This window comes from Natronomonas gomsonensis, assembly GCF_013391635.1.
Taxonomy (GTDB): domain Archaea; phylum Halobacteriota; class Halobacteria; order Halobacteriales; family Haloarculaceae; genus Natronomonas; species Natronomonas gomsonensis_A.
Genome location: NZ_JACAWU010000002.1, coordinates 597534 through 707008 on the forward strand (window position 1 = coordinate 597534; position 109475 = coordinate 707008).

The following is a 109475-nucleotide window of genomic DNA, read 5'->3' on the forward strand; positions in this document are numbered from 1 at the left end:
CGATTTGGGGCGCGAACATCGTTCGGTCCATGAGCGTCCCGTGACACAACACGAGCGGTGGTCCGTCGCCGCGGTCCGTGGCGACTGTTTCCGGGCGTCTCCGATAGCGTTCGACCGAGAGGTCGTCAGACGGTGCCATGACACATGGGGGAGTGCCGCGGCCTTATAATTGTGTGCGAACCGACTGACTCCGAACCTATCGGCGGGGTGAGGTTCGTCAGTCACGTGTCGTACTGCCCGCAATCTTTTTTCCTGTCTGATTCGATAGGCAACTGATGAGTGAACTCGGGGACCTGTTGGACGATATCGTAGCCGACGTGGATAGTGTGTTCCTGTTCTCCCCGAGCGCATCGCTTTTCGAGCGATTCGCCGACTCCGAGACGCCGGTGGTCGTCGTCAGTCCGGAAAACGACGTCGACGCCGACAACTACGTCGAACTCCCGCTGGAGTTTCGGGACCTCAGCGAGCGGATTCGGTTCGGGATCGAGGGCGGCCTCGATAACGAGTTCCTCGAAGAGGGCGACCAGGTCGCGTGTGCGGCGAAGCTGTTCTCCGACGACATCGACACGGTTTCTCGCGTCCGCGCTGGTGACTTCGAGCACTCCGGGGTGTACGACCTCTTCGTCAACAGCCGTGCCGACCCCAACGTCATCCGGAACGTCCTCGAAGTCGCAATCGAGTTGGGGAAGAAAGGACAGAAAGGCAAACGCGTCGGCGCGCTGTTCGTCGTCGGCGACGCCGGCAAGGTGATGAACAAGTCCCGCCCGCTGAGCTACAACCCCTTCGAGAAGAGCCACGTCCACGTCGGTGACCCCATCGTCGACGTGATGCTCAAGGAGTTCTCTCGACTCGACGGTGCCTTCGTCATCAGCGACGCCGGGAAGATCGTCTCGGCGTACCGGTACCTCGAACCCTCCGCCGAGGGGGTCGACATCCCGAAAGGACTCGGTGCCCGACACATGGCCGCCGGCGCCATCACCCGCGACACCAACGCCGTTGCAGTCGTCCTCTCGGAGTCAGACGGACTGGTTCGCGCCTTCTCCGGCGGTGAAATCGTCCTCGAACTCGACCCGGAGGAGTACTGATGGCACTGGTCACCGCACGCGGGTGGTACAATGACCTCACGGCGGCCGAACAGAACCTCACCGTCGCCGTCGGGGTCGTCCTCGGCGGCCTGATTCTCGGTGCGGTGACCGCGTGGGTCGTCCATCGCGTCCTCGTCGCGCTCAGCGTCGACGACGCCGTCGAGGGAACGCCGTTCGAGCGAACCGCCCAGCAACTCGGCAGTTCCAGCGTCCGCCTGCTCGCACAACTGTGTGGCCTGTTCGTCTTCACCGTCGCGGCGCTGTACGCCCTCCGGACGCTCGGGGTGCTTCCCTCGGAACTGTTCATACAGGAGTTGGTCGATTTCCTCCCGCGAGTATTCATCGCCGTCCTCGTCGTGATGGTCGGCCTCATCGCCGCCGACAAGGCCGAACTCGTCGTCGGTGAACAACTCCGGAGCATCAAACTGCCGGAAGTGACGCTGATTCCGACGCTGGTGAAGGTGTCGGTGCTGTACGTCGCGGTGCTCATCGCGCTGTCGCAACTCGGTGTTGCGACCGGCGCGCTGTTGGTCCTGCTCGCGGCCTACGCCTTCGGCGTCTTCTTTCTCGGCGGGCTGGCGTTCAAAGACCTCCTGTCGTCGGCCGCGGCCGGTATCTACCTGCTTTTGACCGAACCGTACACCATCGGCGACGAGGTCGAAGTCGCGGGCAACCGCGGCATCGTCCAGGAGATGGACGTGTTCGTCACCTACGTCGAAGACGACGGCGAGGAGTATATGATACCGAATCGGATGGTTCTCCGCGAGGGCGCGATGCGGGTTCGGGAGACCTGATTGCGCTCGCGGCTTCGGTGACCCACAGAATTTTGCCTCGAACCGACGAAGGGGTCGTATGCTCTCGGAAGGGACGACCGCGCCCGACTTTACCCTCTCTGGACTCGGACTGCCGAACGACGCCGACGAACGGAGGATGACCGAATACCACCTCGAGGAGTTCGCTCGCGGCTCCCCGACACTTCTCGCGTTCTACCCCGGCGATTTCAGCCCCGTCTGTACCGACGAACTCTGTTCGCTGCGCGATATCGCCCTTTCGGCCATCGACACGTCCCGAGATGTCTACGGTATCTCCCGGGACAGCCTCTTCACCCACGAGGCGTTCGCCTACGACCACGACATCGATTCCCCGCTTTTGAGCGATGTCGAAGGGGACGTCTGTGCAGCCTACGACGCCATCCACGAGGAGGACGCGGGGGACGGCGTCGAAGCGGGACTGGCCAAGCGGACCCTGTACGTTCTCGCGCCGGACCTGACAATCGAATACGCCTGGCAATCGGACGACCCCTGGGTCGATCCCGACATCGAAGCGGTCGTCGACGAATTAGTCGCCGCAGGGTCCTGAACGGCCGGGGCCCGACCTACTCCGCGTCGCCGTCGATTGGTTCAGCGGGGACCCCGGCCCACGTCTCACCGGCCGGAACGTCCTCGGCGACCAGTGAGTTCGCGGCGACCTGTGCCTCCTCGCCGATTTCGACGCCCGGCAGAACGACTGCGCCGGCGCCTATCATCGCTCGCTCGCCGACGTTGACCTCCCCGGTTCGGTACTCTTCCTGAAGGAACTCGTGACACAGCAGCGTCGCGTCGTAGCCGATGATGGCGTCGTCGCCGACGGTGATGAGTTCGGGCCAGAACACGTCCGGGGTCGACTCGAGTCCCCACGAAACGCCGGTCCCGACGTCGACGCCGACGCGGCGCAGCAGCCAGTTCTTCAGCCGGAGACTCGGAGAGTGTCGCGCCGCGACGATGAACGCGTAGTTGAACGCGACGCGGAGGGGGTGTTTCGCGTCGGTCCACGACTGGAGGGAGTTGCGTGGTCCCGGCGTCGGATGGCGAGCGAGTCGCTCGTGGCGGGGCTGGCCGTCCGTCTCGGAGCCGTCTGTCACGAATCGACTATCGGGGGGTACCGATTTGAACCTACTCCTCGCCGGCGGGGACTGCGTCGTCGCCGGCAACCCGTCCACCGCCGAAGGCGACGGGGTCGGCCTCCCGGACGCGGACGCCCCTCGAAGCGAGGTGTTGGGTGCGCTTGCGGGCGAAGTCTTCCTCGCGTGTTCCTCGCGTCGCGAGGACGTACATCCGCGCTTTCCCGACGGGGCGCATCGTCCGGCCGGCCCGTTGGGCACCCTGGCGGCGCGACCCGCCGAGTCCCGAGGCGGCGATGGCGACCTCCGTGTCGGGTAAGTCGATGCCCTCGTCGCCGACCCGGGAGACGACGATGGTATCGATCGGACCGGTTCGAAACCGGTCGAACAGCCGACTTCGGCGGGCGTGTGGCGTCTCGCCGCTGATGAAGGGCACGCCGAGGGCCTCCGCTATCGCGTCGCCTTGCTCGATGAACTCCACGAATACGATGGCTTTCGAACCGCGGTGGTCGCGGAGAATCGCCTCGATTTCCTGTACCTTGGCGGGGTTGGTCGCCGCGAGTTGCCGCTTTTCGTGGCCAGCGCTGGAGCCGTACTCGTTGCGGTGGGTCTCGGAGGCCCACGGGAGGTACCGAATCTCGACTTCGGGTTCGGCGACGTAGCCGGCGTCGAACAGCGCGTCCCAGTCAGTGCCGATGGGCCGGCCGACGAGGGTGTAGATGTCGCGTTCCTTGTCGTCTTCCCGAATGGGCGTCGCCGACAGTCCGAGCCGATGTTTCGTCTGCAAGTCAGCGCTGCGGCGGCTTATCGGCGCCGGGATGTGGTGGACCTCGTCGTAGACGATGAGTCCCCACTTCCGGGAGTCGAACAGCATCCGGTGGCGGTCCATCCCCGCCGTCTGGTAGGTGGCGATGGTGACGGGGCGAATCTCTTTTTCGCCGCCGTGGTACTCCCCGACCTGCTCGGCAGTGAGGGAGGTGTCTTCGAGGATTCGCTCGCGCCACTGGGCCGCCAACTCCCGAGAGGGGACCAAGATTAGCGTCTCACCCTCGATGTCCGCCATGATGCCGAGGGCGGCGACGGTCTTGCCGGACCCCGGCGGCCCGACGAGGACGCCCGACTTCGCGTCGGCGAAGCGAGCGACCCAGTCGGCCTGATACGGGCGCAAGTCGAGTTCGAGTTCGAGGGGGAGGTCGTCGCCCAAATCAAGCTGGCGATCGTCCTGTACCGGGTAGCCGGCCTCGTACAGCGTTCGCTTGAGTTCGGCAGTTTTCTCCTCGGCGACCCACGCCGTCTCGTCGCCGATGCGGGCCCGGAGGATCCCGTCGTCGAGGTGCTGTTCGGCGACGTTGCCGAGTAGGTCCGCGCTCTGTGCTTCGAGGACGACGTAGCCGTCCTCGTGAGTCGCCAGTCGGAATCGGTGGGCGCGAGTCCACTGTCCCTCGACCCACTCCTCTAGGGCGTCGTAGCGACCACCGAGCGCAGAGCGGATGGTCGTCCGGAGGTCCTCGTAGTCGTCGTGCGGGACGTTCCAGATGTCCTGTTCGCGGAGTTCGTAAATGTACCCCTGCTCGCGGTTCGTATCCCGGAGGTGTGCGAACTGGGAGAGTCGCGCGCGGGTGAACTGTGTGGGGTTGTCGGCGACGATTTCGCGGCGCTTCGGGAACACCGTGATGCGTTCGCGAGCGGCGGTTTCACGATAGTCGCTCGGGAACCAGACGACCGGGTCGGACTCGACGTCGAGTCGCTGGAGGTCGCCGGTCTCGACGAGGGATTCGAGGGCGTCGACGGCGGCCGACTGTGAACAGTCGACGAGGCGGGCGACCTCGCTGGCGGTGACGACCGGTCGCTCGTGGCGTTCGAGAGCGTCGAAGAACGTCCCAACGTCGACCGCCGGGTCGTCGGGTTCGTCGGGCGTGGCGGACTCGTCGGTCACTGACGGCCGTAGGAGTCGAGTGGACAAAAGCGGCCCGTGTCACCGACGCGTCGTGTAAGTTAGACGGCCAATCGAGTACGGACGGCGGCGACGGCCTCCATCGGGTCGACGCGGCCGTCGGGGTCGACCGACCACACCGGTTCGTCGTCGACGTGGACACAGAACACCTCCTCGCCGCTGGGGTCCAGCGTGACACCGTCGATTTCGTCGTAGTCACGGAGATAATCCGAGAGAATTCGCTGTGTCGCGACCGCCTCGGCCCCGAGCCGACACGGGGCGCAGTACTCGATGGCGATTCGTACCATACCAACCGACAACACGCAGATAATTTAATGACAGGTGTTGGTGGCAGGCGTTGCCAGAAGACACACCTTCGAATTCCGGAACGGACAACGGTTATCCCGCCTCGACACCCACCGGGGATATGCTCAACCTCAACCTCGATTCGTTCATGGTCGAGTTCAAGGACGGAAGCATCAAGAACGTCGGCCCGACCGACAAGTCGGCGACCGCCAAACTGTTCGACGTGACCGCCGTCGAGGGGCGTGCATTCGGTGACCGACGGGTCAAAATCGTCGCCACCGACGCTGAGGGCAACGAGGTACAGCTGGCCCTCGACCCCGAGCAAGCCGTCGCGGTCGCAGACGACATCGACGCGCTGCGCGAGGAAAGCGCGGTGTTCGAGTAAGCTTTCGGTCACCAAGTGAGGCCGGCAGGCTTTTTCTTCAGCGCTCGATGCATCGGGTATGAGTGACTTCGACCTCGACTTGCAGACGGCGGAGGGAGAACTCGACGAACCCGAATCGGGCGGGCAGGTCGTCCTCGGTGTACTCGACGGAACGACCGACCCCGAGGAGTGGGTCGGCCACATCGAAAGCGGCGACGTACTCGTGTTGAACGTCGAGGGCGACCTCAACGAACTCGCAGCGGGGTTCGCCCGCGAGATTCGGGACATGGGCGGGGAGTTGATGCACTTCCGGGACTTCCTCGTCGTCTCCCCACCCGGCCGGGACATCGACACCGACCGTCTCAACTGAGAAACGTCAGGTAGTGGCCGTCGGGGTCACGGATTCGGACCCCGCCGTCGAGGGACTCCCGTTTCGTCACGCGAGCGGCGACGGAGTCGGCCACGCGTTCGGGATCCTGTGAGTCCACTCCCACGTCCACGTGGACGCCGCCGCGGGCGTCGGCCAGTCCCAGATGCGGTTCCCACAACTCGATGTCGAACGGGCCCGTCGTCAGCCGCGTCCGTCGCCTGCTGTCGCCCTGGTCGACGATTTCGAAGCCGAGGTCGGTGTAGAACGCCTCCGCACTCGGGAGGTCTTCGACCTCGAAGACGACTTCGAAAATCCCCGAAAGCGTCGGACTGTCGCGGTCGGTGCTCTCGCCCGCACTCCCGATTTCGACGCAGTTACCCTCGGGGTCGTAGAAGTACAGCGACCGCATCCCGCCGAAGTCGACCTCCTGTAGTTCGAAGTCGTCTTCGAGGCGGTCCCACCACGCCTCGTAGTCGTCTTCCGAGCAGGCGAAAGCGTAGTGAGTGTGGAGTCCGCCCCGAGGAACACCGTCGGGTCGGCGAAGGCGGAGTTCGGCGTTACCGCCGACGTCGAGGACGGCTTCCCGGTCGGATTCGGAGATGACCGGAACGTCGAGGTGCGTGCGGTAGAACTCGACGACTGGGTCGAGATACTTGACCTCCAGCGTCAGCCAGCGGCACGCACCGAGCATACAGGAGATGTGGCCGCCACGTCGATAAACCCCGGGGGAGGTCGGAGGGGGGTGGTGACGACTGCCGGCACTCCGAGATTTATACCCTGTCGGGCCGTTCCTGTCGGTATGCCGATTAAAAGCTCCGGGGCCGCGGAGATGGAAGTCGTAGACCGCTTCGACGAGGGAGTCGGCTGGATTGCCCACCCCGAGGAGACGATGCAGCGTGCCTCCCATGCCGTCGTCAGCGACGGCGAGGTGTGGGTCCTCGACCCCGTCGACGCCGACGGAGTCGACGAACTGCTGGCGGAGTTCGGCGAGGTCGCCGGTGTCGTCACGCTCTTGGACCGGCACAAGCGTGACTCTGCAGCCGTTGCCAACCGCCACGACGTACCCGTCTTCGTCCCCGAGTGGATGAACGGGGTCGCCAACGCTCTCGATGCCCCCACCGAACGGTTCGGCGACCGGTTGGCCGATTTCGAGGTCGAAGCACTCGTCGACAATCCGCTCTGGCAGGAGGCGGTCCTGTACGACGGCGAGACGCTCGTCGTTCCCGAGGCACTGGGAACCGTCGACTACTTCCGAGCGTCCAGCGAGGACCTCGGTGTTCATCCGATGCTGCGGATGATTCCCCCGCGATCGCTGCGGGAGTACGACGCCGAGCGGCTACTCGTCGGCCACGGCCCCGGCGTCTTCGAAGACGCGAACGAACTCATCAGAACCGCCATCAAGGGCTCCCGCTCGAAGGCCCCCAATATGTACATCAAGAGCTTCAAGCAGTTTTTGGGATTCTGACACCGTCGATAGGCTTTTGCTCGTGACAGGAGAACCGCCGACAGGAATGGGTTCCGGCACGAGCGGTGGGGAGGGAGAACACATCAACCGTGTGTCGGTACGCTCCCTCGATGGCGAGTGCGGGATTCGCATCGACGACCGTATCGAACGGCGCCACTGCGAGATTCGAACGGACCGTCCGTCAGACCCGACGCCCGCCGACGAGACGCAGTTCAGATACCCCGTCGACACGGCGGTCCAACTCACGGCCGGGCGACTCACGTTCGAAGGGTTCTCCCGGACCTTCGTCCACGACGGTCCGGACGTTACCGAAGTGGAGTACTTCGAGTCGGTGTCGTTCGACGACGGCCACTACACCCTCGAGCTGTCGGGGCCGGTGAAACTCTACGTCGAACTCGAAGGCGCGATAGACGTCCAGACGACCGTCACCGAGATGGACGTGTCACTCTCGGAGGCCGCGTCGGTCCGAATCGGTGCCCGCTCGTATCACGAACAGCCGGCGGCGACGGTCACCACGACCGACGACCCTGTGGACGTGATGGCCGCCGTGTCGACGTTCGGCAGCGCGATGAAGACGACCGGGAGCGAGCGGTCGTATCCGACACTCCGCGGGCACCCGCCCACGCTCCAAAGAGGGTCGTCGCTGTCCGTCCCCAACGGGCTACAGCCTCCCGAGACGGACGTTCACATCGAAGTCCCGGAGTCGCTGTTCGAAACGCTCGCCGTCGCACCGCTGGCGTACTATCTCGGCGCCGAAGTCGTCCCGGGGCCCGACCCACAACTCGTCGTCGACGGGGAACCGTTCTCCCTGGAGGGAGACGGCGGCTTCGAGCGGACCGTCGAGCGGACGCTCAAGCGGACCTTCTTCCTCGACTGCGTGGTGCGGACGGCAGGCCCCCGGTCGATTCCGCTATACGAGCGACGCGCCGTCGAATCGTCGCTCGATATCGACCTGAGCGATCTGTACGGACGGTCCGGCGCCGAGCGGCTCGCGGCGTACAACACCGTCGATTACGACGCGATTTCGTCGTTCGTCCCCACGTGGAAACTCACGGCCCACGTCGACCCCGTCGGGTCGAGTCTGGAGGTGCTACCGTTCCTCGTCGACGACCTCGCGGTCGTCCGCTCGCCGTCACAGCTCTCCGTGGCGGGGGACGACCCGTTCGCCCAGAACGCCGACCCCTTCGAGGCATCGACGCCCGACGACGGCGAGTTCGTCCGCTCGACGACGCGTTCTCCATCGGATTCTTCGGCAACCCCGAACCAGCACGTCCAACCCGACCAGACGGACTCCCTCGAACAGACGTGGGTCGGGGAGGGAACGCCGCTGGGCGCCAGCAAAGCCATCCCGGAGGCGTTCCGGAACCGACTGGACCGCGAGCCCCGCGACGGCGACATCGAAATCGTCGTCGTCTGCAACGACGAGGAGATGCTGGAGGAGCGCGACGTCGCCGCGGAGGTGTACGGCTCCCGCGAGGAGTTCCCCATCGACGTGACGTTCTACGAGGATTTGACCACCGACCGCCTGGCGCTCGTCCTCGAATCCGACGTGGATTTCTTCCACTACATCGGCCACGTCGACGAGGGGGGCTTCGAGTGCTCCGACGGCCTGCTCGATGCCGATTCCGTCGGCAACATCGACCTCGACATCTTCTTTTTGAACGCCTGTCGCTCCTACCGGCAGGGTCGGCGACTCATCGAAAAAGGCGCGATTTCGGGCGTCGTAACGCTCGACGACGTGATAAACAGCGGTGCGGTCCGAATCGGAAAGACGCTGGCAAAACTGCTCAACTACGGGTTCCCGCTGCGGTCGGCGCTGAACATCGCACGCGAGCGGAGCATCGTCGGGACGCAGTATCTAGTTATCGGAGATGGGAACGCGGACATAGCACAGACACAAAGTGGTGTACCCGTTCTTGGAACGGTTTCTTCCGCCAACGGAGAGTACGAAGTTACTCTCGATACGTTTACCACTAGCGGTTTCGGTATCGGTTCTCAGTTCCGTCCTGCAATCGAAGGTAACGAGATGGTGTACTTATGTCCTGGAACCCTGCCGACGTTCGAAGTACGTGAATCAGCGTTAGAACGTTACTTCTCTACGGGTGTATTTCCAGTATTGCTAGATGGGGAGTTCACTTGGACGGATCGCCTTCGGTCCGATAACTGAAGTCTAATTATGGGCCTGCGTACGCGCCGCCAGCACCTGCTCCCATACCTGCCTGGCTCAGCAGCAGCAGGGCGGTGAAAACGACGCCCGCCATTCGAGGGTGCTCTGCGAGGAACGTCTTGATTGAACTCGACTCCGACTCGGGGGTAGTGCTTGCGGACATTACACTTCGTTCAAAGGAGGGTAGACATATAAAGTTTTTGTCAAATTAAAGATAAAATTAACGTATGCCGCCCGTCTGCCGTCTCGACGCTCGCCCGCACGGGTTATTTATAATCACGTGTTAACTTCCCTCACGATACGGCTAATGAACTGTTAGTTCTACCGACGGGCCGCCTCACAGCGTGAAAATTCGGCCGTCCGACGGACATTTACCGCTGTTCGTCGTACTATCCCCGTGGTCTACATCACGCAGGGACTGCTGACTGCGCTGTTGGAGCTGGCCGCGGACCGCGACCCCGCCTCCGTGACCGTCGCACTAGCGGTGACGCCAGCGACGGAACTCGACGCCGAACTTCCGTCCCAGGCGTCGGTGTTCACCGACATGTACCTTCCCGACACCGGCGGGTCGGTCACTGCGGTCTTCGGAATGGACCTCTCGACGCCCGGCGCAGCCGGCCGGTTCATTTCACATCCGGACGGCGTGTTGGCGGTGACGAAAGCCGACGACCTACACGAAGTCGTCTTCGTCGCAGTGCCACCGTACGAGGAGGAATGCGTCGCCGCCTTCGACCGCTCCGGCGAAGAATACGGTATCGAAGTCGTCGATGCCGCCCCGCCGCCGGGAGAACTCGAGGACTACTCCAGGTAACCGAGGTCTTGTAGCTGGTCGGTTATCTCTTCGAACTCCGCCTCGGTGAGTTCACCGCGCTGTTGGTGCTGGATGACGATACTCCGGAGCAGAAACCGAACGAGGTCGCTCGTCGAGGAAAAACTGGTTCCTTCGATGGTCTCCTCGACGCGCTCGGCGAGGTCCTTCGGTATCGAAACCGTCGTGTAGTCCGTCATGTGACCCGAGACGGCGTCGGCCCGGATAGGCGTTGTCCATCCGTACGATGACGAGAGGTGAGGGTTTACGGTGATGAGGCTCGAACCTCGGTGTAATGGGAGTCCGGCCACCACAACAGGGGGGCGACGAAGTCCCCGACACAGTCGCCTTCGGTATCGCTGCGCTCGACGAGCACCTCGACCGGGCGGAGATTCAGTTTCCGGCGACCCAGCGGGAACTGCTCGACGCGCTCGACGACCCGAAAATCCCCTACGACGCGGCAGGCAACACGTTGTCCCTGTCGGAGGCTCTCGACAACACCCACGTCAGCAACTTCGAGACAAAACAGAACCTGATGAACGCACTCCATCCCGTCTTCGAGGCCCGGCGACAAGCAGCCAACGGGAGCCTCGTCGGACAACTGCGGTCCCTGTTGCCCTTCTAATCTTCCAGTTCCCGGAGCCGGTCGGATATCTCCTCGAGTCGTCGCGTCTGCTCTCGGTTCACCGAGACGATGATGTCCGACAGCACGCCGAACATCAGCAACTGCATCGACAGGAGAATGAAGAACGCCGACAACAGGGCGATAATCTCGTGTGAGATGCCACGGACGAAGTAGTCGTAGCCGACGTAGCCGGCCAGAACAGTCCCGAGTGTGGTTCCGGCGACGGCGACGCTCCCGAAGTAGAAGATGGGGTTGTTCGTTTTCGTCAGCGTGTACAGCGTGAGGACGATTCGGCCACCGTCCTTCAGCGGATGGAGGTTCGTCTCGGAACCACCAGGGCGGGCCTCGTACCGAATCGGAACGACTTCGGTCGAGACGCCCTGTCTGATGCATTCGACGGCGAGTTCCGTCTCGATGCCGAACCCGTCGGCGTCGAGTTTGAACCGCTCGAAGGAACCGCGGGTGAACGCTCGATACCCAGAGAGGATATCACGGAGATTTCGTCCGTGGACGACGGCGAACAGTCGGTTGATGAGTCGGTTGCCGACGGTGTTGAGGCGACTCATTGCGCCGGCTTCCATGTCGGCGAATCGGTCTCCGATGACGTGTTCGGCGCGTTCCTCGAACAGCGGTTCGAGCATCGCTTCCGCGTCCTCCGGCCGATAGGTCCCGTCGCCGTCGGCCATCAACACGTACGGTTCGTCGACGTGTTCGACGCCCTCGCGGACGGCCTGTCCCTTTCCTGAACCGGATTGGGTGAGGACACGTGCCCCGTGCTCGCGAGCGATGTCGCGCGTTCCGTCCGTGGAGTCGCCGTCGACGACGAGAACGTGTTCGAACCCTTCGGAGTGGAACCCATCGATAACATCACCGATGGTCTCAGCCTCGTTCAGTGTCGGCAAGAGGACACACACGTCCGCGAGGTCGGGCATTACCGCCGTCTGGAACACCGAAGGATAAAAAGACCAAGCTTTCTGCGGCCGAATCCAGGGGACCACCCTTTCGAAGACCAATGGAAAAGGCTTATGCGCGTTTTGACAGTGGGTCAGGGCAATGAGTCAGCGGTTCGACCAACTAGAGGAGCGACTCGACGAGTACGAGTCGCAACTCGACATCATCTACCGGCTGTACCACATCCCCGTCATCGTGGCCCTCATGGCGTTCATGTTGTGGGTCCGGGTCCGCAACTGGGAGCGCTTCCTTACCGACGATGGCGCGCTGTTCGCCGGTAACGACGCGTGGTATCACTACCGGTCGACGAACTACGTCCTCGAAAACTACCCGTTCACCATGCCCTACGACGTGTGGACGGGGTTCGACACCGGAACTACAGCAGGGCAGTTCGGGACCCTCTACGACCAGCTCATCGCGACGGCTATCCTCGTCATCGGCCTAGGAGACCCTTCACAGGGAACCATCGATACCGTGTTCATCCTTGCTCCAGCCGTCTTCGGCGTTCTGTGTGCGATTCCGCTGTACTTCCTCGGGAAGCGATTCGGCGGCCGCTTCGGCGGTATCGTCGCGGTCACCCTCCTCGCACTGACCCCGGGAGCCTTCCTCTCGCGGAGCGTCGCCGGCTTCACCGACCACCACGTCGCCGAAACCCTGTTCCTGTTGCTCTCGCTGTTGGCGATTCTCGGGATGCTCACGGCAGCCCAGCGTGACCAACCCATCTACGAGTTCATTCCTGCCCGCGAGTTCGAGGAACTCAAACGACCGCTCGGGTGGGCCGTCGTCGCCGGCCTCGCGATGACCGCCTACATTCTGGTTTGGTCGCCCGGCATCTTCCTCGTCGGCATCCTCGGGTTCGTCTTCCTCGTTCATCTCACGCTGGAGTACTTGAAGGGTTACAGCCCCGACCACGTCGCCATTCCAGCGGCCGTTTCGATGGTGGTCGTCGCAGTGCTCATGCTGCTGTTCCTCGAGACGACGGAACCCTCTGCCACGGATTACTCCCCGGTCCAGCCCCTCATCGCACTCACTGTCGGCGTCGGCGTCCTGTTTATGGCGGGCCTCGCTCGGCAGTGGGACCGACGTGACCTCTCGGCTCGGCTGTACCCTGTCACTATCGTCGGTATCGGCGTCGTCGGACTCGGCATCATTGCCGTGGCACTTCCGGATGTCTTCGACTTCTTGATTACACAGTTTACCCGCGTCGCCGGACTCACGGCCTCTGATACGGCCGCGACAATCGGCGAGGCACAGGCAGTGACGAACCCGGGACAGTTCTTTTACCGTTCCTATGGCTTCGCCATCTTCACTGCGCTGTTCGGGTTCGGTCTCCTCGCGTACCGACTCGCGGTCTCCGACCGACCGAAGGGCGATGACTCGCTCATCGTGGTGTTCACCGTGTTCATGCTGCTGGCGACGCTGACCCAGCGACGGTTCGACTACTACTTCGTCATCTCAGTCGCCGTTCTCAACGCCTACGTCGTCCACTGGGTGTTCGGTTTCGTCGACCTCGAGTCTGTTCGAAAGGACGTCACCAACATTCAGCCGTACCAAGTGCTCGTCGTGGTTGCACTGCTTGCCATCGTCGCCGGGCCGCTGCTCGTCATACAGGCGCCCGTCGCCGCGACGCAGAACACCGGTCCCGGCGAGGTGCAGAACTGGGAGGGGAGCCTCGATTGGCTCTCCGATGAGACGCCTCAGATGGGGTCGTACTCGACGGGTGACGAGCCCCGACTGGAACCGTACGGCACCTACGACAGGACCGACGACTTCGAGTACGAAAGCGGGGAGTACGGCGTGATGGCGTGGTGGGACTACGGCCACTGGATAACCGTTGCCGGCGAGCGGACGCCGGTGGCGAACCCCTTCCAGCAGCACGCCACCGAGTCCGCCGACTTCCTGTTGGCGGACAACGAGACCGAGTCGCTGAACATCCTCGAAGAGGACAGCGGTGAGGCCGAAGGCGTCCGCTACGTCATGGTCGACTACCAACTCGGCTACGCGGGCACGACGAAGTACAACGCCCCCACGGCCTTCGAGTCCCGCCACGACGTTTCGTCGAGCGACGTCGGCGTGACGGTAATCAACCAGAACAGACAGCCAATCTATGGCGTCCACACCCAGCGCGCCTACGAGAGCATGCGCGTTCGGCTGTACCAACACCACGGGTCGGCAATCGAGCCGGCGCGGTTCGTCTCCCGGTTCGGACAGTACGACCCCGAAAACGGCGTCGCGACCCCGCCCGAGGAAGGGTCGCTCATCCGGTCGTACAACAGCAGCGAGGAGGCTCGCGAAGCCGCCCAGCAGAACCCCAACGCGATTCACGGCGGTGTGATGGGCCAACCGAGCGAACGCGTCGAGGCGCTGGAACACTTCCGATTGGTCCACGGCAGTCAGGCCGCCGCACGCTCGCCGTTCGAGCGCGCTACCGGCCAACAGTCACAGCCCGAACCGTGGGTCAAAACCTTCGAGCGCGTCGACGGCGCCACCATCGAGGGCACCGGCCCGGCGAACAGCGAGGTGGAAGCCAGCGTCGAGATGGTGATTCCGAGCACCGGCGAGACGTTCTACTACAACCAGTTCGCCCAGACGGACGAGAACGGCAACTTCGAGATGACGGTCCCCTACTCGACGACCGGCTACGACGAGTACGGGACTGAAGCCGGATACACGAACACCTCTGTGCGTGCGAACAGTTCGTATCAGTTCATCGCCTTCGGCGAGGACGACATCGTCGGCTGGACCGGCACGGCGGACGTGACCGAAGGGCAGGTCCTCGGCGAGGACGAGACGGCCGTGCAGGTCGAACTCGAAGAGGGTCAACAGCCCGAAGGTGCTCAACAGGACGGTACCAGCGGCGGCGACACGAACGAAACGACGAACCGACAGGCGACGTACGCCCCGCCAGCATAGATGTCGGATTCCGCCGGCTTCCGTGGATGGCTGGCGGTGTACCTCAAGGGCGCCTGCATGGGCGCCGCAGACACTGTTCCCGGCGTCTCCGGGGGGACCATCGCCGTCATCGTCGGTATCTACGAACGACTCATCACGGCGCTGACCTCCTTCGACCCGTCGTCACTTCGGCTTCTCGCCCGCGTCCACACGACGGAGGGCCGCGCCGCAATCGCGGCGGAACTCGTCCGGATGGACGTTCCGTTCCTGCTCGTCCTCGGGGCCGGTCTGCTGTCGGCAGCGGCGACCATCGCGACGGCGATGAACGCCGCACTTCAACTGTACCGGGCACCTACCTACGCCTTCTTTTTCGGCCTCATCGCGGCGTCGGCGGTCGTCCTCTACCGGTACGTCGACGTGGGGACGCCACGCCGCATCGCGGTCGCCGCAATCGGCTTCGTCCTCGCGTTTCTCGTCACCGACCCTTCGCTGAGCGGGTCGACACCGTCGACGCTTCCCGTGCTGTTCGTCGCCGGCGCCATCGCCATCTCCGCGATGGTCCTGCCGGGGGTCTCCGGGGCGTTCCTGCTGTTGGTGCTCGGCCAATACGAGTTCGTCAGCGGCATCCCGCGGGCGATTCTCTCGGGTGTTCTGGAGGCCATCGGGGGCAACACCGCGCCGCTTCTCGACGCGCTCGCACCGTTCGTGGCGTTCATGTCCGGCGCTCTCGTCGGCGTGTTTTCGGTCGCCTACGCCGTACGAGCGGCACTACGACGGTATCGCGAGGCGACGCTGACGTTCCTGGTCAGCCTCATGGTCGGTGCCCTCCGACTGCCGGCGACGGAAGTCATCGTGAACGTGGGCGAGGTGACGGCCGTGTCGGCCGTTTCGATAATCGCTCCGGCCGCCGTCGGCATCGGCGCGGTACTCTTCCTCGACCGCCATACCGACGACCTCGAATACTGATTACCACGGCGTTCGAAGGCTGTCTATGGCCGACCGCCCGACGCTGACGACGCTGTCTCTGTTCGGAGTCGTCTTCGTTGCCCAAACGGTCGGCGGCGCGGTCGGCGTGGAGTCGTGGGCGTTCGCCCTCGCGTTGCCGCTCGAACGTCATCCGTGGACGCTCTTCGTGAGCGTGTACGCCCACGGTGACCTCACGCATCTCGCCGCGAACGCTCTTGCACTCGCGGTCGTTGGACCGTTGGTCGCACGCGTGACGACACCGGCACGCTTTCACGTGTTCTTCCTCGCGACGGGGGCGTTGGCGGGCGTCACGCAGGTCGTCGCCACGGCGGTATTCGGTCCGTCGGCAGTACTCGGCGCCAGCGGTGCGATTTTCGCGCTGTTCGGCTACCTTCTCGTCGGGAATCGGGCGTCCGAGCGAGTGTTATCGTGGCTGCCGGTCGGTCGCCGCGGCCGACTCGCGGTGTTTCTGCTCTTGGCGGTCGGCGTCACGCTGGCGACGGCCAGCCCCGGAGTCGCCGTGGTCGCACACTTCGTCGGCTTCCTTCTCGGGGGCCTCTGTGGTCGGCGCCGTGTGCTCCACGTGGGGCACAGTCGGCCCGAAATTGGGTAAACCCTGATATGGGCGTAGCGGAACCGCGTCGTATGGTCAGATGGGGTGGGAATCGCGAAGGCGATTCACTGGGCGGTTTCACTCGGATTCGGAAACCCATCGAGGCGGCGGCGTTCTGGGCGGCCGTTCTCCTCCCGGTCGCCTACGTCCCGGTGCTCGCCGACGGCATCGGGGGAATCCAAGGGGCCGGCCTGTTCACGTCGCTCGTCGCCTTGCACCTTCTCGTCCTCGCCGTCGGCCACCGATACGGTCGGCCGTGACAGTCAGCCGACGATGTCGGTGTCCGCCGGCCCAGCAGCATCGAACTCCTCGACCAGCGCGTCGAGTTTCTCGGCGTCTCCGGCCGGCAGTTCCGCGTCGGCGGTCCGACACGGTTCGGTGACGCCCAATCGCTCACAGACGGCGTCGGAGACGGCTTCGGCCATCAACCGATACGTCGTCAGTTTGCCGCCGGTGACCGTCGTCAGCCTCGCTACGTCGTGGTCGTGCACCTGAAAGCCCCGAGAGGCGTCTCGACCCCGCCCGCCGTCGTCGCCCGCGTATAGGGGGCGGACGCCCCAGTACACGTCGACCACGTCGGCGTCGGCGACGGCGGGAACCATCGCGGCCCCCTCCGACAGCATCGCCTCGACGGCGGCCTCGTCGGTCGAGAACTCCTCGGGGTCTTCGACCGGCGTGCTGGTCGTCCCGAGGACGACGCGGTCCACGTGTGGAACGACGATGTCCCCGTCGTCCGGCGGCCGACAGCGGTTGACGACCGAATCGACGCCGCCAACGTCGACGGCGACCATGACGCCCATCGTCGGTGCCATAGGTACTTCGACGCCGGCGAGTTCGGCGATACGGCCGGCCCACGCGCCGCCCGCGTTGACTACGTGGTCGGCCTCGATTCGCTCGGCGTCGGTTTCGACGGCCGTGACCGTCCCCTCCGTGACGACGATGTCGGTCACAGGCGCGTTCGGACGTACATCGGCGCCGTGTTGTCGTGCGCTTTCGGCGGTCGCAGCGACGAGCCGGGAGGGGTAGATGACACCGTCGGGAACGCGGAAGGCACGCCTCACGTCCGAAGCGAGTTCCGGTTCGGTTTCGCGGGCGGCGTCGGCGGATAGCGTTTCCGTGGGCACGCCAACGTCTCGGCAAGCCTCGATGCGAGCGTCGAACGCGGCAGGGTCGTCGTCCGGCAGTTGGACGAACAGTCCCCCCGTTCGTTCGACTGCTTCGCCGGCGATATCCCGAAGCACGCGGCTCTCACGGATGCACTCGGCAGCGCCCTCCGGGTCGGCCGTCGCGTACCGGGCGCCGCTGTGCAACAGGCCGTGGGACCGGCCAGTCGTTCCGGCCCCGAGGCCGCCGCGCTCACACAGCACCACGTCGACGCCGCGCATCGCGAGGTCACGGGCGACACCGACCCCCGTCGCGCCACCGCCGATGACGACGACATCCGTCTCGGTCATGTCGTCGCCTTCGGACGCTGTGGTCTTGATAGCGTCGGGCGAGTGACCGACACTCCCTCGATGCATCCGAATCGGGAGACGCAACATCAAAGGCCGCGGCCCACTGTAGTTCGGCCATGTACGAGGGCGTCCACGCACACCCGGACGGTGAGGCGACCGTTGCGCGACTCGCGCGGACGGCCGCGGAGTACGGGTACGACGGCGTGGTCGTTCGGAACCACGGCGACGCCCAGGCCACCTACGACGCCGACCGAATCGAGTCGGTCTACGACATCGACGTGGCCTCCGGTATCGAAATCCGAACTGACGACGCCGGACAGGCCAGCGGCCTCATCGGGAACTACCGCTCGAAGCGGGACGTCGTCTGTGTTCACGGTGGCGACCTCAACCGCTTCGCCGTCGAGCAGGCGAAAGTCGACGTCCTCGCCCATCCGATGCGGGACGGCGACGTGAACCACGTCCTCGCGAAGGCGGCCGCCGAAAACGGCGTCCACCTCGAATTCAACTTCGGGCGGGTGCTTCGTGACGACGGCGGTCCCCGGGTACAGGCGATTCAGGGGCTTCGAAAGCTCCGGGAACTCGTTGAGCAGTACGACGTGCCGTACGTCGTATCCGCGGACGCGTCCTCGCATCTTGATTTGCGCGGTCCGCGGGAGTTACTTGCGGTCGGGGCGACCGTCGGCTTCGACAGGGAGGCCATCGAAACCGGGCTGTCCGCGTGGGGCGACATCGTCACGACGAACCGACAGCGGCGCTCCGAGACGTTCATAGAGCCGGGCGTCCGTATCGAAGAGCATGAAGAAGACGCTTGAGGAACACGCCGCGCGGTTCGACGAAGTGGCGCCGGAGTACGACGAGGAAAAGACCGAGGAGTACCGCGCCTGTGTCTCGCTCGTCGTCGAGTACGCCGACCCAACCGCCGAGGACACCGTTCTCGATTTGGGCTGTGGTACCGGCGCCATCGGGTTGGCCCTCGCCGAGGATGCCGGTCGCGTTCTCGGTCGGGACATCAGCGAGGGGATGATGGCAGAAGCCCGGGAGAAAGCCGAATCACGGGGTCTCGACAACGTCTCAATCGACGCGGGGACGTTCCGAGAGCCGAACGTCGAGGAGTCGGTCGACATCGTCGTCTCGAACTTCGCGATGCATCACCTCTCCGACGAGGAGAAACGGGCGGCAATCGAGGTCATCGCCGAACTCGGTCCCCGACGGTTCGTCCTCGGCGACGTGATGTTCTTCGGCGAACCGGACCCGGCGGATCCCTTCTACAGCCCCGAGGTCGACGACCCGGCCACGGTCGGCGTCCTCGCCAATGCACTCACCGACAGCGGGTTTTCGCTGACGGCCGTCGAGATGGTCCACGAGCAAGTCGGCGTGCTGGTGGCCGAACGAGTCGGCTAAGGCGGTTCAACAGAAGTCCGTCATCTCGTCGACGAACCGCTCGGCCCGGACGATTTTCGCATCGAGGTCCAGTTCGACGGCCTCGTGTTCGTAGTCGGCCTTCTTGCGGTAGGCCCGCATGCTGTTGAGGAACTGGGCTTCCTCCATCGGAATCTCTTCGACCATGACCACGTCCTCGGCGAAGTGTGAGGGAACGTGGTCCTCGTCTTCGGGGAGGTTCCCGCGTTCGGAGAGGACCGCCTGTGCGGCGTGAAACGCCGCGTAGTAGACACGGTTGACGACGCCGGCAGTCGAGGCGTCGTTGTCGTTGAGTATTCGGGCGTCCGCGAGTGCTTCACGGGCTTTCTCCAGTTCGGCGTCGGCGTACTCAGACATGGCTACCCCCGTCCGTCGCGGTCTCGGTGTCGTGTTCGGCACGTCCCGACTCGTTCGTGTCTCGTGACACATGTGTCTTCGATGAACAGTTTCCGTAATCAATCCCGCGGTTGTTGTCGGCAACGACCGCCGACTCTTTGTCGCTGCGTGACGTACGTGGGTCCGTGAAACACCTCCCGAAGCACCTGCGTCCGCGGTGGCGGTATCTGGCGGTCGGGTTGGAGTCGTGGCCCGAGGCCGACCTCGACCGGCGGTCGTTCCAGCGGGAGCTGTGGTTCGCCGCACAGAACCTCATCGGCGACGCTGGAAGCGCCGACCTCGACGGGTCGGTGCTGCACTTCCACTTCGAGGATGGCGACGGCGAAGCGGTCATCCGGGCCCGACGGGACGAAGTCGAACAGCTCCGGGCGGTGCTGGCGACCGTCGACGAAATCGACGGCCAGCCGCTGGGGGTGTTCGTCCGGGGCGTCAGCGGGACGGTCCGTGCGTGTGAGGAAAAGTATATAGGACGCCCGGGGGAAGAAATCGAAGAGAGAACCGTCGCGTTCGCCGACGCCGACCGACCCGCAGTCGTCCGGAACGACCGAGTCGACGTGGAACTCTCCGGCGGTAACGTGGGCGCGACAGCACTCGATATCCGCGACAACTAACAATGCAGGGACAATCGCAGCAGCAGGCGTACGACCGGGGGATTACCATCTTCTCCCCGGACGGCCGTCTGTACCAGGTCGAGTACGCGCGAGAGGCGGTCAAACGAGGCACGGCGTCCATCGGGATTCGGACGGCCGACGGGGTCGTGCTGGCGGTCGACAAGCGCATCCGCAGTCCGCTGATGGAGCGGACGAGCGTCGAGAAGATTCACAAAGCCGACGACCACATCGGCATCGCGAGCGCCGGCCACGTCGCCGACGCGCGCCAACTCATCGACTTCGCCCGCCGACAGGCGCAGGTGAACACCCTCCGCTACGGCGAACCCATCGGCGTCGAGACGCTGACGAAGGCCGTCACCGACCACATCCAGCAGTACACGCAGGTCGGTGGCGCCCGCCCCTTCGGCGTCGCACTCATCATCGGCGGCATCGAGGACGGCGAACCCCGCCTCTACGAGACCGACCCCTCGGGAACCCCCTACGAGTGGCAGGCCTTGGCCGTCGGTGCCGACCGCGGCGAAATCGAGGACTACCTCGAAGAGCACTACGACGAGGAGATGGACCTCGATTCGGGCGTCGCCCTCGCATTGGAAGCGCTGGCGTCAGTCAACGACGGCGAGTTGGCGCCGGAAGGCATCGGCGTCGCGACCATCTCCGTCGGCGACGAGCAGTTCCACGAACTCTCCGACGAGGAGACCGAGGCGCACCTCTCCGAACACGACCTGCTAGCGTCCGAGACGGACGAAGAGTAACCACTCGGAGCGCCGACCGCACTCGTTTTCGACGACGGCCGTAGCAAACACCTTTTAGCCCGGGCCGCGCGTACCGGGACACATGATATCCCTTGACGAGGCAGTAACCGCACGGCTCGAATCCCACGGCCAGCGGTTCGAAGTGCTCGTCGACCCCGACGCGGCGCTCACCATCAAACGCGACGAGTTCGACGGCGAACTAGAGGACGTAATCGCCGCTGAGGACGTCTTCGAGGACGCCTCCTCCGGCGACCGCCCGCCGGAGAGTTCCCTCGAGGAGGTGTTCGGAACCACGGACCCCCTCGAGATAATCCCGGAGGTCATCAAACGCGGGGAGATTCAGATTACGGCCGAACAGCGACGGGAGATGCAGGAACAGAAGCACAAACAGCTCGTCAACCAGATCGCCCGCAACGCGGTCAATCCCCAGATGGACGACGCTCCGCATCCACCGGAGCGAATCGAGCGCGCCTTAGAGGAGGCTGGCTTCCAGGTCGATCCGATGGAACCGGTCGAAAATCAGGTCGACGACGCTCTCGACGAACTTCGGCCGGTCATCCCGATTCGATTCGACGAAGTCGTTGTCGCCGTACAGGTTCCCGCCGACTACGCCGGCAGCGCCCAGGCCCAGATTCGACAGTTCGGCGAACTGCAACGCGAGGAGTGGCAGTCAGACGGGTCGTGGGTCGGCGTCCTGAAGTTCCCTGCGGGCCTCCAGAACGACTTCTACGAACTCGTCAACGAACACACCAGCGGGGAAGCCGAAACGCGAATCGTCAAAGACGAAGACGAAATCGGAACCCGCTGAACCGCGTTCGTCTGTCAGTCAGTAACACGATTACCCGGCGCTTAAATATCGCCGTCGCGTATCCCTCGGTGAGTGACAGGGACTAACGGAACGGCCGTCGTCGCGAAGCGAGTCGACGACGGCACACCCGACACCGAAGAAATCCGAGACCTCGCGCGTGCGGCCGGTTACACGGTCGTCGGTGAGGTGACCCAGACGAGAACCGAAGACCCCGCGCTCTGTCTCGGGGAGGGGAAAGTCGAGGAGTTGGCGGCACTCGTCGCCGAAACGGACGCGACGACGGTCGTCTTCGACAACCGCCTCGGACCGTATCAGACGTACAACCTCGGCAACAAACTGCCCGAGGGTGTCGAGGTGGTCGACCGGTTCAAGCTCATCCTCGATATCTTCGGCCAGCGGGCCCAGACCAAGAAGGCCCAACTCCAGGTCGAACTCGCGGAGTTGCGCTACGAGCTCCCGCGAGCGGAGGCGAAGGCCTCGCTCGCGAAACGCGACGAGCGGCCCGGGTTCATGGGGCTCGGCGAGTACGACGAGTCGCGCGAACGCGACATCAAGGCCCAGATTAGTCGCATCAGCGACGAACTGGAGCGCATCGAGCAGACCGAACAGCACCGCCGCGAACAGCGCCGGGAGTCGGGGTTCGACCTCGTGGCGCTGGCGGGCTACACCAACGCCGGGAAATCGACGCTGTTGCGCCGACTCGCGGCCGACCTCGACATCGACGAGAACGAGGGCCTTCATCCGGACCTCGATTCGACTGCCGAGTCGGAGAACCGACTGTTCACGACGCTGGGGACGACGACGCGGCGGGCGGAGTTCGACCGACGCGACGTGCTCGTCACCGACACGGTCGGCTTCATCTCCGATTTGCCACACTGGCTCGTCGAGTCGTTCAAATCGACGCTCTCGGAGGTGTACCGGGCCGACCTCGTGTTGCTCGTCGTCGACGTGTCCGACCCCATCGAAGAGATACGGGAGAAACTGGTGACGTGTCACGACACCCTCTACGAGCGCAACGAGGCGCCCATCGTCACCGTGTTGAACAAAATCGATGCGGTCGACGAGGAGGAACTCGAGCGCAAGAAGGAGGCGCTGTCAGCGCTGGCGCCGACGCCGGTCGCCATCAGCGCCAAGGAGGGCGAGAACATCGACGAACTCCGGGAGCGTATCGACCGCGAACTGCCGGACTGGCGCCGTGAGCGGCTCGTCGTCCCGATGACCGACGACACGATGAGCCTCGTTTCGTGGGTCCACGACCACGCCCACGTCGAGGACGTCGATTACGGCGACGAGGTAATCGTCGACTTCGAGGCGCGGCCGTCGATAATCGAGCAGGCCCGAGCGAAGGCCAGCGACCTCACGGCCGCACCGGTGGAGTAGTCCCAGTCGTTACGGTTTTCGGTGTTCGTTAGGTGTCTCCGAGCGTCCGTTTCTCCTTCGAAACCACCTCAACGTCCGAGATTCGCGTCCCGGGATACTGCCCGTCGGCGTCCTTTTCGGCAGCCTTCACCATGTCCCAGACGACGTTGAGGCCCGTCGTGACGCCCTCCAGTGCCTCCATCTCACAGCCCGTTTTTCCGGTGGTCTCGACGGCCACCTCAAGCGTTACCCGGTCGTCGGCCACGTCGAATGACGTGTCGACGTTCGTAATCGGAATCTGGTGACACATCGGAATCGTCTCCCAGGTGTGTTTGACCGCCTGAATGGCGCCGACGCGAGCGACGGCCAGTACGTCGCCCTTCGCGATGGCGTTCTCACGTATGGCGTCGACGGTCGATTCCTGAAGTCGAATGTGTCCGCGTGCGACCGCTCGACGCGCGGTGTCGGGCTTTTCGCCCACGTCGACCATCTGTGCGTCGCCGTCGTCGGTGACGTGCGTGAGGTCCGAATCGTCGCTCATATCTGCTCTTCCAATCGGCAGGGCGAAGAACCCACCGACAAGTTAGGCGTCGGGCCACAGTGCTCGCGGGAGCGCGTTGAGCAGGTCCGTCGCCACGAGCCCGTACCCCTGTTCGTCGACGACGATATCGCCGGAGCGACCGTTGGCGTAGGCGCCGACTGCACCGGCCGACAGTGGGTCGAGAACACAGGCGAGTGCGCCCGTGACACCCGCGAGTACGTCGCCGGTCCCACCGACGGTCATGCCGGGGTTACCGGTACGGTTGACGCGCGTCGTCTCGCCGTCGGAGATGATGTCGTAGGCACCCTTTACGAGCAGCGTGTGGCCGAGGTCAGCCCCGAAGGATTCGACGAGGTCGGCCCGTTCGCCCCAGTCGTCGGCCGTCTCTCCGCCCATCTTCCGAAGTTCGCCCTGATGTGGCGTACAGACGAGCGTAGCGTCGGTGTCGACTGACGGTACGACCTGCAGTGCATCGGCGTCGACGACTGCGGTTCCGGAGAAGGATTCGAGGAACGATTCGACGGCCGAAAGCGTCTCGTCGTGACTCCCGAGGCCGGGACCGAAGACGACCGTGTCGTGTCCGTCCGCCTCCGCCAGCAGCGAGTCAACGTGCTTGGGCGCGAGATACTCGCCGTCGAAGGGGCGAACGATGAGGTTCTCGCTGTACCCCTGTATCTCGCGGGCGACGGCCGACGGACAGGCGACGAAGGCGAGGTCGGCGCCGGCACGCAGCGCGGATTGGCCGGAGAGGGCCGGCGCGCCGGTGTAGGGTCCGCCACCGACGACGAGGACGCTCCCGAAGTCGCCCTTGTGGGCGGTTGGGTCCCGCGACAGGCGGAGGAGGTCACCGCGTTCGACGAACCGCTCGGCCGAATCGGGGATGCCGATGTCGGCAACGGTTACATCCGCGTCGACGTTCGACAGACCGGGTTTGTCGTCGTGGAAGGTGACGACGTGGTCGGCGTCGACTGCTGTGCCGACGGACTCGCCGGTGTCGGCGTCGACGCCCGAGGGCACGTCGACGGCGACGACGGGGGCGTCAGCCTCGTTGATGTCCTCGGCGGCGGTCGCTTCGGGTTCGCGAAGCGCGCCGGTCACGCCCGTCCCGAGCATCGCGTCGACGATGACGTCCGGGGAGCCGAAGTCGAGGTCTGCGGAGTCACGAACCTCTTCTGTGTCGAGTTCGGCCCGCTGGAGAGCCGCCCAGTTCTCCGCGGCGATGTCGGTCGTAATCGTCTCCGCGCGGCCGAGCAAATGGACCGACACGTCGTAGTCGTCGAGGAACCGCGCGGCGACGAACGCGTCGCCTCCGTTGTTGCCTCGGCCGCAGACGAGAGCCACTTCGTCGCCGAGGGCGGCCACATTGCGGACGACGCGGGCGACAGCGTTGCCGGACGACTCCATCAGCTGCTTTCGCGGGACGCCAAGCGCCTCGGCGTTCGCGTCGACGACGGCCATCTCCTCGCTCGTAATCATGGTACCCGCTTCGACCGCTCCGGCGGTAACTGTTGTGGGGCTACCAGCGAACCTCGAAGTCCGTGAGCCCCTCGGGGTCCTCGTACTCGACCTCGAGGTCGTCGACACGGGCGCGCGGACTGCCCGTGTGACACCACTCGACCATCTCCTCGACGGCCGCCGTCTCGCCTTCGAAGACCGCTTCGACGCGGCCGTCCTCGAGATTGCGGACCCAGCCATCGACGCCGACCTCCTTTGCGGTGTCGCGGGTGGTCGCCCGGTAGTAGACGCCCTGTACCTTTCCGGTGGCGAAGACGTGTGCTCGGGTACGGTCGCTCATGGAGGACCGTTCGTGACCGACCGCCAAAAACGCTCATCACGGTCGCCCCACGAGGAGGTCGTTCCGCCGGCCGATTCGGGATGGCTCGGTCGCGTCGAGACGGTCGGTTCTGTCGTCCCCCGAATCGGTGGCGGAGCCGGTGTCCGTCTGCCCCGTCGGATTCACGTACCGACAGACGAGATAGTTCGGCCCGCGGCCGAGCGCCTTCGTCGCACACAGCGGGGCGAGAGTCAGGTCGGTCGCTCCGAAGGAATCGGGGAGGTCACCGTCGAGGCAGACGACGACCGCGTCGTCGGCCGCAGGTGCGCGGTGAGTTCCGTCGAGGTCGCGTTCGACGGTCAGCGAAACCGGCCAACTGTCGTCGGGTTGAGCGTCCATCGAGTACGGTTGTCCGCGTTTCAGTTCATAAACCTTCGGCGACTACTCTCCGCCAGCACGGAGGTAGTGGAACACGTAGGTTTGGGCGTATCCGGCGTACCGTTCGCCGAACTGTTCGCGGATGGCTCGGGAGGTGTCGGTGTAGTTGCCGCGCTCGCAGTCCGGGTAGTGGTCCTCGATGGCGGTTCGAATCCACGTGTCCAGCGGCACGGCTTCCAGATAGCCCAGCGAGAAGAGCAACACGCAGTCGGCGACCTTCTCTCCGACGCCGACGAACCGAGTGAGCGACTCGCGGGCGGACTCGTAGTCGAGTTCACGCGCCTCCTCTGGGTGAGCCTCGCCGTCGGCGACCATCTCGGCGGTACGCTGGACGTAGGGGGCGCGATACCCCAACGAGAGGTCCCGGAGTTCCGCTTCGGTCGCCGCCGCCAACTCCTCGGCGGTCGGGAAGGCGGCGTACGTCTCCCCATCGAAAGCTACCGTCTCGCCGTAGGTTTCGGCCAACGCCGTCTGCATGCCGTGAATACGGGCGACTCGCATCTGGGCCGAACAGATGAACGAGACGAGACACGCGAAGGAGGGGTCCCGGACGAGACGCATTCCGCGGTAGGCGTCGTAGGCGCGGTCGACGAGGTCGTCTTCCGGCGTCGCCCCGATGATGGCGTCGAGGTCGTCGTCCAGTCGGAGGAGTTCTTCGAGGTGTCGGTAGGCGTTCGGCGTCGAAGCTTCCCACTCGAGTCGACCGTCGGTCTGTCGCGCGCGGAGGACTTCCGGCTCGTTCGTCTCGGTCTCCGTCGACGGAAGCACGGTGTAGTACCACGCCTCGCCACCGTGGGCGTCCATTCGGTCGTACATCCGACCGTCCTCGCGTCGCCACAGGTACGACTGTCCGCTCTCGACGGTCGCCTGTAAATCGAAACCTCCGTCGAGTTCGTCGACGAAAATGTCCCCCGTGTCCATGTGTATTTCACGCGACGGGAGGGCTTCGGCCTTTCGAGTCGCGGCCGGTTCTCTCACCCGAATTCCGGTGTGGGCGAAGGTTCTTTGCGATGGGGGTGTAATACCATACCATGGACTGTCGAGTCGTCGTCGAAGCCGCAGTGCCGGTGTACGACGTAGCCACGGCGGACGAGGCGGTGCGAATCGCCATCTCGAAGACGGGGGCGATGTTGAATCCCGACCTCAACTACGTCGAAATCAACATGGGGAGTCGCTCCTGTCCGCACTGTGAGGAGTCACTCGAACCGGCGTTCATCGCGGCTGACGAGGGGCTAGTCGCCCTCGAATTGGAGATGACAGTCTTCAACGTCGAACGCAACCAACACGCCGCCCGCATCGCTCGCAAGGAAATCGGTCAACGGCTCGACAATATCCCACTGGAGGTACTCGAAGTCGAGGTCATCGAATCCGAGGACGAAGAGTCGAGTGGGGAAGACGAAAACGACGGCAGCGAGACGAGCGAGGCCGACGAGTCGCCAGAAACTGGCGATGTCGAAAGCAAAGCGGAGACGGACGAAGACGACGACGTACTGCCGGAGTTCGAGGAGCTAATCGACGAGTAGCGCGGCCGCTTACCGGTCGCTGGATGTGAGAATCCGGGTTGTGTCGGCCGAATTAATCCGCGGTCGCAGAAACGGGCTGTTCGGTTTCGCTCTCCATTTCTTCGGTGATGCCGTCCGCGAGCGCGAAGACGGCTGCTTTGTGGTCGGTTTTCGATTTGTGAATCGATGTCGGTCGGACACCGAGTTCGCTGTACTTGACGTGGTCGACTTCACACTCTACCATCTGCTCGTAGTGGTTACAAACCTCCGCAAGCAGGCCGTGGAGATGAATGAGCTCCTGCTTCTTCATGGTCAATTGCGCGTAGCGACTCGGGACATATAGAACTATCCTGACACAGGTTAACACACAACGCCGTTTCAGGCCCCGTGCGTAACGTTACCAATAGTTTCGGAATTTAGTGGAACTTGATTCCACCTGTAAGATTTTTCGGGCCGGGCGTCGTACCGTCCGGTATGGATTACGAGAAGCAACTCGACCGAGCAATCGAGGAGACCCCCGACATCGAGGGAACGTCGAGTCGGTTCTCGCTGCCGGACCCGGAGATTCGACAGGAGGGTTCGGCAACCGTCTACGAGAACTTCCAGTCGACGCTGAACACGCTCGACCGCGAGGCCGACCACGTGATGAAGTACCTCCAAAACGAACTCGGGACGAGTGCGAACATCGACGACCGCGGCCGGCTACGCCTCAAAGGGGAGTTCCGCCAGGAGCGCGTCCGGGAGGCGATGGAGGAGTACGCCGACGGCTACGTCCTCTGTTCGGAGTGCGGTCTCCCCGACACGCGCATCGAGAAGGAAAACGGCGCGGAGATCCTGCGGTGTGAAGCCTGCGGTGCCCGTTCGGCGACCGGGGAGTGACGCGGACGCTCCGGGCGGCGCTGCTATCGGGCCGTCCCGTCCACGCCACCTAAGAGCCCCGAGGCCGTACTGCCGTCCATGAGCGAATGGCGCGATATGGTCGTCGGCGACCGAATGAACGTCGACAGTGAGTTCGCACCCCGAATCGATAACTCCCCGTTCTCCCGACAGGAGTGGGGGCTCATCATGACGGCGACGTCCTTCGAAATCGAGAACGCCGACGACGAGGCGGCCGCCCGAATCGTCGCCGACACCTCCGACCTCCCGACGGTGATGCCGGAACTGGAGAACGTCGCGAACATGGGGCCGATGGGCCAGCCGCCGAGCGACGACAGCGGTGGCGGACTCCTCGATTCGGTGTTCGACGCCATCGGTCTCGGTGGCGGAGGCGACGGCGGCGACGAAATCGATGCCGAGAAACTGCAGGCTGCAGAGGAACTCGTCACAGCCTACGCCGAGGAACTGCAGGCTCACCTCGAAGCCGAAGGTCGGTGGGGAGAAGTCCGTGCCACCGCGGCCACGGAACGGGCGGAGTAGTTACAGTTCGTCGACGATAGCTGCGGTCACGTCCTCGGTGGAGGCCGACCCGCCGAGGTCCGGCGTCCGCGGTCCCGACTCCAGAACGCTCTCGACGGCTGTACGAACCGACGTTGCTTCCTCACCGTAGCCGAGGTGTTCGAGCAGCATCGCGGCCGACAGAATCGTCGCTGCGGGGTTGGCGATACCCTCGCCGGCGATGTCCGGCGCCGAGCCGTGAACCGGCTCGAACAGCGCGTTGTCGTCGCCGACGTTGGCACTCGGCAGCAAGCCGAGGCCGCCGACGAGTCCAGCCGCGAGGTCCGACAGCATGTCGCCCGCGAGGTTCGGACAGATGACGACGCCGTACTCCTCGGGACGGAGCAGGAGGTGCATCGCGAGAGCGTCCATCAGCGCGTCGTCGTAGTCGACCCCGCGGTCGTCGCCGACCGCGCGCGCCGCGTCGAGGAACTGCCCGTCGGTGACCCGCATCACGTTCGCCTTGTGGGCGAGAGTCACGTCGTCGTAGCCGTTGGCTTCGGCGTACTCGAAGCCGTACTCGGCGATGCGGCGGGAGGCGTCTTCGGTGATGACGCGGGTCAGCGTCGTCACACCGTCGGCGATTTCCGACTCGATGCCGGAGTAGACGCCCTCGGTGTTCTCCCGGACGAACACGAGGTCCGTCTCGGGCCGAAGCGCGTCGACGCCAGGATACGCACGGGCAGGGCGGATGTTGGCGAACGAGCCGACGGCCTCCCGTAGCGGGAGAATCACGTCGGCGGCTGACTCGCCTGCGGCGCCGAACAGTGTCGCGTCCGCGCCGGCTGCGAGGTCGTAGGTCTCCTCGGGGAGCGCCTCGCCGGTCGATTCGAGGACGTGGTCGCCGGCCTCGGCTTTGACGAACTCGAAGTCTGCGACTGCATCCAGCACATCGACGGCGGCGGGAACGACCTCCTGACCGATTCCGTCGCCAGGGATGACGACGATTTCCTCAGTCATCGGCCTGGCCCGTCCGGGGTTCGGGGTCCTCGACGTACGGCAGGGAGGCCGCGGTGTCCGCGATGGCCTGTGTGTTGGACTTCATCAGCGCCGTCGTGTCCCAGATGCCCTCGACGAGGGCTTTCCGCTGGGCATCGTCGACGGTCACCTCGACGACCCGGTCGTCGTAGGAGACTGTCTCCGCCTCGACGTCGATTTCGATGTCGGCGTCGGGGTACTTCTCGACGTAGTCCTGCAGTTCCTCGATGGTCTCGGTGTCGGCAGTGACGGTCGGGACGCCCAACGCGAGGCAGTTCCCTGCGAAAATCTCGGCGAAGGACTCGCCGATGATGGCGTCGATTCCCCACCGCTGTAGGGCCTGCGGGGCGTGCTCGCGAGAGGAGCCACAGCCGAAGTTGGAGTTGACGACCAAGACGTTGGCGTCCTGGTACTGCTCCTCGTTGAACGGGTGGTCCTTCTCGTTGTCCTCGTCGTCGAAGCGCTGGTCGAAGAAGGCGAACTCGCCGAGGCCGTCGAAGGTGACGACCTTCATGAACCGCGCCGGGATGATTTGGTCAGTGTCGATGTCATTGCCGCGGACGGGGATGCCGGTCCCCTCGACGTAGTCGACGCTCGGAATCTCTTCGCTCATGCTTCCACCTCCGCTTTGGGCAGTTCACGCACGTCGGTCACTTCACCGGTGACCGCCGCCGCAGCGACCATCTCGGGACTCATCAGGACGGTCCGTCCGTCCTTCGAACCCTGTCGGCCGACGAAGTTCCGGTTCGAGGAGGAGGCACACGCCTCGTCACCCTCCAGTTGGTCATCGTTCATGCCGAGACACATCGAACAGCCGGCTTCACGCCAGTCGAAGCCGGCCTCTTTGAAGACCTCATCGAGGCCCTCGGCCTCGGCGGCGGCCTTCACGCGCTGGCTGCCGGGAACGACCATCCCACGGACGGAGTCGTCGACTTCTCGACCTTTGACGATTTCCGCCGCCGCACGCAGGTCGGGGAGTCGGGCGTTCGTACACGAGCCGAGGAAGGCCACGTCGATGTCGTAGCCTTCCATCGTCTGGCCGGGTTCGACGCGCATGTGCTCTTGGGCGCGTCGGGCGGTGTCCTGTTTGTCGGCGGGCAGGTCCTCGGGCGCGGGAATCTCCTCGGAGATGCCGATGCCCTGTCCGGGCGTGGTCCCCCACGTGACGACGGGCTCGATCTCCGAGCCGTCGATAGTAACCACGTCGTCGTACTCGGCGTCGTCGTCGGATTTGATGGACTCCCAGTAGGGCTTCAGTTCCTCGAAGCGCTCGGGGTCGTCCTTGAACTCGTCCGTCTCCGCCAGCCACTCGTAGGTGGTCTCGTCGGGGTTGACGTAGCCCGCCCGAGCGCCGCCCTCGATGGACATGTTACAGATGCTCATTCGACCCTCCATGCCGAGGCTCTCGATTGCCTCGCCGGCGTACTCGTAGACGTAGCCGACGCCGCCGTCGGTGCCGAGCCGTCGGATGATGGTCAGGATGATGTCCTTGGCGGTGACGCCCTCACCGAGTTCGCCGGTGACCTCGATTTTGCGGACCTTCTTCTTCTCCATGGCGACGGTCTGGGTCGCCAGCACGTCCCGAATCTGGGAGGTGCCGATGCCGAACGCCAGAGCGCCGAATGCGCCGTGTGTGGAGGTGTGGCTGTCCCCACAGACGATGGTCTTGCCAGGTTGGGTGATACCCTGCTCCGGCCCGATGACGTGGACGATACCCTGATTGCCCGTCGTCGGGTCGTCGAGTTGGATGCCCGCCTCGCGGACGTTCTCTTCGAGTTCGGCCATCATCTCTTCTGCGGCCTCGTTGTCCAGCGGCCGCGATTGGTCGCCGGTCGGGACGATGTGGTCGACGGTGGCGTGGGTCAGGTCCGGACGGGCGACTTCGATGTCGCGCTCTCGGAGCATCCCGAACGCCTGCGGACTGGTCACCTCGTGGATGAGGTGCAGGCCGACGAACAGCTGGTCCTGTCCGTTCGGCAGGGTCGTCACCTTGTGTCGGTCCCAGACCTTGTCGTACAGCGTCCCGTCACTCATCGTTTACACCACGGTCGTAGGCGCGTTGTGCGCCGTCGCTGTCGCCCGGCGGCGTGTGGCTCACGTCGCCCAGCGTTTCGGTTTTCTCGGGGACTGCCTCCGCGGCGCCGCCGTCGGCGGCAATGGTCTGCCCACGGCTGTACGTCTGTGTGCTGCCGAACACCTCGCCTGTGATGGGGTTGGTGTGGCTCATCTCGCCCAGTGTGTCGTTGTCGTCTGTCATATCTCCGTCCGTCATTTACTCCTCACCCCACGCGAACAGCGCGCGCAGGTCCTCGCCCACGTCTTCGATGTCGTGGTTCTTCTCGGCGGCCCGCAACTGCTTGTAACTCGGGCGGCCGGCCTGATTCTCGGTAATCCATTCTTTCGCGAAGGTGCCGTCCTGAACCTCCTCGAGGACTTCCTCCATCCGCTCGCGGGCGTGTTCGTCGACGACACGGTCGCCGCGGGTCAATCCGCCGTACTCGGCGGTGTCGGAGACGGAATCCCACATCTCGCTGTTGCCGCCCTCGTACATGAGGTCGACAATCAGTTTCAGTTCGTTGAGACACTCGAAGTACGCCATCTCCCGGGAGTAGCCGGCTTCGACCAGCGTCTCGTAGCCCTGCTTGACCAGCGAGGTGACGCCGCCACAGAGGACGGCCTGCTCGCCGAAGAGGTCCGTTTCGGTCTCCTCGCGGAAGGATGTCTCGACGACGCCCGCCCGCGTACAGCCGATGGCCTTCGCGTAGGCCAGTCCGATGTCGTGGGCTTCGTCGGTGGGGTCCTGATAGACCGCCAGCAGGCCGGGCGTCCCCTCGTCGTTCTCGTAGTTCCGCCGGACGAGGTGGCCGGGGGACTTCGGCGCGACCATGGTGACGTTGACCGACTCCTTCGGCTCGATTTGGCCGTAGTGGATGTTGAATCCGTGGGCGAACTGCAGCGTATCGCCGGGCGTCAGCACGTCCTGTATCTCCTCGTAGACGGCCGGCTGGACCGTGTCGGGGACGAGGACCGAAACGAGGTCGGCTCGTTCGGCGGCCTGCCGTGGCGTCGCCACGTCGAGGCCGTCGGATTCGGCGGCGCTGCGGGAGGAAGAATCCTCACGGAGGCCGACCACCACGTCCACGCCGGACTCGTCGAGGTTCTGTGCGTGGGCGTGACCCTGGCTGCCGTAGCCGAGGACGGCTACGGTCTTGTCGTCGAGTACTGTGCTGTCTGCGTCGTCGTCGTAGTAGATAGTTGCGTCAGTCATGTGTGGGTCTCGTCAACTCGTGCGGTTTCCTCTTCGCCTCGTGCCAGCGCCGCCTGTCCGGTCCGAGCGATTTCTCGGATGCCGAACTGCTCGTAGGCGTCGATAGCGTCGTCTATCTTTCCCTCGTCGCCGGTAATCTGGACCGTAATCGTCCGTGGGCCGGCGTCGAGCGTCTCGCCGCCGTACATCTCCGTGATAGCCTGAACCTTGTCCGGCTCGTCACCGTTGACCTTCAGGATGACCAACTCGCGGGCGACGGGTTCGGCGTCCAACTCCCGGACGTGGACGACCGGAAGCAGTTTGTTCAACTGCTTTTTCGCCTGGTCGATGCCGGGGTCGGGTTCCTCGATGACCAGCGTGATGCGGGAGTAGCCCTCGTTTTGGGTCGGTCCGACGGTTAGCGACTCGATGTTGAACTGTCGGCGGTGGAACAGTCCCGAGACGCGCGCGAGCACGCCGGGTTCGTCCTTGACGTACGCCGAGATGATGGTCCGGCGCGGTTCGTGTTCGGCCTCCACGTCGGGGTCGACGCGGATGCCCTGTTTGTTTCGTCGACCGACCGGTCGGGTGCGCTCTTCGGGGGCCGGGCCTTCCAACCCGTTCCGGTGGACGTTCTGGTTGCGGCTCATAGCTGGTCCTCCGAGAGTGCGAACTGCCCGTTGTCGCCGCCGCTGGGCACCATCGGGTAGACGTTCTCGCCGGGGTCGATGTGGGCGTCGACGACGCTCGGCCCGTCGTAGGCCAGCGCCTCCTCGACGACCTCCTCGACCTCCTCGTAGGTGTCGATGCGGAAGCCGCGTGCGCCGAAGGCCTCAGCGAGCGTGTCGAAGTCCGGAATCCAGGGGTACTCCGAGGCCATGTGGCGTTCGCCGAAGAATGCGTCCTGCCACTGTCGGACCATCCCGATGGCCGCGTTGTTCAACACGACGATGGTGATGTCGAGGTTCTCACGCACCGCGACGGACAGTTCCTGACACGTCATCAGGAACGACCCGTCGCCGTCGAAACAGACCACGTCCTTGTCGGGCGCAGCCAGTTTCGCGCCGATGGTGGCGGGAACGCCGTAGCCCATCGCACCGAGGCCGTGAGACGACACCCACGTGCGGGGCTCCTTGTAGGTCCAGTACTGACAGGCCCACATCTGGTGTTGGCCGACGCCGGTGGTGACGATGGCATCGTCGTCGGTGGCGTTGTCGAAGGCCTCGACGACGTACTGCGGTTTGACCGGGTCGTCTTCGGGCGCAGCGTAGTCCATCGGGTACTCGTCTTTCCACTGTTGGACCTGCTCGCGCCACTCGTCGCAGGCCGGCGAGCGCGGCATCGCCGTCGCCAGTTGTTTGGTGACGGCTTTGGCGTCGCCGATGAGCGGATAGTCGGCCTCGACGTTCTTCGAGACCTCCGCGGGGTCGATTTCGACGTGGATGACCTCCGCGTCGGGCGCGAACGTCTCCAGCCCACCGGTCAGGCGGTCGTCGAAGCGCGTCCCGACTGCGAGCATGCAGTCGGTCATCGTGATGGCCATGTTGGCGTAGCCGGTACCGTGCATTCCGGCCATCTCCAGGGAGAGTTCGTGGTCTTCGGGGAACGCGCCGATGCCGGGCATCGTCGTGACGACCGGAATCTCGTGTTCCTTCGCGAATTCCCGAATCTCCTCGGAGGCTTCGGCCTTGATGACGCCGCCGCCAGCGAGGATGACCGGTCGGTCCGCCTCGGCGAGCACGTCGGCGGCCTCGGCGACCGCTTCGGGTTCGGCCGTCTCCGGCGGGTTGTACGTGTCCGGCGTCTCTGGGGTGCCGGGGTCTTCGCTGGCGTCGCCTTTCGTCACGTCCTTCGGCAGGTCGACCAGGGTCGGTCCCTGCCGGCCGCGTTTGGCCAGCGCGAAGGCGGTGCCGACGTCGGTGCCGACCGTCTCCGAATCGTTGGCGAAGACGTTAGCCTTCGTGATGGGGCTGGTGACGCCGATGGTGTCGGTCTCCTGGAAGGCGTCGTTGCCGACGAACTCCGTGGGGACCTGTCCGGTCAGCGCGATGAGGGGGTCCGAGTCCATGTTGGCGTCGGCGATGCCGGTGACGAGGTTCGTCGCCCCCGGCCCCGACGTGGCCATGCAGACGCCCGGCTCGCCGGAGACGATGCCGTATGCGTCGGCGGCGTGGGCGGCGCCCTGTTCGTGGGCCATCGTGATGTGGTCCATCTCGGAGTGATACAGGGCGTCGTAGACGGGCATGATGGCCCCTCCCTGCACGCCGAATAGGTGTTCGACGCCGGCGTTCTCGAGTGCGCGGACGACCGCATCCGCGCCCGTCTCGATGTCACCGGTGGTCGTTTCGGACGTTTCGGCGTCCTGTGGTGCCTGTGCCTGTTCGCCGCTCATGAGGCGTCACCTCGCGTGCGATACCGTCGATTGCTGTGTCGTGTGTCCATTGTCCTGTCTGTAATCGGCTGAAAGCGATGCGAACCGCGTCGGAAAGAAGGGTGTGTAGGGGCTAGGCCGCCCCTACAATAATCGTCGCGACGCTGGGGGCAAGCGCGAGCGTGCCGAGTCCAGCGGTCGCATTCATTACAGTCGATGTTGTGCCGTGAACCGACATAAGGATTCCGTGTCGCGCGAGCGTTGCCCAACGGTTCGCCGGCGCGGCCGCTCACCGGTCGCTGCCACGGGGCGAAACCGTCCGCGGGGGGCATCCCTATGCGCGAACCTCCTCGCGTCGGACGCCTACCTCCCGGGCCAACTCCTTGAGCGTCTCGAAGGTGACCTTCTCGTCGGCCGCGCCGCGGTCCTTGACCATCCGGGTCACTTCGCGGACCTCGGCGTCGCTCGGGTCGAACCCGGCTTCTTCCAGCCGTTGGCGGACGGAGTGAGTGCCGGTGTGTTTGCCGAGCACCAACTCGCGTGTCGCACCGACCATCTGCGGCGTCATCACGCCCGGCTCGAACGTGTCGGCGTTCTCGATGATGCCGGCGGCGTGGATGCCGGATTCGTGGGAGAAGGCGTTGTCGCCCACGATGGGCTTGTTCGCCGGGATGGCGATGTCGCTTTTGCCCTCCACGAGACGCGCCAGTTCCGTGATGCGCTCGGTTTTGATGCCGGTGTCGACGTCGTACAGCGACTCCAGCGCCATCACGACCTCTTCGTAGGCCGCGTTGCCGGCGCGTTCGCCGATGCCGTTGACCGACACCTGCGCCTGAGCGGCGCCGGCCTCGTAGCCGGACAGCGCGTTGGCGGCCGCCAATCCGAAGTCGTCGTGGGTGTGGACGTCGATGTCGGCGTCCGTGTGCGCACAGACGGTCTCGACCATGTCGTAGAACCGCCGTGGCGTCGCAACCCCACAGGTGTCGGGAATGTTTATCCAGTCCGTCCCCGCGTCGGAGACGCCCTCGATGACATCAATCAGGAACGATTCGTCGGTACGCGTGGCGTCCATCGGCGAGTACATGCAGGTGACACCGGCGTCCTTGACGCGCTCGACGGCCTCGATAGACCGTTCCAGCGCCTCCTCTCGGCTGGTGTGCATCGAATCCTGCAGTTGTACGTCACTCGTCGAACAGAACACGTGTACCATGCCGACGCCGGATTCCAGTGCGGCGTCGATGTCTTTGTCCACGACGCGGGCCAACCCGCAGACTGTGGACGACGTGGCTTCGGCGATGTCCCGTACCGCTTCGAACTCCGCATCGGAGTTCACGGGGAAGCCGGCCTCGATGACGTGGGTGCCCATGTCGTCGAGGACGGCAGCGATTTCGCGTTTGTCCTCGTAACTGAACGAGGTTCGCGGGGACTGTTCGCCGTCGCGCAGCGTCGTGTCGAAAATTCGGGCCTCGCTTATCTCCGAGGTACTATCTAGCGTGCCCTGGAAGAACTCGATCCGCCGCCGAAGGCGACGTATCCTCGTGCTGTGTCATAGCAACTGATGGAGTGTCTTGCAGGTATTTAAATCTACCCTTGCGGCTGGCGATAGCCGGTGCGGGTCACCCATCCTCGCGAATCGCTCGAACCCCGAAACCACCGGACGTAAACGCCTAATACGGGTTCATCCTGCCTTGCATCACTCGTCACCCAACCGTCCGAAACCGCCGTTTAAATAATCGTGAGAATGATATTTGCAGAGAATATTTTAGGAAACAACTAATTCGTCGGCTCGCGCGCGCCGTACAATCGGACAAACATCCACATCGACTCGGCGCCGACTCGCGTGGAGTCGGCCGACCGTAGAGAACGCTTCCTCGCCAATCGACTGTGGGTAGAGGCTGGTACAGCTATTTATCATATCACTAAATATGTGGGTTTAATCATGTTCTGTGTCTTGAGTAAATCCCTTCTTAATTCGCCATACGGAGTTTTACTTCCTGTTTTAAGATACTTGCTCTCCTACACTTACCACATAGGTTATATATTAACAATTGCTTAACCGGACAGGATGGCCGAAGAACCACCCAGCGATAGGCAGTCGGGGTCCGACCTGTCGAGGCGGGCGTACGTGAAGCTCACCGGGCTCGCAGCGACGGCCGTCGGGACGGCGGGTTGTGTCACCGACGACCTGTCGCTGCCCGGCAGGTCCACCGACACGATTCGATACGGGTACGGCGGCGTTCCAATGGTCGTCACCGTCGTCGAGGACGATTCCTCGCTGCCGCCGGCCGTGAGTCGGTGGACGTTCGACGAGGTTGACGGCACGACCGCACACGACGCCGTCGGCGGACTCGACGGCGAGATTCGCGGCGACCCAGTTCTCGGCGCATCAGGCATCAGAGGCGCGGGCGCGTTCGACTTTCGCGACAGCACCGGCAACTACGTCGTCGTCGCCGACGACGCTGCACTTCGACCCCGACAGCAGATGAGCTTCGGCGGGTGGTACAGAACCGAAAGCGGCGCGACGAGTCAGACTGTCCTCCAGAAGGCGGATTCGCTAACCGGCGATGTCGGCTACACCGTCGACGTGCAAACCGAAAACAGCCTGCGAACTCACCTCGGCGTCGACAGCGGGACCGCCCGACTCAACCCCTGGGGCGTCGCGACCCACGACGGCGAGTGGCACCACATCATGCTGACGTGGGATGGTGACGCCTTCATCTGCTATCTCGATGGCGAAGAAATCGCCCGCGACGAATCACAGTCGGGGGAGATTCAGCACTCGACGAACCCGCTGTACGTCGCCCGCGGCGACAACGGCTGGAGTTCCACCTACGAGATGGCCGGAGGTATCGACGACGTTCGCGTGTACGCGACGGCACTGACCGCCGAGGAGGTCGCGGCCCTCTACGACGGCACTGCCGACGCCGACGAGGCAACGCCAACCCCGACGACGGAGCCGACCGCAACGCCAACGCCCACACCCGAACCGACCGCGACGCCAACTCCGACGCCGGAGCCGACCGCGACACCGACTGCAACCGCCACACCCGAACCGACGCCGACAGCGACGCAAACACCCACCGAAACTGCGACACCCGAACCAACGCCGACCCCGACACCAACCCCAGCCGACGACAGCGAGTACGGCCGACTGGGCTACGGCGAAGGCGGCTACGGCGGTACGAACAACTAACACTCTCATGACCGAAAACCACGACTACGACACACCGCAGGAAGGTACCCTAGACTGGCACGTTCCCCTCAACGAGAACTTCGAGCGCATCGACACCGACGTCGAGGTTCGAGACGTACAGGCGAACAGGGACGACTACACGCCGAAGCAGGGAGCGAAGTTCCTCGCGACCGATACCGGCCGCGTCTATCTCGGCGACGGAACCGACTGGAACGAACTCGGTGCCTTCGGCAGTGCCGTCGACAGCAGCATCACCGAAGCGCTCATCAGCGGCTTCGTCGTCGCCCTCGCCAGCGACGCCTCGACGCCACAGTTCGTCGACCCCGACGACACGTCGACGCCCGTCGGTGACGCGATGGAGATACTCGGTGATGGCGGAGGTGGCGAGATTCGGCTTCCGCCGAACCCGGTCTCGGAGAGTGAAACCATCTACCCGTATCCGGATACGGCGATTACGGGATTCGGCCCGACCGTCTCCGAAATCTCGATAACCGAACCCGGAATCGACGGCATCAGGTTCGAGTCTTCTAGCGGCGTCAGCCGCGTGAAACTCGACGGGTTCGGGCTGAACGGTCCCGGATTGAACACCGAATCCGGCGCCGCCATCCGACACAGCGGCGGCGACACACAGGACCTCTTCGTCGGTCGGATGGTGTTTTGGGGCTGGAACAACGCCGTCTACCGCGTCGACGAAGGCGTCGGTCCCTTCCAGTGTCGCCACGACCTGTTGACCATCTACGAGTGCGACGCGGGCAACGAGGCCGGCCTCTTCGAGTTCAACTCCTGGTACGGCCCGGCCAACTGGTTCGGCACCATCGCCGCCTACCCGACCTCGCAGTTCTCCGGGGCGAACTCGACGGTGTTTTTCACCCGGGGTGGCACCCAGACGGTCGATTACCTCACGATGGGCGGCACCTCCGGGACGGCAATCCACCAGACGTGGGACGCCCAGGTCCGGTTCGGGAACGTCCACTGGGAGCCCATCGGGCTGGAGTCGACGCCCCAACGGGTCGTGCTGCTGGAGGGCCACGGCCCCGCCGAAATCGGGAGCGTCAAACACGTCACCGGCGTCGCGGAGTACGTCTACGAACTGGCCTACGACTCGTTCAACGCCAACGCTCCGGCCCGAAAGTGGCTCGGCCCCTACTACGAGCGCGGTGCGGAGGCCGACATCTCCGAAAACGTCGTCAACCTCTCGTCTGCGAACGACCCCGGGATGCAGTCGTTCTACCTCGGCGACCCCGACGACGTGACCGTCACCCACTCCGACACCGACACCGGCGGCCTCCGTGCGCTCGGGACCGCCGGAACCGCGATGGGATAGCGGACTGGACGGGTCTTCTGCGACCCACCCGTACGCGACGACTATCTATATCCGCTCTGCAGTTCTTTCATAATTATGACTCACCCCTCCACGGACGGTGGTACGCCGACGTTCTCTCGCCGTTCGTATCTCACCACCGGCGCCGCAGCGCTGTCGGCCACAGCCGGCTGTCTCGATTCACTTTGGGTGACCAACAGTGACGACACCAGTCAGAACGGCGACGGAAACGGTGGTGGCGCTGCCGTCGAGCGCGTCGACAACGTCGATTCAGCACTGCTCGATGGGAAGATAGTCGTCCTCGCCAGGGAATCGGCGACACCCGGTGGGATCGACCCCGAGTCGACGAACACGCCAATTCAAAACGGCCTCGATTTTCTCGGAGCCAACCGCGGTGGGGAGCTTCGGCTCCCACCCTCCTCCGTCTTCGAACGTGGGGCGATTCGGCCGTACTCCGACACCGCAATCGTCGGCTTCGGCTCCGGCGTCTCGGAGGTTGGCGTCCCACCGAACACCGACGGGGTGCTCTTCGACCGCGAGGCTGGTGTCAACCGGGTTCGACTCGACGGCTTCGCACTGAACGGCCCCGGCCAGGGCGAGCCGTCGGGCGTGGCGATACGCCACAGCGGCGGCGATACACAGGACCTTTCAGTCGGTCGACTGCTGCTGTGGGGCTGGAACGACAGCGTCTATCGCGTCGAGGCCGGGACGGGTCCGTTCCAGTGTCGCCACGACCACCTGACGATTTACGACTGTGACGCCGGGGACGCAGATGGCCTCTTCGAGTTTCGGTCGTCGTTCGGTCCGGCCAACTGGTTCGGCACCATCGCCGCCTACCCGACGGCGACCGAGAGCGGCCGGGACACGACTGCGGTTTTCACCCGTGGCGGCACCCAGCACATCGACCAACTGACGCTCGGTGGTACAGTCGGCCCAGCGGTCCGCCAGACCGGCGGCAGTCAGTTCCACGCGGAGGGTATACATTGGGAACCCGTCGACCAGCAGGCCGTTCCGGCAGCCATCGTTGAACTCCTCGGTCGAGGCCCGGCGACCATCGGGAACGTCAAGCAAGCCACCGGGACGACACGCTACGTCTACGAAGTGGGTACCGACCCCGAACGCGGGACTCCCCCCGCGAGGAAACGTCTCGGGTCGTACTACCGGGTCGGCACCGAGGCACGGCTTTCGGAGAACGTGGTAAACCTCGCTGCGCCGAACGACCTCGACATGCCGTCGTTTTACGACGGGCCGGCCGCGGACGTGACCGTCACCCACGAGCGCCCGGGAACTGGTGGGTTCCGAGCGCTCGGCGACGCCGGCACCGGCGTCGATACGCCCTGAACGTCGCGCACAGCCGCCTGCCCGGAAGACATAAACAGCCAGTAGGAGTTGTCGAAAGAAGAGCAGTGTCGAATCTCACGTTCACCAAACAGACAGCGCCCGTGTTCGATGGCTACTGAACCGCCGTCGCTGGCGTTCGTCTTCGGCACCCGTCCAGAGATTATCAAGTGTGCACCGCTGATTCGGGAGGCAGAGCGCCGCGGGATGCCGTTCACACTCGTCCACACCGGCCAGCACTACTCCCGGGAACTCGACGGCGTGTTCTTCGAGGGACTCGGGCTTCCGGTTCCGGACTACGAACTCCGCGTCGGGTCCGACACCCCCGGACGGCAGACCGGCGCGATGGTGTCCGAACTCGACCCCGTCGTGGCCGAGGTCGCACCCGACGTCGTCGTCGTCCACGGTGACACGAACTCGACGCTCGCGGGAGCGATTACGACCTGCAAACTCGACCCGGAACTGGCCCACGTCGAGGCGGGCCTTCGGAGCTTCGACCGGTCGATGCCCGAAGAGCACAATCGCGTGCTGACCGACCACGCCGCCGATTACCTGTTCGCACCGACCGAGCGGGCACGGCGACAGCTCGCCGAGGAGGGCATCGAAGCCGGCGTCTGGGTCACTGGCAACACCGTCGTCGACGCGGTTCGACAGCACGTCGACATCGCCGCCCGGGACAGCGATGTCCTCGACCGACTCGGCCTCGCCGACCGCGGGTTCCTCCTCTTGACGACCCACCGCGCCGAGAACGTCGACGACGAAACCCGGTTCCGGAACGTCCTCGAAGGCGTCGCGACGGCCGCCGCGGACAACGACCTCGACTGCGTGTTTCCGGCCCACCCCCGGAGCGTCGGCCGAATACGCGAGTTCCACATCGACGTTCCGGCGCCGATTCGAGTGGTCGAACCCGAGGACTTCCTGAGTTTTCTGTTGCTCGAAGACCGGGCGGCGGCCGTCGTCACCGACTCCGGCGGCGTCCAGGAGGAGGCGGCCGTCCTCGGGACGCCGTGTGTGACCGTCCGGGACAACACCGAACGCCAGGAGACGGTCGAAATCGGCGCAAATCGGCTGGCTGGAACCGACCCCGACGCCATCGTACAATCGGTCGCCGAGGCTCTCTCGGCGCCGACCGACTGGGAAGCACCCTACGGCGACGGCCACGCCGCCGAGCGAATCCTCGACGTACTACAGGAGGTGGACGATGGCGACGACTGACGACAGCCGTGGCCACATCGCTGTCGTCAGCCAACAGTACCCCCCGGAACTCGGCGGCAACGCCACCCGCGTCGGTGACAGCGCCCGAGAACTGGCTCGGGTGGGGTGGGACGTGTCCGTTCTCGCGCCGCCGCGGTCGTACCCACCGGAGAACTACCCGCGGACCTGGCAGCGACACGAACACGCCGTCGAGGACGGCGTCGACGTGCACCGACTGTGGAGTTGGCAGCCGACCCGGTCCGACCCGAACGCCCTCGAACGATTGGCCTACTACCTCGTCTTCGCCATCCACGCGACGCTGTGGCTGTTGTACCACCGAAACCGGTTCGACGCCTACCTCTGTACGACGCCGCCGCCGTTCACGTCGCTTCCGGGACTACTTGCCAGCGAACTCACCCGAAAGCCGTTCGTCGTCGACGTGGGCGACCTCTGGATAGACGCGGCGACGAGTCTCGGGTTCATCCGCGAGGCTAGTCTGTCGACGCGACTCACTCGACGGTACGAACACCTCGTCCTGTTGCGCGCCGACCGCGTGCTGACGACGACCGACGAGATGAGCCGACTGCTCGAACGCGGCCACGGCCCGGCAATCGCCCGCCGATTGGTCGTGATTCCGAACGCCGTCGACGTTCGCCGGTTCACGCCCGACGCAGGCGACGGCGACGACGGCCGGAGCATCGTCTACACGGGCAACTTCGGCCACGCCCAGGACCTCGAAGCCTGCGTGCGTGCGATGCAGTACGTCGAGAGCGACGCCCGCCTCCGACTCGTCGGCGACGGCGACCTCCGGGACAGACTCGAATCGCTCATCGAGGAACTCGAAGTGGACGACCGCGTCTCCATCGAGAAGCCGGTTCCACGCTCGGAGATACCGCCGCTTTTGGCGGCGGCGGCCGTCGGCATCGCGACGCTCAAAGACAGCGAGGGACTTCGGTACGCCGTCCCCTCGAAGACCTACGAGTACATGGCCTGCGGCCTCCCCGTCGTCGGGACCGACATCGGCGCGCTGGCGGAACTGCTGGAGGAGTCCGGCGGCGGCCTCGCAGTCGACTCCGACCCCGAAGCGCTGGCGGCTGCCTTCGACCGACTCCTCTCGGATTCGGACCTCCGGGAGCGGATGGGCGAACGGGGGAGAGAACACGTCGAGGCTCGCTACGACCGGCGCGCAGTCGGCGAGAAACTCGATTCGACGCTCACCGAACTCATCGATTCACAGCTATGACGGATTCGAACCACCCGACAGACGAGCGGAGGACCGACCGCGAGGGCGACCCCTACCGGGTGCTCGCCTGTGCGACCCACCACCAGAGCCACGTCTTCCAAGTTCGGGCGCCGTTCAACCACCGTTCGTTGGACGCCATCAACCGAACCGACGCGGACCTCGACGTGGTGGTGCCGACGCCCTTTGCACCGCCGGTCGGCCCACACTCGGAGTACAGCGACGTGCCACAGACCGAACGCTGGGGCACCTACACCGCCCACTACCCCCGATTCCTCTACATGCTGCCGAAAAAGCAGTTCTACCACGTCTCCGGGGACTCGATGCAGAAGCGCGTCTCGAACTACGTCGAGCGGGCCTTCGAGACGCCACACGACATCGTCCACGCCTGCGACATCTACATGGACGGGTACGGGATGTTGCCGTACTGCCGGAAACACGACGTCCCGCTCGTAGTCACCAGCCACGCCGGCGACTTGAAGAACTACGACCGGTTCAACGAGAAGGCACAGGCGCGCCTCCGAGAGACCGTCGAGTACGCCTCCCGCGTGATTACGGTCAGCGAGGAACTCGCCGAGGTCGCCCGCGAGTTGGCCGACCCCGCGAAAGTCGAGACGGTGCCCATCGGCGAGGACCCCAAGAAGTTCCCCACCGACCAACGCGAGGCGATTCGCTACGAACTTGGCGTCGACCCCGATACGAAACTCCTGCTGTTCGTCGGCGCCTACGTCGAACAGAAAGGCATCGAGGACCTCGTCGAAGCCATGGGGCTGCTGGACCGCGACGACGTGTATCTCGCCACGGTCGGCCACGAGGGCGACCTCCGGTGGTGGCTACTCAACAGTCTCGGCGAACTCCCGCATCCCGCCCACTCGTTTTGGCGCCTCGACCCCGTCGCGCTCCGACGGTGGCAGATCGCCGCCGACCTGCTGGTCCACCCCAGTTGGGTCGAAGCCCGGCCGACGGTCATCTACGAGGCGATGGCCGCGAAGACGCCAGTGTTGGCCTCGAACGTCGGCGGCATCCCGGAGATGGTCGCGGACGGCGAGACGGGCGAACTCCTCGAACCGAAAGACCCCGATGCGCTGGCGGCAGCCATCGACCGGCTGCTGGACGACCCCGAACGCCTCCGAGAGATGGGGTCGGCCGGCCACGAGCGCCTGCTCGAACAGGGCTGGACGTGGCAACAGCACGCCGAGCAGGTGACGGACATCCACCGCGACGTGATGGAGTGACGCTGACGTGACCGACACCGAAACCACCGACGACGCTCCGCTCGTTTCTGTGATAATTCCGGTCTACAACCGCGCTGGTGTACTCCGCCGAGCCATCGACAGCGCCCTGGCACAGACCGTCGAGGACATCGAGGTGCTCGTCGTCGACGACGGGTCGACCGACGACACTGCCGCTGTCGTCGGCGACTACGACGACCGGGTCCGGTACCTCCCCCACGACCGCAACCGTGGACGAAGTGCCGCCAGAAACACCGGCATCGACGCCGCGACCGGCGAGTACGTCGCCTTCCTCGATTCGGACGACCGCTGGCTTCCCCACAAACTCGAACGGCAACTCGACCGTCTGCCCCGGTGTTCGACGGAGTGGGTCGGCGTCTACTGTGAGTTCCTCACGCCTGCTCCCTCGCGGTTCGGTGAGGCACTCGATTGGCTCTCACGGCACGTCTTCGCGGACCCGGTGGTCCGAGAGGGCGGTCGCGAACTGGCGCGGGAAATCCTGACGATGAACGTCCTGATGGGGCCGGGGTCGACGCTGCTCGTCCGCCGGGAGGCGCTGGAAGGACTCCGGTTCGACGAGGGACTCGTCGACCACGAGGACTGGGACTTCGTGCTTCGGTTGCTCGACCGCGGAAAGATAGCCCACGTCGACGAACCGCTCGTGGTGGTGCCCGAATCGGGCGGGGACCCACCTGCCGAGACGCTCGCCGACGCAAAGCGCAGGTTCCTCGACCGCCACGCCGACCGCATCGACGGCTTCGAGGCCGAAGGAACCGACGTTCGGTCGATACATCGCGTCTCCGTCGCCGGGGTGTTCCTCCGGGAGGGGCGACTCCTCGATGCGAGGCGGTATCTCGGCTGGGAGACGCTCCGTGACCCCCGCAACTGGCTCCGAGTGCCGTGGTGGACGCTTACGGGGTTGCGGGGTCGATTCGGAAACGGAGGCGTGACTCGATGACCTCGCATCCGACCGTCTCGGTCGTGATACCGTACAGCCCGAAGTACACGCCGGAATCGATGCTCGAAGAGGCCAAAGAGACCGTGGCCGCCCAGACCGTTCCGACCGAGTTGGTCGTCGTCGACGACGACGGCGGTGCGGGGCCGGCGGTGGCTCGAAACCTCGGCCTCGATCGGGCCGACACCCGGTACGTCGCCTTCCTCGACGCCGACGACCTCTGGGAACCCGACAAGCTCGAACGCCAACTCGACCGGCTGGCTGAGACGGGTGCAGGCATCTGCGTGCAGGGCGACCCAATGGCGACCGACGAGTTCGTCTATCGCGCCTTCGTCGGCGATTTGACGGCGGTGATGTCGTCGGTACTGGTCGACACCGACTCCGTGGACGCCCGCTTCGAGGCCGGACTGGAGCGCGGCGAGGACCTGTTGTACGTCCTCGAGGCGGCATCGGAGTCGGGCGTCTGTCTCTGTCCGGAGTTGTTCACCCGTCGACTCCACGAGGGAAGCGTCATGGCCAGCGGAATCTCCGCCGAAGCGTTCCTGGAACACGACAAGCGGTTCGCGTATCTCGTCAGCCAGCGCGTTCCGGAGGCCCAGCCGTATCTGTACACCTACTACGTCCAGACGTTCACGCAGGCCGGTACCCTCGCCCACGAGGAGGGCGATTACGACCGCGCCGTCGACTACTACCTCCGGGCGCTCCGCATCTCGCCGCACCCGATGACGGTGTGGCATCTCCTCCGGAGTGCCGTTCGTCGCACCGTCGCCTGACTACGTTCGACGCCTGGGGAGGCGTCCGAGCGCCGCCCGAGCGGCGAGTTGCAATCGACGACGGGCGTGGTAGGTATCCAGGACGCTCCAGTTACCGTCGATGACCGTCACGTCCTCGTACCCCGAGAGCGTGTGGAGGCCGTCCGGGTACGGCCCTTCGGGGTCTGGTGCGAGTTCGCCGACGCGGCGCTCGGCGAACGCCGTCGACGTCAGCGTCTGAATGCGGTTGACGACGACCTTCTTGCCGTATCCGTCAGCGCAGTACTGCGAGGGCCGGTACAGCGTTCCGTCGTCGACCCACGGCGTTCCGGCGGGCCGGGCCGACCGAACGTCGGTTTTCACCGGGTTGTTCGCGTGGGGGACCCACTCGCCGGTCGGGTGGGGCGCGTGATACACGTAGAGGTTCGTCTGGGGCAAGTCGTCGAGGCGCGTACAGAACAGCCACCAGCGGTCGCCATACTTGACTATCGTCGGGTCGATACCGCGGTTACCAGCCACCAGCGTCGTGACTCGCTCCCACTCGTCTGGGGCGTGCAGTTCGTACATCGTGACGTCGCTGCTTTCTGCCATCTCCGGAACGACGTAGGTCCGGCCCTCGTGGACGACCGGATAGGGGTACGAGAGGTGATACGGCGTCTCGAAGGCGGGTCGGATGCGGTCGGCCCGGCGGTCACCGTCCAGCGGGAGATACGAGATGGTTCCCTTGCCGTCATCGTACCTGAGGTCCTCGAAGAAGAGATACGGGTTCCCGTCGACGGGGGCGACGAAGGGGTCTGCGACGATTCGGTTCCGTTCCGACAACTGGAGCCACTCGACCTCTATGCCGTCGGGATCGGCGGCGACCTCCGCTATCGGGGCGTCGACGACGCCGACCGTCCAGTTGGCGGCCCCTTGGAGTGCGATGTCGGCGAGTGCCTTCGTCTGTTTGCCGAACGCGAGGGCGACGCGTCCGGCCGTCGGCGTTCGGTCACCGCCCCACTCGACGGGAATCGGGTCGGCGTCGACGTACTCGCCGTGGCCGTTCTGGACGTCCGTCACGACCTGTGCCGGCCACCGCGCCGTCCCGAATCGGACCTGGTCGGCCGTCACTCGAAGCGAGTGTTCGACCGTCGCGAAGTGCCCGCGTCTGAGCGGAACCGCTTCGCCATCGGGAGCGAGCCGCCACAGTTCGGCTGTCGTGACGGGGTCGCCGGCCAGGAGTTCGTCAAATCCGGGCGGTGGACTCCCTGCTCCGTCGTGACAGAACGTCCAGACGCCGAGCGGGGGCGCGGCCAACACGCTATCGGACGCACGGTCGACCGCGAAGGCGAGCAGGGCGTCGATGTCGGCCTCCGATACGACCGCGTCATCGATGTCGTCGAGGCGTCGACGGCCGTCGCCGGTCCGTATCGAACAACCGAACTGCTCGATGTCGCGCAGTCCTTCGGCGGTGTCGACGGGGCTCATCGACTGACAGGGGGCGTCCAGCAGCCGACGCCAGAGGCTTCCCGAGCGCCGGGTGCCTGAACCATTCGAGTCCGCGGGGCTATCGTCGACGACGAGACACGCCAGCCGCGTGTCCGCCGTCGCCTCGAGACGACGGAGACACTCCGCCTGCCAGGCCGGCATCGTGGGTCCCGAGCAGACGACGCCCAATCGGAGCGTGTCGGCGCTCACGACTGGCCCCCTCTATCGTCGAAGACGCCCTCGTAGCCGTCGTCGTCGTACAGCACGTACGTCTCGTCGGTCGCGTGGACGACGTTCCTGTCGGCGAGTTCGGAATCGAGCCGGTTCTGAGAGACCGAGAACCACGTCTCTCGCGTTTCGAGCAGTCCGTCGCCGGTGATTACCGGGACAGTGTGGTCGGCCCACGACGACCGGACGACCAGATAGCCGGGTGGTGCGCTCAGGCCGTCGGCTTCGGTCCGGAGGCCGTCGTTCATCGGCGAGGGGAACGTCGCCGACTCGACGCTCCGGCGGGTGACGTAATCCGAGGTGGCGGGTGCCCGTCCGTGCCTCTCGAGGAACGCTGCGGTGTCGACGACGGCACCGTACTCCCCGTCGGTCATCTCCGATTGGGTGTCACGTTCCTCGAGGTACACCGCCCCGATGTCGTCGGCCGTCAGTTGGGTGAACGCACCGGTCGTCCCCAGCGTGGCGACGAGGACGAGGCCGACGACCGCATACCGGCGGTGGCTCTGTGAGGTCCGGAGCGTGCGCGCGATGCCGATACCCAGCGGGAACAACACGAACGCCGTCAGCGTGAACACGAGCCGTTCGAGTTGCGGCACCTCGACGGGCAGCGGGAAGAAAAGCGGGACGGCGACGAAGGAGACGACGAGGACTCCGGCGTAGCGGGCGTAGCGGTCAAGCGACGACAGACACTCGTACAGGCCGGCCAGCAGGACGCCGCCGAGGACGGAGTAGTAGATGCCGGTCGGCGTGACGAGCCACGTCAGCCCGCGGGCGACGCTGTCTGCGATGGGTACCGCGCCGTAGAAGAACGCCGACACGCCGTCCCCGACGGCGACCAAGCCGGTCGTCAGCGCGTAGGCGAAGCCGGCGATGCCGAAGAGGATGAGACTCGGCGAGTAGACGAGGTACGCCACGAGGACGGCGGCGCCGAACACCGCCGGGAACGCCCACCGAAGGCGGACGCGAACGTCGGCGAGGTCGGCCAGTTGGGGTACGTCGAGTCGACCGGCGACCGAGGCACCGGCTCGCGAGACGACCGCCACGCCGGCCAGCGGGACGAGCAACAGGACGTACGTGAGGTGGTGTATCGAGACGAGAACGAACACCATGCCGACCGAATACGTCACGTACCGTCGGAAGCGTCGCGTCGTCGTCGCGCCGGGTAGCGACACCATCGCGTACCCGACGACGACGACGAGGACGAACGCCAGCGCCTGCGGGAAGAAGTACAGCGCGTGGTAGGCGACGTACTCGAAGACGGTGACGCCGACCGCGGCCGCGAGTCCGAGTCGGCTGTCACCGAAGACGCGAGTGACGAGCAGATATGCGACCGGAACCAACACCGCGAGAACGGCGATGCCGGTCAGGACGATTGCGTCGTAGGGAGCGAGGTCGCCGAACAGCGACACCGCCCCGACGAAGAAGTGAAAACCGGGGAAGTAGTCGTAGCCGTGCGGGAGCGCGGAGCCGTAACCAACCGAGAGCAGTCGATTGAGTCCGTCGACGTGGGCGAAGGTGTCGGTGCCGCCGAAGTAAAAGCCCGTAGTCAGATACTTCGTGTAGACGGGGACGACGAACAGCGTCGCCGCCGAAACGAGCGTCGGGCCAACGCCCCCGTCGCGACGAATCTGTTCGGCGACGAGCAGGTATCCGAGGGGGAGAAATGCGAGAAGCGGAAGGAGGCGCTCGCCCGTCCAGGCGGTCGCGGCGATGGCGAGTGCCCCGCCGGCGACGACGAGTTTCGCCGTCCGATGTGAAGAAACAGCGGGTGTGCCGACTGGGTCTTCGGGGTCGACGCCGCGAGTGCCGAGGTAGACGCCGAGTCCGATGGCGGCGGCGGCGACGGCGAATCCAGTCCGAATCGCCGTCGGTAGGGCGATGACACCGAGGTAGCTCACGGCAGCGATGGCGGCCACGACCGCGACGAACAGGCCGACCGCAGCGAGGAGTACTCGGTCTCTGCCCGTCATCGACCAGCCGCAGTCGTGTCCGGTGGATGCCATCCGGCGTCGAGTGTGTTCGTCCTCACGGTTGACCGAAGCATGAACTGTCCGTCACAGGGCACCGCCAAAACACTACTGGAGGGCCGCGCCGACGGCGATTTTATACGCTTGCCACGACATCGGAACGTATGAACCGTTCACGCCGACGGCTGCTCCGTCGTCTCGGCGGGCTGTGTACCGTCGGCGCAGCAGCCGGAATCGCGGGATGTTCGAGTGACGATGGCGACGGCGCGACGCCCGACGGCGACGACCTCCCGACTGCGGTAACCGTCGACATGACCGACGACCTCAAGTTCGTCCCCGAAACCGTCGAAATCGCCGTCGATGGGACCGTCACGTGGGAGAACGTCGGCGTCGTCGCCCACAGCGTGACGGCCTACGCCGACCGCATCCCCGCCGAGGCCGACTACTTCGCCAGCGGCGGCTTCGACGACGAGGCAGAGGCGAACCGGGCCTACCCCGAAGAGGGCAGTATCGGGCGCGAGGAATCCTACGCGTACACCTTCGAGACCTCGGGAACCTACGAGTACTACTGCATCCCCCACGAATCGGGGAACATGGTCGGGACCGTCGTCGTCGAGTAACTCACCACTCCGCCCGGAAGACGAAGTGATACGCACAGAGGAGTCCGAACCCAGCGGCGACGGCTACCTCCGCGAGGAACATCGGCGAGAATTCCGGATTGCCGAACACGGCGAGGGCATCGAGGATGCCGGTCGGTTCGTCGTACTCCGGTGCCGGGAGCAACGGCCACAGCAGGTAACTCAACTCGCCGTAGGAGCCCTCGTATATCGGGACCAACCCGTCGCCGACGAGATGCGTAACGTAGCCGATTGGGAAGGCGATACCTGCCTCTCGTCGGTCGTACTCGACGGCGACAACCCAGACGACCGCCGAGACGATGACGAGTGCGAACACCGAGTGTGCGAGCGACCGCCCGGAGGGGAGGACGGCCAGGCCCCACGCGAGCGGTTTGTCGACCAAATCCGGAAACTGGGAGCCGAAAAGCGCCGCAAGAATCGCCACCCGGTCAGCACGCCGTATCGCCCACGGCCGGACGAGCAAGTATCCGACGTACCCTAACGCGAGATGTCCCCACGGCCACATTACCGTCCGTACACCGGGTGTCGATAAAACCTCGTCGTCGCCGGCATCTCGACCGCGGGAGGATTTATCGGGGCCGGCGACGAACGCCGGTTCGTGGCAACCTACGCACAGCGCCGGACGCTCCGATTGCTCGTCGGGTGGCTGTTGGTGTCGGTCGCCGGACTCGCGGCCGTAGACGCCTTCACGGTGTCACACTGGGTCGTCGTCTCGGTGCTCGGGGCACTCGTCGTCGTCCAGTGGACGGCACCGCTCTCGGTGCTTCCGGCGTGGCGTCGCCGACTCCGGTTGCCGCTCGTTTTCGCGTTCCTCGCGTTCCTCGCGGCAGTCGGCTACGACCTCTCCACCCAGGTCGGAACGCTGTAGAGCGGCTTTACCACCGCAACTCGACGGCACCCGAGCTGTCGGTGTTAGAGCGGACGGAATCGACGACGACCGGGCGACCGAATTCGCGAGCGAAACCGACGGCCAGAAACGACGGAACTGGGTGGTCGATACGGTCGGCGTCCGGGAGGACACACGCCTCGAAGGACACTGCCGCCTCGCCATCCTCGGCAGTGACCGCCACGCCGTCGACGAGTTCGAACCCGTTGTCGAGGGCGTCACCGAGACGTGACAGCGTCCGCTCGGGGTCGGTGGCGTCGGCAGGGGTCCGCGTTCGCCGGAAGCTACGGTAGAGGGGTTCGCCGGTCGGGGTGAACACGGCGTCGTCGGGGCCGACCGCGTCGTTGGCTTCCCAGTCCCGCTGTAACGGGTCGGCGCTGGTGGCTGGCACGACGAGACGGGCCGACGAGCGCCCGCTCGCAGGAATATACACCCGGTGTTCCGAGAGTCCGCGTTCGGCGACGACGTTCTCTGCGGCCGATGCGAAGGCCGTGTAGACGCTCTCGGTCACGGCCGGCGGGAGTTCCCGGCCGGAGACGAGCAGGTGATTCAACAGGCCGGCGACGAGGACAGTTCCGGCCAGTGTCGCGAGGGTCGCCGTGAACCCGGCCGCGGCGACTGGGGCAGTGAACGACGCGGCGACGCCGGCGGCTCCGAGGCCAACGAGCAGCGCCGTCGGCACAGAAGGGCGGCGGACGACGCCGGGCGTGCCGAGCGCGTGACTCGACGCCTCGGCCCGACGGCGCCGGGGGGACGAGTCACCGCCGCTCATAGGTTGACCCGCTCCGACGACGCTACTCGGCCCATGGCGGGACACCGGGCACGAATGCGGTCTGTGAGGCGCATCTGTCAGGGAAACCGACACCGGCCGGCGTCTTAACCTTGGCCGTCGGGTCGCAGTCCCGTCGGTCCCACCAGCGTGTTTTTGTACTGCGGCGGAGAACCCGACACCGTGTCACGTCCAGAGGGGACTCACAGGGACGGAACGGGCGGGAACGCAGACCTCGCCGCGGTCGTCGTCGCAGTCGCCGTCCTAGACCTGCTCGTCGCGCTTCAGGCCACTCCCGGGATAGTTCGAGCGGCTGTCGCGATTCCGATCCTCCTATTCGTACCCGGCTACGCCGTCGTCGCGGCACTGTTCCCCGAAGACGACGGCCACGCCGACGACCGCCGTCACCTCGGGCTTCTCGGGCGACTCGTTCTCGCCGTCGGCGCGAGCGTCGGCGTCGTCGTAACAGTCGGTGTCGCCCTCGAATTTACTGTGTACGGCTTTCGGGCAGTTCCTGCTCTCGTCGGCATCAACGCGGTGACGGTACTCGCCCTCGGCGCCGCGTGGCGCCGACGACGGGCCACCGACGGTCGACAGTTCGGCGTTGCCGCCCCGGCAGCGTTCAGCCGAGTTCGCTCGATTCTCGTCGGCGACGGTCGAGTCGACGCTGCACTGTCGGTCGTCGTGGTGCTGTGTGTCCTCACGGCCGCCGGGGCGGTGTACGCCGCCCCCGGTTCGGTTGACGGGGGAAGCGAGGCGTATCTGTTGACCGAATCCGACGGCGACCTCGTCGCCGACGACTACCCCCGCGAGTTGATAGTCGACGAACCGACGACGCTCCACCTCGCCGTCTCCGGGCCGGACGGGGCGTCGGAAGCCACCGTCGTCGTCGCGTTACACGATGTCGACACGACCGGCGACGGAGCGACCGTAACGTCGTCGACGGAACTCGACCGATTCACAGTTTCGCTCGACGGCGACACGACGGTTACCGAACACGAAGTCGTCCCGACCGTCGCCGGGGAGTTGCGGCTCACCTATCTGGTGTATTTCGGCTCGGCAGCCGCTGACCCACGGCCGGAGAACGCGGACAGGCAGGTACACCTGCAGGTGCGGGTCAGCGACGCCTGACCTATTCGCGTCGGTCCTGCCATCGTTCGTCGTCGAAGAAGGGGTGTGTGTTCAACACGTGCAGCAGCACCGACAGCGTCAACATGACGGCACCGACCGCAATCGAGATGCTCGCCACGACGACGAGGGGGATCGAGAGCTCCCCGGAGAGTTGGAGCTGCAACGACCACGCCGCCAGCAACGCACCGAGGAGGACCACCATCACCCCGGGGGCGCCGACCAACAGGATGGGATGGGACCGCTGGACGAAGTCGACGATGTTGTGGACCAGCCCGACACCGTGGGTCGCCGCACCCTCGGTGCTGCCGTGTTCGACGTCGTAGCGAATCGTCGTCCCGATTTCGTGGAAATCGAATCCCGCCTCGTTGACCGAATACAGGATGTCTGTACTCGCCCACATCCCGTTGCCGATGTCGGTCGAATCGACGACCGTTTCGACGGCGTCGGCGGTGTAGGAACGGAACCCGCTCTGTGTGTCTTGGACCTGTCGTGAGCGGCGCCATCGTCCCATCGTCACGTTCGTCAGCAGGTTGACGACGGCGAGGCCGACAGACCGCACGAACGGAATGTCGGTGTCGCTGTCGGTCCCGTAGCGACTCGCAATGACGACGCCCGCACCGCTGTCGTCCTGGGTGGCGACCAGCCGTGGAATGTCGCCGGGGTCGTGTTGACCGTCGGCGTCGATGGTGACGAGGTGGGCCGCACCCCTGCGGTGGGCTTCCCGGAATATCGTCTTGAGGGCCCCGCCGTAGCCGCGGTTCCGGGGGTGGACGACGACGGCCGCACCGGCCTCGCGGGCGCGGTCGGCCGTCCCGTCGGTACTGCCGTCGTCGACGACGACCACCTCGTCGGCGAACCGTCTCGCCTCACTCACCACCGATCCGATACTTCCAGCCGCGTTGTACGCCGGTATGGCGACGAGGACGTGGGGTCTCCCCGGTGTGATGTCTGGGCGTTCCGGCACCGCATGAATCTCGAAGCCGTCCTCGGCGAACGCAGCAAGCGTCCGGTCGTAATCGATACGCGGACAGCCCTCGGGTTGGAAGACGATTCCGGGATGGCCTGCCTCCCGGGCCGCCGCCGACAGCGCCGACTGGAGTGTCCGCCAACCGCTGTCCTCCTCGGGCGGGTCGACGACTCGAACGCCGAGCGTGTCGGCGATTTCCACCAGTTCCTCGGTCCCATAGCCGAACGGGGCGAGAAAGACGCCGAATCCACGCTTCCGTGCCTCCAGTATCGTCCGGTAGACGCCGTCGTCGTCCTCGGCGCGGGCGATGATACCGATGGCCGGACGGTCGGTATCGGCGACAGCATCGAGACGGTCTGACTCCCCCGACGAGGAGATGTCGATTACTCGGATACCGTCCACGGAAGCCTGCGATGGGAGGGAGTGGCCATCCGACACCGTGACCGAAAGCGGCATGCGCTCTCCCGAGGGTGCTCGCCACTCTGCACGCGTCTCGACTGTGGTCGACGACTGCGGTTCGACCGGTGTGACTTCGACGATTCGCGGCAACGACGGCTCGTCGTCACTGAGAAACGACACCGTCTCCTCCGGTACCGAAACGAGGTAGGTCACTGCTACCTCACCGTCGTCGGTGAGAGCGAGTGTTCCGTCGATGTGGCCGCCGCGGAACGCCGAACCGTCGGTGTTTCGTCCGTCTCCCTCACCGGCGCCAGCGGGGCGTCCGTCGGTCGGGAGTTCGTCCTCGAATCTGACGACGACCGGTTCCTCACGCTCCGAGCGGAACTCGAGTGTCACCGCTAGCTCGTTCTCACGCTTCGAATGGGTCTTCTCGACTCGGACGCCGTCGGTGGTAACCGTCCCGTACTTCGAGACACGGCTCACTGGCACTCACCGTGTCCGAAGGTCGAATATCCGACGGACGAACGTGTCTCGCTCATTTATTAACATCTCCATAACCACACTATCCCGAAGACGGCCTCGCCTCGGAGTTCCCCGCGCGTATCCCGTATTACTGGATAATGGGTATATACTGATAAAAGCATGTCGGAAATGTGTCCTTAATATGCCATGATTTGGACGAGCGGTCACTCCGTATCGACCACCCCGTGTCGGTCGCTGTCGTGGACTTCGAAGAACGTCGGATGGACCAGATACAGCGCACCGAAGGCGAACAGGGCCATGCCGAGCGGTTCGTAGTGCATCGGAATCAGTTGCCGTGGCCGAAGGAACGACAGAACCGTCGGAACGGCGGGCAGAGCGGTGGTCCCGACGAGGAGCGCGAGTCCGTTCGTCGAGCGCTCGGTTCGGGCGAACAGTTCGTACAGCCAGTAGAATCCGACCCCGGCGAGGGCGTACGCCAACGCGAGGAAACCCCAGTACAACACGCCCGGTTCGACGATGAGGTATCGGAGCGGCTCCGTCGCCAGCCGCGTGTCGACGTACGCCCCGTGAATCGGTTGGGTGAGCTTTATGGTCGTGACGACGGCGTACGTCGACAGTCCGGCCAGCCAGTAGCGTGATTGTCGATGGAGGCTCCGACCCGTGTACGCCGAACAGAAGTACAGCCACGCGCCGACACTCGCGAATCCGACCGCTTGCCCGACGAGATACAGCGGGAGCATCAACGACTCCGACGGGGCGAGGAGAACGAGGGTCTGGACGACGGACCAGAGCCCCGTGGTCACCAGAAGCGCGCGAAGACCGATGGACGCTTCGTCGGTCGCGAGCCATCCGGCACGGTACACCGCGGCGAAACAGGCTGTCGCCGCGGCGCCGAAGGCGACCACGTATGTAGGGTGTGTAATCACGTTCGTTACTAATATTAAAGCAGTTGTATTTAATAATATGGGCCATCACGCCCTCGGCATAATCGCGCGCCGGGACAGACCGCCGTCAGCGGAGGCCGCCGCCTCGCAGGGGTTTATACGGTCTACCGACGACCACCCCCCAATGAGCGGTTACAGCGTCGGCGTCGTCGGGGCGGGGTGGATGGCGACCGACTACCACATCCCGGCGTATCGCGACCACGGGTCGACCCGCGTGGTTGCCGTCGCCGAACTGAACGAGTCCCGACGCAACGAGACGGCATCGCGGTTCGGGCTGCAAGGCTACGACTCGGTCGAATCGATGCTCGACGCCGAGTCCCTCGACGTGGTGAGTATCTGTACGCCGCCGTCGACACACCGAGCGGTCTTCCTCGCGGCCGTCGAGGCCGACTGTCACGTCTTCTGTGAGAAACCCCTGACTATCGACGCCGACAGCGCCCGCGAGATGCAACGGGCGGCCGAATCCGCCGGTGTCATCACACAGGTCGGCTACCTCACCCGCTACTACGAGAACGCCAAGAAGGCGATGTCGATGCTCCGAAACGATCTGCTCGGCGAACTCGTCGAGGTGCGGACGACCCATCACTCGACGCCGCCGACACAGGGGTGGTACTACGACCGCTCGGTTTCCGGCGGCGGAGTGATGCGGGATTTGCTGCCGCACAGCCTCGATATGTACCTCGACCTCTTCGGTGCGGCCACCGTCGATGACTGCCGGCTTCGCGACACCCGAAACCGCGGCGTCGAGGACGTGGCCGAAATCGCCATCGCGTTCCCGGCCCGTGACCTCACCGTCGATTTCACGGTGGGATGGACGCAACCGGACGTGTTCATGCGTCACGTCGCTGTCGGCACCGAGGGGTGGCTGGAGTTCGACGGCGACACGCTGTCAGGGGCGATTCACGGCCGGCCCTTCGAGTTCCGCCACGGGGAGACGCCCATCGTCGACATCGGATTGACGCAGTTGTACGGCGCGACGACCGACGACGCCAACACCGAACGCCTGACGGATTTCGTCGACCACGTCGTTTTGGGCGACCGAAACACGTCGGCACCGGTCGAACGCGGCGTCGCCGTCGCCGAGGTAATCGACAGGGCCTACGAACTCGCGGAGGGTGAGCGATGAGAGTCCTCGTCACCGGTGCGACCGGATTCGTCGGCCTCAACGTCGTCCACTCGCTCGTCGACGGCGAGTACGACCCCGTCGCGCTGCTCCGGCCGGGCACCTCGGAGCGCCGACTGCCCGAGGGCGTCGAGACGGTCGCCGGCGACATCCGAGACCCCGACAGCCTGCCGTCCGCCATGGTGGGCGTCGATTCCGTCGTCCATCTCGCAGCCGCGGTGTATCCGGGACAGGACATGACCGGTATCAACGTCGAGGGGACGGCGAACCTCCTCGAGGCCGCCGACGAATCCGGCGTCGAGAACGTCGTCTTCGCCAGCACTATCGGTGCCCACCCAGAGGTTCCCATCAACCCCGACTCGACGTACCAGACATCCAAGGCCCGCGCCGAGGAACTGTTCGTCGACGGCGAGTTCGGTTTCGAGTACAGTATCGTCTATCCGACCTACATCCTCGGCCAGCGGGACTATCGACTCGCACGGTACGATATGTTCCGGCCCGTCGCCGCCAACCGCGTGCTCGTCCCGCCGCTGTACACCTACGACGACTACAACATCGTCCACGTCGACGACGTGGCCGGGACCGTCGAACACGCCCTGACCGTCGGCGGCCAGCGCCGCTATCTCGTTTCGGGGCCGAACGTCGACAGCGTCGAAGTCATGCGAACCGTCGCCGATTCGGTCGGCGGGGACTGCCGAGTCGTGAACGTCCCGTACCCGCTGACGAAGTACGGTATCGTCCCCGCAATCGATTTCCTCCACCGACTCGGCGTCTCGCCGGTCGGCGGGTCGAGCTTCGCCGACCGCGGCGACTTCGGCACCCTTCGGAACGGACTCACCGAACGCGCCCCGGTCGAACAGCGCGGCTGGCGGGCAGCAATCGAGGACACCGCCGCGTGGTACCGGGAGGTAGGCCTCCTGTAGCCGCCCGATGGACGAGAAAACTCGCGGCGTCGACCCGGTTCGACCCGTCGCTCGACCGACGGTCCCCCGACAGCTGAACTTCGCCCGCGCCGGCGGACTGCTGTTGGGCATCGAAGTGCTTGGAGCGGTCATCGGCTTCGCCGCGACGGTGTACTTCGCGGCGGCGCTGGGTGCCACCCGACTCGGCGTGTTCTTCCTCTTCGAGGCGGCGCTCGCGACGCTAGCGACGTTCTCGGATTTCGGGCTCAGAGGGGCGGTGGAGAAACGAATCAGCGAGGGCAGCGAGGTCGGCGAGATGCTGGCGGCCACGCTGCTCTTGAAACTGGCGCTGCTCGGTGTGTTGGCTGTCGTCGTCATCGTCTTTCGCGAGCCGATAAACGACTACGTCGGCGCCGAGGTAGCCGCGCTGCTCGTCGTGGCCGCCCTGCTGTACGAGCTGTCGGTACTTTCGATTCACGTCCTCCGGGGAGAGCTACGAACTGAGCAGACGGCGCTTTTGTACTTCGTTCGGCTCGTGGCGTACGTCGCCGTCTCGGTCGTCCTGATTCAGTTCGGCTACGGCGCGGAGGCGCTCATCTACGGACTCATCGCGAGCTATCTCCTCATGCTGGCCGGCGGCGCGGCCCGCATCTCGACGCGCCTCGCCCGACCGTCACGTCGACACTTCCGGTCGCTCGTCGACTACGCGAAGTACAACGGCATCTGGGCGCTCGGCGGTCACGTCTACAACACGATGGACCTGCTCGTCATCGGCTACTTCTTGACGCAGGCCCACGTCGCCGGCTACGAAATCGCGTGGCGACTCACGCTGATGGCGGGCCTCGTCGGCGGCATCGTCGGCAACACCGTCTTCGCCCAACTGAGTGCGTGGCGCACGAGGGGCGAGTTCGGGCGAATCGAGGGAACCGTTCGAGAGTCGCTGACCGCCTCGCTGTTCCTCGTCGTGCCGGCGTTCTTCGGCGTGCTGTTGCTCTCGGAGAACCTCCTCGGCGTCGTCTTCGGACCGGAGTACGTCCTCGCGGCCGGCGCGTTGGTCGTACTGATGGGCGAGAAAATCGTCGCCGCGGTGAACGTCGTCTTCGACGCGACGATACGCGCCTTCGACCGCCCGGACATCGGCGCCTACGCGACGGGCGTCTCGCTGACGGTGAACATCGTTCTCAACGTCGTGTTAGTCCCCCAGTACGGACTGCTCGGCGCGGCGGCGGCGACCGGCCTCGCGATGGCGCTCAACACGGCCGTTCTGGGTGTCTCCCTCGGCAGACTGCATCCGGTCTCCTTCGCGCTTCGGGACATCGGCTGGTGTGTCGGTGCCGGCGCTGTCATGGCCCTCGCCCTCGCCGGACTCACCACGATTGTTCCGCCGACGACCGCGCCGGCGCTGGTCGGTCACGTCTTACTCGGCGGAGTGGTGTACTTCCTCGTCGTCCTGAGTTCGTCGTCTCTCAGAGGGAAACTGCGCGCGAACGTCGCGAACTTCGCCGGGTAGTGGCCCCGTCGGACGACTACTCGGCGTCGACGATGCGGTAGACGGTGCCGCCCTGTTGGCTCTCTATCCCCTCGCTGACGGCGGCGGCCGTCCCGAGGACGTACACCTCGCCGTCGTTGTCCTGGCCGATAGAGAGGACGTTGAGGTTTATTTCGCCGTTGTCGCTGTCGGCGAAGTTGAGTTCCCGCGTCGGCCAAGAGTCGCCCTCAGGCGTCGCGGCGATGATTCGTCCCGAGGGGGCGGTGAACGAACGGGTGTAGATGCCGAAGAGGTACTCGCCGTCGAGTTGCGGGACGGCCTCGCCGCGGTAGACGTGACCACCGATGACGGCGAAGCCGACCGCCCGGTCGCCGTCGAAGTGGGGGAATTCGACGACCGGGTCGACGAGGGGTTCGCCGCGCTCGGAGGTGTCCGGACAGTCGGCTGGAGGGACCCCCGGCTGTGTGGGGTCGTGACAACTGCTCCCCTCCTTAATCGGCCAGCCGTAGTTGCCGCCGCGCTCTGCGACGTTGATTTCCTCGAACAACTCCTGTCCGACGTCGCCGACGATGAGCGTCTCACCGTCGAAGGCCATCTTCCAGGGGTTGCGAAAGCCCCACGCGAAGTACTCGTCCCGTCCCTCGCGACCGACGAGTGGGTTCTCCGGCGGAATTCCGTAGGGTTTCTCGCCGTCTCGCTCGTCGACGTCCAACCGGAGGATACTCCCTCTGAAGTTGTCCAGCAGGTTTTGCCCGTGGGAGGGGTTGAGTCCGTCACCGAAGGCCGCATACAGGTAGCCGTCGGGTCCGAACGCCAGTGTTCCGGCCTGATGGATGGGTCGCTGCCAAGGTAAATCGAGGATGATTCGTTCGGAGTCGGGGTCGGCGGCGCCGTCGGTGGCGCTGAACTCCGAGAGGATTTCGCGGTGGTCGATTCCGTCCTCGTCGGTCGGGGCGCTGTAGCGGACGTAGAACAGGCCGTTATCCGCGAAGTCCGGGTGAAACGCCAACCCGAGGAAGCCGCGCTCGTCGGCAGCGACCCAACTCGGCAGGTCACTCCCGAGTTCGATTACGCGGTCGCGCAAATCGAGGAACGGCTCCTCGCGGAGCGAGCCGTTCTCGTGGACGTACACCACGCCGGTCTGGTCGGCGATGAACAGCCTGTCGTCGTCGGGGGCGACCGCGAGGACGTTCGGCAACACCAATCCTTCAGCGACCGTCTCGACGCCGACGGTCGGGCCCGGTTCGAAGTACGGCTCCGGCTCTGGGGTGTCGGAGGTCGGGGTTTGGTTCGAGGCCGGGGTCGATGTCGGTGTGCCCCCCGGCTCACCACCGCCGCGTTCGAACGAACAGCCGGCCAGTCCGGCCATCGTGGCGCTCGCTGCCGTCGCTGCGAGCAGTCGACGGCGGGTGAGTCCGCCGAGTCGGTCGTGTTCGGATGGTGTTTCGCTCTCCTCGTCGTGCGGGCCTGAATTGTACATCGATAGTTAGTCCTCGGCGGGTATGATTTCCCTAACCGATACCACAGAGAGGACCGGAGACGACTAAAGCCTGTCCCGCCGGAAGCGTACGTTTAACTCGCCGCCCGCGGACCATCGGGTATGCTACGCAGTTTCGACGGGATGGAACCCGACATCCACGACAGCGCCTACGTTGACCCCGCCGCGGTCGTCATCGGTGACGTGACTATCGAGGCCGAAGCGAGCGTCTGGCCGAACGTGACGTTGCGCGGCGACCACGGAAATATCACCCTCCGGGAAGGCGCAAACGTCCAGGACAACGCGGTCCTCCACGAGGGCGCGGAAATCGGGCCGTACGCGACGGTCGGCCACACCGCCATCGTCCACAACTCGACGGTCGGCGAACGCGCACTCGTCGGGATGGCTGCGACGGTTCTCGACCGCTCGACGGTCGGCGAACGGGCGATGGTCGGCGCGAACAGCCTCGTCACCGAGGACACCGACATCGAGCCGAACACGCTGTACGCCGGCACGCCAGCCGAGAAAATCAAAGAGGTCGAAGACTCGCCGTGGGCCTACGCCGGCGACCGCTACGTCGAACTCTCCCGCGAGCACATGGAAAGCGAGATTCTGGATTAATCCCGGAAGTAGCGTCGCGTTCGCCACTTCCCCTGTACGATGAACTTCAGCCGGTCCCACAGCGTCTCGTTGCGCATCGAAAACGAACTCGCCGGGTCGAACACCACGCGGTCACCCTCGGTTCGACACTGCCCACGGTACAGCCGCTGGCTGAGCTTGTCCAACCCCGAGGAATGCCAGTGACACAGCAGACACGCCGGACTGCCGTCGTCGACGGACAGCGGCACGTCGACGAGCGCCACGTCGTCTCGAATCTCGACGCCCTCGACCGTCCGGGTCGTCGGCCAGCCGTCCTCGTCGACGACGGTGAACGCCAGTCGGTCGTAGGACTCCGCCTCGCCCCTGTCGAGGTCGGTTGCGGGCCACGGCGGAAACTCGCCGACTTCGATTCCGACCGGTTCGATGCGGACCGGCTCGATTTCGACGACGATGCGGAGGGCGTACCACCCGAGCAGGAACCGGCCGATTCGTGACTCCAACACGTCAGTCGTCTTCGAGAACCCCTCCCGCTTCGGTGACGGCGGTTCGTCCTCGATGAGTTTGCGGACGTACTCGGCGTTGGCTTCGAGGTCGTCGTCGCGGACCGTCCCGCGACCGTAGAGGATGAACGGCTCCTCGGCGTCGTAGAACAGCAGCGAGAGCTTCGGGTTCTCTTGGACTGCATCGACCTTTCCAGAGAATGCTGGCGGAGAGGTGACGACGACCGACTCGGTCGTCTCGTCGTAGAACGGACTCAGCGGAAACGTCTGAGGGCGGTCGCCGTTGGCAGTCGCGACTTCCGCGGCTGCCGAATCGTGGACGGCCTGCCGGATACGCTCCTTCTCCGACGAGGTGACGGGCGTGGTAGTCGTCGATGTATCGGCCATACTGCAGGAACTGCCGTGAAGCAATTAAATCATCGCCCGAGCGTCAGTAGTCGTCGGGGTCCTTCGGGGTGTAATCGTCGCAGTCTTGGCCGTTTATCGTCGAATTCGTGCAGTCGAAGTCGCTGTCGTCAACGTAGACGTGACCGTCGACGGTGGCGTCCTCGAGTTTGACCTGCCCGGATTCGCTGACAGCATCACCCTGCAGAGTGCTCCCGTCTTGGACCTTCACGTCCTTCGTTTCGCTGACAGCGTCGCCTTCGACGGTGGTATCTGACTGCAACTCGACGACCTTCTCGGCGGTCACGTCTCCATCAACAAAGGCATCGCCGAGTTTCACGTCGGCCGTCTCCGACTCGACCGAGCCTGTCACGTTTCCGTCCTGGAGATTGAAGACCTTCTCGGCGTCGACATCGCCGTAGAATTCGGCGTTGTCGGCGTCTACGTCCTTGCCCCCGCTAACCGTCGCTCCGATGACGACGCCCCCATCCTGTACCTGGATAGTTTCTACTGTTTCGACATCGCAGTTCACCACGGTCTCGACTTTCACTGACTCCGTCCCACAGTCCGATTCGTCGTCGACCCACTCACAGCCCTTCTCGGGCCCGGGAACCGTGTCGTCGGGATTGACCTCGAACTCCTTGAGGACGTAACTGGCACCGTTGTCGCCGAACCAGACGACTTCGATGGACTCTTCGACCGGATACACCGATTCCGTCTCGCCAGCGGTGAGTTCCCGTCCCTTGAGGGTAGTCGGGTCGGCCGCACCCCGGAGTTCGACCTTCTCGCCGTCTAAAGCGTCACCTGTGCCGTGTCTGAGGGCGTACTGGGCTGGGCCGTCGTCGGTTTCCAGCGAGAGCGACACCTCGGGGGCGGGGTCCCGTTCCTCGGTGAGTCCCAAGAACAGAACCGCGGAGACGGCTACCAGCGCGACAACGATACCGACCAGTAACACGACGCCGATGACCGGCGAGAGTCCCCGCTCGTCAGTTTGCCCCCGGTTCACAGTAGCGTCGAATACGCAGTCCCGACGCTTATCGTAGTGGAGCGTTTCGGCGCTCGAAACGCGGAGCGGTCAGTCGTCGTCCGCGGCCGTCCCCTCGGGAGCGGGCACGTCAACAAGGGCGTCCGCATCGTGGGTGCCAGTCGGCGGCAGGTTCACCTCGGCGGCCGGTGAGGATTCGAGGTCGGTCTCGCCATCGATTTTCCCCATTTCGCCGTCGGCGTCGCGTGCGTCCTGGTCGATGCGCATCGAACAGAACTCGACGCCACACATCGAGCAGAACCGTGCTTCCTTGTAGTTGTCTCCGGGAAGCGTCTTGTCGTGATACGACTGTGCGCGTTCGGGGTCCAAGGCGAGGTCGAACTGCCGGCGCCAATCGAAGTCGTACCGGGCCTCCGAGAGCGCGTCGTCCCAGTCGCGGGCGCCCGGCAATCCGTTGGCCACGTCCGCTGAGTGAGCGGCGATGCGATACGCCGCGAGTCCATCGCGGACGTCTTCGGCCTCCGGAAGGCCGAGGTGTTCCTTGGGCGTAACGTAACACAACATCGCGGCGCCGTGGCGGGCGGCCTCCGTCGCACCGATGGCGCTCGTGATGTGGTCGTACCCCGGTGCGATGTCGGTGACGAGCGGCCCCAACACGTAGAACGGCGCGCCGTCGCAGACCTCCTGTTGGCGCTCGACATTGGCCTCGATTTCGTCCAACGGGACGTGTCCGGGCCCTTCGACCATCACTTGGACGCCGTGGTCCCACGCCAGCCGTGTCAGTTCGCCGAGCGTGTCGAGTTCGGCGAACTGCGCATCGTCGGAGGCGTCCGCCAGCGACCCCGGCCGGAGGCCGTCGCCGAGGCTGAACGTCACGTCGTGTTGGGCGAATATCTCACAGATGTCCTCGAAGTGCGTGAAAAGCGGGTTCTGTTCGCCGTTCTCCTCCATCCACTGGGCGAGAATCGACCCGCCGCGGGAGACGATGCCCGTCGTCCGGCCGTCGGTCAGCGGCAGGTGGTCGGCGAGGACGCCGGCGTGAATCGTCATGTAGTCGACGCCCTGTTCGGCCTGTTTCTCGATGACCGAGAGCAGCAGTTCCGGCGTCAACTCGGCCACGTCGTCTACCTTCGTGACAGCCTCGTAGATGGGAACGGTTCCGATGGGAACCGGGGAGTAGCCGACGTTCGCCGCCCGTATCTCGTCGAGGTTCGCGCCCGTCGAGAGGTCCATCACGGTGTCGGCGCCGTAGTGGACCGCAGTGTGGAGCTTCTCCAACTCCTCGTCGAGACCGCTCGTCGTCTCGCTGTTGCCGATGTTGGCGTTGACCTTCGTGGCGAATTCCCGGCCGATTACCATCGGGTCGAGACTCTCGTGGGCGCGATTGTTCGGGATGACGGCCTGTCCCTCGGCGACCTGGTGACGGACGAACTCGGCGTCTCGGTTCTCCCGCTCTGCGACCCGCTCCATCGCCGGCGTTATCTCTCCGCTCCGCGCACGCTGTAGCTGTGTCGGCATGTATAATCTAGTAATACAATCCAGTAATAAACATTCCGCCGCCGGTCAGTATTTGTCCCCAGCGGTCGGGGGGTCCGCATGGAGTACGTCGCGGCCATCGACCAGGGGACGACGGGCACCCGGAGCATGGTGTTCGACCGCGAGGGCCGGGTCCACGGCGCGGCCTACGGGACCCACGAACAGTACTACCCCGAACCCGGGTGGGTCGAACACGACCCCGAGGAGCTATGGCGAAACGCGAGACGGACGCTTCGGGAGGCGCTCTCCGGCGCCGATATCGAGGCGAGCGACCTCGTCGCCGTCGGTGTGACGAACCAACGGGAGACGACGGTGCTGTGGGACGCAGAAACCGGCGAACCGGTCCACAATGCCATCGTCTGGCAGGACCGCCGAACCACGGACCGAGTCGAACGGCTGGAAGCCGAGGGGAAAGCCGCCGAAATCCGCCGGAAGACGGGTCTGCAACCCGACGCGTACTTTTCGGCGACGAAATTGGAGTGGCTGCTCGACAACGCCGACCCCATCGCACCGGACCGCGGGGGTGGCGGCGACGTACGGGAACGCGCGGAAGCGGGCGAGTTACGGTTCGGAACCGTCGACTCGTGGCTCGTCTGGAACCTCACCGAATCCCACGTCACCGACGTGACCAACGCCTCCCGGACGCTCTTGTTCGACATCCACGACCTCGCGTGGGACGACGAGCTACTCGCGGAGTTCTCGATTCCGCGGGCCATCCTCCCGGAGGTTCGCCCCTCCAGCGACGCCGACGTGTACGGCTACACCGACGCCGAAACCCTGGGTGCCGAAGTCCCGGTCGCGGGCGCGCTGGGCGACCAGCAGGCCGCGCTGTTCGGACAGACCTGCTTCGATGCGGGCGACGCGAAGAACACCTACGGCACCGGGTCGTTTCTGCTTCTCAACACCGGTCCGGAGGCGGTCGACTCCGACCACGGCCTGTTGACCACGGTGGGGTTCCAGCGCTCCGGGGAACCACCGCAGTACGCACTCGAGGGCTCGATTTTCGCCACCGGCGCCGCCATCGAGTGGCTCTCGGCCGTCGACCTCATCGACGACGCCGCCGACACCGAGCGCCTCGCCCGCGGCGTCGACTCGACCGACGGCGTCTACTTCGTCCCCGCCTTCACCGGGTTGGGCGCACCCCACTGGGACCAGCGCGCCCGCGGGACCCTTCTCGGAGTGACCCGCGGCACCCGCAAGGAACACGTCGTCCGGGCGACGCTGGAGGCCATCGCCTTCCAGACGCGGGACGTCGTCGAGGCGATGGTCGAGGACAGCGGCCTCGAGTTACAGAGCCTCCGCGTCGACGGCGGCGCGGTCAAGAACAACTTCCTCTGTGGCCTGCAGGCGGACATCCTCGGCACCGAAATCGTCCGCCCGGAGGTCGACGAGACGACCGCCCTCGGCGCCGCCTACGCCGCCGGACTCGCCGTCGGCTACTGGGACTCGCTTTCGGAACTCCGGGAAAACTGGCGTATCGACCGCGAGTTCGAACCGGACGCCGACGCGGACGTCGCGACGCGATACGACCGGTGGGGCGAGGCCGTCGAACGGTCGCTGGACTGGGCCACGGAGTAGTCATACGACCGTTGGAGTCCGTCTCAGTCGCCCGACGCCGCCGGAACGCCGTCGGCTATCGCCGACCGCGTCGACTCCGTCAGCGTCGTCACGACCGCTTCGCCGGTCCGCTCGCGGTCGACGAAGCCGCGGTCTTCGAGCGCCGAAAGGTGATACGACACCGTCGACGGCGCACGGTCGGTCGCCTCGGCGACGGCCGTCACCGATGCCGGTTCGTTCGCGGCGACGGCGGTGAGTACCGCCCCCGTTCCGTCGGCACCGAGGACGCCAGCGAGTTCGGCGTCCACCTCCGCAGGGGCGAACCGCAACGACCCTGCGACGTCGGCGGCGTCGACTAGGCCCGCCTCCCGAAGGACGCCGACGTGATACCGAACGGTCGACTTCGTGACGCCGACGCTCGCGGCGATGCTTCCGAGGTCGGTCCCCGGCGCGGCTTCGATGGCACCGTAGACAGCCGACCGCGTCGGTTGCTCGAGGACGCCGTCGGTATCGGCGCGGCTGAGGCCGCTCGAACTCGCAGCCGGGCGCAGGCGGTCGAGTACCGGCGCGTCGACACCGTCACCCACGGAGAGCGTCGTACCGTCGGCCGCCGGTGGCGCCGTTCCCACCGCTCCCGGCGCTACCAATCCGACGAACAGCGTGGCGACCAGAACCGTCGCGAGAACCCGACGAACCATACCGGGAGTCGGCCTGCCCGATGTGTATATCTTCTGGCGAGCGCGTCGAAGGGGTTAATCGTCGAAGAAGCCCTCGACGCCGTCGAGGTCGAGGACGAACTCGGGGGTGAACGCCGCCGCTGGCGTTTCGAAGCCCGAGAGGTCGTCCTCCATCGCGCGTTCGGCGGCCGTCGTCGCGGCATCGACGGTCAGCGCGTACGTCTCGGGCGTCTTCAGCCGCGAGGTCACCGTCGTCTCGCCGTCGGTCGCCTCACCCCACACGTAACAGGCCCCCTCCTCGCGTTGACGCTCGCTCGGCCCGGTCATCGTCGCGCGAACGAGCGTCTGCAGCGACCGCTTGACAGGGGGGAACCCGAGAACCGGCGTGGCGAAGCGGCCGACCTTCATCGCAGTTCCTGCCATCGGCGGCACCGCGGTGTACACCTCGATGTTCTCGATGCCGGTCGTGTAGTAGGCGGTCGAGACGTCGCCCCACGGGATGGTGACGGCGTTGCGCGACCCTCGTCCGAAGTCGATACGTCTGCTGGCGTGGGCCGGCGGCACGTCGACAACGTCGCCGTCCCGTCGCACCTTCCCGCCCTCGTCGAGGTGTTCGATGACGGAGGCGAGCGTCCCGCGGGAGATGGTTCCCGAGGGGTCGAACCCGAGTCGGAGTTCGTTCGCTTCGGGAAGGCGGTCGTGGAGGTGGCCGGCCAGACAGTCCGTCGGCACCACGTCGAAGCCCACGCCGGGAAGCAGACAGATACCCGCCTTCTCGGCTTCCCGGTCGCGTTCGGCGATGGCCTCGAAGACGGACAACTCGCCGGTGATGTCGAGGTAGTCCGTTTCGGTCTCTAGACACGCCTCCACGAGCGGTTCGAAGGTGTCGACGAACGGGCCGGCGCAGTTGAGCAGCACGTCGACATCATCGAGATACGCCTCGGCGGTGTCGGCGCCAAAGGACCGTCCTTCACAGCCCAACCGGACCGCGAGGTGGTCGGTCTTGACCCCGTTACGACCGGCGACGACGGTGTCGATGCCGCGGTCGACGGCTTCCTCGGCGATGAGTTCCCCCGTGTAGCCGTACGCACCGTAGATGAGCAGCGTCATATCAACCGAGACGACGGGCGAACCCAAAAATCCCGACCACGCCGGAGCAGACGCCGCAGGCTACAAGCCCTCCGCCGACGCAGCGACCAACATGACACGCGACATCGTGCTGCCGGGCGGACTGGACTCGATAGACGACACCGTTGAGGTAGCGACCCACGCCGAACAGCGCGGCTACGACCGCATCTCCCTGCCGGAGGTGACCGGACGCGACGGCGTGACGCTCTTGGCGACACTGGCCGAACGCACCGACGACATCGGGCTCTCGAACGACGTGTTCTCGCCGTACGGTCGCTCACCCGCGCTGCTCGGTCAGACCGGCGTCACGCTACAGGAAGCCAGCGACGGCCGCTACCGGATGGGTCTCAGCACCTCCTCACCGGACCTCACCGAGAAGTGGCACCTCGAACCCTACGAGCGCCCCCTCCGACGGCTGCGAGAGACCATCGATATCGTCAAACAGGTCTCCCGCGGCGACCGGGTCGATTACGACGGCGAGTTCTTCGAGGGCGGCGGGCTGAAGTTGCGCGGCGTCGAACCCGCCGAAGTTCCCATCGACGTGGCGGCACTCGGCCCGAAAGCCGTCGAGTTGGCGGGCCGGTTCGGCGACGGCTGGGTGCCGCAGCTGTTCACGACCGACGCCCTCGAAGCGCGGATGGATGACCTCCGACGCGGTGCCGACCTCGGCGACCGCGACCCCGGCGACATCCGCGTGTCGGTGACCGTCCGGTCGTGTGCCCTCGACGACGGCGACCGAGCACGCGACATCGCCGCTCGACAACTCGCGTTCATGATCGGTGCCTACGGACCCTACTACCGGAAGTCGATTGCCCGGCAGGGCTTCGACGCCGAAACCGACGCGGTACACGAAAAGTGGACGGACGGCGACCGCGAGGCGGCGGTCGGCGCGGTCACCGACGAGATGGTCGAGGAGTTGGTCGCCGCCGGCACGCCCGAGGAGGTCCGAGAGATGGTCACGCGCTTCGAGGCCGTCGACGGCGTCGACGCGGTTCGAGTCGGCTTCTTCGGTGAGATGACGCCCGAACAGCGCCGGCGAACCGTCGACGTGTTGGCACCGTCGACATGATCGGCCGTTTCAGCGACCGTCGCTGTCGTCGGCCAAATCGGAAGCGAGGGTCCGTGCGCACTCCAGGTGTTCGTCCGCTTCCGAGTGGCCCGTCTCCTCGATCTTTTCGAGTAGTTCGACGACTACCGCCGCACGTTGGCGTTGTACTGCCGGTTCGCAGTCCCGTAGGTCGTCGGCGACGGCCTCTGCTTCGCCGAGAAGTCGGCTGGCGCTTCGGTCGACGGGGAGTTCCGCCGTGGCGGCGAGGTGTTCGTACAGCGCCGTGGGGTCGGTAGTGTCGCTCACAGGGACGCCTCCGCTCGTTCGATGTTCTCGGCCGTATTGACGTTGACGCGCCAGCCGTCGAGACGGACGGTTTCGACGCGACTGCCGTAGTCCAGTAGCCACTCGATGGCGTCGGCGAGTTCGAACTCGCCTCGCTCCGACGGCTCGATTGCGCGACAGGCGTCGAAAACGCGCTCGGAAAACGCGAAACACCCGGTCGTCGCGAGCCACGACGGCGGGTCGTCCGGTTTTTCGACGATACCGACCAGTTCGTCGTCTTCGAGTTCGAGTACGCCGCCGCGACGCGCTCTGTCAGGAGAAACGCGGTCGACGAGCAACGTTGCGTCCGCTTTCGTCTCACGATGCCGTCGGGCGACATCGCCGACGTTGCCGCGAAGCACGTTGTCGCCGTTCAACTGGAGAAACGGGCCATCGACCGCCGGTTCGGCCCGCAGAACCGCGTCGGCGAGGCCGTCCCGTTCCGGTTGGTCGACGTACGTTATCGGCGTTCCGCGATACCCCGAACCGTAGTGCTCCCGAATCCGGTCGCCGAGGTAGCCGACGACGACCACGAACTCATCGACGTGCGGGGCCAACGTCTCGAAACCGTGTGCGAGTAGGGGTTTTCCACCCACATCGACGAGCGCCTTGGGTCGGTCGTCGGTGTGCGGACGGAGCCGCGTGCCGCGGCCGGCGGCGGGGACGACGCCTTGCATACTGGCCGTTGGGTCCCCGCCGAAAAAAGCCCGTCTACCGTTCGGCGACGAGGAACGTCCGACCGCCCTTCCGTTCGAAGTACACGTCGTCGGCCTCGCGGGCGTACCGCTGGACCCGCGTCGCCGACAGGTCGCTGACCTCCAAGACGCCGTTGTGAGTCGCTTCGGTCGTCGTCTGGGTGTTCGTGGACATACCGATTCCTACCGGCGATAGCAATAAAGGGGCCAGCCTAGTCCGGAGTGAAAGTGAAAGTGTGGGACGGCGTCGCGATGCCGTCGTCGACACCACCGGTCGTATTAACACCTCGGACGCCGTTCATTTCGGACGATGGAAGACAAATCGGTTCTCGTCACTGGCGGGTCGGGGTTCATCGGCGGCCACATCGTCGATGCGCTGTCGGCAGACAACGACGTGGCGGTTCTCGACACCGTCGCAGGCGACCACCCCAACGGGGTGACAGCTATCCAGGGGGACATCCGCGACGAAGCGACCGTCGAGGACGCCGTCGAAGGCGTCGATGTGGTGTTCCACGAGGCCGCACTCGTCAGCGTCGCCGAATCGGTCGAACGGCCGACGGAGAGCCACGCCATCAACGCGACGGGGACGCTCAACGTCTTGGAGGCCGCCCGAAAGCACGACGCGCGGGTCGTCATCGCCTCCAGCGCCGCGGTGTACGGCGACCCCGAGGAGACCCCGGTCGACGAAGGGCAGCGGCTCGAACCGACCTCTCCGTACGGCCTCGACAAAGTCGCTTCCGACCAGTACGCCCGACTGTACGAGGACCTCTACGGCCTCGATACCGTTGCACTCCGGTACTTCAACGTCTACGGCCCGGGACAGACCGGCGGCGACTACGCCGGCGTGATTACCGTGTTCCTCCGGCAGGCCCGCAACGGCGAGCCGATTACGGTCAACGGCGACGGCACTCAAACCCGGGATTTCGTTCACGTCGACGACGTTGTTCGTGCGAACCTGCTGGCCGCCGAAACCGACGCAGTCGGCCGGGCTTACAACGTCGGCACCGGGGAGTCGGTCACGATTCGTGAACTCGCCGAACTGGTTCGCGACGCCGTCGGCAGCGACTCCGAAATCGTCCACACCGACCCGCGTCCCGGCGACATCCAACACAGCTGTGCCGACATCGAGCGTGCGCGTTCGGCACTCGACTACGAACCGACCGTGGACCTCGAAGCGGGCCTCCGTACGCTCGTCGACGAGAGCTAATCGCCAGTTCGACTCCCAATACGGACCCAATCGGTTTAGGCCAGCGCTTTTTCAGCGGGTGAAAACGCTAATCCCCAATTATACTACTAGCCGGATTACCGGAAGTATGGTCATCCTACCCAAGGTGAGACGATGAGTGCGAACGGCCAGCAAGGCGTCTCCGTCGAACAACTGTACCGTGAATTGACGGATGCCGACCCAGCCGCCGAGACCTCGGGGAGTCAATCGGGAGAGGTCGTCGATGCGGTGACCGACCAACTGTTCCCGGGGCAGTCGTTCAGGTTCGAGGAGCAGCTCATCAAGAACTCCCTCGACGAACTCCTCCTCGTGTTGGTGGCGCTGCGCGACGGGGACACCCACGGCAAAGGGCTGATGGAGGACCTCTCGCAGGTCTTCGACGCACGACTGAGTCCGGGGACCGTCTACCCGCGGCTCCACGACCTCGAAGACGACGACCTCCTCGAGATGCACGAACTGGTTCGAACCAAGGAGTACCGCCTCTCGGACGACGGCGACGCGCGCTCGCGCATCGAAACCGCGATGCGACAGCACCTCGCGCTCGGGTTCGTGTTCTACTCGGCGCTCGACGAACTGTAACTCGACTCTTTCTGTCCGTGGGTGGGCGCTTAGTCGAGCGACAGCGACGACTCTCTCACCAGAACCGACAGCGCTTCATCCGGGTCGGCGTTCGGGGCCATCCCCTCGACGTACCACACCAACAGTTCATCGAACAGCTCCCGAATGTCGTTCGTCGACACCTGCGTCGCCCGAGTACCTTCCGGTGTCCGCATCGTCACCGCCGCGGCGTAGGCGCCACTCGGTAGTGACGCTTCGTCCGTATCGTCGCTCTCGGTCGCGGCGGCCGTGTCTTCATCAGCCACGTGCGGCGAGGACTCGCCGTCGGGAGCGACTACGAACCGGTTTTCCGCCAACTCCGTTACCTCGTCGGGCGGCCCCAACTCGGTAGGGCTGAGAACGCCTTCCGGAGTCTCGTCGGGGCGGGCACTCATCGGGCTGTCGTCCGGTTCTCGCTCCGGGTCGTCGGTGTCGTTCAAGTCCTGTGACATTTATCTAGTAATTCCAGGTGTTCTGTCTGAGTTTGTACGAGTGATGATGTCGTTCGATAAAAAATCGGACCGCAATTCGTTTAAAAAGAAATCGGGTCGTGACCGTTAGACCGAGACGTAGTCTCGATCGCCGAGTGAGTCGGGGACGTTGACGCCGTAAATCGTCGTCGCACCGGACTGGTCGACGATTCGGAGCGTCGCCTCGTCACCCGCAACGATACCATCATTGCCTTCGATAGCGGCAGCATCAACCGTAATCTTGATTCTCCCGCCAGTGTTCGTCATCACGGTTTTGGATGACGCAGAGATGTTCGTCGTGCTGAAGTTCCCAGCATCGGCACTCCCGTTGTAGGTCAACGTCTCTGCAGCACCTGCACTGGTGTATTCGATTGTCGCATCTTCGAGGTCAATCGGGTCCGACCCTGCCGACTTCTTCACCGTCAGGTTAACTGTACTGACACTATCACTCGTCACTGCCCCCGTCGCACTCACGACGGAAATCTGGTTGCCGACTTCGGACTGTGCGTCCTCCCCCGTGCTCTCGGCCTGGGACTGCAAGAGCCCGGAGGTCTGTACGAGCACGCCCGCCGCGACTGCCGCCACGAGGACGAGCGCGATGAAGATTATCAGTGTCCCGATACCGACTTGACCACGGTCGTCGTCCGTTGATAGTTCCTCGAACATGGATTAGACGCTCACGTAATCTCGCTCACCGAGTGAGTCGGGGACGTTGACGCCGTAAATCGTCGTCGCACCGGACTGGTCGACGATTCGAAGCGTCGCCTCGTCACCCGCAACGATGCCGCCGGAAGAAGCGGAGCCATCTTCAAGCGATGAAGTGTTAATCGTAATCTGAACGCGTCCACCGGAGTTAGTCATCACCGTACTCGAACTAGCGGAAATGTTTGTCGTAGCGAAGTTCGTTGCGTTGGAAGTATCTCCGTATATCAGCGTCTCGGAGGCGCCAGCGCTCGTGTATTCGATTGTCGCGTCTTCGAGGTCAATCGGGTCCGACCCTGCCGACTTCTTCACCGTCAGGTTGACTTCCTCAACCGCTTCGTTAGCACTGTCGACCGAGCCCGTCGCACTCACAATCGAAATCTGGTTGCCGACTTCGGATTGCGCGTCTTCCCCAGTGCTCTCAGCCTGTGACTGCAAGAGCCCGGAGGTCTGTACGAGCACGCCCGCCGCGACTGCCGCCACGAGGACGAGCGCGATGAATATAATCAATGTCCCGATACCGACCTGACCGCGGTCGTCGTCCGTTGGTTTTGGTATCATTTGTTGTCTCCTGTGTCCCGACCCGTTGCCGGCCGTCCCGACACGGGTCGAACGGGGCACAACCCCTACTGCCTCGGAAGACCCAATATAAAAAAGAGGTCGGCAACGATTCACAGGGCGTTTCGACCCGCGTTTCGAGACTCGATACACCCGTCGTAACGCCGTCCGATAGCGAACGGCGGGTAAAGGGGGTCGATGAAGTAGTCCTTCGCGTGCCACGAACATGCGCGGGTCACCCGCGGGTGACGGGAGACGAATCATGGACATCTTCGAACAGCTGTTCGGCGGAGGGGAACAGAGTATGAGCGACGCCGAACCCGAGGAGTCGGCTATCGACACCGACCCACCCGAGCCGGACGCCGAGACCGATGACGACGACGAGCGAGCACTTCGTGACCTCGACGTCCGGGTCGGCGATTTGGAGTCGAGCCTCGAACAGACGGAGTCGTCGCTGAAGGCGATTCGGAGCCAACAGTCCGAACTCTCTGAAGATATCGAGGAGGTCAACGACACCGTCCGGCAGTTGCTCGGGGTGTACGACCAGTTGACCGCCGAATCGAACCCCTTCGAGGACGGAACCGCCGGAAGCGGGTTCGGGGTCGTCGAGTCGCCCGAGAACGATGTCGAAGATACCGAACCCATCGAGCCCACCGAGGACTCACACACCGACGACGAAGAGGTCGTGACCTTCGAGGACCTGACAGACGGCGAAACCGACGCCAACGTCGACCCCGTCGACGACGAGGAGTTCCTGTGGGACGAGGAGCAGTCGGCCGTCGACGACCTCGACCCCAAGGAACACACCGAGGGACGAATTTCCGAGGAACGGACGTCGGTCCCAGCGGAGGCCGCCGCGGAACTCACCGAAATCGAGGGCGGGTATGCCGCAGACCTGCTGGTCTTCGAGTGGCTCTCGGAACTCGTGTGTGCGTCCGGCCCCGCGAGCACGCTGAAAGCGCTTGATTACTACGAGTCCGTCGGCTGGATTTCCCCGTCGGTCCGACGTGAGCTCGAAGCGGTTCTCAGTGGGCCGTATCTTGACGCCCACGTCGACCCCGGAGAGCCCTCCGAACTCTCGGCAGGTAATCACGCCGACAGTCACGGCTACGTCAGACGACTCGGGGCGTTAGCGTCAATGGACATCTAATGGGATTCAGTGCGAGCGGCGCGACGGCGGTGATATTCATCGGGCTGTTGGTGAGCGCCGCGACGCTCGTACCGGCGGTACAGGACGCAGGCGAGGCACAGCACGAGGGACTGACGGAACGAGACGACAGGATGCTCGAACAACGCAACACCGAAATCGAGGTCGTGGACGCCGTGTACAACGACACCGAAGACAGACTCGTCGTCCGCCTCGACAATACGGGGACGACGACGCTCGACGCCGAAGAAACTGACCTCTTGGTCGACGGCGAGTACGTCGACCCGGCGTTCACCGTTGACAGCGACGACACGCGGTCGCTGTGGTCTCCCGGCACGCGACTCGTCTTCACCCACGATACGACCACGGCGCCGGACCGCGTCCACGTTGCGACTCGGCCGGGCGTCCAGGTCGCAACGAACGTGACCGTGACGGGGGTGAACTGAATGGCGAGTCTCTCCGCATCTAGTCTCATCCTGTTCATCGCGGCAATCGGCATCGCCGCTGGCGTCTCCGGCGTCATGGTCGACAGCGTCGGGGGCATCTCCGAGTCGATAACCACCCACGGCGACTCCGTCGAGGAGCAACTCGACACGGACATTACGATTATCAGCGACACCGGGAGCGACGCGATTTACGACGACACCGACGGCACGGTCACCGTCCTCGTGAAAAACACCGGCGACCGGTCGTTACCGACGGACCCCGACCTCGTGGACGTGGTGTTCGACGGCGAGTACGTCGTGCCGTCGTCGACGGCCATCACCGTCGTGAGCGACGGTGGGAAGACGTGGAAGGAGGGCGAGGTAATCGAACTCGTCATCGACCTCGACGGGAGCCTCTACGCCGGCGAACACCGGGCGACGGTCATCGTCGACGGCGACGAGGAGGTGTTGCGCTTCTACGTATGAGTCACTACTCCATCGGACTGACCGACCGCGACCGGGTGAACCACGCCATCGGCGGCGGGCTTCCCTCGGGGTCGGTGTGTCTCCTCGAAGGCCGCGACGGCGCCGGCAAGAGCGTCCTCACGCAACGAATCGCCTACGGACTCATCGAGGAGGGCACTTCGACCGCCGTCGTCTCGACGGAACTCACGGCGCGTGAGTACATCGACCAGATGAACTCGCTGTCCTACGACGTGGTCGACCATCTGCTCGCCGACCGCCTGCTGTTTTTCCACGCGAACGTCGACACCCACGTCGAGGCCGGCGGCCGCGAACGTGGCACGCGCAGACTCATCTCGCGACTGTTCTCGCCGAGTCCCATCTGGCGCGGCGACGTTCTCGTCGTCGACGGCTTCGATGCGATGTTGCGAAACGACCCGCGCTTCGACGCCGTCACCGAACGCGGCGAGGAGGACCACGCGATGCAGCGCATCGTCAGCGCGCTCCGCCAGCGGACCGCCGACGACCGGACGGTCGTGTTGACGGTCAATCCCGCGACGGTCACGGACCGTGCTCTCCAACCACTCCGGGATGTCTCGGACGTGTACCTCCAACTCGAAACGTCGACAGTCGGACAGGAAATCAGACAGAAAGCCGTCGTTCGACGGTTCGCCGGCATGAAAAACCCCGTCGACGACACCATCGGCTTCGCGGTTCAGCAGGGCCGCGGCGTCGTCATCGAATCGAGGACCATCGCATGAGCGACCACGGAACACTCCGGATGGGCGACGAACTGCAAGCGTACGCAGCGGAGTACCCACACCTCGCCGACCATCTGGAAGCGTTCAACGACCGCACCGGCGAGTATCCGCTGCTCGTCGAGGAACCGGACGACGAACACGACACCCAGCGCCCGAACATCATCTACGCCACCGAGCCACCGGTGTTCGCCCACGTCTACGGCGACACCGGCGTCGAGACGATGTATTACTGCATCGAACCGGCGCTGGACGGCGAGGCCGACGAGCGCCGCTACGAGCGGCTTCGAAGCCGAGTGTTGGACCTCTCGGTGACCCGACAGGCACCGTCGACGGACGCCGAGTTTACCGAGTTCCTCGATTCGCTCATCGAGGAGACGCTGGTCGTCGACGGCGACGCGACGGCGCTGACGGGACTCCGCGAGCAGTTCGTCGGCGACCGCATGACCGTCGACGAGGGGACGTACGACCGACTCCGCTATCGCCTCCAGCGGGACATCGCGGGACTTGGACCCCTCGATCCCGTGATGACCGACCCCGAAAACGAGGACATCCACGTCATCGGTCCCTCGAACTGCTACGTCGACCACGGCACCTTCGGCATGCTGGAGACCACCGTCGACTTCGGGACGCCGCGGGAGTTCGAGTCGTGGATTCGCAACATGGGCGAGCGGATGAACCACCCCGTCTCCGACTCCCAGCCGATCATCGACTCGACGCTGCCCAACGGCTCGCGCATCAACATCATCTACTCCGACGACGTCTCCATCAAGGGCCCCTCCCTGACCATCCGACAGGGCGAGGAGGTGCCGCTGTCCATCCTCCAGATTACGAAGTGGGGGACGCTCTCGCCGGAACTCGCGGCGTATCTGTGGCTCTGCATGGAGAACGAACAAACCGTCTTCGTCGTCGGCGAGACGGCCTCCGGGAAGACGACGACGCTGAACTCGATGTTCTCGTTCATCCCGCGTGACCACAAAATCTACACCGCCGAGGACACCGCCGAAGTAAAACCGCCACACGAGAACTGGCAGCAACTGTTGACCCGGGAAGGACAGGGCGACGGCTCCGCGGACGTGGACATGTTCGATTTGGTGGCGGCCGCACTGCGGTCCCGACCCGACTACATCTGTGTCGGGGAGGTCCGTGGTGCGGAGGCGCAGATGGCGTTTCAGGCCGCTCAGACCGGCCACCCCGTCCTCATCACGTTCCACGCCTCCGACATCGTCTCGATGATTCAGCGCTTCACCTCGAACCCCATCAACGTCCCCGAGACGTTCATGGACAACTGCGACGTGGCGCTGTTCCAGAACCGAGTCAAGCAGGGCGACGACATCCTCCGGCGGGTCACTTCGGTCCAAGAAATAGAGGGGTACTCCGACCACGAAGGCGGCGTCGTCACACGGGAAGCATTCGGTTGGGACCCACGGGACGACGAGGTGGTGTTCAAGGGCCAGAACAACTCCTACGTCCTCGAAGAGCAGATTGCGACGCTGCTGGGCTACCGCGACACGAGGAAGATTTACGACGAACTGGAGCGCCGTGCGGAGGTCCTCCGCCGACTCATCGACGCCGATATCCTCGGCTACCACGAGGTCAACGACGCCATCGAGACGTTCCAGCGCGACGGCGTCGAGGCACTGCCCATCGACATCGCTGGGCTATCCGAGGAGGCGAGACCCTGATGTGGGAGGTGAACGGCGATGGCAACCGCTGACGACGAGGCCTCCTTCGAGGTCGATTTGCGCGATGCCGTCCTCTCGGTAGCGGACTCCTACCGGTACATGGAGATGTCGCTGGAGCGGTATGCGCTGTTGGTGTTGCTTCCGGCGACGGTGCTGGCAGTTGGCCTCCCAATCGGGGCGACTGTCGCCGGCGCGCCACTCGCTATTTCGTTTCCGCTGTCGCTGCTCGGTGCGCTGTCGTTTCTCGGCGCCGTCGCCTACCCGAAGGTCGTCCAAGACCGCAAGCGCAAGCAGATTCGCGAGCGATTCCACCTGTTTCTGACACACATCACGGTGCTTTCGATGACGAACATCGACCGCGTGGAGGTGTTCCGCCGACTCTCACACGTCGAGGAGTACGGCGCCCTCGCCGAGGAGATGGGCCGTGTCGTCGCGTTGGTCGATACGTGGAATCAGAGCCTCGACGACGCCTGCCGCCGGCGTTCGAAGCAGGTCCCCTCGGAACTGCTGGAGGACTTCTTCGAACGGTTGGCCTACACCGTCGGCGCCGGACAGAACATGAGCGAGTTCCTCGTCGACGAACAGGACAGCATCATCCAGCAGTTCGTCATCCGATACGAATCGGATCTCCAGAAACTCGACGTGCTGAAGGAGTTGTACCTCTCGATGATGCTGTCGACGACGTTCGTCCTCGTCTTCGCGACGGTGCTACCGTTGCTTATCGCCGTGCCACCGACGCTTCTGGTCGGCGGCGTCATCGTCATGTTCGTCTTCGTCCAAGGGGCGTTCCTCTTCATCATCCACACCGTCGCCCCACAGGATCCGATTTGGTTCCACGCCGCCGAAGGGCGCTCGCCGATACGTCGAACGTGGCCGTATCTCGGCGTTGGCTTCCTGTTAACTGGAATCGCACTCGCCGTGGCGTTGCTCTCCTCGATTGGATACGGCCCGCTTGCTGGCGATACCGTACCGCTGGCGATTTGGATGGGTGTCTGTGTTACCCCGCTTGCGGTTCCGGGCCTTGCGATGCGTCGGGAAGAACAGCGCGTGAAGGACCGCGACCAGGGGTTTCCCTCCTTCATCCGTGCGCTCGGCAGCGTCGAGAGCGTCAAGCAGTCCTCGACTGCGTCGGTGCTCCGGACGCTCCGGAACAAGGACTTCGGCGCGCTCACGCCGAACGTCGACGCCCTCTACAAGCGGCTGAACACCCGCATCGACACCGCCCGGTCGTGGCGCCTGTTCGCCGTCGAGTCAGGGTCGTATCTCATCCAGAAGTTCGGCGACATGTACGTCGTCGGCCGACGGATGGGCGGCGACCCGAAACAGCTCGGCCAGGTCATCTCGAAGAACTTCAACGAGGTGTTGCGGGTTCGCGAACAGCGCGAACAAGCGACGACGACGTTCATCGGCGTCGTCTACGGCATCACCGCAGCAGCCATCTTCTCGGCATTCATCGGACTGGAAATCGCCGGACAGATGCTCACCATCGCGGAGGGACTGGCCGAAAGCGACAGTCAAATCGCGACGATGCTGTTCAACCCCGATCTCTACGACATCGACCTCATCGAGTTCCTGCTGTTGTTCGTCATCCTCCTGAACGCCTTGCTGTCGTCGCTGATGGTTCGGCTGATGGACCGCGGCCACCCCGTCTCCGGGTTCCTCCACTTCGTGTTGCTGACGTGGGTCGGGGCACTGGTCAGCGTTCTCACCGAGTACGTCGTCGGCGGTCTCATCGCGTAAGCCGAGAACTCACTCTTCGAAACCGTATCCTCTTTAAAGCTAATCCGACGCGTACGCCGGGTCATGAGCCCACAGAAACCGTACCTCGAAACCGTCGACCCCGACTCCGGCCGGGTGAAAGCGGTCATCGAGTGGATGGAGTACCTCGGGACCACCTTCGGCACCTCGGGTGCGCTCAACGCCTTAGAGTACTACGAACGACTCGGATGGATAACGCCGCATGCTCGCGAGGGCCTGCTGGAGTACCTCCGAGGCCTCGGAATGGACGAACTCCACAACAAGAAGTACGACGAGCCCGGCACTCTCGAGGGGCCGCTGTCGTCGCTGTCCGGGACGCCGTTCGGCGCTCACGCTCGGTCGCTGGAGTACGTCGCTGCCATCGCTGGCGACGACCTCGAAGCCGAACTCCTGTTGGCGTCGATGGCCGAACAGCGCGCGAAACCCGACGGCCAGTCGGGGTGGCAACCCAGTTCGGCACACACCGATGCGGTGGCCGACGGCGGCAACACCGAACGGCGCGTCCCGTTCGACGACTCCATGTTCGACGGCGAAAAATAGCGTCTGAAATGCCGACTGTCAGTTCACTCGAGGTCGAAGCGGTCGAGTTTCATCACTTTGCTCCAGGTGTCGACGAAGTCCTGGACGAACTGCTCTTCGCCGTCGTCGGCCGCGTAGGCCTCCGCGATGGCCCGAAGCCGCGAGTTCGAACCGAAGATGAGGTCCACGCGGGAGCCCTTCCACTCGACCTCGCCCGTGTTACGGTCGCGTAGCTCGTAGACGTTCTCCGAGACCTGCTCCCACTCGTAGCTCATGTCGAGCACGTTCTCGAAGAAGTCGTTGGTCAGCGTCTCCGGCTGGTCGGTGAAGACGCCGAGGTCCGTGTCCTGATAGTTCGCGTCCAGCGTGCGCATACCGCCGACCAGAACCGTCATCTCGGATGCCGTCAGTGTCAGGAGGTCCGCCCTGTCGACCAGCAGCTCTTCTGCCTTGCGGTCGGCTTCCTCCTCGTCGATGTAGTTCCGGAACCCGTCTGCCTTGGGTCGGAGCGCCTGGAAGGATTCGACATCGGTCTGCTCCTGTGAGGCGTCCGTGCGTCCGGGCTCGAACGGGACCTCCACGTCGTATCCGGCCTCCGCTGCCGCCTGCTCGACGGCCGCGTTGCCACCCAAAACGATGAGGTCGGCCAGCGAGACTCTCGTTCCGTCGGACCGGGAACTGTTGAACTCCTCCTGGATCCCTTCGAGGGTCCCCAGCACCGTCTCCAGCGCTTCGGGCTCGTTTACCTCCCAGCTCTTCTGCGGTTCGAGTCGGATGCGTGCGCCGTTGGCGCCACCGCGCTTGTCGCTGTCGCGGTACGTCGCCGCCGCCGCCCAGGCGGTCTTGACCAGCTGGGAGACCGACAGGTCCGACTCGAGAATTTCCGCTTTGAGCGCGTCGGTTTCCTCGTCGCCAATCAGGCCGTAGTCGACATCGGGGATGGGGTCCTGCCAAATCATCTCCTCGTCGGGAACCTCCGGCCCGAGGAACCGCTCCGGCGGGCCCATGTCGCGGTGGATGAGCTTGTACCAGGCCTTCGCGAAGGTCATCCCGAACTCCATGGGGTTTTCCTGGAAGCGTTCGACGATTTCCCGGTAGTCCGGGTCTCGCTTGAGGGCGATGTCCGTGGTCAGCATCATGGGCGTGACCTTCTCGGAGGGGTCGTGGGCGTCCCGTGCGGACTCGTGGAGTTCCTCGTCGACTGGCGTCCACTGCCACGCACCGCCGGGGCCCTTCTCGGGTTCCCATTCGTAGTCGAGCAGGTTGTTGAGGAAGTCCATGTCCCAGTCGGTGGGCGACTGCGTCCATGGGCCCTCGATGCCGCTCGTAATCGTGTCGGGACCTTTGCCCTCGCCGTAGTCGTTCTCCCAGCCGAGTCCCTGATTCTCGATGGGAGCCGCTTCGGGCTCCGGACCGAGATGGTCGTCGGAGTCGGCACCGTGGACCTTGCCGAACGTGTGGCCGCCGGCAATCAGCGCGACCGTCTCCTCGTCGTTCATCGCCATTCGGTCGAAGGACTGACGGATGTACTTCGCGGACTCTTCGGGGTCGGGTTCACCGCCCGGTCCTTCGGGGTTCACGTAGATGAGGCCCATGTGGTCGGCGGCGAGGTCACCTTCGAGGTTGCCCTCTTCGTCGTGCCGCTTGTCCGCCATCATCTCCTCTTCGGGCCCCCAGTCGACGCCCTTATCGGGCGCCCAAGCGTCCTCGCGGCCGCCGGCGAAGCCGTAGGTCTCGAAGCCCATCGACTCCATGGCGACGTTGCCAGCGAGGACGATTAGGTCGGCCCACGAGAGCTTGCGGCCGTACTTCTGTTTGACGGGCCAGAGGAGTCGGCGCGCCTTGTCGAGGTTTGCGTTGTCGGGCCAGCTGTTGACGGGTGCAAAGCGCTGTGTGCCGCCGGAGGCACCGCCGCGACCGTCCGTGGTGCGGTAGGTGCCGGCGCTGTGCCACGCCATTCGAATGAACAGCGGACCGTAGTGGCCGTAATCAGCAGGCCACCAGTCTTGGGAGGTCGTCATCACCTCCTCGAGGTCTTGTTTGACGGCTTCGAAATCGAGTGACTCGAACGCTTCGGCGTAGTCGAAGTCCTCGTCCATCGGGCCGACGCTTCGTGCGTTCTGATCGAGAATATCCAGGTCCAGCTGGTTCGGCCACCAGTCCTTGGGAGACTTTCGGCCTGAACCCATCTCGGAGGCAGGGGTGTCGTCGTTCATCGCGGTACGTACCCCTTGGAGGAACGCGGATACAAAAGTTTGGATTGTAAAACGGAAAGGTTCCCTTTCGAAAGGGACAGATTATTTTTCCGAACCGACGCTCTCGGCGACCCACTCGCCGAACGAGGGCCGGACGGCTTCCTCGTCGAACCGCTCGATGCAGGGAACGTCGTATGGGTGTAACTCCTCGGTTCGTGACTCCAATGCGGTGTATTGTTCGTCGGTCGTCTTCGCGAGAAGGATGACTTCCTCATCGGAGACGACATCTCCGTCCCAGCGATACGTCGAGCAGCAGTCGAGTCGGTTGACACACGCCGCGAGGCGCTCCTCGACGAGCGTCTCGGCCAGTTCGGTGGCGGCCTCCGGTGGAGCCGTGATGTAAACCGTCGGCATCAGGCGTCGGCGTCGACGTTCGGCTTGCCCTCGACGGGGTTGTACCGACCGTTGATGTCCCACTCGTGGATGCAGTGTTTGTTGCCGACCTGTCGCTCGCCGTCCTCGACGGCGATGACCCAGTTCTGTGTGTCGGCGTCCCAACGGTCGGTCCGACCGCACAACTCACAGCGGCGCTCCGTCGGGGGAACGATTTCGTCTGCCATACCCGAAGGGAGGAGGCCCTACATAATCAAGGGACCGCTCGAACGATGTGACGAATCCGTCCCGGTGGGGTCATTAACGCCGAGCACGAAGGGCGGGTATGCGACGGCGCGAGTTACTGGCGGGGCTTCCGGCAGTCGGGCTTTCGGCGGTTGCCGGCTGTACCGTCGGTGGCGAACCGCTCGAACCGGACGACCTGACGCTGTCCGCCCCGGCCTTCGAGGACGGCCGGATTCCCGAGCGGTTCACTTGCGATGGCAAGGGCATCTCGCCGCCGCTGGTCGTCGAGGGCGTCCCCGACGGCCCGGAATCACTCGCCATCGTCGGTGAGTGGCTCCGGAGTTACGGGTCCGCCACCATCTGGTTGCTGTGGAACCTCCCGGCAGAGGGTCGTCTGGAACTCCCGGCGGACATCCCAAACGATGCTCACGTCGAGTCGGTCGAGGGGGCGAGACAGGGAACTAACGACGAGGGGTTCGTCGGCTACCGCTCGCCGTGTCACGAGACGCCGGGACGAAACGAGTACCGGTTCAACGTCTACGCCCTGGAGTCACCGCTATCCATCGAGGGCGGTGCCGACCGCGACGTCTTCGACGAGGCCCTCGAAGGGAGGGTCCGCTCCAGTACGACCCTCACCGCGGTTTACGAGCGGTTCTAGAAGTCCGGAAGGTCGTCGGGAGCTTCGTATTCGGCCTCCCAGTCGATGTATTCCTCTTTCAGCGTCCGGCTGACCGTGTCGCCGAACTCGGCCAGCGCCGCGTTGATACCGGACACCGTCTCCCAGGAGTTCAATTCGGGGTGGAGTTCCCGCTCGCGCCAGTCCTCCGGGATGCCGGGGGCGTGGTAGCCAACCCGGTCGGCGAAGTCGTCCCAGAAGAAATCGAACTCGGCGAATAGGCCGAGCTCCTTGGCGACGGCGAACTCCTCGGCGTCGAGGTCGGTGTGTGCCGCCCACTCATCGAAGGCATCGTCCCAGGCGCCGTCGGCGAGTAACTCCTCCAGTTCCTCGCGGCGGTACTCTGTCCCCTGTACGTCCACGTCGTCGTACTCGCCGGTGTCGACCTCCGGCAGTTCGGGCGGTGCGGGCGCGTCGACGTTCAGTCCCATACCGGCCGTACGTCGGGGAGGATGAAACCACCTCCGACGAACCCCGACGTGGAACACGGCACGGCTCACCCACGTTTAACACCGGTGACGGAGTACCTCCGGACATGCGTATCCTAGTTCCGTACGACGGCGCCGAGCAGGCCCGAAAGGCGCTCGACCACGCGGTCGAGCGCTACGGCGACGGCGAAATCGTCCTCCTGTACGTTCAGGACTTAGTCGCGGCGGGGTACGAGGCCTCCCCCGGGGCGGCACTGCCGGGGTACTGGAAGGAGTGGTACGAGGAGGCTCAAACCGAGGCCGAACAGTTGTTCGAGGAAGCACAAGCGCGCGTCGATGTGGACCTCGAGACCGAATCCGTCGTCGGCCGCCCGGAACGGGCAATCGTCGAGTACGTCGATGACAACCCGGTCGACGCCGTCGTCATCGGGAGCCACGGCCGCAGCGGCGTCTCCCGGATTCTCCTCGGCAGCGTCGCGGAGACGGTCGTCCGCCGGTCGCCGGTTCCCGTTACCGTCGTCCGCTAGCGCGGCGCGTCGTCGAGCGCCTCCTCCAGAAGCTCTTCGCCCCGCTCCGAGGAGACGGTCAGTTCGGGCACCGTCGTCGTCGTTCGGTCGTCGTCTATCGCCACGAACACCATGTAGGACTCGGTTGTGAGCTGTGTCTCCTCTCGCCCGGGGTTCTCCCGATACACACGCGTCCTGATGTGGATGCTGCTCGTTCCGGCGCGGAAGACGTAGGACTTGACGAGGGCGACGTCGCCGACCTCGATGGGGCGCTTGAAGTTCACCTCGTCCATGTGGGCCGTCACGCAGGTCTCCCCGGAGAAGTGCATCGCGCTCATCGCACCGGCTTCGTCCATCCACTTCATCACGTTCCCCCCGTGGGCGGTGTCGAGGTTGTTCGCGTGGTTCGGTTGGACGATCCACCTGTTCTCGATGAGCGTGTCCAGTAGGTCCGTCATCGCCGGTGTATCGGACGGCCGGCGTGAAAAGACCAGTCGGTTCCCTAGGGTCCCAATCGGGAGCCACCCCTCCGAGTTCGTCCCGACACACGTAAGCCGCTCGCCCGACTGAACCCGACAATGAGCGAAGACGTCGAGGAGGGCTCCGTCCAGGTCGTCGGGACGGCGCACGTCTCCGAGGCGAGTGTCGAAGAGGTCGAGGACGTCATCGACGAGGAACGACCGGACGTGGTCGCCATCGAACTCGACGAGGGGCGGTACCGCCAGATGAAAGGCGAGACGCCCGACGACCTCGACGCCGGCGACCTGTTGCGCGGCAACACCGTCTATCAGTTCCTCGCCTACTGGATGCTCTCCTACGTACAGGCGCGTCTCGGCGACCGTCTCGACATCGAACCCGGTGCCGACATGAAAGCCGCAATCGACACCTCCGAGGCGCTAGGCATCGACGTGGCGCTCGTCGACCGGGACATTCAGGTGACGATTCAGCGCTTCTGGGCACGGCTCTCGTTTCTGGAGAAACTGAAGCTCGTCGGAAGCCTCTCTATCGGGTTCGGAACGCCCGTCGAAGTCGGCATGGGCGTCGGCATCGGAGTCGGATTGGTCGTCTCGATACTCGCGGGCGCCCTCGCGGGACCGTTCGTCGTGCCCGCCGGCATCGGACCGGGTATTCTCGTGGGCATCGCCGACACGCTTTTGGTCGCGTTGGCGGTCGGCCTCGGCTTCGGAATGGTACTGACCGCCATCCTCGAACGGATGGTCCCGGAGGAAGACATCGACGACATAGACATCGAACAGATGACCGACACCGACGTGGTCGGCGCGATGATGGAGGAGTTCCGGCGATTCTCTCCGGGCGGTGCGGAGGCCCTCATCGACGAGCGGGACGCCTACATCGCCCACCAACTCGTCGCGTTGCGCGACCAGGGCAAACACGTCGTCGCCATCGTCGGCGCCGGACACCGCGAGGGCATCGAACGCTACCTCGAACGCCCGTCGCTGTTGCCGCCGATGGCGGAGTTGACCGGCCGAACCTCCGGCAGTCGGTTCTCGCTGTACAAACTGTTCGGCTACCTGTTCACGCTTGGCTTTCTGGTCTTTTTCGTCCTGCTGGCTATCGCGACCTACACAGGCGTCGAGGGTGCCTCGAGCGAGTTGCTGTTCCGGCTGTTTGCGGCGTGGTTCCTCGTCAACGGAATACTCGCATTCGGCCTCGCCAAACTCGCGGGCGCCCACTGGCGCTCTGCGGGTGTCGGCGGCGGCATCGCGTGGCTGACGAGCGTCAACCCGCTGCTCGCGCCGGGGTGGTTCGCCGGCTACGTCGAGTTGCGGTATCTCGACGTGAACGTCAGCGACATCTCGACGCTCAACGAAATCCTCTCGGACGAGGAGGCGCCGATTCGAGACCTCTGGCGGAACCTCAGGGACGTGCCGTTGTTCCGGCTCATCATGATAGTCGCGCTGACGAACGTCGGGAGCTTCGTCGGGAGCGTGCTCTTCGCGACGGTGTTGCTGCCGTACGTGTTCGCCGGGTCGGGAATCGAAGGCGCCGACGGCGTCGCTCGGCTGATGCTCGAGGCGGCTCGAAACAGCGTCGACCTGCTAACGGGGGCGGTCGCATGAGCGGACTCACGCTCGCGGACGTTCGGTTCTACCCGGACGAACTTCGGGACTTGGCTATCGCATGGGGCGCGTTGGGACTGGCGTTTACGCTGTTCATCTTCGTTTCGACCGGCCGGCAGGTGTTCCCCGATATCGCAGGCGCCGTCACGTCGCCGCTCTTCGTTCGCGTGTTCGCGCTCAGCGTGCTGACCGTCGGGGTCGGGTTCCTCCTCCACGAGTTGGCTCACAAGGTCGTCGCGGTCAGGTTCGGCCAGATTGCGGCGTTCAAAGCCGACTACGCCATGCTCGCGCTGTGTGTCGGAGCCGCCTTCGCTGGATTCCTCTTCGCCGCGCCAGGAGCAGTGTATCACCGCGGACGAATCACCGAACGGCAGAACGGACTGGTCTCGGTTGCTGGCCCGCTGACGAACGTCGTCCTCGTCGCCGTGTTCCTTCCGTTCGTCTTCTTCGGCGGATTCGTCGGCGAACTCGGGCAGTTGGGCGTGACCATAAACGCCGTCCTCGCGGCGTTCAATATGATTCCGTTCGGGCCCCTAGATGGCAAAAAGGTGATCTCGTGGAGTAAAGCCGTCTTCGCGGTCGTCTTCGCCGGCACGGTTTTGCTCGCCGCCGGGGCGTTCATTTTCGTCGGCTTCCCGTACTAACCGACTTCAAGCGCCGAAATCGCTGGAGGGTATTTATACTGGAACACCGCATCTCCACCCGTGAGCTACACGTATCGGGAGACTGTCGTCAGAACGACCCCGGTCGTGCTCATTGGGGGGCTGGGAGTGACGCTGCTCGTCGCTGCCGCACTCTACCTGTGGCAGCATCGACCCACCGTCCCCTCGACGGCCGTCGTCATCGGGTTCGTCTTCGCGCTCGTCGTCGTCGCTTCCGGAGCGCTTCTCTACGTGAGCCTGCGACTCGCTCGAACCCAACTCGACAGTCAAAAGCGGTGGTGGGCAAGTCTCTGGACGCTGCTCGGGTTTGCCGGTATCGTCGCTATCGTCGCCCTCGCCCAAGGCTGGCGGTCGCTGCATCAGTCGATGGACCCAACGGTGATGTTGGGCGAATTGTTGCTCGCGGGGACGGCCGGGTCGGTCGCCGGCTTGCTCATCGGCGTCTCGACCGTCGATTCGATGACCTCGGACGAGGCGGCCGAGCGACAGCGCGACGGCCTCGTGTTCGTCAATCGGCTGCTCCGACACAACGTCCGGAACAGCATCCAGGTCATCCAGTCGTACGCCGACCTCGTCGAAAGCGAGACCGCCGATGACACCGTCGCCCGCCATTCGGAACTCATCGCCGAACGCTCACGACACCTCAACACGGTCATCGACGAAGCACAGACGCTGACCGAGTCGCTATCGGGCGGATTGTACCTCACGTCGACGGACCTCTCGTCGACGTTGCGATGCGTCGTCGAGGCGAGAGCGGAGGCGTCGCCGGAGGCGACGTTCCGAACCGACATCGAGGACGGACTGTCGGTTCACGCCGACAGCCTCATCGACACGATATTCGAGAACTTGCTGTCGAACGCGGTCGAACATCACGACGGAACGCCGACAGTGACGGTGACCGCAGAGCGGACCTTCGGTGAAGTCGTCGTGCGCATCTCGGACGACGGTCCGAGCATTCCACCGGAGAAACGGGAGAGTTACTTCCAGCCCGGAACCCGAACCCCCGACAGCGACGGCGAAGGGTTCGGGCTGTATCTCGTCAGAACCCTGGTGTCCCGATACAACGGTGAGGTGACCATCGAGGACAACGAGCCACGCGGCACCGTCGTGACTGTTCGACTCCCAGCGGCGTGAGCCAACCGACGCGCTTTTGCTCCGGTCGGACCGCCCATTGGATATGACCGACGAGAACGACGAGGGACTCACCTACGCGGAGACGGGCGTCGACATCGACGCGAGCGAAGCCGCGACCGCCGCACTCATCGGGGCCGTCGGCGAGTTCGAGGGCGACTACGCCGGGTTGGTCGACATCGGCGATCGGTATCTCGCTCTCGCGACGGACGGCGTCGGGACGAAACTGCTCGTCGCTGAGGCCCTCGACGACTACTCGACTATCGGCATCGACTGCATCGCGATGAACGTCAACGACCTCATCGCGACGGGAGTGACGCCCGTCGCCTTCGTCGATTACCTCGCGGTCGACGCTCCGGACGACGACACCTCCGAGGCAGTCGGCGAGGGGCTCTCGGCGGGCGCGGAGCGCGCCGAAATCGCCCTCGTCGGTGGCGAGACGGCGGTGATGCCCGATGTCATCAAGGGGCTGGACCTCGCCGGCGCCTGCGCCGGACTGGCGACGGAGGACGAGCTGTTCGACGGCGAGGCGCAGGCCGGTGACGCCCTCGTTGGACTTCCATCCTCGGGGATTCACTCCAACGGACTGACGCTGGCACGCGAGGCCGCGACGCTGAACCACGAGTACACCGACCCGTTCCCCTACGACGACCGAACCGTCGGCGAGGTGTTGCTGGAACCGACGCGCATCTACCGGGAGGTACTCGAACCGCTCCACGCCGTCGAGACGCACGCGGCGGCCCACGTCACGGGTGGCGGGTGGACGAACCTCTCGCGAATGGGCGAGTTCCGCTACGCCATCGACGACCCCTTCGAGGCCCAGCCGGTGTTCGAGTTCGTCCAAGAGGAGGGTGACGTGAGCGACGAGGAGATGCACCGGACGTTCAACATGGGAACCGGCTTCGTCGCGGCGCTGCCCGATGACGACGCCGACGCCGTCGTCGACGAACTCGACGACGCACGTGTTATCGGCAGCGTCGAATCCGGGGATAGCGTCGAGGTTCGAGGTCTGGAGTTGTAGGCGAACAGGCGAGGCGAGACGGTGGCGGTCGACCCTGCCCCACGCTCCCGCCTTGGGGGCCGACCGCCGACGCACGACGCATACGCCGGTTGGTCCCGTTTTGGTACTTGAACCCTCGGACCGACCGTAACACGGGCCGGTGGCTTTTTGTATAACTGTTAGTTATTGGTTCGTATGGGAACCGACCTGCCGACGCCGGCGGACCTCCGTGAGCGGCGGACGAGTCTGGAGTTGACCCAGAGCGAACTGGCCGACCGCGCGGACGTGTCACAGCCACTCATCGCGCGCATCGAGGGGGGCGATGTCGACCCGCGACTCTCGACGCTCCGGCGTATCGTGGGGGCACTGGACGAAGCCGAAAGCGCGGTGATGCACGCGAACGACATCATGCACGAAGGCGTCATCAGCGTCGCGCCGGACGACAGCGTCCGCGAGGCTATCGACCTGATGGTGAAAGAAGGCTACTCACAACTCCCAGTCGTCCGGGACGGCCGACCGCAGGGAATCATCTCGAACTCGGATATCAGGCAACTCGACGATGAGAACGCCGGCGAACTCCCCGTCGCCGACGTGATGCGGGAGGCGATTACGACGGTCGAACCCGACGCCACCCTCGACGAGGTCAACGCCCACCTCAACCATCAGGACGCCGTGATGGTCGTCAGAGACGGGCAACTGGAGGGTATCATCACCGAGGCCGACGTCGCGGCCCACATGTCCTAGTTGTCGTCGTCTGCGTCGTCGGTTTCGAATACCTCGATGACTTTCAGCGGAACGTCACGGAGCGCGCCGCCGACTTCGCTCTTCGCGATGCGGGAGGCGTGCTGTTTGCTGTCGGCGTTGAACACTTTCATCTCCAGCAAGAGGCCGACCAACGCGGTGTCGGCGGCGATGAAGGCAGAGTCGAACGCCTCGCCACAGGCCGGACAGGGCGTCGCTCCGACCTCGACTTCGACGTAGTCCATCTCTTCGCTGTTGAGCCGTTTGCCGGCTTCGCTGACGGCCACCCCGATGGCGTCGTCTATCTCCTCGACGTCACGCACCAGCCACGCGGCTTCCATCGCGACGAGGTAGTTGCTCATACCCGAACCCTGCGGCCCCCGACGGATAGCCCTATTGTTTCAGGAGCGCCGACTCGCGATCCCGTCTGTCTATCGCTGAATCGGATCGCGCACGTCACCGCCAACGTTCTCATAAGTTATGGCGATGACGCTGGCCGGATACGTGGGTAATCCACCGACGCCGACGGCTACACAACCTCAGTTCGTCGAAACACAAATCGACTGGAATCGCATGACTGCAGGGCCGCTGTTCTGCACGATTTATCATTCGACACGGCGACACGAGAGGAAAGCTTATATCCACCTACCTGATTGCCACGACCGAGATGGAATCCAAGGCGTACCGGGCGGTCGTGTTCGCTCTGTACCAGTTCAGCATCGTCCTCGGCATCACCCTGCTCCCCGTCGGGCTCGTGGCCAAGCGAGCGGGCATCCCGTTCCCCATCGGGCGACTCGTCGAGCGGCTCGGCGAGGCGCACGAGAAAGCGGAATCGGCGGCCTGACCGGAAGGTTTTATCTGCGGTCGGTTTCTACCGCAGTGCAATGCGACAACCAGACACCTCCCTGCCCCGCACCGGTCAGGACCACACCCTCTCGCCGTACGAACCCGAACTCGGCGAGGTGCCGTCGAACGACCTCTCCGCGGACGATTTGGAGGGCGTCAACAAGACCGGAACGACCACCATCGGCATCACGACCGCCGAGGGCGTCGTCATCGCGACGGACATGCGCGCCTCCCTCGGCGGCCGGTTCGTCTCGAACAAGGACGTCCAGAAGGTCGAACAGATTCACCCGACGGCCGCACTGACGCTCGTCGGCTCGGTCGGCGGCGCTCAGTCCTTCATCCGCTCGCTCCGCGCGGAAGTCAACCTCTATGAGGCCCGTCGCGGCGAGGACATCTCCATCGAGGCGCTGGCCACGCTAGCGGGGAACTTCGCCCGTGGCGGCCCGTTCTTCGCAATCAACCCCATCCTGGGCGGCGTCGACGACGACGGCCACCACGTCTACTCCATCGACCCCGCCGGCGGCGTGATGGCCGACGACTACACCATCACCGGCTCCGGGATGACCGTCGCCTACGGGACCCTCGAACGCGAGTACGAGGAAGGAATGAGCAACGAGGAGGCAAAGCGCGTCGCCGCCTCCGGCATCAAATCCGCCGTCGAGCGCGACACCGGCTCCGGCAACGGCGTGTTCCTCGCCACCGTCACCGAGGAGGGTGTCGACATCAAGGGCCACAAGGACTTCGACGACGTACTGTAACGCCGCAATCTCTCACTTTTCAGCCGTTCTCGCTTCCGTCCACCGGTCGTCCGTAGCCTGCGATGTTCGACCGGAGTCACATCATTTAATCCCGGTACCTGCCAAGCCGACAGCGATGGAGTTCGCCGCCTTCGCCGACCGCGCCGCCGAGATGGAAGCCGAGCCTGCGGACCTCGAAACCGTCGCGCTCGTGGCCGACCTGTTCGTCGAGGCCGGTGAGGAACTCGACACGGTTGCCCGGTTCGTGCAGGGTCGGGTGTTCCCCGCCCACGACGGGACGAAACTCGACATCGGGCCGTCGCTGTGTTACGAGGCGCTGGCGAAGGCCGCCGGAACGAACGTTTCGGCCGCCGATATCGAGGACCGACTGGCCGAGGTAGGCGAAATCGGCGCCGTCGCCGAAAGCCTCGATTTGGGCGGCCAGCAGGGCCTTTCGGCCTTCGGGGCCGGTGGGGCCGAAGCGCGCACTGTCTCGGAGGTGGACGACCAACTCCGGTCGCTTGCGGCCGCCGAAGGGTCGGGCAGCACCGACACGAAACTCGACACGCTGTTCGGACTGTTCAACCGCGCCGACGACCTCGAAGCCCGCTTTCTCGCCCGTCTCGTGTTGGGTGAGATGCGCATCGGCGTCGGCGAGGGAACCGTCCGCGACGGGATTAGCGAGGCCTTCGACGTACCGGTCGAGTCGGTCGAACGCGCTCTACAAGTTTCGAACGACTGCGGACTCGTCGCCGAGACCGCCCGCGAGGAGGGGGAGGCGGGACTCGACGAGGTACGCCTCGAAGTCGGCCGCCCCGTGAAAGCCATGCTCGCACAGGCCGGGACCGCCGTCGACGCCCTCGAGGAGTGGGAACGAGCGGCCGTCGAGACGAAGTTCGACGGAGCGCGGGTACAGGTCCACCACGACGGCGAGACGACGCGGTTGTTCTCCCGGAACCTCGAAGACGTGACCGACCCGCTGCCGGAGGTCGACGAGTTCGTCGACCGGGAACTGGATGTACCGGCTATCCTCGACGGCGAAGTCGTCGCCGTCGACGAGGCCGGCGACCCGCTACCGTTTCAGGAAGTGCTCCGTCGGTTCCGCCGCAAGCACGACGTAGCCGCGACCCGCGAGAACGTCGCCGTTGAGTTACACGCCTTCGATTGTCTCCATATCGACGGCGAGGACTTGCTGGACGCACCGCTCGTCGAGCGACACGACCACCTGCGTGACCTGCTTTCGTCGGGCGTTTCGGAGTTGGTCCTGACCGACGACGCCGACGCCGTCGCCGACTTCGAGGCCGAGGCTCTCGATGCCGGCCACGAGGGAATCATGCTCAAGAACCCCAACTCGTCGTACACGCCGGGAAATCGCGGAAAGAACTGGCTGAAGCGAAAGCCCGACGTGGAGACGCTGGACCTCGTCGTCACCGGTGCCGAGTGGGGGGAGGGGCGTCGGGCGAACCTGCTGGGGACGTTCCTGCTTTCGGCCCGAACGCCGGACAGCTACGAGACGCTCGGGAAAGTCGCGACCGGCATCACCGACGACGAACTCGCGGCGTTACACGACCGACTGGAGCCGTACGTTCGTTCCGAATCAGGCACCGAGGTCGACATCGAACCGGCCGTCGTCTTCGAGGTCGGATACGAGGAGATACAGCGCTCACCGACGTACTCATCAGGGTACGCCCTTCGCTTTCCGCGGTTCGTCGGCATACGAGAGGACAAATCACCCGACGACGCCGACAGCCTCGAACGCGTCGAACGGCTCGCTGACGCCTAATTCCGGGTCTCGAGGTCGTCGAGACGCGCTTCGAGGTCGTCCAGCCGGTCGATAATCTCCTCGAGTGCCTCCTCGGCGGCGGTACAGTCGTCGAGTTCCTCGATTCGCCGAGCGAGTTCGTCGTGTATCTCGCTCGTCGTCGCTCGGTACTCAGCCAGTTCCTCGCTCGCCGATGCCGGCGCCAAGCCACCGGTGTTCCCCGATGATTCCAGTTGCGTGACACGCTGTTTCAGCTCCTCGTCCGTCGCCATACGAGTCAATTGGGCCACCATCTCATAAACCGAGCAGCGCACTTTCAGCGCGTGAAAAACCGCCGGGCTTGTGGTGTCGGAACGCCTCCCACCGAATATGCTCGAACACGAGGGGCTGAAACTCGAGTGGCTCGGCTACGCGACACTCCGACTCGAAGCCGCCGGAACCGTCGTGTATCTCGACCCTGGTCGGTACGGTGTTCTCGACGGCTACGACGGCGGCGACGGGAATATCGTCTGCATCTCCCACGACCACCACTACGACACCGACGCGATTCGACGCGTCGTAAGGGACGACGCCACAGTCGTCGTCTTCGAGGGCATCAACACCCACCACATCGACCGCGGCGTAGAGCGGCCAGCCGACCTCCCCTACGAGGTTCGGGAGGTCGACGCCGAATCCGATATCGCCGTCGACGACGCCATCGTCCGGACGACGGCAGCGTACAACGACCCCGGCGGTCCACACGTCAGACCCTCCGGCGAGCCGTATCACCCGAAAGGCCGCGGCTGTGGCTTTCACGTCACGCTGGACGGCGTTTTGGTCTACTGCCCCGGCGACACCGACGTACTGGCGGGCCACGAACACCTCGACGTGGACGTGTTCTGTCCACCCATCGGCGGAACGTTCACGATGGACCGCCACGAGGCGGCCGACCTCGCCGAGGCGATGGACCCCGAACTGGTCGTCCCGATTCACTACGACACGTTCCCCGAAATCGAAACCGACGCCGAGGCCTTCGCCGAGGACCTCCGCGAGCGGGGTGTCGCCGTCGAACTCGACGGTTAGACGAACGCCTGTATCGTCACGACGACGGCACCGAGCAACGCCAGCGCCAGGAGGACACGGAAGGCGACGGCGACGTAGGGCTCATCGCGGACGAGACTGCGGTCGCTCGACTGCGGGTCGACCAGGCGCTCGCGGAGTGCCGACAGCGAGTATCGAGGGTCCTCGCCGTCGTCGGGAGTGACGTTCGCGGCGCCACAGACGCAGGTCTCCGGTGGATTGTCGTAGACGCGCTCGCACTCCACACAGCGCCACTTCATATCGAATCTTGGGTTCGGAGCCGTAAAAACCAGTCCCCTCCCCTACAGGACGCCCATCTCCCCGAGCCGCTCGGGTAGGTAGGTGTCGGTCACGAAATCCAGCCCTCGCGAAGCGAGTGCCTGCTGTTCGGCCTTCTTTTCGATGTCGAGTTGGAGTTCGATTTGCTCGGTCCAGTAATCGCTCTGGAATCGGGGGTCCTCCAGTTCGCTCTCGAGGGCGTTGATGTCCGAATCCGACAGCGGGTCGGTCGGTAGGTCGTACTCGACGATGTCCTCGGGCTGGATGCCGACGAACTCCGCCTCGGGCGTCGCGAGGTACTCCGAGAGGTGTGCGGATTTGATGGAGCCGTAAGCGACCGAGCCGTAGATGCGATACGACCACGGGTCGCCGTCGGTGAACACCACGACCGGCAAATCGAGTTCGTCGTGGAGTCGTTTCGTGATGCGGCGGGTCGCACGCGCTGGCTGGCCCTTGAGGTGGACGACGATGACGTTGTGTTCCTCGTCGAAGCCGTTCTCGACCAGTCGGTCGCGCATCCCACCGGTCTCGACACACAGTACGAAGTCGGCGTCGTTGTCGAGGAACTCGATAGTGTCGGGGTTGTTCGGAATCTGATAGCCGCCTTCACCCACGTCCTTCTGACAGTGAATCTCCCGCTCGCCGCGGCGGGTCTGCTCGCGGAGGAACAGCGGCCCCATAATCGTCGCCCCGGACTCCTCGGGGCGCATGTGGAAGTCCTCGCGGGTGACGCCGCTGACGATTTCGAGGTCCTCGACGAGCTGGTTTGACTCGTCTTGGCCGCCGAACTGGGCGCGCTCTTCGTCCCACGACTCAGAGAGGTAGTACAACTCACGCAGCGTCGAGGAGCGGTCCTCGTCGAGTTGGTTGGCGAGGAACTCGATGGTGTAGATGGCCTTCAGGAGTTTCTGGGCGCCGCGGACGCTGTTCGCCGACCGCGTGGAGTGGCGGTCGCCGTACACCCACACGTCGTTGTCCTCGTCGAAGACGATGTTGCTCTTCGTCCGGGTCGGTATCTGCATCGAGGGGACGTCACCCTCGGCGAACTGGTCGTAGAACTCCGCTGCGAGCTCGATGAGTCGCTCGCGGGCGAGTTCGTCCTTCACGTCGGGGTCGGTGTCTGTGCTCATGTTATGCGTTGATTGTGAGTTTCTCGGCTTCGATACCCTCGACGGAGACGTCGAAGTCGGCGTCGCCGTCGATGTCGTACTCCAGCGTCGCAGTGTCGCCGGCCGCGACCGTCGGCGACCACTTCAGGAACCACTCGCCGTCCATCTCGACGACGGTGGCGTCGTCGTGGTCGCCGGGGTCCGAACTGACGATTTCCGTGACTTCGGGTGAGACGTTCGTGTCACCGTGGTTGTGGACGGTCAGTTCGACCGTCCCGTCCTCGACGGTTCGCTCGACGAGGACGTTGTTCATGATGCGGGCCAGCGAGTCGTCGATGTCGAGCTTCTCGCGGCCGGTCACCTCCGAGAGCTTCTCGGCCATCTCCGGCAGAATCTCGGCGATGACGTTCTGTTTGCGGCGACGCTTCTCCATCGAGCGGCGCTTGTTCAGATACGACTTCAACTCGCGGGCGGCCTCACGCAAGGCGAGTTCGATTTCGTCTTCGATCTCGGGGATGTTGGCGACGGCGTCCTTCGACTCGCTCGTGAACGGCACGTTCGTCGAGGCGACGTGAATCATCAACACCGCGGGGCCGTTCGGCATCCCGGAGCCGCCGGGTTGGTCCAGCCCGTAGTTGCGCCAGTTGATGTTCTTGACCACGTCGACGGTGGCGCAGGCGCCGCGCTGGTAGACCAGCGGCACGCGATTTGCGAACCGGAGCACCTCGACGGAGCCGCCGTCTTCGAGGTCGCCCCCGTAGGCGATGCCCGCCTCGACGACGAAGGGGTCCCCGCCGTGGACCTCGGCGTCACGGGTCGCGGAGGCGTAGAAGTCCGCCTCGTACTCCTTTTCGAGGCCGGCGTAGACGAGTTCCTCCGAAATCGGAGCGAGGCAGTCCGTCGGCGGCGAGAGGATGTCCGTCTCTCGCATCGCTTCGAGCAGTCGGGCCGCAGTGTCGCGGTCGTCGGCGACGTCTTTGACTTTCGGCACTTCGTCCGGGACGCGAACCGACTGCGACCAGACCGCTTCGACGACGTTTTCGCGGGCCGTCTCGCCGAAACTGGCGTCGTCGCGCTCGATGGTCATGTCGGCGGCCCGGTCGACGAACTCCCGGAGCTCGTCGCGCGTGACGCGGTTTCGCTGGTCGTCCTGGTCGTCGAACTTGTCGGCCAGTCGGCGGGCCATCGCCTCGACGACCGCATCGTCCTTCCGACTCGTCGTGGCGTCGTCGACGAGTTCGTAGAGGTCCGACCGTCGGTCGGCGGTTATCTCGCCCCACGCCGCCTCGACGGCGTTCTCCCGAACCGTCTCTCCGAACGTCTTGTCGTACTCCTCGCCGACCGATTCGGCGTGTTCGTCGACCAGCGCGACGACCTCGCTGTGGGCGACTCGTCCGGCGTCCTCGACGCTTTCGGCAACGTTGGTAGCGAGTGTCTTCGTCGCGTCGGCGCCCTTGTTCGAAACGGCGGCGGTGACCGCCGCCCGGATATCGGCGTCTTCGTGGGCCTGCGGCGCGGACCAGGCGACCTCCCGTCCGAAGTGTCGGTCACGGAGGTTGTCGGCGACGCTGGTGGCCGTCTTCTGGCCGACGCGGGTGAACTCTCCCTGCAGGAACCCCGTCACCGAGTAGGAATCAGTCGCATCCAGCATCTTCAGAAGCGTCCCCAACTCGACGCCGTGGGGGTGGGGACGAATCTCCTCGGTCTCCGGCGGCAGGTCGTCGGTCGCTCGCTCGAACTTGAACGACTCCTTCGGTTCGTGGAATTCGATTCGTGCGTGAGGGTTCACGACCGCGGTGTATTTGATGTAATCGTGGAGTTGCTGGCGGGCCCGCATGTTGCCCTCCATCTCCAACTCGATTCGCGTCCCGTGGGGTCGTTCCCAACTGGCGCCTTCCTCGACGTCGATTTCGGGTTCGTTCGTGTCCGTGTCGATGGTCAACTCGAAGTACTGGGCGTCGCCGCCGTTGTTGGTCTTCGAGGTGATTTTCGCGGGCTTACCGGAGGTGAGTTGTGAGTACAGCACCGCCGCGGAGATACCGATACCCTGTTGGCCTCGGCTCTGTTCTCGTGCGTGGAACCGCGAGCCGTACAGGAGTTTCCCGAAGACCTTCGGCACCTGCTCTTTGGTGATGCCTGGGCCGTTGTCCTCGATGGTGAGGCGGTAGTAGTCGCCGACTTCCTCGATTTCGACGTAGATGTCCGGGAGGATGCCGGCCTCTTCGGTGGCGTCTAGGGCGTTGTCGACGGCCTCCTTGATGGCTGTGACGAGCGCCTTCGCCCCGCTGTCGAAGCCGAGCATCTGCTTGTTCTTCTCGAAGAACTCGGCGATAGAGATGGAGCGCTGGCTGCGGGCGAGCTCCTCCGCGATGGGCTCGTCGCCGCCGCCCTCCCCGAGTTGCGACTGAAACGAGGTCATTCGTTCTGTGATGAATCCCCCGGCACCTAAAACCTCGTCGCTACCGGAGTGAAAGTGAAAGCGGGCGGAGGGGCGCCTCCGATGACGCTAGTCTGACGCCGCGGAGAACGACCGGCGGCCGAACCCTTTTGCTGTCGGCGGCCGCCCTCGGCGTATGGCAACGGCCACGGAGTTCCTGACGAACACTGTCGCTCGGACGGTCACCGAACTCGCAGCGGGCGTTCAGGCGGCGATTCCACGGGTGCTCTCGGGGCTGATATTCATCACCCTCGCGTACATCCTCATCCGAGTGGTGTTGGCAGTCCTTCGGCGGTCCCTAGAGCGGATTTACTCGGACCGAGAGTCGCTCGTCGCCGACCTGTTCGTCACCGTCGTGGGCATCTTCATGTGGTTCGGCGTCGGCCTGGCGTTCCTGAAGATCGTCGGACTGGGTGACCTCGCGGCGAGTCTCGGCACCGCCGTCGGCTTCATCGCGTTGGGTATCTCCTATGCGCTCTCGGAGATGATAGAGGACACCGTCGCGGGGGTGTACCTTCTCAAGGACCCCGATTTCGAGGTCGGAGATCGGGTATCGGTCGGCAGCGTCGAGGGCACCGTCGCCGCCATCGAACTCCGGAAGAGTCGGTTCACGCTGGAGAACGGCGACACGACGATTCTCGCCAACCGAGACGTGGAGTCGAAGTGGACGAAACGGGGCGACTGAGAGGGCTTGCTTCTCGCGCTTTCGCGCCCGCGCGTGCGGGGGATTTATACCCGGTGGGGAGTTAGGGACGGACAGGTATCCAGATGTCTCAGGATAGTGAATACAGCGCCGGGCAGATTCAGGTACTGGAGGGGCTCGAAGCCGTCCAGAAGCGCCCGGCCATGTACATCGGGTCGACCGATACGCGCGGTCTCCATCATCTCGTCTACGAAGTCGTCGACAACTCCATTGACGAGGCACTCGCCGGTTACTGTGACACCATCGAGGTGGTCATCAACGGGGACGGGTCGGTGTCGGTCAGCGACGACGGCCGCGGCATCCCCGTCGACACCCACGAGGAGTACGACCGACCGGCCGTCGAGGTCATCATGACGGTCCTCCACGCCGGAGGGAAGTTCGACAGCAAGTCCTATCAGGTGTCGGGCGGCCTCCACGGCGTCGGCGTCTCCGTCGTCAACGCGCTCTCGAAGTGGCTCGAAGTCGAAGTCAAACGCGATGGCGCGGTCTGGCGACACCGCTTCGACCACGGCGAACCCGAAGACGACCTCGAACGGATTCGCGACATGGCCGACGACGAGGAGACGGGCACCGAGATTCGGTTCTGGCCCGACGACGACATCTTCGAGACGACCGAGTTCACGTTTTCGACGCTCGAATCGCGACTCCGTGAACTCGCCTTCCTCAACCCAGGGGTCGAAATCACGATTCGGGACGAACGGCCCGACGACCCCGAAGAAATCGTCGAGTCCACATTCGAGTACGAAGGCGGCATCAAGGAGTTCGTCGAGTACCTCAACGAGACGCGCGACGTGCTCCACGAGGACGTGGTGTACTTCGCCGACGAGGAAGACGACATCCACGTCGAAGTCGCCCTACAGGCGACTGCAGGCGTTCAGGGGTCGATTCACGCCTTCGCGAACAACATCAACACCCGCGAGGGCGGGACGCACCTGACGGGGTTCAAGACATCTCTCACTCGCGTCATCAACGATTATGCGACCTCCAACAGCATGCTGTCGGACCTGGAGGGCACGCTGAAAGGTGAAGACATCCGGGAGGGGATGACCGCGGTCATCTCGGTCAAACACCCCGACCCGCAGTTCGAGGGACAGACGAAGACCAAACTCGGCAACAGCGAAGTTCGCGGCATCGTCGAGGGTGCCGTCCACGAGGAGTTGGCGACGTACCTCGAGGAACACCCCGACACCGCAGAAGCCATCATCTCGAAAGCCGTCGAAGCGGCGAAGGCTCGAAAGGCCGCCAAGAAGGCCGAGGAACTCACGCGTCGGAAGTCGGCACTGGAGTCGACGAGCCTTCCCGGCAAACTTGCGGACTGTCAAACGCGTGACCCCGAGGATTCGGAGTTGTTCGTCGTCGAGGGTGACTCCGCAGGTGGGTCGGCCAAACAGGGCCGAAACCCCGAATACCAGGCCATCCTCCCGATCAAAGGCAAAATCCTCAACGTCGAGAAACACCGACTCGACCGCATCCTCGAAAACGACGAGATTCGGAACCTCATCACCGCCATCGGGACGGGTATCGGCGAGGAGTTCGACATCGAGGAAGCCCGGTATCACAAGATAATCATCATGACGGACGCCGACGTCGACGGCGCCCACATCCGGACGCTGCTGTTGACGTTCCTGTATCGGCACATGACGCCGCTCATCGAGGCCGGCTACGTCTATGCCTCCCAGCCGCCGCTGTACCGCATCCGGTACAAGGGCGAGACCTACGACGCGATGACCGAGGCAGAACGCGAGGAAATCGTCGAGGACATCTGTGACGGCAACCCCTCGCAGGTCCAGCGGTTCAAGGGCCTCGGCGAGATGAACCCCGAACAGCTCTGGGAGACGACGATGAACCCCGAGAACCGCATCCTCAAGCAGGTAACCATCGAAGATGCGGCCGCGGCCGACCGGATGTTTTCGGTGTTGATGGGCGACGCAGTCGAACCGCGAAAACAGTTCATCAAGGAACACGCCGACGCCGCCGAATGGGTCGACATCTGAGAACGAACGACGAGAAATCACCAGTTCACACATGAGTTCAGAGACACCCGAACCCCCGGACGAACCCGCAGACCGAATAGAGCCCGTCCGCATCGAAGACGAGATGGAGCAGTCCTACATCGACTACGCGATGAGCGTCATCGTCGGGCGTGCACTGCCCGACGCCCGCGACGGCCTCAAACCCGTCCAGCGACGCATCCTGTATGCCATGTCGGAGATGGGCGTCACCGCCCACGCCGGCCACCGCAAGTCCTCGTCGATTATCGGCGAGACGATGGGTAACTATCACCCACACGGTGACAGCGCGATTTACGACGCCCTCGCCCGGATGGCACAGGACTTCTCGCTTCGCTACCCGCTGGTCGACGGGCAGGGTAACTTCGGGTCGGTCGACGGCGACCCGCCGGCAGCGATGCGGTACACGGAGGCCCGGATGGCCCCCATCGCCGAGGAACTGCTGGCGGACATCGAGAAGGACACCGTCGACTTCGAGAGCAACTACGACGACCGGCTTACCGAACCCGCAGTGCTGCCCGCGCGGGTGCCGAATCTGCTAGTCAACGGCGCCTCGGGTATCGCGGTGGGGATGTCGACGAACATCCCGCCGCACAACCTCGGCGAGATTATCGACGCCTCTATCCACCTCATCGACAACCCCGACTGTTCGGTGTCGGACCTCATCGACACGCCGAACTCCGAGGGGTACGTCAAGGGGCCCGACTTCCCGACGGGCGCGAAAATCGTCAACCGCGAAGGGTTGATGAACGCTTACACCGAGGGGCGAGGCCGACTCCGCGTGCGGGCGGACATCGACGTGGAGTACACCGACCGCGGCGGCGACCGCATCGTCATCAACGAGATGCCGTACCAGCAGAACAAGGCCCGCCGCATCGAGCGCATCGCCGACGACGTCCAAGAGGGCAAAATCGAGGGCATAAGCGACATCCGCGACGAGTCCGACCGGACCGGTATCCGCGTGGTCATCGACTGCAAGCGCGGCGCGAACGTCGACGTGGTGAAGAACCAACTGCTCGAACACCACCTCGAGAACACGTTCTCGGTCATCTCGTTGGCGCTCGTCGACGGCCAACCGCGAGTGTTGAACCTCAAGGAGATGCTCGAGCAGTTCGTCGAGCATCGCCGCGAGGTCGTGCGCCGACGCTCACAGTTCGAACTCGAGGAGGCCGAAGACCGCGCCCACATCCTCGAAGGTCGACTCGTCGCCTTGGGCAACGTCGACGACGTCGTCGAACTCATCCGCGGCAGCGACGACCGCGATGCCGCAATCGCCGGACTGGAGACCGAGTTCGAACTGTCGACGGAGCAGGCCGAACACATCGTCCGAATGCAGTTGGGGTCGCTCACCTCGATGGAGGCCGGCGAGGTCGAAGCCGAGTACGAGGAGGTACAGGCCGAAATCGAGCGCCTCGAAACCATCCTCGGCGACGAGTCGGAACTGCTCGGGGTCATCAAAGACGAGCTCCGCGAAATCAAAGACGAGTACGGCGACGACCGCCGAACCGAAATCATCGAGGACGCGGGGTCGGTCACCCGCGAGGACCTCATCGCCGAGGAGGAAGTCGTCGTGGTCGTCACCGAGGAGGACTACGTCAAGCGGATGACGCTCGCGGAGTTCGACACTCAACACCGCGGTGGGAAGGGCATCATCGGGACGCGCCCCAAGGAGGGCGACCGCGTCTCGACGGTGTTCACCGCCTCGACGCACGACTACCTGCTCTGCTTTACGAATCAGGGGCAGGTGTACCGCCTGAAGGTGTTCGAACTGCCGGAGATGGGCCGGACCGCTCGGGGCACCTCGGCGGTCAACGTCCTCGATTTGGACGACGGCGAAGAGATCACTGCGGTCGTCAACACCGACGACATCGACGACGGGTACCTCGCGATGGCGACCCGCGGTGGCTACGTCAAACGGACCGCGGTCTCGGACTTCGAGAACGTTCACTCCGGCGGCATCCGTGCCGTCCGACTGGAAGAGGGCGACGCGTTGGTCGACGTGGAAGTCACCACCGGCGATGGCGACCTGCTTATCGGAACACGAGGGGGGATGACCATCCGCTTCGACGAGGCCGACGCCCGGCCGATGGGTCGGTCCGCCCGTGGCGTCAACGGCATCAAACTCCAAGACGGCGACGAAGTCGCCGGACTCGTCGCGGCGAAACCCGACGACGGCCGCGACCTACTGACGGTGACGCGGAACGGCTACGGCAAGCGGACGCCGCTGAGCGAGTATCGCCAGCAGTCCCGCTACGGGAAGGGCCTCATCGACATCAAAACCGACGAACGCAACGGCCCCGTCTGTGCCATCAACGCCGTCTCGACGGGTGACGGACTCGTCATCATGAGCGAGTCTGGCCAAATCATGCGCACACACGTCGACGAGGTCTCGGAAGTCGGCCGAAACACGAAGGGCGTCGTCGTGATGCGTCTCGACGATGACGACCACGTCGCTGGCGTTGACGTTGTCGACAACACCGGGGACGACGGCGACGACGAAGCGTCTGCCGAGGAGACGGACGACGAGTAATCGTCGACATCTCTGTCCACTTCGCAACCGTTTTGTACGGTAGTGCGTACCACTATCCATGTCAGACGCGGACGACAACGAATTCGGCGAGTTCGGCGGGCGTTACGTCCCCGAACCGATGCTCGAACCGCTCGAACAGTTGGCCGGTGCGTTCGACGACATCGTCGATAGCGAGGCGTTCCAAGCGGAGTTCCGGCACGTCCTTGAACAGTACGCCGGTCGGCCGACGCCGCTGTTCCACGCCGAGAATCTCAGCGAGGCCTACGGCGCCGACATCTACCTCAAACGCGAGGACCTCCTCCACGGCGGCGCACACAAAATCAACAACGCCGTCGGGCAGGCGCTGTTGGCGAAGAAGGCGGGCAAAGAGCGCATCATCGCAGAAACCGGTGCCGGTCAACACGGCACCGCGACGGCGATGGTCGGTGCGCTGTTCGACCTCGACACCGAGATTTACATGGGGAAGAAAGACGTCGAGCGCCAGCAGATGAACGTCTTCCGGATGCGCCTGATGGGTGCCGAGGTCAACGAGGTCACCCGCGGCGGGTCCGGGTTGGCCGACGCCGTCGACGCCGCCTTAGAGGACTTCGCCGAGAACATGGACGACACCCACTACCTCGTCGGCAGCGTCGTCGGTCCCGACCCGTTCCCGCGGATGGTCCGGGAGTTCCAGTCTGTCATCGGGAAGGAGGCCCGCGAGCAGGCCAAAGAGCAAATCGGCGGGCTCCCGGACGCTTGCGTCGCCTGCGTCGGCGGCGGGTCGAACGCAATCGGCCTATTCCACGCCTTCCGGGACGACGACGTGGACTTCTACGGCGGCGAAGGCGGCGGTGAGGGTGCCGACTCGAAGCGCCACGCCGCACCGCTTGCGGCCGGCAACGAGGACATCATCCACGGGATGAAGACGCGTGTCATCGACGACGATGTGGAGGTCCACAGCGTCTCCGCCGGACTCGATTATCCTGGTGTGGGCCCGGAACACGCCATGTTCCGTGCGGTCGGCCGCTGTGAGTACCGCGGCATCACCGACGACGAGGCGCTGGCCGCGTTCCGGGACCTCTCGGAGTTGGAGGGCATCATCCCGGCGCTGGAAACCGCCCACGCCGTCGCGTTGGCCGGCCAACTGGCCGACGAAGGCAACCACGACACCATCGTCGTGAACCTCTCCGGTCGCGGCGATAAGGACATACAGCAGGTCGCGTCGATGCTCGACCTGTAGCGTCCGTTGTCTCCGCTCGGCTTCAGAGAATCACTTTTCCGAGGCCACTCGCAATTAGCTCGACGGCCAACTCCGCGGTCCGGTTGTGGGAATCGAGAATTGGGTTGACTTCGACCACCTCCATCGACCGGACGGCACCGGTGTCGGCGATGAGTTCCATCGCGGCGTGTGCCTCCCTGTACGTGACGCCACCACGGACGGGCGTCCCGACGCCAGGGGCCTCGTCGGGGTCGAGGAAGTCCATATCGAGGCTGACGTGCAGCGCGTCGACGCCGCCGAGCGCTGCGTCGATGGCGTCTTCGATGACCGGGACGAGCCCGCGGTTGTCGATGTGGCTCATCGTGAACGCCGTCACGTCGCTGTCGCGAATGGCGCGACGCTCCTCGTCGTCGATGTCCCGAAGACCGACCATCGCGATGTTCTCCTCGTCGATATCCGCGTTGGCCCACCCCTTCTCGGCGAACGCTCCACGACCGAGCATGGCTGCGACGGGCATCCCGTGGACGTTCCCGCTCGGAGACGTTTCCGGCGTGTTGAAATCGCCGTGGGCGTCGAGCCAGAGGACGCCGATATCCTGGTCCGCGCTCGCCCCACCGACGCTGCCGATGGCGATGGAGTGGTCGCCGCCGAGGACCAAGGGGAGGTCGCCGTCGTCGATGGCGTCGGCGACGGCGCTCTCGACCCGGCGGCACACCCACCGCGTCTCCCGGAGGTACTTCGCTCGACCCTCACCCGGCGTTTCGGCGTTCGGGTCACGGCCTTCCGGGCGCGGGACAGGCAAGTCACCAGCATCGTCGTAGGAGAGACCGACGTTTCGGACGGCATCGGAGAGACCGGCGTACCGAATCGCCGACGGTCCCATGTCGACGCCACGGCGGTCCGCGCCGAGGTCCATCGGCGCACCGATTACTCGGAGGTCCATACCACCGGTACAGTACCGACCGTCTAAAAACCGCCGCCAGTGGCCCTTCACGTCAGCGACCGTGAGGAAACCGAACGCCGCCGAAACGCCACTCCCCCACCGTCGGGTTTAAGGACGGAACTATCGAATGATAGCTTATGTCATCAATCGAGCTCACCCCCAGCCAGAAGACGATTCTTCAGGAGCTCATCAACCTTCACCGTGAGTCCGAAAGCGCCGTCAAAGGGGAAGACATCGCCGAACAGGTAGACAGAAATCCCGGAACGATTCGAAATCAGATGCAGAGTCTGAAGGCACTCCAGTTGGTCGAGGGTGTACCCGGCCCGAAAGGCGGCTACAAGCCGACGGCGAACGCCTACGATGCGCTGAAGATACAGGAGATGGATCAAGCGGCGGACGTTCCCTTCCGACACAACGGCGAACTCATCGAAAGCGCGAACGTACAGGAAATCGACCTCACGAGCGTCCACCACCCCGAACTGTGTCGCGCCGAAATCAAACTGCAGGGCTCCATCGCCGATTTCAGCGAAGGCGACGACATCACCGTCGGGCCGACCCCGCTGTCGCGACTCCTCATCGCCGGGACCATCGAGGGCAAAGACGACACGAACAACAGCCTCATCCTCACTATCGACAAGATGGAGGCCCCGGCCGGAAACGAGGAGGCTGCTCACTGATAGCGAATCACAACCACCAGAGGGAAGTCGAATCGGCAACTTTCGCCAGCCACGCGGTTCCAACAGGTTTGTATCGCAGGCATCCCGACTGCCTTACATGACGGACGATGTCGTCGTGCTTGGGTCCGGCTATGCCGGCACCGGCGCGGTCAAACGGCTCGAATCGGAACTCGACGGAGAGGCGGATATTACGTGGGTGTCGGACGTCGACCACCACCTCGTTCTCCACGAATCCCACCGCTGTATTCGTAACCCCGAGGTACAGGAGAAAATCACGTTCCCGGTGTCGGAGATCAAATCGCCGTCGACCCGGTTCGTACAGGGCCGCGTCGAGGGAATCGACACCGAGGACCGCCAGATTACGCTCGACGACGACTCCACCATCGACTACGACTACCTCCTCGTCGGCTTCGGCTCCCAGACTGCCTTCTTCGGCATCGACGGCCTCAAGGAACACTCGTTGACGCTGAAGTCACTCGACGACGCCCTCGAAATCCACGAGGCCATCACCGAGGCTGCCCGGGAAGCCTCCCGGAACGACCCCGCACAGGTCATCGTCGGCGGTGCCGGCCTCTCCGGCATCCAGTCGGCCGGTGAAATCGCGGAGTTCCGCGACAAACACCGCGCCCCACTCGACGTCCACCTCGTCGAGGGGCTCGACAACGTCTTCCCGAACAACGACCCCGTCGTGCAGGCGAAACTCCGCAAACTGCTGGAGGAGAAAGACGTCGAGATTCACACCGGCGAGTTCATCGGCGAGGTCGACGAGGAAACCGTCTACGTCGGCGACGAGATGGAACTCGACTACGACGTGCTGCTGTGGACCGGTGGCATCACCGGCCAAGACGCCGCCGAGACGGCCGCAGTCGACAAAGACGAGCGGAGCAACCGCATCGAATCCGCCTCGAACTTCCAGACCTCAGACGAGCGGGTCTTCGCCCTCGGCGACGCCGCGCTCATCGACCAGCCCGGCCAGGAACAGCCCGCACCGCCGACCGCACAGGCCGCCTGGCAAGCCGCCGAGGTTGCCGGCGAGAACATCGCCCGCACCATCCGCGGCCAGCCGCTGAAGGAGTGGGAGTACGACGACAAGGGGACGCTCATCTCCGTCGGCAGCAAGGCCGTCGCTCACGACGTGAAGGGGCTGCCCGTCGACACTTTCGGCGGCCCCGCCGCGAAGGCGCTGAAGAAGACCGTCGCCGCACGCTGGATCAAGACGGTCAACGGGTTCGCCGACGCCGCGAAAGCATTCCCGGACATGTAAAACGACCTTTTTCCACGGCGCGCGGAGTGCGCCGGGAAAAACGTCGATGAAAAAGACACGTCGGCCCTCCTTACAGTCGGGCCTCGGTCCCGCGCTCCCTTCGGTCGCGCGGCGGAACCGCTTCGGCGAGCTCCGCGCGCCTCGCGGATGCTTTCGTATTGGTACTTACTCCGAGAGCGACAGCCCCGCGTGCCAGTGGTCGACACCGGCCTCGGCTTTCCTCTTGTCCATCTTCGACAACAGCGCCGCCGCGAGCGAGGCCGTTTCCGCGGCCTTTCGCTGGCCCTCGGTTCTGAACTCGCCGGTGACGCGGTTGGCGTAGACGGTACAGACGGCTCCGGCACGGAGACCGTACAGACTCGAAAGTGTGAGGATGGCGCTGGCTTCCATCTCGAAGTTCAGGACCCCTGCCTCTTGCAGTCCCTCGATTCGCTCCTCGGCCCCGGCGGCACGGAACCCCTCGAATCCCGGCCGTGACTGGCCGGCGTAAAACGAGTCCGTCGAGCAAGTGATACCCAGGTGGTAGTCGTGGCCGAGTCGC

The 109475-nt window shown here is 64.7% G+C and carries 119 protein-coding genes (2 of these 119 cut by a window edge); 65 read left to right on the forward strand and 54 right to left on the reverse strand.

What is annotated here, in order from left to right:
* Window positions 1-139 carry the beginning of an alpha/beta fold hydrolase gene (locus tag HWX69_RS11495; RefSeq protein WP_178917242.1) on the reverse strand. The gene continues 674 nt to the left of window position 1, outside the view, so only the first 139 of its 813 coding nucleotides appear in the window; the start codon lies at window positions 137-139; the stop codon falls past the left edge of the window.
* A gap of 136 nt (window positions 140-275) precedes the next feature.
* On the opposite strand from HWX69_RS11495, the gene dacZ reads away from it, so the two are divergent.
* Genes dacZ through HWX69_RS11510 form a run of 3 tightly spaced genes read left to right on the forward strand, consistent with a single transcriptional unit; the run spans window position 276 to window position 2444 of the window.
* Window positions 276-1085, forward strand: a complete 810-nt coding sequence (gene dacZ, locus HWX69_RS11500; RefSeq protein ID WP_178917243.1) for a diadenylate cyclase DacZ — start codon at window positions 276-278, stop codon at window positions 1083-1085.
* Window positions 1085-1879 (forward strand): mechanosensitive ion channel domain-containing protein, encoded by a 795-nt coding sequence (locus tag HWX69_RS11505; protein ID WP_178917244.1) that lies wholly within the window; start codon window positions 1085-1087, stop codon window positions 1877-1879. Before dacZ ends, HWX69_RS11505 begins: the two co-directional genes overlap by 1 nt.
* Before the next feature lie 58 nt (window positions 1880-1937).
* Window positions 1938-2444 (forward strand): redoxin domain-containing protein, encoded by a 507-nt coding sequence (locus HWX69_RS11510; RefSeq protein WP_178917245.1) that lies wholly within the window; start codon window positions 1938-1940, stop codon window positions 2442-2444.
* A gap of 16 nt (window positions 2445-2460) precedes the next feature.
* Here HWX69_RS11510 and HWX69_RS11515 read toward each other — a convergent pair whose 3' ends face one another.
* Genes HWX69_RS11515 through HWX69_RS11525 form a run of 3 tightly spaced genes read right to left on the reverse strand, consistent with a single transcriptional unit; the run spans window position 2461 to window position 5205 of the window.
* Window positions 2461-2985: a DapH/DapD/GlmU-related protein gene (locus HWX69_RS11515; protein ID WP_178917246.1), complete on the reverse strand. Its 525-nt coding sequence runs from the start codon at window positions 2983-2985 to the stop codon at window positions 2461-2463.
* Window positions 2986-3016: 31 nt separating this feature from the next.
* Window positions 3017-4900, reverse strand: coding sequence for a DEAD/DEAH box helicase family protein (locus tag HWX69_RS11520; RefSeq protein WP_178917247.1), 1884 nt, complete (start codon window positions 4898-4900; stop codon window positions 3017-3019).
* 59 nt (window positions 4901-4959) lie between these two features.
* Complete coding sequence (locus HWX69_RS11525; protein ID WP_178917248.1) at window positions 4960-5205, reverse strand: Rdx family protein; 246 nt, start codon at window positions 5203-5205, stop codon at window positions 4960-4962.
* 119 nt (window positions 5206-5324) lie between these two features.
* On the opposite strand from HWX69_RS11525, the gene HWX69_RS11530 reads away from it, so the two are divergent.
* Window positions 5325-5588 (forward strand): hypothetical protein, encoded by a 264-nt coding sequence (locus HWX69_RS11530; RefSeq protein WP_178917249.1) that lies wholly within the window; start codon window positions 5325-5327, stop codon window positions 5586-5588.
* A gap of 58 nt (window positions 5589-5646) precedes the next feature.
* Window positions 5647-5937, forward strand: coding sequence for a DUF5779 family protein (locus HWX69_RS11535; RefSeq protein ID WP_178917250.1), 291 nt, complete (start codon window positions 5647-5649; stop codon window positions 5935-5937).
* Here the strand turns inward: HWX69_RS11535 and HWX69_RS11540 are convergent.
* Complete coding sequence (locus HWX69_RS11540) at window positions 5930-6628, reverse strand: VOC family protein (RefSeq protein ID WP_178917251.1); 699 nt, start codon at window positions 6626-6628, stop codon at window positions 5930-5932. The two genes, HWX69_RS11535 and HWX69_RS11540, sit on opposite strands and share 8 nt — an antisense overlap.
* A gap of 108 nt (window positions 6629-6736) precedes the next feature.
* Between HWX69_RS11540 and HWX69_RS11545 the strand changes: the two genes are divergently transcribed.
* Window positions 6737-7402, forward strand: coding sequence for a hypothetical protein (locus tag HWX69_RS11545; protein WP_178917252.1), 666 nt, complete (start codon window positions 6737-6739; stop codon window positions 7400-7402).
* Between the two features lie 46 nt (window positions 7403-7448).
* A complete protein-coding gene (locus HWX69_RS11550; protein ID WP_178917253.1) occupies window positions 7449-9569 on the forward strand; it encodes a CHAT domain-containing protein in 2121 nt (706 codons plus the stop codon).
* A 7-nt stretch (window positions 9570-9576) separates the two neighbouring features.
* Here the strand turns inward: HWX69_RS11550 and HWX69_RS11555 are convergent, their stop codons facing one another.
* Window positions 9577-9732, reverse strand: coding sequence for a DUF7503 family protein (locus HWX69_RS11555; protein WP_178917254.1), 156 nt, complete (start codon window positions 9730-9732; stop codon window positions 9577-9579).
* 234 nt (window positions 9733-9966) lie between these two features.
* On the opposite strand from HWX69_RS11555, the gene HWX69_RS11560 reads away from it, so the two are divergent.
* Entirely contained in the window at window positions 9967-10380 is a 414-nt protein-coding gene (locus HWX69_RS11560; RefSeq protein WP_178917255.1) for an MPN domain-containing protein, read from the forward strand.
* Here HWX69_RS11560 and HWX69_RS11565 read toward each other — a convergent pair.
* Window positions 10368-10577 (reverse strand): ribbon-helix-helix domain-containing protein, encoded by a 210-nt coding sequence (locus HWX69_RS11565; protein ID WP_156709000.1) that lies wholly within the window; start codon window positions 10575-10577, stop codon window positions 10368-10370. The genes HWX69_RS11560 and HWX69_RS11565 overlap by 13 nt on opposite strands.
* A gap of 95 nt (window positions 10578-10672) precedes the next feature.
* Between HWX69_RS11565 and HWX69_RS11570 the strand changes: the two genes are divergently transcribed.
* Complete coding sequence (locus HWX69_RS11570) at window positions 10673-11002, forward strand: hypothetical protein (RefSeq protein WP_178917256.1); 330 nt, start codon at window positions 10673-10675, stop codon at window positions 11000-11002.
* On the opposite strand, the gene aglJ is transcribed toward HWX69_RS11570, so the two are convergent.
* Entirely contained in the window at window positions 10999-11934 is a 936-nt protein-coding gene (gene aglJ / locus HWX69_RS11575) for an S-layer glycoprotein N-glycosyltransferase AglJ (RefSeq protein WP_178917257.1), read from the reverse strand. The two genes, HWX69_RS11570 and aglJ, sit on opposite strands and share 4 nt — an antisense overlap.
* A gap of 121 nt (window positions 11935-12055) precedes the next feature.
* Between aglJ and HWX69_RS11580 the strand changes: the two genes are divergently transcribed.
* From HWX69_RS11580 to HWX69_RS11595, 4 genes are read left to right on the forward strand one after another with little or no spacing between them, the layout of a single operon-like run.
* A complete protein-coding gene (locus HWX69_RS11580; RefSeq protein WP_178917258.1) occupies window positions 12056-14866 on the forward strand; it encodes an oligosaccharyl transferase, archaeosortase A system-associated in 2811 nt (936 codons plus the stop codon).
* Complete coding sequence (locus tag HWX69_RS11585) at window positions 14867-15811, forward strand: DUF368 domain-containing protein (protein ID WP_178917259.1); 945 nt, start codon at window positions 14867-14869, stop codon at window positions 15809-15811. It begins immediately after the preceding gene.
* A gap of 25 nt (window positions 15812-15836) precedes the next feature.
* Complete coding sequence (locus HWX69_RS11590) at window positions 15837-16424, forward strand: rhomboid family intramembrane serine protease (protein WP_178917260.1); 588 nt, start codon at window positions 15837-15839, stop codon at window positions 16422-16424.
* A gap of 32 nt (window positions 16425-16456) precedes the next feature.
* Entirely contained in the window at window positions 16457-16684 is a 228-nt protein-coding gene (locus tag HWX69_RS11595) for a hypothetical protein (RefSeq protein WP_178917261.1), read from the forward strand.
* Between the two features lie 3 nt (window positions 16685-16687).
* Here HWX69_RS11595 and HWX69_RS11600 read toward each other — a convergent pair whose 3' ends face one another.
* Window positions 16688-17878: an FAD-dependent oxidoreductase gene (locus HWX69_RS11600; protein ID WP_178917262.1), complete on the reverse strand. Its 1191-nt coding sequence runs from the start codon at window positions 17876-17878 to the stop codon at window positions 16688-16690.
* A 116-nt stretch (window positions 17879-17994) separates the two neighbouring features.
* On the opposite strand from HWX69_RS11600, the gene HWX69_RS11605 reads away from it, so the two are divergent.
* Together HWX69_RS11605 and HWX69_RS11610 are read left to right on the forward strand one after the other, a co-directional pair.
* On the forward strand, window positions 17995-18690 hold the full coding sequence (locus HWX69_RS11605; RefSeq protein ID WP_178917263.1) for an RNase P subunit p30 family protein: 696 nt from the start codon (window positions 17995-17997) through the stop codon (window positions 18688-18690).
* Entirely contained in the window at window positions 18674-19279 is a 606-nt protein-coding gene (locus HWX69_RS11610) for a class I SAM-dependent methyltransferase (RefSeq protein ID WP_178917264.1), read from the forward strand. Before HWX69_RS11605 ends, HWX69_RS11610 begins: the two co-directional genes overlap by 17 nt.
* 6 nt (window positions 19280-19285) lie before the next feature.
* Here HWX69_RS11610 and HWX69_RS11615 read toward each other — a convergent pair whose 3' ends face one another.
* Entirely contained in the window at window positions 19286-19654 is a 369-nt protein-coding gene (locus HWX69_RS11615) for a HEPN domain-containing protein (protein WP_178917265.1), read from the reverse strand.
* A gap of 164 nt (window positions 19655-19818) precedes the next feature.
* On the opposite strand from HWX69_RS11615, the gene HWX69_RS11620 reads away from it, so the two are divergent.
* From HWX69_RS11620 to hflX, 4 genes are all read left to right on the forward strand, one after another.
* Window positions 19819-20304, forward strand: coding sequence for an Rpp14/Pop5 family protein (locus tag HWX69_RS11620; RefSeq protein WP_178917266.1), 486 nt, complete (start codon window positions 19819-19821; stop codon window positions 20302-20304).
* 2 nt (window positions 20305-20306) lie between these two features.
* On the forward strand, window positions 20307-21056 hold the full coding sequence (psmA, locus tag HWX69_RS11625; RefSeq protein ID WP_178917267.1) for an archaeal proteasome endopeptidase complex subunit alpha: 750 nt from the start codon (window positions 20307-20309) through the stop codon (window positions 21054-21056).
* An 82-nt stretch (window positions 21057-21138) separates the two neighbouring features.
* Window positions 21139-21864 (forward strand): ribosome assembly factor SBDS, encoded by a 726-nt coding sequence (locus HWX69_RS11630; protein ID WP_178917268.1) that lies wholly within the window; start codon window positions 21139-21141, stop codon window positions 21862-21864.
* 72 nt (window positions 21865-21936) lie between these two features.
* Window positions 21937-23244 (forward strand): GTPase HflX, encoded by a 1308-nt coding sequence (gene hflX, locus HWX69_RS11635; protein WP_178917269.1) that lies wholly within the window; start codon window positions 21937-21939, stop codon window positions 23242-23244.
* A 28-nt stretch (window positions 23245-23272) separates the two neighbouring features.
* Here hflX and moaC read toward each other — a convergent pair whose 3' ends face one another.
* Genes moaC through HWX69_RS11660 form a run of 5 tightly spaced genes read right to left on the reverse strand, consistent with a single transcriptional unit; the run spans window position 23273 to window position 26897 of the window.
* Window positions 23273-23764 (reverse strand): cyclic pyranopterin monophosphate synthase MoaC, encoded by a 492-nt coding sequence (gene moaC / locus HWX69_RS11640; RefSeq protein WP_178917270.1) that lies wholly within the window; start codon window positions 23762-23764, stop codon window positions 23273-23275.
* A gap of 42 nt (window positions 23765-23806) precedes the next feature.
* Entirely contained in the window at window positions 23807-25240 is a 1434-nt protein-coding gene (locus HWX69_RS11645) for an NAD(P)H-hydrate dehydratase (RefSeq protein WP_178917271.1), read from the reverse strand.
* 40 nt (window positions 25241-25280) lie between these two features.
* Window positions 25281-25559: an acylphosphatase gene (locus tag HWX69_RS11650; protein WP_178917272.1), complete on the reverse strand. Its 279-nt coding sequence runs from the start codon at window positions 25557-25559 to the stop codon at window positions 25281-25283.
* A gap of 36 nt (window positions 25560-25595) precedes the next feature.
* A complete protein-coding gene (locus HWX69_RS11655) occupies window positions 25596-25937 on the reverse strand; it encodes a hypothetical protein (protein ID WP_178917273.1) in 342 nt (113 codons plus the stop codon).
* A 42-nt stretch (window positions 25938-25979) separates the two neighbouring features.
* Window positions 25980-26897 carry a DNA-3-methyladenine glycosylase family protein gene (locus HWX69_RS11660; RefSeq protein ID WP_178917274.1) on the reverse strand — a complete coding sequence of 306 codons (918 nt, stop codon included), beginning with the start codon at window positions 26895-26897 and terminating at the stop codon, window positions 25980-25982.
* Between the two features lie 110 nt (window positions 26898-27007).
* Here HWX69_RS11660 and HWX69_RS11665 point away from each other — a divergent pair, with 110 nt between their 5' ends.
* Window positions 27008-27499 (forward strand): DUF555 domain-containing protein, encoded by a 492-nt coding sequence (locus HWX69_RS11665; protein WP_178917275.1) that lies wholly within the window; start codon window positions 27008-27010, stop codon window positions 27497-27499.
* Window positions 27500-27551: 52 nt separating this feature from the next.
* Here HWX69_RS11665 and HWX69_RS11670 read toward each other — a convergent pair whose 3' ends face one another.
* Window positions 27552-27788, reverse strand: a complete 237-nt coding sequence (locus tag HWX69_RS11670) for a UPF0058 family protein (protein ID WP_156708981.1) — start codon at window positions 27786-27788, stop codon at window positions 27552-27554.
* Window positions 27789-27952: 164 nt separating this feature from the next.
* Here HWX69_RS11670 and HWX69_RS11675 point away from each other — a divergent pair, with 164 nt between their 5' ends.
* Window positions 27953-28357, forward strand: a complete 405-nt coding sequence (locus HWX69_RS11675; RefSeq protein WP_178917276.1) for a translation initiation factor IF-2 subunit beta — start codon at window positions 27953-27955, stop codon at window positions 28355-28357.
* A gap of 78 nt (window positions 28358-28435) precedes the next feature.
* Window positions 28436-28894 (forward strand): DUF5799 family protein, encoded by a 459-nt coding sequence (locus HWX69_RS11680; protein ID WP_178917277.1) that lies wholly within the window; start codon window positions 28436-28438, stop codon window positions 28892-28894.
* Here HWX69_RS11680 and HWX69_RS11685 read toward each other — a convergent pair whose 3' ends face one another.
* From HWX69_RS11685 to HWX69_RS11720, 8 genes are all read right to left on the reverse strand, one after another.
* On the reverse strand, window positions 28895-29872 hold the full coding sequence (locus HWX69_RS11685) for an isocitrate/isopropylmalate family dehydrogenase (RefSeq protein ID WP_178917278.1): 978 nt from the start codon (window positions 29870-29872) through the stop codon (window positions 28895-28897).
* Window positions 29865-30503, reverse strand: coding sequence for a 3-isopropylmalate dehydratase small subunit (gene leuD, locus HWX69_RS11690; RefSeq protein WP_178917279.1), 639 nt, complete (start codon window positions 30501-30503; stop codon window positions 29865-29867). The genes HWX69_RS11685 and leuD overlap by 8 nt, the downstream gene beginning before the upstream one ends.
* A complete protein-coding gene (gene leuC / locus HWX69_RS11695) occupies window positions 30500-31924 on the reverse strand; it encodes a 3-isopropylmalate dehydratase large subunit (protein WP_178917280.1) in 1425 nt (474 codons plus the stop codon). The genes leuD and leuC overlap by 4 nt, the downstream gene beginning before the upstream one ends.
* Window positions 31917-32147: a hypothetical protein gene (locus HWX69_RS11700; protein ID WP_178917281.1), complete on the reverse strand. Its 231-nt coding sequence runs from the start codon at window positions 32145-32147 to the stop codon at window positions 31917-31919. The genes leuC and HWX69_RS11700 overlap by 8 nt, the downstream gene beginning before the upstream one ends.
* Before the next feature lie 15 nt (window positions 32148-32162).
* The gene (gene ilvC, locus HWX69_RS11705; protein ID WP_178917282.1) at window positions 32163-33158 is read right to left on the reverse strand and encodes a ketol-acid reductoisomerase; all 996 of its coding nucleotides are present in this window, start codon (window positions 33156-33158) and stop codon (window positions 32163-32165) included.
* Window positions 33155-33787 (reverse strand): acetolactate synthase small subunit, encoded by a 633-nt coding sequence (ilvN, locus tag HWX69_RS11710; RefSeq protein ID WP_178917283.1) that lies wholly within the window; start codon window positions 33785-33787, stop codon window positions 33155-33157. Before ilvN ends, ilvC begins: the two co-directional genes overlap by 4 nt.
* Window positions 33784-35529, reverse strand: coding sequence for a biosynthetic-type acetolactate synthase large subunit (ilvB, locus tag HWX69_RS11715; protein WP_178917284.1), 1746 nt, complete (start codon window positions 35527-35529; stop codon window positions 33784-33786). The genes ilvN and ilvB overlap by 4 nt, the downstream gene beginning before the upstream one ends.
* A gap of 313 nt (window positions 35530-35842) precedes the next feature.
* Window positions 35843-37042 carry a homocitrate synthase/isopropylmalate synthase family protein gene (locus HWX69_RS11720; RefSeq protein WP_178918334.1) on the reverse strand — a complete coding sequence of 400 codons (1200 nt, stop codon included), beginning with the start codon at window positions 37040-37042 and terminating at the stop codon, window positions 35843-35845.
* A 531-nt stretch (window positions 37043-37573) separates the two neighbouring features.
* Between HWX69_RS11720 and HWX69_RS11725 the strand changes: the two genes are divergently transcribed.
* The 8 genes from HWX69_RS11725 (at window position 37574) to HWX69_RS11760 (ending at window position 46754) form a co-directional block, all read left to right on the forward strand.
* Entirely contained in the window at window positions 37574-38701 is a 1128-nt protein-coding gene (locus HWX69_RS11725; protein WP_178917285.1) for a LamG domain-containing protein, read from the forward strand.
* A 7-nt stretch (window positions 38702-38708) separates the two neighbouring features.
* Window positions 38709-40025 carry a hypothetical protein gene (locus HWX69_RS11730; protein ID WP_178917286.1) on the forward strand — a complete coding sequence of 439 codons (1317 nt, stop codon included), beginning with the start codon at window positions 38709-38711 and terminating at the stop codon, window positions 40023-40025.
* Between the two features lie 75 nt (window positions 40026-40100).
* Window positions 40101-41363 (forward strand): hypothetical protein, encoded by a 1263-nt coding sequence (locus HWX69_RS11735; RefSeq protein WP_178917287.1) that lies wholly within the window; start codon window positions 40101-40103, stop codon window positions 41361-41363.
* Between the two features lie 108 nt (window positions 41364-41471).
* Window positions 41472-42575: a non-hydrolyzing UDP-N-acetylglucosamine 2-epimerase gene (gene wecB / locus HWX69_RS11740; RefSeq protein ID WP_178917288.1), complete on the forward strand. Its 1104-nt coding sequence runs from the start codon at window positions 41472-41474 to the stop codon at window positions 42573-42575.
* On the forward strand, window positions 42562-43797 hold the full coding sequence (locus tag HWX69_RS11745; RefSeq protein ID WP_178917289.1) for a glycosyltransferase family 4 protein: 1236 nt from the start codon (window positions 42562-42564) through the stop codon (window positions 43795-43797). Before wecB ends, HWX69_RS11745 begins: the two co-directional genes overlap by 14 nt.
* The gene (locus HWX69_RS11750; protein ID WP_178917290.1) at window positions 43794-45029 is read left to right on the forward strand and encodes a glycosyltransferase family 4 protein; all 1236 of its coding nucleotides are present in this window, start codon (window positions 43794-43796) and stop codon (window positions 45027-45029) included. Before HWX69_RS11745 ends, HWX69_RS11750 begins: the two co-directional genes overlap by 4 nt.
* A 7-nt stretch (window positions 45030-45036) precedes the next feature.
* On the forward strand, window positions 45037-45984 hold the full coding sequence (locus HWX69_RS11755; protein ID WP_178917291.1) for a glycosyltransferase: 948 nt from the start codon (window positions 45037-45039) through the stop codon (window positions 45982-45984).
* Window positions 45981-46754 (forward strand): glycosyltransferase, encoded by a 774-nt coding sequence (locus HWX69_RS11760; protein WP_178917292.1) that lies wholly within the window; start codon window positions 45981-45983, stop codon window positions 46752-46754. The genes HWX69_RS11755 and HWX69_RS11760 overlap by 4 nt, the downstream gene beginning before the upstream one ends.
* Here the strand turns inward: HWX69_RS11760 and HWX69_RS11765 are convergent, their stop codons facing one another.
* Both HWX69_RS11765 and HWX69_RS11770 read right to left on the reverse strand, forming a co-directional pair.
* A complete protein-coding gene (locus tag HWX69_RS11765; protein WP_178917293.1) occupies window positions 46755-48410 on the reverse strand; it encodes a glucosamine inositolphosphorylceramide transferase family protein in 1656 nt (551 codons plus the stop codon). It lies immediately after the preceding gene.
* Entirely contained in the window at window positions 48407-50398 is a 1992-nt protein-coding gene (locus HWX69_RS11770) for a hypothetical protein (RefSeq protein WP_178917294.1), read from the reverse strand. The genes HWX69_RS11765 and HWX69_RS11770 overlap by 4 nt, the downstream gene beginning before the upstream one ends.
* A 161-nt stretch (window positions 50399-50559) precedes the next feature.
* On the opposite strand from HWX69_RS11770, the gene HWX69_RS11775 reads away from it, so the two are divergent.
* Window positions 50560-51015 (forward strand): plastocyanin/azurin family copper-binding protein, encoded by a 456-nt coding sequence (locus HWX69_RS11775; RefSeq protein WP_178917295.1) that lies wholly within the window; start codon window positions 50560-50562, stop codon window positions 51013-51015.
* Between the two features lies 1 nt (window position 51016).
* Here the strand turns inward: HWX69_RS11775 and HWX69_RS11780 are convergent, their stop codons facing one another.
* A complete protein-coding gene (locus HWX69_RS11780) occupies window positions 51017-51538 on the reverse strand; it encodes a metal-dependent hydrolase (RefSeq protein WP_178917296.1) in 522 nt (173 codons plus the stop codon).
* A gap of 93 nt (window positions 51539-51631) precedes the next feature.
* On the opposite strand from HWX69_RS11780, the gene HWX69_RS11785 reads away from it, so the two are divergent.
* Window positions 51632-51901, forward strand: a complete 270-nt coding sequence (locus tag HWX69_RS11785; protein WP_178917297.1) for a hypothetical protein — start codon at window positions 51632-51634, stop codon at window positions 51899-51901.
* Between the two features lie 7 nt (window positions 51902-51908).
* Here the strand turns inward: HWX69_RS11785 and HWX69_RS11790 are convergent, their stop codons facing one another.
* Entirely contained in the window at window positions 51909-52691 is a 783-nt protein-coding gene (locus HWX69_RS11790; RefSeq protein ID WP_178917298.1) for a hypothetical protein, read from the reverse strand.
* Between the two features lie 180 nt (window positions 52692-52871).
* On the opposite strand from HWX69_RS11790, the gene HWX69_RS11795 reads away from it, so the two are divergent.
* Window positions 52872-53819 (forward strand): DUF1616 domain-containing protein, encoded by a 948-nt coding sequence (locus HWX69_RS11795; protein ID WP_178917299.1) that lies wholly within the window; start codon window positions 52872-52874, stop codon window positions 53817-53819.
* Window position 53820: 1 nt separating this feature from the next.
* On the opposite strand, the gene HWX69_RS11800 is transcribed toward HWX69_RS11795, so the two are convergent.
* Entirely contained in the window at window positions 53821-55668 is a 1848-nt protein-coding gene (locus tag HWX69_RS11800; RefSeq protein ID WP_178917300.1) for a glycosyltransferase, read from the reverse strand.
* Between the two features lie 203 nt (window positions 55669-55871).
* On the reverse strand, window positions 55872-56594 hold the full coding sequence (locus HWX69_RS11805; protein ID WP_178917301.1) for a histidine kinase N-terminal 7TM domain-containing protein: 723 nt from the start codon (window positions 56592-56594) through the stop codon (window positions 55872-55874).
* A 142-nt stretch (window positions 56595-56736) separates the two neighbouring features.
* Here HWX69_RS11805 and HWX69_RS11810 point away from each other — a divergent pair, with 142 nt between their 5' ends.
* The 3 genes from HWX69_RS11810 to HWX69_RS11820 are packed head-to-tail and all read left to right on the forward strand — an operon-like array spanning window position 56737 to window position 60147.
* On the forward strand, window positions 56737-57738 hold the full coding sequence (locus HWX69_RS11810) for a Gfo/Idh/MocA family protein (RefSeq protein ID WP_178917302.1): 1002 nt from the start codon (window positions 56737-56739) through the stop codon (window positions 57736-57738).
* Window positions 57735-58658: an NAD-dependent epimerase/dehydratase family protein gene (locus tag HWX69_RS11815; RefSeq protein ID WP_178917303.1), complete on the forward strand. Its 924-nt coding sequence runs from the start codon at window positions 57735-57737 to the stop codon at window positions 58656-58658. Before HWX69_RS11810 ends, HWX69_RS11815 begins: the two co-directional genes overlap by 4 nt.
* A 7-nt stretch (window positions 58659-58665) precedes the next feature.
* Complete coding sequence (locus HWX69_RS11820; protein ID WP_218644785.1) at window positions 58666-60147, forward strand: lipopolysaccharide biosynthesis protein; 1482 nt, start codon at window positions 58666-58668, stop codon at window positions 60145-60147.
* Between the two features lie 16 nt (window positions 60148-60163).
* Here the strand turns inward: HWX69_RS11820 and HWX69_RS11825 are convergent, their stop codons facing one another.
* A complete protein-coding gene (locus HWX69_RS11825; RefSeq protein WP_246286503.1) occupies window positions 60164-61606 on the reverse strand; it encodes a PQQ-dependent sugar dehydrogenase in 1443 nt (480 codons plus the stop codon).
* Window positions 61607-61726: 120 nt separating this feature from the next.
* On the opposite strand from HWX69_RS11825, the gene HWX69_RS11830 reads away from it, so the two are divergent.
* The gene (locus HWX69_RS11830) at window positions 61727-62224 is read left to right on the forward strand and encodes a gamma carbonic anhydrase family protein (RefSeq protein WP_178917304.1); all 498 of its coding nucleotides are present in this window, start codon (window positions 61727-61729) and stop codon (window positions 62222-62224) included.
* Here HWX69_RS11830 and HWX69_RS11835 read toward each other — a convergent pair.
* From HWX69_RS11835 to thiC, 3 genes are all read right to left on the reverse strand, one after another.
* On the reverse strand, window positions 62221-63090 hold the full coding sequence (locus tag HWX69_RS11835) for a pyridoxamine 5'-phosphate oxidase family protein (protein WP_178917305.1): 870 nt from the start codon (window positions 63088-63090) through the stop codon (window positions 62221-62223). The genes HWX69_RS11830 and HWX69_RS11835 overlap by 4 nt on opposite strands.
* A 43-nt stretch (window positions 63091-63133) precedes the next feature.
* Window positions 63134-64093 carry a type IV pilin domain-containing protein gene (locus tag HWX69_RS11840; protein ID WP_178917306.1) on the reverse strand — a complete coding sequence of 320 codons (960 nt, stop codon included), beginning with the start codon at window positions 64091-64093 and terminating at the stop codon, window positions 63134-63136.
* A 69-nt stretch (window positions 64094-64162) separates the two neighbouring features.
* Window positions 64163-65590 carry a phosphomethylpyrimidine synthase ThiC gene (gene thiC, locus HWX69_RS11845; RefSeq protein WP_178917307.1) on the reverse strand — a complete coding sequence of 476 codons (1428 nt, stop codon included), beginning with the start codon at window positions 65588-65590 and terminating at the stop codon, window positions 64163-64165.
* Between the two features lie 78 nt (window positions 65591-65668).
* On the opposite strand from thiC, the gene glpK reads away from it, so the two are divergent.
* On the forward strand, window positions 65669-67186 hold the full coding sequence (gene glpK, locus HWX69_RS11850) for a glycerol kinase GlpK (protein ID WP_178917308.1): 1518 nt from the start codon (window positions 65669-65671) through the stop codon (window positions 67184-67186).
* Window positions 67187-67209: 23 nt separating this feature from the next.
* On the opposite strand, the gene HWX69_RS11855 is transcribed toward glpK, so the two are convergent.
* Complete coding sequence (locus tag HWX69_RS11855) at window positions 67210-67863, reverse strand: winged helix-turn-helix transcriptional regulator (protein ID WP_178917309.1); 654 nt, start codon at window positions 67861-67863, stop codon at window positions 67210-67212.
* 54 nt (window positions 67864-67917) lie between these two features.
* Window positions 67918-68952: a saccharopine dehydrogenase family protein gene (locus HWX69_RS11860; RefSeq protein ID WP_178917310.1), complete on the reverse strand. Its 1035-nt coding sequence runs from the start codon at window positions 68950-68952 to the stop codon at window positions 67918-67920.
* Here HWX69_RS11860 and HWX69_RS11865 point away from each other — a divergent pair.
* On the forward strand, window positions 68939-70039 hold the full coding sequence (locus tag HWX69_RS11865; protein ID WP_246286505.1) for a TIGR04024 family LLM class F420-dependent oxidoreductase: 1101 nt from the start codon (window positions 68939-68941) through the stop codon (window positions 70037-70039). The two genes, HWX69_RS11860 and HWX69_RS11865, sit on opposite strands and share 14 nt — an antisense overlap.
* 9 nt (window positions 70040-70048) lie before the next feature.
* Here the strand turns inward: HWX69_RS11865 and HWX69_RS11870 are convergent, their stop codons facing one another.
* The 3 genes from HWX69_RS11870 to HWX69_RS11880 are packed head-to-tail and all read right to left on the reverse strand — an operon-like array spanning window position 70049 to window position 71212.
* Window positions 70049-70324 carry a hypothetical protein gene (locus HWX69_RS11870; RefSeq protein WP_178917311.1) on the reverse strand — a complete coding sequence of 92 codons (276 nt, stop codon included), beginning with the start codon at window positions 70322-70324 and terminating at the stop codon, window positions 70049-70051.
* A complete protein-coding gene (locus HWX69_RS11875) occupies window positions 70321-71019 on the reverse strand; it encodes a sugar phosphate nucleotidyltransferase (protein ID WP_178917312.1) in 699 nt (232 codons plus the stop codon). The genes HWX69_RS11870 and HWX69_RS11875 overlap by 4 nt, the downstream gene beginning before the upstream one ends.
* Before the next feature lie 34 nt (window positions 71020-71053).
* The gene (locus tag HWX69_RS11880; protein WP_178917313.1) at window positions 71054-71212 is read right to left on the reverse strand and encodes a hypothetical protein; all 159 of its coding nucleotides are present in this window, start codon (window positions 71210-71212) and stop codon (window positions 71054-71056) included.
* A 135-nt stretch (window positions 71213-71347) separates the two neighbouring features.
* On the opposite strand from HWX69_RS11880, the gene HWX69_RS11885 reads away from it, so the two are divergent.
* Together HWX69_RS11885 and HWX69_RS11890 are read left to right on the forward strand one after the other, a co-directional pair.
* Window positions 71348-72244: an NAD-dependent epimerase/dehydratase family protein gene (locus tag HWX69_RS11885; RefSeq protein WP_178917314.1), complete on the forward strand. Its 897-nt coding sequence runs from the start codon at window positions 71348-71350 to the stop codon at window positions 72242-72244.
* A gap of 132 nt (window positions 72245-72376) precedes the next feature.
* Complete coding sequence (locus tag HWX69_RS11890; protein ID WP_178917315.1) at window positions 72377-72841, forward strand: helix-turn-helix transcriptional regulator; 465 nt, start codon at window positions 72377-72379, stop codon at window positions 72839-72841.
* Between the two features lie 29 nt (window positions 72842-72870).
* On the opposite strand, the gene HWX69_RS11895 is transcribed toward HWX69_RS11890, so the two are convergent.
* The 3 genes from HWX69_RS11895 to HWX69_RS11905 all read right to left on the reverse strand — a co-directional run bounded on the left by HWX69_RS11895 (window position 72871) and on the right by HWX69_RS11905 (window position 74592).
* Complete coding sequence (locus HWX69_RS11895; protein ID WP_178917316.1) at window positions 72871-73311, reverse strand: DUF7500 family protein; 441 nt, start codon at window positions 73309-73311, stop codon at window positions 72871-72873.
* 105 nt (window positions 73312-73416) lie between these two features.
* Window positions 73417-73995: an archaellin/type IV pilin N-terminal domain-containing protein gene (locus HWX69_RS11900; protein ID WP_178917317.1), complete on the reverse strand. Its 579-nt coding sequence runs from the start codon at window positions 73993-73995 to the stop codon at window positions 73417-73419.
* 3 nt (window positions 73996-73998) lie between these two features.
* Window positions 73999-74592, reverse strand: coding sequence for an archaellin/type IV pilin N-terminal domain-containing protein (locus HWX69_RS11905; protein ID WP_178917318.1), 594 nt, complete (start codon window positions 74590-74592; stop codon window positions 73999-74001).
* A gap of 223 nt (window positions 74593-74815) precedes the next feature.
* On the opposite strand from HWX69_RS11905, the gene HWX69_RS11910 reads away from it, so the two are divergent.
* The 7 genes from HWX69_RS11910 to HWX69_RS11940 all read left to right on the forward strand — a co-directional run bounded on the left by HWX69_RS11910 (window position 74816) and on the right by HWX69_RS11940 (window position 81364).
* Window positions 74816-75739 carry a FlaD/FlaE family flagellar protein gene (locus tag HWX69_RS11910; RefSeq protein ID WP_178917319.1) on the forward strand — a complete coding sequence of 308 codons (924 nt, stop codon included), beginning with the start codon at window positions 74816-74818 and terminating at the stop codon, window positions 75737-75739.
* Window positions 75739-76182 (forward strand): archaellum stator protein ArlF, encoded by a 444-nt coding sequence (gene arlF / locus HWX69_RS11915; protein WP_178917320.1) that lies wholly within the window; start codon window positions 75739-75741, stop codon window positions 76180-76182. The genes HWX69_RS11910 and arlF overlap by 1 nt, the downstream gene beginning before the upstream one ends.
* Window positions 76183-76647 carry an archaellum stator protein ArlG gene (arlG, locus tag HWX69_RS11920; protein WP_178917321.1) on the forward strand — a complete coding sequence of 155 codons (465 nt, stop codon included), beginning with the start codon at window positions 76183-76185 and terminating at the stop codon, window positions 76645-76647.
* On the forward strand, window positions 76644-77384 hold the full coding sequence (gene arlH, locus HWX69_RS11925; RefSeq protein WP_178917322.1) for an archaellum protein ArlH: 741 nt from the start codon (window positions 76644-76646) through the stop codon (window positions 77382-77384). Before arlG ends, arlH begins: the two co-directional genes overlap by 4 nt.
* Window positions 77381-79066: a type II/IV secretion system ATPase subunit gene (locus tag HWX69_RS11930; RefSeq protein WP_178917323.1), complete on the forward strand. Its 1686-nt coding sequence runs from the start codon at window positions 77381-77383 to the stop codon at window positions 79064-79066. Before arlH ends, HWX69_RS11930 begins: the two co-directional genes overlap by 4 nt.
* 18 nt (window positions 79067-79084) lie before the next feature.
* Window positions 79085-80806: an archaellar assembly protein FlaJ gene (gene flaJ / locus HWX69_RS11935; protein ID WP_178917324.1), complete on the forward strand. Its 1722-nt coding sequence runs from the start codon at window positions 79085-79087 to the stop codon at window positions 80804-80806.
* A 63-nt stretch (window positions 80807-80869) separates the two neighbouring features.
* Window positions 80870-81364: a FlaD/FlaE family flagellar protein gene (locus HWX69_RS11940; RefSeq protein ID WP_178917325.1), complete on the forward strand. Its 495-nt coding sequence runs from the start codon at window positions 80870-80872 to the stop codon at window positions 81362-81364.
* Window positions 81365-81387: 23 nt separating this feature from the next.
* On the opposite strand, the gene katG is transcribed toward HWX69_RS11940, so the two are convergent.
* The 3 genes from katG to HWX69_RS11955 all read right to left on the reverse strand — a co-directional run bounded on the left by katG (window position 81388) and on the right by HWX69_RS11955 (window position 84158).
* The gene (gene katG / locus HWX69_RS11945) at window positions 81388-83559 is read right to left on the reverse strand and encodes a catalase/peroxidase HPI (protein ID WP_178917326.1); all 2172 of its coding nucleotides are present in this window, start codon (window positions 83557-83559) and stop codon (window positions 81388-81390) included.
* An 81-nt stretch (window positions 83560-83640) separates the two neighbouring features.
* Complete coding sequence (cutA, locus tag HWX69_RS11950) at window positions 83641-83952, reverse strand: divalent-cation tolerance protein CutA (RefSeq protein ID WP_178917327.1); 312 nt, start codon at window positions 83950-83952, stop codon at window positions 83641-83643.
* Window positions 83952-84158 (reverse strand): HEWD family protein, encoded by a 207-nt coding sequence (locus HWX69_RS11955; RefSeq protein ID WP_178917328.1) that lies wholly within the window; start codon window positions 84156-84158, stop codon window positions 83952-83954. The genes cutA and HWX69_RS11955 overlap by 1 nt, the downstream gene beginning before the upstream one ends.
* A 98-nt stretch (window positions 84159-84256) precedes the next feature.
* On the opposite strand from HWX69_RS11955, the gene HWX69_RS11960 reads away from it, so the two are divergent.
* Complete coding sequence (locus HWX69_RS11960) at window positions 84257-84814, forward strand: YbhB/YbcL family Raf kinase inhibitor-like protein (protein WP_178917329.1); 558 nt, start codon at window positions 84257-84259, stop codon at window positions 84812-84814.
* On the opposite strand, the gene HWX69_RS11965 is transcribed toward HWX69_RS11960, so the two are convergent.
* Window positions 84811-85263, reverse strand: a complete 453-nt coding sequence (locus HWX69_RS11965) for a hypothetical protein (RefSeq protein WP_178917330.1) — start codon at window positions 85261-85263, stop codon at window positions 84811-84813. The two genes, HWX69_RS11960 and HWX69_RS11965, sit on opposite strands and share 4 nt — an antisense overlap.
* 104 nt (window positions 85264-85367) lie before the next feature.
* Here HWX69_RS11965 and HWX69_RS11970 point away from each other — a divergent pair, with 104 nt between their 5' ends.
* On the forward strand, window positions 85368-85787 hold the full coding sequence (locus HWX69_RS11970; RefSeq protein ID WP_178917331.1) for a universal stress protein: 420 nt from the start codon (window positions 85368-85370) through the stop codon (window positions 85785-85787).
* On the opposite strand, the gene HWX69_RS11975 is transcribed toward HWX69_RS11970, so the two are convergent.
* Window positions 85784-86224 carry an acyl-CoA thioesterase gene (locus tag HWX69_RS11975; RefSeq protein WP_178917332.1) on the reverse strand — a complete coding sequence of 147 codons (441 nt, stop codon included), beginning with the start codon at window positions 86222-86224 and terminating at the stop codon, window positions 85784-85786. The genes HWX69_RS11970 and HWX69_RS11975 overlap by 4 nt on opposite strands.
* Before the next feature lie 120 nt (window positions 86225-86344).
* On the opposite strand from HWX69_RS11975, the gene HWX69_RS11980 reads away from it, so the two are divergent.
* The 5 genes from HWX69_RS11980 (at window position 86345) to HWX69_RS12000 (ending at window position 91384) form a co-directional block, all read left to right on the forward strand.
* Entirely contained in the window at window positions 86345-87847 is a 1503-nt protein-coding gene (locus HWX69_RS11980) for a TraB/GumN family protein (protein WP_178917333.1), read from the forward strand.
* Window positions 87844-88491, forward strand: a complete 648-nt coding sequence (locus HWX69_RS11985) for a zinc metalloprotease (RefSeq protein WP_178917334.1) — start codon at window positions 87844-87846, stop codon at window positions 88489-88491. Before HWX69_RS11980 ends, HWX69_RS11985 begins: the two co-directional genes overlap by 4 nt.
* 60 nt (window positions 88492-88551) lie before the next feature.
* Window positions 88552-89643: an ATP-binding protein gene (locus HWX69_RS11990; protein WP_178917335.1), complete on the forward strand. Its 1092-nt coding sequence runs from the start codon at window positions 88552-88554 to the stop codon at window positions 89641-89643.
* Window positions 89644-89686: 43 nt separating this feature from the next.
* On the forward strand, window positions 89687-90661 hold the full coding sequence (purM, locus tag HWX69_RS11995; protein ID WP_178917336.1) for a phosphoribosylformylglycinamidine cyclo-ligase: 975 nt from the start codon (window positions 89687-89689) through the stop codon (window positions 90659-90661).
* 174 nt (window positions 90662-90835) lie between these two features.
* Complete coding sequence (locus tag HWX69_RS12000) at window positions 90836-91384, forward strand: CBS domain-containing protein (RefSeq protein ID WP_178917337.1); 549 nt, start codon at window positions 90836-90838, stop codon at window positions 91382-91384.
* On the opposite strand, the gene HWX69_RS12005 is transcribed toward HWX69_RS12000, so the two are convergent.
* On the reverse strand, window positions 91381-91743 hold the full coding sequence (locus HWX69_RS12005) for a DUF555 domain-containing protein (RefSeq protein WP_178917338.1): 363 nt from the start codon (window positions 91741-91743) through the stop codon (window positions 91381-91383). The two genes, HWX69_RS12000 and HWX69_RS12005, sit on opposite strands and share 4 nt — an antisense overlap.
* Before the next feature lie 305 nt (window positions 91744-92048).
* Here HWX69_RS12005 and HWX69_RS12010 point away from each other — a divergent pair, with 305 nt between their 5' ends.
* From HWX69_RS12010 to ligA, 3 genes are all read left to right on the forward strand, one after another.
* On the forward strand, window positions 92049-92225 hold the full coding sequence (locus HWX69_RS12010) for a hypothetical protein (RefSeq protein WP_178917339.1): 177 nt from the start codon (window positions 92049-92051) through the stop codon (window positions 92223-92225).
* A 40-nt stretch (window positions 92226-92265) separates the two neighbouring features.
* Complete coding sequence (gene psmB, locus HWX69_RS12015) at window positions 92266-92985, forward strand: archaeal proteasome endopeptidase complex subunit beta (protein ID WP_178917340.1); 720 nt, start codon at window positions 92266-92268, stop codon at window positions 92983-92985.
* A gap of 115 nt (window positions 92986-93100) precedes the next feature.
* The gene (gene ligA, locus HWX69_RS12020; protein ID WP_178917341.1) at window positions 93101-94747 is read left to right on the forward strand and encodes an ATP-dependent DNA ligase LigA; all 1647 of its coding nucleotides are present in this window, start codon (window positions 93101-93103) and stop codon (window positions 94745-94747) included.
* Here ligA and HWX69_RS12025 read toward each other — a convergent pair.
* Window positions 94744-94998, reverse strand: coding sequence for a hypothetical protein (locus HWX69_RS12025; RefSeq protein ID WP_178917342.1), 255 nt, complete (start codon window positions 94996-94998; stop codon window positions 94744-94746). The two genes, ligA and HWX69_RS12025, sit on opposite strands and share 4 nt — an antisense overlap.
* Window positions 94999-95095: 97 nt before the next feature.
* Between HWX69_RS12025 and HWX69_RS12030 the strand changes: the two genes are divergently transcribed.
* Window positions 95096-95788, forward strand: coding sequence for an MBL fold metallo-hydrolase (locus tag HWX69_RS12030; protein ID WP_178917343.1), 693 nt, complete (start codon window positions 95096-95098; stop codon window positions 95786-95788).
* On the opposite strand, the gene HWX69_RS12035 is transcribed toward HWX69_RS12030, so the two are convergent.
* The 3 genes from HWX69_RS12035 to HWX69_RS12045 are packed head-to-tail and all read right to left on the reverse strand — an operon-like array spanning window position 95785 to window position 99592.
* The gene (locus tag HWX69_RS12035; protein ID WP_178917344.1) at window positions 95785-96045 is read right to left on the reverse strand and encodes a hypothetical protein; all 261 of its coding nucleotides are present in this window, start codon (window positions 96043-96045) and stop codon (window positions 95785-95787) included. The genes HWX69_RS12030 and HWX69_RS12035 overlap by 4 nt on opposite strands.
* Before the next feature lie 42 nt (window positions 96046-96087).
* Window positions 96088-97194 carry a DNA topoisomerase IV subunit A gene (locus HWX69_RS12040; protein ID WP_178917345.1) on the reverse strand — a complete coding sequence of 369 codons (1107 nt, stop codon included), beginning with the start codon at window positions 97192-97194 and terminating at the stop codon, window positions 96088-96090.
* 1 nt (window position 97195) lies between these two features.
* Window positions 97196-99592: a DNA topoisomerase VI subunit B gene (locus tag HWX69_RS12045; protein WP_178917346.1), complete on the reverse strand. Its 2397-nt coding sequence runs from the start codon at window positions 99590-99592 to the stop codon at window positions 97196-97198.
* Window positions 99593-99746: 154 nt separating this feature from the next.
* Between HWX69_RS12045 and HWX69_RS12050 the strand changes: the two genes are divergently transcribed.
* From HWX69_RS12050 to trpB, 4 genes are all read left to right on the forward strand, one after another.
* Window positions 99747-100295, forward strand: coding sequence for a mechanosensitive ion channel domain-containing protein (locus tag HWX69_RS12050; RefSeq protein WP_178917347.1), 549 nt, complete (start codon window positions 99747-99749; stop codon window positions 100293-100295).
* Between the two features lie 83 nt (window positions 100296-100378).
* Window positions 100379-102307, forward strand: a complete 1929-nt coding sequence (gyrB, locus tag HWX69_RS12055) for a DNA topoisomerase (ATP-hydrolyzing) subunit B (RefSeq protein WP_178917348.1) — start codon at window positions 100379-100381, stop codon at window positions 102305-102307.
* Window positions 102308-102338: 31 nt separating this feature from the next.
* A complete protein-coding gene (gene gyrA, locus HWX69_RS12060) occupies window positions 102339-104852 on the forward strand; it encodes a DNA gyrase subunit A (RefSeq protein ID WP_178917349.1) in 2514 nt (837 codons plus the stop codon).
* A gap of 58 nt (window positions 104853-104910) precedes the next feature.
* Window positions 104911-106071: a tryptophan synthase subunit beta gene (gene trpB / locus HWX69_RS12065; protein WP_178917350.1), complete on the forward strand. Its 1161-nt coding sequence runs from the start codon at window positions 104911-104913 to the stop codon at window positions 106069-106071.
* A 22-nt stretch (window positions 106072-106093) separates the two neighbouring features.
* On the opposite strand, the gene rocF is transcribed toward trpB, so the two are convergent.
* Window positions 106094-106993, reverse strand: coding sequence for an arginase (gene rocF, locus HWX69_RS12070; RefSeq protein WP_178917351.1), 900 nt, complete (start codon window positions 106991-106993; stop codon window positions 106094-106096).
* Window positions 106994-107130: 137 nt separating this feature from the next.
* Here rocF and HWX69_RS12075 point away from each other — a divergent pair, with 137 nt between their 5' ends.
* Both HWX69_RS12075 and HWX69_RS12080 read left to right on the forward strand, forming a co-directional pair.
* A complete protein-coding gene (locus HWX69_RS12075) occupies window positions 107131-107670 on the forward strand; it encodes an Rrf2 family transcriptional regulator (RefSeq protein WP_156708154.1) in 540 nt (179 codons plus the stop codon).
* Window positions 107671-107767: 97 nt separating this feature from the next.
* A complete protein-coding gene (locus HWX69_RS12080) occupies window positions 107768-108934 on the forward strand; it encodes an NAD(P)/FAD-dependent oxidoreductase (protein WP_178917352.1) in 1167 nt (388 codons plus the stop codon).
* A gap of 165 nt (window positions 108935-109099) precedes the next feature.
* Here the strand turns inward: HWX69_RS12080 and HWX69_RS12085 are convergent, their stop codons facing one another.
* Window positions 109100-109475, reverse strand: the 3' end of a protein-coding gene (locus HWX69_RS12085) for a nucleoside phosphorylase (protein WP_178917353.1). Its footprint extends 449 nt past the window's final position; 376 of the gene's 825 nt are visible here — the last part of the coding sequence; the start codon falls outside the window, past its right edge — the gene reads right to left on this strand; the stop codon is at window positions 109100-109102.

Bases quoted from the DNA above. Each gene is read 5' to 3' on its own strand.
- dacZ (WP_178917243.1), top strand. From the start codon at position 276: ATGAGTGAACTCGGGGACCTGTTGGACGATATCGTAGCCGACGTGGAT.
- HWX69_RS11505 (WP_178917244.1), top strand. From the start codon at position 1,085: ATGGCACTGGTCACCGCACGCGGGTGGTACAATGACCTCACGGCGGCC.
- HWX69_RS11510 (WP_178917245.1), top strand. From the start codon at position 1,938: ATGCTCTCGGAAGGGACGACCGCGCCCGACTTTACCCTCTCTGGACTC.
- HWX69_RS11525 (WP_178917248.1), bottom strand. From the start codon at position 5,205: ATGGTACGAATCGCCATCGAGTACTGCGCCCCGTGTCGGCTCGGGGCC.
- HWX69_RS11530 (WP_178917249.1), top strand. From the start codon at position 5,325: ATGCTCAACCTCAACCTCGATTCGTTCATGGTCGAGTTCAAGGACGGA.
- HWX69_RS11535 (WP_178917250.1), top strand. From the start codon at position 5,647: ATGAGTGACTTCGACCTCGACTTGCAGACGGCGGAGGGAGAACTCGAC.
- HWX69_RS11540 (WP_178917251.1), bottom strand. From the start codon at position 6,628: ATGCTCGGTGCGTGCCGCTGGCTGACGCTGGAGGTCAAGTATCTCGAC.
- HWX69_RS11545 (WP_178917252.1), top strand. From the start codon at position 6,737: ATGCCGATTAAAAGCTCCGGGGCCGCGGAGATGGAAGTCGTAGACCGC.
- HWX69_RS11550 (WP_178917253.1), top strand. From the start codon at position 7,449: ATGGGTTCCGGCACGAGCGGTGGGGAGGGAGAACACATCAACCGTGTG.
- HWX69_RS11555 (WP_178917254.1), bottom strand. From the start codon at position 9,732: ATGTCCGCAAGCACTACCCCCGAGTCGGAGTCGAGTTCAATCAAGACG.
- HWX69_RS11565 (WP_156709000.1), bottom strand. From the start codon at position 10,577: ATGACGGACTACACGACGGTTTCGATACCGAAGGACCTCGCCGAGCGC.
- HWX69_RS11570 (WP_178917256.1), top strand. From the start codon at position 10,673: ATGGGAGTCCGGCCACCACAACAGGGGGGCGACGAAGTCCCCGACACA.
- aglJ (WP_178917257.1), bottom strand. From the start codon at position 11,934: ATGCCCGACCTCGCGGACGTGTGTGTCCTCTTGCCGACACTGAACGAG.
- HWX69_RS11580 (WP_178917258.1), top strand. From the start codon at position 12,056: ATGAGTCAGCGGTTCGACCAACTAGAGGAGCGACTCGACGAGTACGAG.
- HWX69_RS11585 (WP_178917259.1), top strand. From the start codon at position 14,867: ATGTCGGATTCCGCCGGCTTCCGTGGATGGCTGGCGGTGTACCTCAAG.
- HWX69_RS11590 (WP_178917260.1), top strand. From the start codon at position 15,837: ATGGCCGACCGCCCGACGCTGACGACGCTGTCTCTGTTCGGAGTCGTC.
- HWX69_RS11595 (WP_178917261.1), top strand. From the start codon at position 16,457: ATGGTCAGATGGGGTGGGAATCGCGAAGGCGATTCACTGGGCGGTTTC.
- HWX69_RS11600 (WP_178917262.1), bottom strand. From the start codon at position 17,878: ATGACCGAGACGGATGTCGTCGTCATCGGCGGTGGCGCGACGGGGGTC.
- HWX69_RS11605 (WP_178917263.1), top strand. From the start codon at position 17,995: ATGTACGAGGGCGTCCACGCACACCCGGACGGTGAGGCGACCGTTGCG.
- HWX69_RS11610 (WP_178917264.1), top strand. From the start codon at position 18,674: ATGAAGAAGACGCTTGAGGAACACGCCGCGCGGTTCGACGAAGTGGCG.
- HWX69_RS11615 (WP_178917265.1), bottom strand. From the start codon at position 19,654: ATGTCTGAGTACGCCGACGCCGAACTGGAGAAAGCCCGTGAAGCACTC.
- psmA (WP_178917267.1), top strand. From the start codon at position 20,307: ATGCAGGGACAATCGCAGCAGCAGGCGTACGACCGGGGGATTACCATC.
- HWX69_RS11630 (WP_178917268.1), top strand. From the start codon at position 21,139: ATGATATCCCTTGACGAGGCAGTAACCGCACGGCTCGAATCCCACGGC.
- moaC (WP_178917270.1), bottom strand. From the start codon at position 23,764: ATGAGCGACGATTCGGACCTCACGCACGTCACCGACGACGGCGACGCA.
- HWX69_RS11645 (WP_178917271.1), bottom strand. From the start codon at position 25,240: ATGATTACGAGCGAGGAGATGGCCGTCGTCGACGCGAACGCCGAGGCG.
- HWX69_RS11650 (WP_178917272.1), bottom strand. From the start codon at position 25,559: ATGAGCGACCGTACCCGAGCACACGTCTTCGCCACCGGAAAGGTACAG.
- HWX69_RS11655 (WP_178917273.1), bottom strand. From the start codon at position 25,937: ATGGACGCTCAACCCGACGACAGTTGGCCGGTTTCGCTGACCGTCGAA.
- HWX69_RS11660 (WP_178917274.1), bottom strand. From the start codon at position 26,897: ATGGACACGGGGGACATTTTCGTCGACGAACTCGACGGAGGTTTCGAT.
- HWX69_RS11665 (WP_178917275.1), top strand. From the start codon at position 27,008: ATGGACTGTCGAGTCGTCGTCGAAGCCGCAGTGCCGGTGTACGACGTA.
- HWX69_RS11670 (WP_156708981.1), bottom strand. From the start codon at position 27,788: ATGAAGAAGCAGGAGCTCATTCATCTCCACGGCCTGCTTGCGGAGGTT.
- HWX69_RS11675 (WP_178917276.1), top strand. From the start codon at position 27,953: ATGGATTACGAGAAGCAACTCGACCGAGCAATCGAGGAGACCCCCGAC.
- HWX69_RS11680 (WP_178917277.1), top strand. From the start codon at position 28,436: ATGAGCGAATGGCGCGATATGGTCGTCGGCGACCGAATGAACGTCGAC.
- HWX69_RS11685 (WP_178917278.1), bottom strand. From the start codon at position 29,872: ATGACTGAGGAAATCGTCGTCATCCCTGGCGACGGAATCGGTCAGGAG.
- leuD (WP_178917279.1), bottom strand. From the start codon at position 30,503: ATGAGCGAAGAGATTCCGAGCGTCGACTACGTCGAGGGGACCGGCATC.
- leuC (WP_178917280.1), bottom strand. From the start codon at position 31,924: ATGAGTGACGGGACGCTGTACGACAAGGTCTGGGACCGACACAAGGTG.
- HWX69_RS11700 (WP_178917281.1), bottom strand. From the start codon at position 32,147: ATGACAGACGACAACGACACACTGGGCGAGATGAGCCACACCAACCCC.
- ilvC (WP_178917282.1), bottom strand. From the start codon at position 33,158: ATGACTGACGCAACTATCTACTACGACGACGACGCAGACAGCACAGTA.
- ilvN (WP_178917283.1), bottom strand. From the start codon at position 33,787: ATGAGCCGCAACCAGAACGTCCACCGGAACGGGTTGGAAGGCCCGGCC.
- ilvB (WP_178917284.1), bottom strand. From the start codon at position 35,529: ATGAGCGGCGAACAGGCACAGGCACCACAGGACGCCGAAACGTCCGAA.
- HWX69_RS11725 (WP_178917285.1), top strand. From the start codon at position 37,574: ATGGCCGAAGAACCACCCAGCGATAGGCAGTCGGGGTCCGACCTGTCG.
- HWX69_RS11730 (WP_178917286.1), top strand. From the start codon at position 38,709: ATGACCGAAAACCACGACTACGACACACCGCAGGAAGGTACCCTAGAC.
- HWX69_RS11735 (WP_178917287.1), top strand. From the start codon at position 40,101: ATGACTCACCCCTCCACGGACGGTGGTACGCCGACGTTCTCTCGCCGT.
- wecB (WP_178917288.1), top strand. From the start codon at position 41,472: ATGGCTACTGAACCGCCGTCGCTGGCGTTCGTCTTCGGCACCCGTCCA.
- HWX69_RS11745 (WP_178917289.1), top strand. From the start codon at position 42,562: ATGGCGACGACTGACGACAGCCGTGGCCACATCGCTGTCGTCAGCCAA.
- HWX69_RS11750 (WP_178917290.1), top strand. From the start codon at position 43,794: ATGACGGATTCGAACCACCCGACAGACGAGCGGAGGACCGACCGCGAG.
- HWX69_RS11760 (WP_178917292.1), top strand. From the start codon at position 45,981: ATGACCTCGCATCCGACCGTCTCGGTCGTGATACCGTACAGCCCGAAG.
- HWX69_RS11770 (WP_178917294.1), bottom strand. From the start codon at position 50,398: ATGACGGGCAGAGACCGAGTACTCCTCGCTGCGGTCGGCCTGTTCGTC.
- HWX69_RS11775 (WP_178917295.1), top strand. From the start codon at position 50,560: ATGAACCGTTCACGCCGACGGCTGCTCCGTCGTCTCGGCGGGCTGTGT.
- HWX69_RS11780 (WP_178917296.1), bottom strand. From the start codon at position 51,538: ATGTGGCCGTGGGGACATCTCGCGTTAGGGTACGTCGGATACTTGCTC.
- HWX69_RS11790 (WP_178917298.1), bottom strand. From the start codon at position 52,691: ATGAGCGGCGGTGACTCGTCCCCCCGGCGCCGTCGGGCCGAGGCGTCG.
- HWX69_RS11810 (WP_178917302.1), top strand. From the start codon at position 56,737: ATGAGCGGTTACAGCGTCGGCGTCGTCGGGGCGGGGTGGATGGCGACC.
- HWX69_RS11815 (WP_178917303.1), top strand. From the start codon at position 57,735: ATGAGAGTCCTCGTCACCGGTGCGACCGGATTCGTCGGCCTCAACGTC.
- HWX69_RS11820 (WP_218644785.1), top strand. From the start codon at position 58,666: ATGGACGAGAAAACTCGCGGCGTCGACCCGGTTCGACCCGTCGCTCGA.
- HWX69_RS11825 (WP_246286503.1), bottom strand. From the start codon at position 61,606: ATGTACAATTCAGGCCCGCACGACGAGGAGAGCGAAACACCATCCGAA.
- HWX69_RS11830 (WP_178917304.1), top strand. From the start codon at position 61,727: ATGCTACGCAGTTTCGACGGGATGGAACCCGACATCCACGACAGCGCC.
- HWX69_RS11835 (WP_178917305.1), bottom strand. From the start codon at position 63,090: ATGGCCGATACATCGACGACTACCACGCCCGTCACCTCGTCGGAGAAG.
- thiC (WP_178917307.1), bottom strand. From the start codon at position 65,590: ATGCCGACACAGCTACAGCGTGCGCGGAGCGGAGAGATAACGCCGGCG.
- glpK (WP_178917308.1), top strand. From the start codon at position 65,669: ATGGAGTACGTCGCGGCCATCGACCAGGGGACGACGGGCACCCGGAGC.
- HWX69_RS11855 (WP_178917309.1), bottom strand. From the start codon at position 67,863: ATGGTTCGTCGGGTTCTCGCGACGGTTCTGGTCGCCACGCTGTTCGTC.
- HWX69_RS11865 (WP_246286505.1), top strand. From the start codon at position 68,939: ATGAGCAGCGTCATATCAACCGAGACGACGGGCGAACCCAAAAATCCC.
- HWX69_RS11860 (WP_178917310.1), bottom strand. From the start codon at position 68,952: ATGACGCTGCTCATCTACGGTGCGTACGGCTACACGGGGGAACTCATC.
- HWX69_RS11875 (WP_178917312.1), bottom strand. From the start codon at position 71,019: ATGCAAGGCGTCGTCCCCGCCGCCGGCCGCGGCACGCGGCTCCGTCCG.
- HWX69_RS11880 (WP_178917313.1), bottom strand. From the start codon at position 71,212: ATGTCCACGAACACCCAGACGACGACCGAAGCGACTCACAACGGCGTC.
- HWX69_RS11885 (WP_178917314.1), top strand. From the start codon at position 71,348: ATGGAAGACAAATCGGTTCTCGTCACTGGCGGGTCGGGGTTCATCGGC.
- HWX69_RS11890 (WP_178917315.1), top strand. From the start codon at position 72,377: ATGAGTGCGAACGGCCAGCAAGGCGTCTCCGTCGAACAACTGTACCGT.
- HWX69_RS11895 (WP_178917316.1), bottom strand. From the start codon at position 73,311: ATGTCACAGGACTTGAACGACACCGACGACCCGGAGCGAGAACCGGAC.
- HWX69_RS11900 (WP_178917317.1), bottom strand. From the start codon at position 73,995: ATGTTCGAGGAACTATCAACGGACGACGACCGTGGTCAAGTCGGTATC.
- HWX69_RS11905 (WP_178917318.1), bottom strand. From the start codon at position 74,592: ATGATACCAAAACCAACGGACGACGACCGCGGTCAGGTCGGTATCGGG.
- HWX69_RS11910 (WP_178917319.1), top strand. From the start codon at position 74,816: ATGCGCGGGTCACCCGCGGGTGACGGGAGACGAATCATGGACATCTTC.
- arlF (WP_178917320.1), top strand. From the start codon at position 75,739: ATGGGATTCAGTGCGAGCGGCGCGACGGCGGTGATATTCATCGGGCTG.
- arlG (WP_178917321.1), top strand. From the start codon at position 76,183: ATGGCGAGTCTCTCCGCATCTAGTCTCATCCTGTTCATCGCGGCAATC.
- arlH (WP_178917322.1), top strand. From the start codon at position 76,644: ATGAGTCACTACTCCATCGGACTGACCGACCGCGACCGGGTGAACCAC.
- HWX69_RS11930 (WP_178917323.1), top strand. From the start codon at position 77,381: ATGAGCGACCACGGAACACTCCGGATGGGCGACGAACTGCAAGCGTAC.
- flaJ (WP_178917324.1), top strand. From the start codon at position 79,085: ATGGCAACCGCTGACGACGAGGCCTCCTTCGAGGTCGATTTGCGCGAT.
- HWX69_RS11940 (WP_178917325.1), top strand. From the start codon at position 80,870: ATGAGCCCACAGAAACCGTACCTCGAAACCGTCGACCCCGACTCCGGC.
- katG (WP_178917326.1), bottom strand. From the start codon at position 83,559: ATGAACGACGACACCCCTGCCTCCGAGATGGGTTCAGGCCGAAAGTCT.
- cutA (WP_178917327.1), bottom strand. From the start codon at position 83,952: ATGCCGACGGTTTACATCACGGCTCCACCGGAGGCCGCCACCGAACTG.
- HWX69_RS11955 (WP_178917328.1), bottom strand. From the start codon at position 84,158: ATGGCAGACGAAATCGTTCCCCCGACGGAGCGCCGCTGTGAGTTGTGC.
- HWX69_RS11960 (WP_178917329.1), top strand. From the start codon at position 84,257: ATGCGACGGCGCGAGTTACTGGCGGGGCTTCCGGCAGTCGGGCTTTCG.
- HWX69_RS11965 (WP_178917330.1), bottom strand. From the start codon at position 85,263: ATGGGACTGAACGTCGACGCGCCCGCACCGCCCGAACTGCCGGAGGTC.
- HWX69_RS11970 (WP_178917331.1), top strand. From the start codon at position 85,368: ATGCGTATCCTAGTTCCGTACGACGGCGCCGAGCAGGCCCGAAAGGCG.
- HWX69_RS11975 (WP_178917332.1), bottom strand. From the start codon at position 86,224: ATGACGGACCTACTGGACACGCTCATCGAGAACAGGTGGATCGTCCAA.
- HWX69_RS11980 (WP_178917333.1), top strand. From the start codon at position 86,345: ATGAGCGAAGACGTCGAGGAGGGCTCCGTCCAGGTCGTCGGGACGGCG.
- HWX69_RS11985 (WP_178917334.1), top strand. From the start codon at position 87,844: ATGAGCGGACTCACGCTCGCGGACGTTCGGTTCTACCCGGACGAACTT.
- purM (WP_178917336.1), top strand. From the start codon at position 89,687: ATGACCGACGAGAACGACGAGGGACTCACCTACGCGGAGACGGGCGTC.
- HWX69_RS12000 (WP_178917337.1), top strand. From the start codon at position 90,836: ATGGGAACCGACCTGCCGACGCCGGCGGACCTCCGTGAGCGGCGGACG.
- HWX69_RS12005 (WP_178917338.1), bottom strand. From the start codon at position 91,743: ATGAGCAACTACCTCGTCGCGATGGAAGCCGCGTGGCTGGTGCGTGAC.
- HWX69_RS12010 (WP_178917339.1), top strand. From the start codon at position 92,049: ATGGAATCCAAGGCGTACCGGGCGGTCGTGTTCGCTCTGTACCAGTTC.
- psmB (WP_178917340.1), top strand. From the start codon at position 92,266: ATGCGACAACCAGACACCTCCCTGCCCCGCACCGGTCAGGACCACACC.
- ligA (WP_178917341.1), top strand. From the start codon at position 93,101: ATGGAGTTCGCCGCCTTCGCCGACCGCGCCGCCGAGATGGAAGCCGAG.
- HWX69_RS12025 (WP_178917342.1), bottom strand. From the start codon at position 94,998: ATGGCGACGGACGAGGAGCTGAAACAGCGTGTCACGCAACTGGAATCA.
- HWX69_RS12030 (WP_178917343.1), top strand. From the start codon at position 95,096: ATGCTCGAACACGAGGGGCTGAAACTCGAGTGGCTCGGCTACGCGACA.
- HWX69_RS12035 (WP_178917344.1), bottom strand. From the start codon at position 96,045: ATGAAGTGGCGCTGTGTGGAGTGCGAGCGCGTCTACGACAATCCACCG.
- HWX69_RS12040 (WP_178917345.1), bottom strand. From the start codon at position 97,194: ATGAGCACAGACACCGACCCCGACGTGAAGGACGAACTCGCCCGCGAG.
- HWX69_RS12045 (WP_178917346.1), bottom strand. From the start codon at position 99,592: ATGACCTCGTTTCAGTCGCAACTCGGGGAGGGCGGCGGCGACGAGCCC.
- HWX69_RS12050 (WP_178917347.1), top strand. From the start codon at position 99,747: ATGGCAACGGCCACGGAGTTCCTGACGAACACTGTCGCTCGGACGGTC.
- gyrB (WP_178917348.1), top strand. From the start codon at position 100,379: ATGTCTCAGGATAGTGAATACAGCGCCGGGCAGATTCAGGTACTGGAG.
- gyrA (WP_178917349.1), top strand. From the start codon at position 102,339: ATGAGTTCAGAGACACCCGAACCCCCGGACGAACCCGCAGACCGAATA.
- trpB (WP_178917350.1), top strand. From the start codon at position 104,911: ATGTCAGACGCGGACGACAACGAATTCGGCGAGTTCGGCGGGCGTTAC.
- rocF (WP_178917351.1), bottom strand. From the start codon at position 106,993: ATGGACCTCCGAGTAATCGGTGCGCCGATGGACCTCGGCGCGGACCGC.
- HWX69_RS12075 (WP_156708154.1), top strand. From the start codon at position 107,131: ATGTCATCAATCGAGCTCACCCCCAGCCAGAAGACGATTCTTCAGGAG.
- HWX69_RS12080 (WP_178917352.1), top strand. From the start codon at position 107,768: ATGACGGACGATGTCGTCGTGCTTGGGTCCGGCTATGCCGGCACCGGC.